The sequence below is a fragment of the Nocardia inohanensis NBRC 100128 genome (genome assembly GCF_001612945.1).
GTDB classification, from domain to species: domain Bacteria; phylum Actinomycetota; class Actinomycetes; order Mycobacteriales; family Mycobacteriaceae; genus Nocardia; species Nocardia inohanensis.
In genome coordinates this window covers 805,594-920,936 of the sequence record NZ_BDBK01000002.1, presented here as the reverse complement: position 1 = coordinate 920,936, position 115,343 = coordinate 805,594, and the positions used below count along the sequence as shown (strand labels likewise).

100 protein-coding genes (2 of these 100 only partly in view) are annotated in these 115,343 nt (G+C 68.7%); 52 read left to right on the top strand and 48 right to left on the bottom strand.

The genetic code is table 11. The features are described from left to right. Nucleotides 1-1,382, bottom strand: partial view of a coenzyme F420-0:L-glutamate ligase gene (locus NI1_RS10520; RefSeq protein ID WP_067818167.1) — the 5' portion only. 1 nt of this gene lie to the left of the window's left edge; the window shows 1,382 of its 1,383 coding nt (coding positions 1-1,382); the start codon lies at nt 1,380-1,382; the stop codon is cut by the window's left edge — 2 of its three bases fall inside, at nt 1-2. A 38-nt stretch (nt 1,383-1,420) separates the two neighbouring features. Continuing rightward, complete coding sequence (cofD, locus tag NI1_RS10515) at nt 1,421-2,419, bottom strand: 2-phospho-L-lactate transferase (protein WP_281179488.1); 999 nt, start codon at nt 2,417-2,419, stop codon at nt 1,421-1,423. 557 nt (nt 2,420-2,976) lie between these two features. Between cofD and NI1_RS10510 the strand changes: the two genes are divergently transcribed. Further along, a complete protein-coding gene (locus tag NI1_RS10510; RefSeq protein ID WP_169815418.1) occupies nt 2,977-3,234 on the top strand; it encodes a WhiB family transcriptional regulator in 258 nt (85 codons plus the stop codon). Nucleotides 3,235-3,395: 161 nt separating this feature from the next. Here NI1_RS10510 and NI1_RS10505 read toward each other — a convergent pair whose 3' ends face one another. Continuing rightward, complete coding sequence (locus NI1_RS10505) at nt 3,396-3,875, bottom strand: metallopeptidase family protein (protein WP_067817419.1); 480 nt, start codon at nt 3,873-3,875, stop codon at nt 3,396-3,398. 140 nt (nt 3,876-4,015) lie between these two features. Here NI1_RS10505 and NI1_RS10500 point away from each other — a divergent pair, with 140 nt between their 5' ends. From NI1_RS10500 to NI1_RS10475, 6 genes are all read left to right on the top strand, one after another. Further along, nucleotides 4,016-4,405 carry a DUF3499 domain-containing protein gene (locus NI1_RS10500; RefSeq protein ID WP_067817416.1) on the top strand — a complete coding sequence of 130 codons (390 nt, stop codon included), beginning with the start codon at nt 4,016-4,018 and terminating at the stop codon, nt 4,403-4,405. 81 nt (nt 4,406-4,486) lie between these two features. Further along, nucleotides 4,487-5,863: a phosphomannomutase/phosphoglucomutase gene (locus NI1_RS10495; RefSeq protein WP_067817413.1), complete on the top strand. Its 1,377-nt coding sequence runs from the start codon at nt 4,487-4,489 to the stop codon at nt 5,861-5,863. Between the two features lie 73 nt (nt 5,864-5,936). Then, complete coding sequence (locus NI1_RS10490; RefSeq protein ID WP_067817410.1) at nt 5,937-7,121, top strand: tobH protein; 1,185 nt, start codon at nt 5,937-5,939, stop codon at nt 7,119-7,121. Further along, nucleotides 7,121-8,353, top strand: a complete 1,233-nt coding sequence (gene manA / locus NI1_RS10485; protein WP_067817408.1) for a mannose-6-phosphate isomerase, class I — start codon at nt 7,121-7,123, stop codon at nt 8,351-8,353. The genes NI1_RS10490 and manA overlap by 1 nt, the downstream gene beginning before the upstream one ends. 151 nt (nt 8,354-8,504) lie before the next feature. Continuing rightward, a complete protein-coding gene (locus NI1_RS10480) occupies nt 8,505-9,437 on the top strand; it encodes a cation diffusion facilitator family transporter (RefSeq protein WP_067817405.1) in 933 nt (310 codons plus the stop codon). Nucleotides 9,438-9,502: 65 nt separating this feature from the next. Beyond that, nucleotides 9,503-10,417, top strand: a complete 915-nt coding sequence (locus NI1_RS10475; protein ID WP_067818161.1) for a cation diffusion facilitator family transporter — start codon at nt 9,503-9,505, stop codon at nt 10,415-10,417. Between the two features lies 1 nt (nt 10,418). On the opposite strand, the gene NI1_RS10470 is transcribed toward NI1_RS10475, so the two are convergent. The 5 genes from NI1_RS10470 to rfbD all read right to left on the bottom strand — a co-directional run bounded on the left by NI1_RS10470 (nt 10,419) and on the right by rfbD (nt 15,593). Beyond that, complete coding sequence (locus tag NI1_RS10470) at nt 10,419-11,864, bottom strand: phytoene desaturase family protein (protein WP_067817402.1); 1,446 nt, start codon at nt 11,862-11,864, stop codon at nt 10,419-10,421. Between the two features lie 117 nt (nt 11,865-11,981). Further along, entirely contained in the window at nt 11,982-12,560 is a 579-nt protein-coding gene (locus NI1_RS10465; protein ID WP_067817399.1) for a TetR/AcrR family transcriptional regulator, read from the bottom strand. 122 nt (nt 12,561-12,682) lie between these two features. Then, entirely contained in the window at nt 12,683-13,774 is a 1,092-nt protein-coding gene (gene manB, locus NI1_RS10460; protein WP_157535069.1) for a mannose-1-phosphate guanylyltransferase, read from the bottom strand. A 41-nt stretch (nt 13,775-13,815) separates the two neighbouring features. Beyond that, complete coding sequence (locus NI1_RS10455; RefSeq protein WP_067817393.1) at nt 13,816-14,715, bottom strand: glycosyltransferase family 2 protein; 900 nt, start codon at nt 14,713-14,715, stop codon at nt 13,816-13,818. 11 nt (nt 14,716-14,726) lie between these two features. Beyond that, nucleotides 14,727-15,593: a dTDP-4-dehydrorhamnose reductase gene (gene rfbD, locus NI1_RS10450; protein ID WP_245663153.1), complete on the bottom strand. Its 867-nt coding sequence runs from the start codon at nt 15,591-15,593 to the stop codon at nt 14,727-14,729. Between the two features lie 316 nt (nt 15,594-15,909). Here rfbD and NI1_RS10445 point away from each other — a divergent pair, with 316 nt between their 5' ends. The 3 genes from NI1_RS10445 to NI1_RS10435 all read left to right on the top strand — a co-directional run bounded on the left by NI1_RS10445 (nt 15,910) and on the right by NI1_RS10435 (nt 19,437). Further along, the gene (locus NI1_RS10445; protein WP_067818155.1) at nt 15,910-17,328 is read left to right on the top strand and encodes an LCP family protein; all 1,419 of its coding nucleotides are present in this window, start codon (nt 15,910-15,912) and stop codon (nt 17,326-17,328) included. Beyond that, on the top strand, nt 17,316-18,032 hold the full coding sequence (locus tag NI1_RS10440; RefSeq protein WP_067817390.1) for a TIGR03089 family protein: 717 nt from the start codon (nt 17,316-17,318) through the stop codon (nt 18,030-18,032). The genes NI1_RS10445 and NI1_RS10440 overlap by 13 nt, the downstream gene beginning before the upstream one ends. 106 nt (nt 18,033-18,138) lie before the next feature. Further along, nucleotides 18,139-19,437 carry a cytochrome P450 gene (locus NI1_RS10435; protein ID WP_067818154.1) on the top strand — a complete coding sequence of 433 codons (1,299 nt, stop codon included), beginning with the start codon at nt 18,139-18,141 and terminating at the stop codon, nt 19,435-19,437. Here NI1_RS10435 and NI1_RS10430 read toward each other — a convergent pair. Beyond that, entirely contained in the window at nt 19,431-20,987 is a 1,557-nt protein-coding gene (locus NI1_RS10430) for a carboxylesterase/lipase family protein (protein ID WP_067817387.1), read from the bottom strand. The genes NI1_RS10435 and NI1_RS10430 overlap by 7 nt on opposite strands. A gap of 97 nt (nt 20,988-21,084) precedes the next feature. Here NI1_RS10430 and NI1_RS10425 point away from each other — a divergent pair, with 97 nt between their 5' ends. Continuing rightward, a complete protein-coding gene (locus NI1_RS10425) occupies nt 21,085-21,303 on the top strand; it encodes an FmdB family zinc ribbon protein (RefSeq protein ID WP_067818152.1) in 219 nt (72 codons plus the stop codon). Here NI1_RS10425 and NI1_RS10420 read toward each other — a convergent pair. Then, on the bottom strand, nt 21,300-21,581 hold the full coding sequence (locus NI1_RS10420) for an Rdx family protein (RefSeq protein ID WP_067817384.1): 282 nt from the start codon (nt 21,579-21,581) through the stop codon (nt 21,300-21,302). The two genes, NI1_RS10425 and NI1_RS10420, sit on opposite strands and share 4 nt — an antisense overlap. Before the next feature lie 184 nt (nt 21,582-21,765). On the opposite strand from NI1_RS10420, the gene NI1_RS39820 reads away from it, so the two are divergent. The 5 genes from NI1_RS39820 to NI1_RS37085 all read left to right on the top strand — a co-directional run bounded on the left by NI1_RS39820 (nt 21,766) and on the right by NI1_RS37085 (nt 30,725). Continuing rightward, entirely contained in the window at nt 21,766-24,654 is a 2,889-nt protein-coding gene (locus NI1_RS39820) for a DUF5691 domain-containing protein (protein WP_157535035.1), read from the top strand. Then, complete coding sequence (locus tag NI1_RS10410) at nt 24,651-25,748, top strand: ATP-binding protein (protein ID WP_157535034.1); 1,098 nt, start codon at nt 24,651-24,653, stop codon at nt 25,746-25,748. Before NI1_RS39820 ends, NI1_RS10410 begins: the two co-directional genes overlap by 4 nt. Beyond that, nucleotides 25,748-27,955, top strand: a complete 2,208-nt coding sequence (locus NI1_RS10405; RefSeq protein WP_067817378.1) for a DUF5682 family protein — start codon at nt 25,748-25,750, stop codon at nt 27,953-27,955. The genes NI1_RS10410 and NI1_RS10405 overlap by 1 nt, the downstream gene beginning before the upstream one ends. 35 nt (nt 27,956-27,990) lie before the next feature. Then, nucleotides 27,991-29,127 carry a VWA domain-containing protein gene (locus tag NI1_RS10400; protein ID WP_084522990.1) on the top strand — a complete coding sequence of 379 codons (1,137 nt, stop codon included), beginning with the start codon at nt 27,991-27,993 and terminating at the stop codon, nt 29,125-29,127. A 107-nt stretch (nt 29,128-29,234) separates the two neighbouring features. Continuing rightward, on the top strand, nt 29,235-30,725 hold the full coding sequence (locus NI1_RS37085; RefSeq protein ID WP_245663152.1) for a serine/threonine-protein kinase: 1,491 nt from the start codon (nt 29,235-29,237) through the stop codon (nt 30,723-30,725). A 55-nt stretch (nt 30,726-30,780) separates the two neighbouring features. Here NI1_RS37085 and NI1_RS10390 read toward each other — a convergent pair whose 3' ends face one another. The 4 genes from NI1_RS10390 to NI1_RS10375 form a co-directional block, all read right to left on the bottom strand. Further along, nucleotides 30,781-33,411: an ABC transporter permease gene (locus tag NI1_RS10390; protein WP_174564470.1), complete on the bottom strand. Its 2,631-nt coding sequence runs from the start codon at nt 33,409-33,411 to the stop codon at nt 30,781-30,783. Beyond that, a complete protein-coding gene (locus tag NI1_RS10385; RefSeq protein ID WP_067818147.1) occupies nt 33,411-34,184 on the bottom strand; it encodes an ABC transporter ATP-binding protein in 774 nt (257 codons plus the stop codon). Before NI1_RS10385 ends, NI1_RS10390 begins: the two co-directional genes overlap by 1 nt. Nucleotides 34,185-34,306: 122 nt before the next feature. Next, complete coding sequence (locus tag NI1_RS10380; RefSeq protein ID WP_067817370.1) at nt 34,307-36,088, bottom strand: serine/threonine-protein kinase; 1,782 nt, start codon at nt 36,086-36,088, stop codon at nt 34,307-34,309. Between the two features lie 67 nt (nt 36,089-36,155). Beyond that, entirely contained in the window at nt 36,156-38,060 is a 1,905-nt protein-coding gene (locus NI1_RS10375; protein ID WP_067817366.1) for a serine/threonine-protein kinase, read from the bottom strand. Nucleotides 38,061-38,374: 314 nt separating this feature from the next. Between NI1_RS10375 and NI1_RS10370 the strand changes: the two genes are divergently transcribed. The 4 genes from NI1_RS10370 (at nt 38,375) to NI1_RS10355 (ending at nt 42,626) form a co-directional block, all read left to right on the top strand. After that, nucleotides 38,375-39,148, top strand: a complete 774-nt coding sequence (locus NI1_RS10370; protein ID WP_067818144.1) for a deoxyribonuclease IV — start codon at nt 38,375-38,377, stop codon at nt 39,146-39,148. 104 nt (nt 39,149-39,252) lie between these two features. After that, nucleotides 39,253-40,209, top strand: coding sequence for a TauD/TfdA dioxygenase family protein (locus tag NI1_RS10365; RefSeq protein WP_067817363.1), 957 nt, complete (start codon nt 39,253-39,255; stop codon nt 40,207-40,209). A gap of 282 nt (nt 40,210-40,491) precedes the next feature. Continuing rightward, on the top strand, nt 40,492-41,703 hold the full coding sequence (locus tag NI1_RS10360; RefSeq protein ID WP_067818141.1) for a CaiB/BaiF CoA transferase family protein: 1,212 nt from the start codon (nt 40,492-40,494) through the stop codon (nt 41,701-41,703). After that, entirely contained in the window at nt 41,700-42,626 is a 927-nt protein-coding gene (locus NI1_RS10355) for a hydroxymethylglutaryl-CoA lyase (protein WP_067817359.1), read from the top strand. Before NI1_RS10360 ends, NI1_RS10355 begins: the two co-directional genes overlap by 4 nt. A 17-nt stretch (nt 42,627-42,643) precedes the next feature. Here NI1_RS10355 and NI1_RS10350 read toward each other — a convergent pair whose 3' ends face one another. Beyond that, nucleotides 42,644-42,889, bottom strand: a complete 246-nt coding sequence (locus NI1_RS10350) for a hypothetical protein (protein WP_157535033.1) — start codon at nt 42,887-42,889, stop codon at nt 42,644-42,646. Nucleotides 42,890-43,194: 305 nt separating this feature from the next. On the opposite strand from NI1_RS10350, the gene NI1_RS10345 reads away from it, so the two are divergent. Then, nucleotides 43,195-43,719 (top strand): hypothetical protein, encoded by a 525-nt coding sequence (locus tag NI1_RS10345; protein ID WP_067817353.1) that lies wholly within the window; start codon nt 43,195-43,197, stop codon nt 43,717-43,719. 95 nt (nt 43,720-43,814) lie between these two features. Then, the gene (locus NI1_RS10340; protein WP_157535032.1) at nt 43,815-44,846 is read left to right on the top strand and encodes a hypothetical protein; all 1,032 of its coding nucleotides are present in this window, start codon (nt 43,815-43,817) and stop codon (nt 44,844-44,846) included. 76 nt (nt 44,847-44,922) lie between these two features. Here NI1_RS10340 and NI1_RS10335 read toward each other — a convergent pair whose 3' ends face one another. After that, complete coding sequence (locus NI1_RS10335) at nt 44,923-46,050, bottom strand: acyl-CoA dehydrogenase family protein (RefSeq protein ID WP_067817347.1); 1,128 nt, start codon at nt 46,048-46,050, stop codon at nt 44,923-44,925. A gap of 9 nt (nt 46,051-46,059) precedes the next feature. Next, nucleotides 46,060-47,229, bottom strand: coding sequence for an acyl-CoA dehydrogenase family protein (locus NI1_RS10330; protein ID WP_067817344.1), 1,170 nt, complete (start codon nt 47,227-47,229; stop codon nt 46,060-46,062). A gap of 353 nt (nt 47,230-47,582) precedes the next feature. Here NI1_RS10330 and NI1_RS10325 point away from each other — a divergent pair, with 353 nt between their 5' ends. Beyond that, nucleotides 47,583-48,350: a hypothetical protein gene (locus NI1_RS10325; RefSeq protein ID WP_067817341.1), complete on the top strand. Its 768-nt coding sequence runs from the start codon at nt 47,583-47,585 to the stop codon at nt 48,348-48,350. Between the two features lie 79 nt (nt 48,351-48,429). On the opposite strand, the gene NI1_RS10320 is transcribed toward NI1_RS10325, so the two are convergent. Further along, on the bottom strand, nt 48,430-50,217 hold the full coding sequence (locus NI1_RS10320; protein WP_067817338.1) for a DEAD/DEAH box helicase: 1,788 nt from the start codon (nt 50,215-50,217) through the stop codon (nt 48,430-48,432). A gap of 212 nt (nt 50,218-50,429) precedes the next feature. Between NI1_RS10320 and NI1_RS10315 the strand changes: the two genes are divergently transcribed. Next, entirely contained in the window at nt 50,430-51,290 is an 861-nt protein-coding gene (locus NI1_RS10315; protein ID WP_067817335.1) for a carbon-nitrogen hydrolase family protein, read from the top strand. 34 nt (nt 51,291-51,324) lie between these two features. Continuing rightward, nucleotides 51,325-51,954, top strand: a complete 630-nt coding sequence (locus NI1_RS10310; protein ID WP_067817332.1) for a phosphoribosyltransferase — start codon at nt 51,325-51,327, stop codon at nt 51,952-51,954. Here the strand turns inward: NI1_RS10310 and NI1_RS10305 are convergent. Together NI1_RS10305 and NI1_RS10300 are read right to left on the bottom strand one after the other, a co-directional pair. Continuing rightward, a complete protein-coding gene (locus NI1_RS10305; RefSeq protein WP_067817329.1) occupies nt 51,938-52,465 on the bottom strand; it encodes a gamma carbonic anhydrase family protein in 528 nt (175 codons plus the stop codon). The genes NI1_RS10310 and NI1_RS10305 overlap by 17 nt on opposite strands. Nucleotides 52,466-52,490: 25 nt before the next feature. Continuing rightward, entirely contained in the window at nt 52,491-53,231 is a 741-nt protein-coding gene (locus NI1_RS10300; protein WP_067817326.1) for an alpha/beta hydrolase, read from the bottom strand. 515 nt (nt 53,232-53,746) lie between these two features. Between NI1_RS10300 and NI1_RS39815 the strand changes: the two genes are divergently transcribed. Then, the gene (locus NI1_RS39815; protein ID WP_281179484.1) at nt 53,747-57,652 is read left to right on the top strand and encodes a bifunctional RecB family nuclease/DEAD/DEAH box helicase; all 3,906 of its coding nucleotides are present in this window, start codon (nt 53,747-53,749) and stop codon (nt 57,650-57,652) included. Here NI1_RS39815 and NI1_RS10290 read toward each other — a convergent pair. Then, complete coding sequence (locus NI1_RS10290; protein ID WP_067817319.1) at nt 57,649-58,827, bottom strand: amino acid deaminase/aldolase; 1,179 nt, start codon at nt 58,825-58,827, stop codon at nt 57,649-57,651. The genes NI1_RS39815 and NI1_RS10290 overlap by 4 nt on opposite strands. Before the next feature lie 91 nt (nt 58,828-58,918). Continuing rightward, nucleotides 58,919-59,404 carry a TetR family transcriptional regulator gene (locus NI1_RS10285; RefSeq protein WP_245663151.1) on the bottom strand — a complete coding sequence of 162 codons (486 nt, stop codon included), beginning with the start codon at nt 59,402-59,404 and terminating at the stop codon, nt 58,919-58,921. A gap of 428 nt (nt 59,405-59,832) precedes the next feature. On the opposite strand from NI1_RS10285, the gene NI1_RS10280 reads away from it, so the two are divergent. Next, nucleotides 59,833-60,567: a tyrosine-protein phosphatase gene (locus NI1_RS10280; RefSeq protein WP_067817316.1), complete on the top strand. Its 735-nt coding sequence runs from the start codon at nt 59,833-59,835 to the stop codon at nt 60,565-60,567. A gap of 52 nt (nt 60,568-60,619) precedes the next feature. Here the strand turns inward: NI1_RS10280 and NI1_RS10275 are convergent, their stop codons facing one another. Continuing rightward, entirely contained in the window at nt 60,620-61,858 is a 1,239-nt protein-coding gene (locus NI1_RS10275; protein WP_067817314.1) for a class I adenylate-forming enzyme family protein, read from the bottom strand. Nucleotides 61,859-62,058: 200 nt separating this feature from the next. Beyond that, nucleotides 62,059-62,853 carry an enoyl-CoA hydratase/isomerase family protein gene (locus NI1_RS10270; protein ID WP_067817312.1) on the bottom strand — a complete coding sequence of 265 codons (795 nt, stop codon included), beginning with the start codon at nt 62,851-62,853 and terminating at the stop codon, nt 62,059-62,061. An 89-nt stretch (nt 62,854-62,942) separates the two neighbouring features. Here NI1_RS10270 and NI1_RS10265 point away from each other — a divergent pair, with 89 nt between their 5' ends. Then, nucleotides 62,943-63,965, top strand: a complete 1,023-nt coding sequence (locus NI1_RS10265) for a glutathione S-transferase family protein (protein ID WP_067817311.1) — start codon at nt 62,943-62,945, stop codon at nt 63,963-63,965. On the opposite strand, the gene NI1_RS10260 is transcribed toward NI1_RS10265, so the two are convergent. Both NI1_RS10260 and NI1_RS10255 read right to left on the bottom strand, forming a co-directional pair. Further along, nucleotides 63,966-64,379, bottom strand: coding sequence for a VOC family protein (locus NI1_RS10260; protein WP_067817308.1), 414 nt, complete (start codon nt 64,377-64,379; stop codon nt 63,966-63,968). It lies immediately after the preceding gene. Nucleotides 64,380-64,383: 4 nt separating this feature from the next. Then, nucleotides 64,384-65,223 carry an AraC family transcriptional regulator gene (locus NI1_RS10255; protein WP_157535031.1) on the bottom strand — a complete coding sequence of 280 codons (840 nt, stop codon included), beginning with the start codon at nt 65,221-65,223 and terminating at the stop codon, nt 64,384-64,386. Between the two features lie 270 nt (nt 65,224-65,493). On the opposite strand from NI1_RS10255, the gene NI1_RS10250 reads away from it, so the two are divergent. From NI1_RS10250 to NI1_RS10240, 3 genes are read left to right on the top strand one after another with little or no spacing between them, the layout of a single operon-like run. Next, on the top strand, nt 65,494-66,213 hold the full coding sequence (locus NI1_RS10250) for a hypothetical protein (protein ID WP_067817300.1): 720 nt from the start codon (nt 65,494-65,496) through the stop codon (nt 66,211-66,213). Further along, the gene (locus NI1_RS10245) at nt 66,210-67,154 is read left to right on the top strand and encodes an ATP-binding cassette domain-containing protein (RefSeq protein WP_067817298.1); all 945 of its coding nucleotides are present in this window, start codon (nt 66,210-66,212) and stop codon (nt 67,152-67,154) included. The genes NI1_RS10250 and NI1_RS10245 overlap by 4 nt, the downstream gene beginning before the upstream one ends. A gap of 52 nt (nt 67,155-67,206) precedes the next feature. After that, nucleotides 67,207-68,001 carry an ABC transporter permease gene (locus NI1_RS10240; RefSeq protein ID WP_067817294.1) on the top strand — a complete coding sequence of 265 codons (795 nt, stop codon included), beginning with the start codon at nt 67,207-67,209 and terminating at the stop codon, nt 67,999-68,001. Nucleotides 68,002-68,023: 22 nt separating this feature from the next. On the opposite strand, the gene NI1_RS10235 is transcribed toward NI1_RS10240, so the two are convergent. Next, nucleotides 68,024-68,563, bottom strand: a complete 540-nt coding sequence (locus tag NI1_RS10235) for a VOC family protein (RefSeq protein ID WP_067817289.1) — start codon at nt 68,561-68,563, stop codon at nt 68,024-68,026. 301 nt (nt 68,564-68,864) lie between these two features. Here NI1_RS10235 and NI1_RS10230 point away from each other — a divergent pair, with 301 nt between their 5' ends. The 3 genes from NI1_RS10230 (at nt 68,865) to NI1_RS10220 (ending at nt 78,027) form a co-directional block, all read left to right on the top strand. Continuing rightward, nucleotides 68,865-72,635 carry an ABC transporter ATP-binding protein gene (locus NI1_RS10230; RefSeq protein WP_157535067.1) on the top strand — a complete coding sequence of 1,257 codons (3,771 nt, stop codon included), beginning with the start codon at nt 68,865-68,867 and terminating at the stop codon, nt 72,633-72,635. 113 nt (nt 72,636-72,748) lie between these two features. Then, nucleotides 72,749-76,510: a multifunctional oxoglutarate decarboxylase/oxoglutarate dehydrogenase thiamine pyrophosphate-binding subunit/dihydrolipoyllysine-residue succinyltransferase subunit gene (locus NI1_RS10225; protein ID WP_084522986.1), complete on the top strand. Its 3,762-nt coding sequence runs from the start codon at nt 72,749-72,751 to the stop codon at nt 76,508-76,510. A gap of 200 nt (nt 76,511-76,710) precedes the next feature. Next, nucleotides 76,711-78,027, top strand: a complete 1,317-nt coding sequence (locus NI1_RS10220) for an FUSC family protein (RefSeq protein ID WP_067817284.1) — start codon at nt 76,711-76,713, stop codon at nt 78,025-78,027. Here NI1_RS10220 and NI1_RS10215 read toward each other — a convergent pair. After that, a complete protein-coding gene (locus NI1_RS10215; protein WP_067817281.1) occupies nt 78,007-79,236 on the bottom strand; it encodes a vWA domain-containing protein in 1,230 nt (409 codons plus the stop codon). The genes NI1_RS10220 and NI1_RS10215 overlap by 21 nt on opposite strands. Before the next feature lie 178 nt (nt 79,237-79,414). Here NI1_RS10215 and NI1_RS10210 point away from each other — a divergent pair, with 178 nt between their 5' ends. Continuing rightward, a complete protein-coding gene (locus NI1_RS10210) occupies nt 79,415-80,107 on the top strand; it encodes a PadR family transcriptional regulator (RefSeq protein ID WP_067818131.1) in 693 nt (230 codons plus the stop codon). Between the two features lie 88 nt (nt 80,108-80,195). Continuing rightward, the gene (locus NI1_RS10205) at nt 80,196-81,686 is read left to right on the top strand and encodes a DHA2 family efflux MFS transporter permease subunit (RefSeq protein ID WP_067817278.1); all 1,491 of its coding nucleotides are present in this window, start codon (nt 80,196-80,198) and stop codon (nt 81,684-81,686) included. Nucleotides 81,687-81,743: 57 nt separating this feature from the next. On the opposite strand, the gene NI1_RS10200 is transcribed toward NI1_RS10205, so the two are convergent. From NI1_RS10200 to NI1_RS10170, 7 genes are all read right to left on the bottom strand, one after another. Next, complete coding sequence (locus tag NI1_RS10200; protein ID WP_067817275.1) at nt 81,744-82,364, bottom strand: Uma2 family endonuclease; 621 nt, start codon at nt 82,362-82,364, stop codon at nt 81,744-81,746. A 169-nt stretch (nt 82,365-82,533) separates the two neighbouring features. Beyond that, the gene (locus NI1_RS10195; protein WP_067817272.1) at nt 82,534-84,060 is read right to left on the bottom strand and encodes a molybdopterin-dependent oxidoreductase; all 1,527 of its coding nucleotides are present in this window, start codon (nt 84,058-84,060) and stop codon (nt 82,534-82,536) included. A gap of 68 nt (nt 84,061-84,128) precedes the next feature. Continuing rightward, on the bottom strand, nt 84,129-84,551 hold the full coding sequence (locus tag NI1_RS10190; protein ID WP_084522879.1) for a VOC family protein: 423 nt from the start codon (nt 84,549-84,551) through the stop codon (nt 84,129-84,131). A gap of 198 nt (nt 84,552-84,749) precedes the next feature. Further along, entirely contained in the window at nt 84,750-86,546 is a 1,797-nt protein-coding gene (locus NI1_RS10185; protein WP_067817269.1) for an AMP-dependent synthetase/ligase, read from the bottom strand. Between the two features lie 214 nt (nt 86,547-86,760). After that, on the bottom strand, nt 86,761-87,672 hold the full coding sequence (locus NI1_RS10180) for an alpha/beta hydrolase (protein WP_067817266.1): 912 nt from the start codon (nt 87,670-87,672) through the stop codon (nt 86,761-86,763). 10 nt (nt 87,673-87,682) lie between these two features. Then, nucleotides 87,683-88,513 carry an SDR family NAD(P)-dependent oxidoreductase gene (locus NI1_RS10175; protein WP_067818124.1) on the bottom strand — a complete coding sequence of 277 codons (831 nt, stop codon included), beginning with the start codon at nt 88,511-88,513 and terminating at the stop codon, nt 87,683-87,685. Nucleotides 88,514-88,542: 29 nt separating this feature from the next. Further along, entirely contained in the window at nt 88,543-90,066 is a 1,524-nt protein-coding gene (locus NI1_RS10170; protein WP_067817263.1) for a flavin-containing monooxygenase, read from the bottom strand. Nucleotides 90,067-90,135: 69 nt separating this feature from the next. On the opposite strand from NI1_RS10170, the gene NI1_RS10165 reads away from it, so the two are divergent. Then, on the top strand, nt 90,136-90,777 hold the full coding sequence (locus tag NI1_RS10165; protein WP_067817260.1) for a TetR/AcrR family transcriptional regulator: 642 nt from the start codon (nt 90,136-90,138) through the stop codon (nt 90,775-90,777). Nucleotides 90,778-90,817: 40 nt separating this feature from the next. Beyond that, entirely contained in the window at nt 90,818-91,501 is a 684-nt protein-coding gene (locus NI1_RS10160) for a phosphoribosylanthranilate isomerase (protein WP_084522877.1), read from the top strand. Here NI1_RS10160 and NI1_RS10155 read toward each other — a convergent pair. From NI1_RS10155 to NI1_RS10145, 3 genes are read right to left on the bottom strand one after another with little or no spacing between them, the layout of a single operon-like run. Further along, a complete protein-coding gene (locus NI1_RS10155) occupies nt 91,413-92,321 on the bottom strand; it encodes a DMT family transporter (protein WP_067817254.1) in 909 nt (302 codons plus the stop codon). The genes NI1_RS10160 and NI1_RS10155 overlap by 89 nt on opposite strands. Continuing rightward, nucleotides 92,318-92,584, bottom strand: a complete 267-nt coding sequence (locus NI1_RS10150) for a hypothetical protein (protein ID WP_157535030.1) — start codon at nt 92,582-92,584, stop codon at nt 92,318-92,320. The genes NI1_RS10155 and NI1_RS10150 overlap by 4 nt, the downstream gene beginning before the upstream one ends. A gap of 33 nt (nt 92,585-92,617) precedes the next feature. Next, the gene (locus tag NI1_RS10145; protein WP_157535029.1) at nt 92,618-93,541 is read right to left on the bottom strand and encodes a prenyltransferase/squalene oxidase repeat-containing protein; all 924 of its coding nucleotides are present in this window, start codon (nt 93,539-93,541) and stop codon (nt 92,618-92,620) included. A gap of 228 nt (nt 93,542-93,769) precedes the next feature. On the opposite strand from NI1_RS10145, the gene NI1_RS10140 reads away from it, so the two are divergent. Continuing rightward, complete coding sequence (locus tag NI1_RS10140; RefSeq protein WP_157535028.1) at nt 93,770-94,027, top strand: hypothetical protein; 258 nt, start codon at nt 93,770-93,772, stop codon at nt 94,025-94,027. Here the strand turns inward: NI1_RS10140 and NI1_RS10135 are convergent, their stop codons facing one another. After that, nucleotides 94,028-94,933, bottom strand: a complete 906-nt coding sequence (locus tag NI1_RS10135; RefSeq protein WP_157535027.1) for a glycine betaine ABC transporter substrate-binding protein — start codon at nt 94,931-94,933, stop codon at nt 94,028-94,030. It abuts the gene before it with no gap. 290 nt (nt 94,934-95,223) lie between these two features. Between NI1_RS10135 and NI1_RS10130 the strand changes: the two genes are divergently transcribed. The 8 genes from NI1_RS10130 to NI1_RS10095 all read left to right on the top strand — a co-directional run bounded on the left by NI1_RS10130 (nt 95,224) and on the right by NI1_RS10095 (nt 101,615). Further along, nucleotides 95,224-96,117 (top strand): ABC transporter substrate-binding protein, encoded by an 894-nt coding sequence (locus NI1_RS10130; RefSeq protein WP_067818117.1) that lies wholly within the window; start codon nt 95,224-95,226, stop codon nt 96,115-96,117. A gap of 10 nt (nt 96,118-96,127) precedes the next feature. Continuing rightward, nucleotides 96,128-97,279 (top strand): ABC transporter ATP-binding protein, encoded by a 1,152-nt coding sequence (locus NI1_RS10125; protein ID WP_067817245.1) that lies wholly within the window; start codon nt 96,128-96,130, stop codon nt 97,277-97,279. After that, nucleotides 97,276-97,920, top strand: coding sequence for an ABC transporter permease (locus NI1_RS10120; protein ID WP_067817242.1), 645 nt, complete (start codon nt 97,276-97,278; stop codon nt 97,918-97,920). Before NI1_RS10125 ends, NI1_RS10120 begins: the two co-directional genes overlap by 4 nt. After that, on the top strand, nt 97,917-98,666 hold the full coding sequence (locus NI1_RS10115; protein ID WP_067817239.1) for an ABC transporter permease: 750 nt from the start codon (nt 97,917-97,919) through the stop codon (nt 98,664-98,666). Before NI1_RS10120 ends, NI1_RS10115 begins: the two co-directional genes overlap by 4 nt. A gap of 4 nt (nt 98,667-98,670) precedes the next feature. Next, nucleotides 98,671-99,339, top strand: a complete 669-nt coding sequence (locus NI1_RS10110; RefSeq protein ID WP_067817236.1) for a response regulator transcription factor — start codon at nt 98,671-98,673, stop codon at nt 99,337-99,339. Beyond that, the gene (locus tag NI1_RS10105; RefSeq protein WP_084522874.1) at nt 99,336-100,667 is read left to right on the top strand and encodes a sensor histidine kinase; all 1,332 of its coding nucleotides are present in this window, start codon (nt 99,336-99,338) and stop codon (nt 100,665-100,667) included. The genes NI1_RS10110 and NI1_RS10105 overlap by 4 nt, the downstream gene beginning before the upstream one ends. A 96-nt stretch (nt 100,668-100,763) precedes the next feature. Next, a complete protein-coding gene (locus NI1_RS10100) occupies nt 100,764-101,090 on the top strand; it encodes a hemophore-related protein (RefSeq protein WP_084522872.1) in 327 nt (108 codons plus the stop codon). A 102-nt stretch (nt 101,091-101,192) separates the two neighbouring features. Beyond that, entirely contained in the window at nt 101,193-101,615 is a 423-nt protein-coding gene (locus NI1_RS10095) for a CBS domain-containing protein (RefSeq protein ID WP_245663150.1), read from the top strand. Between the two features lie 291 nt (nt 101,616-101,906). On the opposite strand, the gene NI1_RS10090 is transcribed toward NI1_RS10095, so the two are convergent. Continuing rightward, nucleotides 101,907-102,557, bottom strand: coding sequence for a response regulator (locus NI1_RS10090; protein WP_067817230.1), 651 nt, complete (start codon nt 102,555-102,557; stop codon nt 101,907-101,909). After that, on the bottom strand, nt 102,554-103,738 hold the full coding sequence (locus NI1_RS10085) for a sensor histidine kinase (RefSeq protein ID WP_067817227.1): 1,185 nt from the start codon (nt 103,736-103,738) through the stop codon (nt 102,554-102,556). Before NI1_RS10085 ends, NI1_RS10090 begins: the two co-directional genes overlap by 4 nt. A 192-nt stretch (nt 103,739-103,930) precedes the next feature. Between NI1_RS10085 and NI1_RS10080 the strand changes: the two genes are divergently transcribed. Next, nucleotides 103,931-104,836, top strand: coding sequence for a sterol desaturase family protein (locus NI1_RS10080; protein ID WP_067817224.1), 906 nt, complete (start codon nt 103,931-103,933; stop codon nt 104,834-104,836). 258 nt (nt 104,837-105,094) lie between these two features. Here NI1_RS10080 and NI1_RS10075 read toward each other — a convergent pair whose 3' ends face one another. From NI1_RS10075 to NI1_RS10060, 4 genes are all read right to left on the bottom strand, one after another. Next, nucleotides 105,095-106,315: an NAD(P)-dependent malic enzyme gene (locus NI1_RS10075; RefSeq protein ID WP_439957238.1), complete on the bottom strand. Its 1,221-nt coding sequence runs from the start codon at nt 106,313-106,315 to the stop codon at nt 105,095-105,097. Between the two features lie 702 nt (nt 106,316-107,017). Beyond that, a complete protein-coding gene (locus NI1_RS37075; protein ID WP_084522868.1) occupies nt 107,018-108,733 on the bottom strand; it encodes an FAD-binding protein in 1,716 nt (571 codons plus the stop codon). Nucleotides 108,734-108,784: 51 nt separating this feature from the next. Further along, nucleotides 108,785-109,051, bottom strand: coding sequence for a hypothetical protein (locus NI1_RS10065; RefSeq protein WP_067817217.1), 267 nt, complete (start codon nt 109,049-109,051; stop codon nt 108,785-108,787). Then, the gene (locus NI1_RS10060; RefSeq protein ID WP_067817214.1) at nt 109,048-109,902 is read right to left on the bottom strand and encodes a PHP domain-containing protein; all 855 of its coding nucleotides are present in this window, start codon (nt 109,900-109,902) and stop codon (nt 109,048-109,050) included. The genes NI1_RS10065 and NI1_RS10060 overlap by 4 nt, the downstream gene beginning before the upstream one ends. A gap of 80 nt (nt 109,903-109,982) precedes the next feature. Between NI1_RS10060 and corA the strand changes: the two genes are divergently transcribed. Then, nucleotides 109,983-111,056 (top strand): magnesium/cobalt transporter CorA, encoded by a 1,074-nt coding sequence (corA, locus tag NI1_RS10055; RefSeq protein ID WP_067818107.1) that lies wholly within the window; start codon nt 109,983-109,985, stop codon nt 111,054-111,056. Here corA and NI1_RS10050 read toward each other — a convergent pair. The 3 genes from NI1_RS10050 to NI1_RS10040 are packed head-to-tail and all read right to left on the bottom strand — an operon-like array spanning nt 111,051 to nt 113,094. Then, nucleotides 111,051-111,626 (bottom strand): suppressor of fused domain protein, encoded by a 576-nt coding sequence (locus NI1_RS10050; RefSeq protein WP_084522866.1) that lies wholly within the window; start codon nt 111,624-111,626, stop codon nt 111,051-111,053. The genes corA and NI1_RS10050 overlap by 6 nt on opposite strands. Nucleotides 111,627-111,630: 4 nt before the next feature. Then, nucleotides 111,631-112,125, bottom strand: a complete 495-nt coding sequence (locus tag NI1_RS10045) for a YflT domain-containing protein (protein ID WP_067817211.1) — start codon at nt 112,123-112,125, stop codon at nt 111,631-111,633. Between the two features lie 12 nt (nt 112,126-112,137). Next, nucleotides 112,138-113,094 (bottom strand): HpcH/HpaI aldolase/citrate lyase family protein, encoded by a 957-nt coding sequence (locus tag NI1_RS10040; RefSeq protein WP_067817208.1) that lies wholly within the window; start codon nt 113,092-113,094, stop codon nt 112,138-112,140. 94 nt (nt 113,095-113,188) lie between these two features. On the opposite strand from NI1_RS10040, the gene NI1_RS10035 reads away from it, so the two are divergent. From NI1_RS10035 to NI1_RS10025, 3 genes are all read left to right on the top strand, one after another. Beyond that, on the top strand, nt 113,189-114,514 hold the full coding sequence (locus NI1_RS10035; protein WP_067817205.1) for a magnesium transporter MgtE N-terminal domain-containing protein: 1,326 nt from the start codon (nt 113,189-113,191) through the stop codon (nt 114,512-114,514). Beyond that, nucleotides 114,511-115,098, top strand: a complete 588-nt coding sequence (locus NI1_RS10030; protein WP_067817201.1) for a DUF1003 domain-containing protein — start codon at nt 114,511-114,513, stop codon at nt 115,096-115,098. Before NI1_RS10035 ends, NI1_RS10030 begins: the two co-directional genes overlap by 4 nt. Nucleotides 115,099-115,255: 157 nt before the next feature. Continuing rightward, nucleotides 115,256-115,343, top strand: partial view of a lytic transglycosylase domain-containing protein gene (locus NI1_RS10025; protein WP_245663149.1) — the 5' end (the start) only. Its footprint extends 1,268 nt past the window's final position; only the first 88 of its 1,356 coding nucleotides appear in the window; its start codon is at nt 115,256-115,258; its stop codon lies beyond the right edge, outside the window.

The window sequence follows — 115,343 nt, the reverse complement described above, 5'->3', positions numbered from 1 at the left end:
CACAGCTCCACCAACCCGAACCCGGTCTCGCGCGCCTCGCGCGGCACGAGGTCCTCCAGCGGATAGCCGATCGCGATCGCGCCCAAGGGATTCCAGTCCGCTTCCAGACCGAGGACGTCCCTGGTGACGTCGGGCGCGAAGATGGTCGAGCCGATCCAGCAGCTGCCGACGCCCTTGACGGCCAAAGAGACCAGCAGGCCCTGCACGGCCGCGCCCACCGCCACGGTGAACATGGTCTTCTCGGCCGCGCGCCGGGTCTCGTCCGGATAGTCGTGCGCGCCGTCGGGCACACAGAACGGGATGATCACCTCGGGCGCGTCGAACAAGATGCGGCCGCGGGCGACTCGCCGCTCCACCGATTCCGGGTCGCGCCCGTCGCCGAGCAGGTCGGCCCGCCACTTCTCGGCCATGGCTTCCAGGAGCCGATCGCGCAGTTCGCGCTTGCGCAGCCAGACGAAGCGCACCGGCCGGGTGTGATGCGGGGCGGGGGCGGTCAGCGCGGCGCTGACGGCGGCGCGGATCACCTCCGGCTCGACCGGGGTCTCCGCGAACCGCCGCACCGAACGGCGCAGCAGCACAGCCTGATTGCGCCCGAGCTCGATGGCTTCCGCCGTGCCCAGCCAGAACAGGTCTTCCTCGCCGCCGCGCAGCAGCGCCGCCGCGCTGGAACCGTCGTCGTCGTATTCGAAGCCGCGCACCACCGCGACCGGGACGCCGCCGAGTTTGCCCTTCACCAGGTCGGCGGCGGCGGCCAGTTCATCGGCGACGGCGACCAGGGTGACTTGCAGTTCGTGTCCCTGCCGGTCGATCGCGCCCTCGTAGTCGTGCAGGACGCGCAGCCCGGACGAGCCGATCGCCGCATCGGTCTGGCCGACGCGCCAGGCCCGGCCCATGGTGTCGGTGACGACCACCGCGACCCGCACGCCGAGCCGCTCGGCGAGCGCTGTCCGCAAGGCCTTGGCACTGGCGTCGGGATCGACCGGCAGCAGCACCAATTCGTCCTGTTCGACATTCGAACCGTCGATACCGGAGGCGGCCTGCACGATGCCGAGCTTGTTCTCGGTGATGAGGGTGCGGTTCTTGCGCGCCAGCACCCGCACCGCTTCCTGCGCCACCAGTTCCCGCCGGAACGCATCGCGGGCTTCGGGGTCGGTGGGCGCTGCGACGATGCGCCCCTCGGCCTTGGAAACGATCTTGCTCGTCACCACCAGCACATCGCCGTCGCGCAGCCAGGGCGCCTGTGCCGCAATGGCTTCCGCGAGGTCGTCGCCCGGCCGGAACTCCGGCAAACCACGCACCGGAAGGATGGTCAGCTCGCCACCCGAAGCGTGATCGCCCAGTGGCGCGGCGCCGGCCGGTGCGGTCGTGGTCGAATCACGCACGGGCGCAACGCCGCTAGCCGGCGCACCGGCGTCGCCGCTCACGGCTTGATCCCGGCGATATCGAGGGCCTCGCGCACCATCTCGGCGGTGGCGGCCGGATCGCTCATGATCAGGGGAACGCTGCGGACCTCGACGCCGGGAATGTCCGCGGTGTCCGTGCTGTGGATCAGCCAGCCGTCCAATATGCCTGTGGTGGAACGGGATCCGTAGTGGTTGCCGACGGCTTCGGCGGTGGTCTCGACGCCGATCACGGAGAGGCATTCGTCGGCCATACCGCGCAGGGGCTTGCCGCCGATCACCGGGGAGAGACCGATGATCTTGGCGGCGGTGGTGCGCAGCGCGCCCCGAATGCCCGGTACCGCGAGGATCGCGCCGACGCTCACGACGGGGTTGGAAGGGGCCAGCAGAACCACGTCAGCGGACTCTATGATTTCGGTCACACCGGGGCCGGGTTTTGCTTGTTCTGCCCCAATAGTCACGAATCCATGGGTCTCGACGTTAGCTCGGTAGCGCACCCACCACTCTTGGAAATGGATCGCGCGACGTTCGCCAGGGTTCTCCGGGTCGCCGATAACTACATGTGTTTCACACCGGTCGTCGGTTGCCGGAAGCAGTTTCACACCGGGTTGCCACCGATTGCAGAGGGCCTCGGTGACCTGCGAGAGCGGGTAACCCTGACGCAGCATTTCGGAGCGAATGAGATGGGTCGCGATATCGCGATCGCCCAGTCCGAACCAATCGGGCTGAGCGTTGTATTTCGCCAGCTCTTCCTTGGCGTGCCAGGTCTCGTCGGCATGCCCCCAGCCGCGTTCGGTGTCGATCCCGCCACCCAGCGTATACATGCAGGTGTCCAGGTCAGGGCAGATACGCAGGCCGTGCATCCAGACGTCGTCGCCGACATTGACGATGGCCGTGAGGTCCGCGCCGGGGAGCAGTTCGCGCACGCCCATCAGGAAACGCGCGCCGCCGACTCCGCCGACCAGTACCGCGATCCGGAGGCCGGTGCCGGGTGCGGTGTCCGCTTGTTCTCGAGTCACATCCGCACAGCCTATGCGTTCTACGCCGGAAGATGCCCCGCTACCCATTTGCTGTGAATTTGCTGTTTGAACTGCGGGAACAGTGGGAAAGGGGGTCGTGGATGGTAACGGAATCGCTTCGGCAGCTTGACCATCGACGCTCTCGGCGTGTCTAATCACAGGCATGTCATTCCGGGTCCGCGTGAGAGTGCAAGGCGCGGACGGGTTTTCGAACAGCTGTTCGCACCGGTGTGACAAGCTCGGGGATGGCCGCGGGACTACGTCGCGGTGTTGGGCCGTCGGTGGGATCGGCTCCGACGGATTAATCATTCTGCGCTAACACACAGTGAGGAGGCGGAGCGATGGCCGATGAGCTGGCCCCGTCAGGCATTCCGGGCGGTGTATCGCAATCCGATTCCACAGCTGGCGCAGCATCTGACTTCTGCGCCGACGAACGAATCGGGTACGAGGGGGGTGAACCGACGACGACCGCACGACCGGGGGGCGGACAGTGGGCGCGAGCCCAGTTCCAGCCCGAACCACCACGATTGAGCTTGATCGTCACCGGTGCTGACGAAATGTTCGACAATTTCTCCAGAGGAAGCCGGCTCACCGAAGCCGAGCAGTGGCAGGAACGGGCGCTCTGCGCTCAGACCGACCCGGAGGCCTTCTTCCCCGAGAAGGGCGGTTCCACCCGGGAGGCCAAGCGGATCTGCCTCGGTTGCGAGGTCCGCGACGAATGCCTCGAGTACGCACTCCAGAACGACGAACGCTTCGGAATCTGGGGCGGACTGTCGGAGCGCGAACGCCGTCGCCTCAAGCGCGGCATCATCTAGTCATGGGGAGCTGCGCGGGCAGGCGCAGCATCCCGAAAGAACCTCCGCACCAACGGCTTTCACCGCACCCCGTCATTCCGGCGCGCTTTTGGCCGGAATCCACACGGTTCGTCGGGGTGTGGATCCCGGCTGAGAACATGCCGGGATGACGAGGCGGGGTGCTATTCCGGTTCCGGGTCGATGACGTCCGGGTCTACACCGAGGTAGGTGGCGATCTGCTGCACCAGGACTTCGCGCAGCAGGTCCACCAAATCGTCCGGGTCGCCGGCTCGCAGCTCTAATGGCTTGCGGAACAACACAACCCGGGCACGGGTAGCCATGCCGTAGCGATCCACTCCCGCCGGGATGAGGCGAGACAGGGGCACCGGACCGTCGGCGACCACCTCGTCCGGCCATTGCACCGAATCCGGATGCAACGGACGGATTTTCGGCACATCGTCCACCGCGATATCGAGCTTGGTGAGCTGTTCGTGCCAGCGGCTCTCCAGCGGCGCGAACGCCTCCAGCACCAGCCGGTCGAACTGCTGGCCGCGGGTCCGCCGGGCCGGCACGGTCGGCGGCAGCATCGGCCCGCGCACACCTCGCCCGCGGCGGATGACGGACCGCGCGGTGGGCGGCCGCCGGCGACGGGAACGGGTCATACCCCGAATCTACTTTGTTGCCGGGACAAGTGTTCGCCCTGGCAACCAAGGCCCCGCGCGGGACAAGTGAGACGCAGTCCATTGCGCGTGTCTATCCCCGGCGGGCCGCGAACGGGGTTACCCTGCTTGGCGTGATCCCCATGCGTCGTTGCTGCCGGCCCGGCTGCAAGAACCCGGCCGTCGCGACGCTGACCTATGTGTACTCGGACTCCATGGCAGTGGTCGGTCCGCTGGTAACCGTCGCCGAACCCCACTCCTGGGACCTGTGCGAAACGCACGCTTCCCGGATTACCGCCCCGAAGGGCTGGGAGCTGGTCAAGCACGAGGGCGGTTTCTCCTCCTCGACTCCGGACGACGACGATCTCACCGCACTGGCCGAGGCCGTCAGAGAAGCCGGATTGCGGCGCCGCACACCGGAACCGGACACCCGCGGCTACAGCGACTACGCCCCCGCCCCGCAGCGCCCGACCCGCACGGGTCGCACCGGCCGGAGGGGCCATCTACGCGTCCTACCGGATCCGCCGAACTAGAGCGACGCCGTACGGGCGAGTACGGACATGCGGCGCGCCTCCGAATACGACTCGTCACCGAGAGCTATTAGGGTGTTCCTCATGACAGTCGCCCGGTCCGCCGAGTCCGTTCAAGCAGTCATCAAGGCATATGACGTTCGAGGAGTAGTCGGCGAACAGATCGACGCGGACTTCGTCCGGGACGTGGCCGGTGCGTTCGCCCGGCTGATGCGCTCCGAAGGCGCCCAGCGCATCGTCATCGGACACGATATGCGCGACTCCTCCCCCGGCTTGGCCGCGGCCTTCGCCGACGGCGTGCAGTCGCAGGGCCTGGATGTGGTGCACATCGGCCTCGCCTCCACCGACGAGCTGTACTTCGCCTCCGGCCATTTGGATTGTCCCGGAGCCATGTTCACCGCCTCGCACAACCCGGCCAAGTACAACGGCATCAAGCTGTGCCGCGCCAAGGCGCTGCCGGTCGGTCAGGACACCGGTCTGGCCACCATCTCCGACGAGGTCATCGCGGGCGTCCCGGCCTATGACGGGGCGCGCGGCGACGCCACCGAACAGGACCTGCTCGCCGCCTACGCGGCCTTCCTGCACAAGCTGGTCGACCTGAGCGATTCCCGCCCGCTGCGCATCGCGGTGGACGCCGGGAACGGCATGGGCGGGTTCACCGTCCCCGCCGTGCTGGGCACGCTGCCGCAGTACACCATCGAACCGCTGTACTTCGAACTCGACGGCAACTTCCCCAATCACGAAGCCAATCCGCTGGATCCGAAGAACCTGGTCGATCTCCAGGACTACGTCCGCAAGACCGGCGCGGACATCGGGCTGGCCTTCGACGGCGACGCCGACCGCTGCTTCGTGGTGGACGAGAAGGGCGATCCGGTCGCCCCGTCCGCGGTCACCGCACTGGTTGCCGAGCGCGAACTGATCAAGGAGCCGGGCGCCACCGTCATCCACAATCTGATCACCTCCAAGGCGGTGCCGGAGCTGGTGACCGAACTGGGCGGCACGCCGGTGCGCACCCGCGTCGGCCATTCGTTCATCAAGCAGCAGATGGCCGCCACCGGAGCCATCTTCGGCGGCGAGCACTCCGCGCACTACTACTTCCGCGACTTCTGGGGCGCCGACTCCGGAATGCTCGCTGCCCTGCATGTTTTGGCGGCACTGGGCGAGAAGGAACGCCCGATGTCCGAACTCGCCTCGGCGTACTCGACCTACGCCGCCTCCGGGGAGATCAACTCCACCGTCGCCGACGCCAAGGAGCGCACCACCGCGGTGCTCGAGGCATTCGGCAAGCGGGCCAAGTCGGTGGACCGGCTGGACGGGGTCACGGTGCAGTTGCCGGAGGGCGCCTGGTTCAACCTGCGCGCCTCCAATACCGAACCGCTGCTTCGGCTCAATGTCGAAGCACGATCGCAGGAGGAAGTAGACGCACTCGTAACCGAGATCCTGAGCATCGTCCGCGCCTGACTGGAATAGTGGAATCACAGAGCTTGGATTCACCAGCGTCTGGTGACCCGATGAGGGGAGGTGGCAACGCCCGATGATCGCTGGTACACCGGTACTCGACCTCGATGACGTCGCCTCGCTGGAGGCGGCCGACACCGGGGGCGGTTTGCGCTCCGCGGCGTCGGGTGGAGCCCTGGTCAGGGCCACCGCCGCAGCCATTTCCGAGGATGCTTTGGCCCGGTTGCGGGACCTGCGCCCGCGCAGTCTGGTCCTGGTTTCCGGGGCCGGGCGCGCCGCCCGCGCGGCCGGTCTGCTGATCGCCGCGCTCGGTGATCGCGCGAGTATGCCGCTGGTGCCCGCCACCTCGATCCCGCCGTGGGTCGGCCCCCTGGACGTGGTCCTGGTGGCCGGTGACGATGCGGGCGATCCGCGCCTCGCCGAGGCCGTGGACAGCGCGCTGCGGCGCGGTGCGGAGGTCATCGTGGCGGCGCCCGACGAGGGACCGCTACGCGCGGCCGCCGCAGGCCGCGCCACCATGCTGCCGCCGCGGCTGGGCGTGCTCGACCACAATCGGCTGCTGCGATATTTCGCCATCGGCATGGCCGTGCTGGCCGCCGTCGACCCCAATCGGGTCGGGCCGCTGGTGCCGGATCTGAACGAGCTCGCCGATCTGCTGGACGCCGAGGCGCTCCGGGACGGACCGCAGAACGAGGCCTTCCACAATCCCGCCAAGACCCTCGCCACCCGCATGCAGCAGCGGCCCCGGCTGGTGCTGACCGGCGACACCGCCGCCACCACCGAACTGGCCGTGCACGGCACCGAGGTGCTGCTGGCCGCGGCCGGGCAGATCGCCACCGCCGCCACCCTCGCGGAAAGCATTGCGGCGCACGGTCGTCTGGTCGAGGCCGCCGGGGTCTCCGCGCCCGGGTTCGATCCGCTCTTCCACGACGAACAGCTAGACGGGCCCGCGCCCGTGCAGCAGGTGCGGGTGTTCGTGCTGACCGCCGACCCCGACGAATTCGCGGTGCGGCGCCGGCTCGGGGTGTTCTCCGCCGATTCCGGACTGCTCGACGCGGACCTGGTGAACGTGGACGCCGAAGCGGCCGCCGCCCCCGCGCCCGCCGAGGTCGAAGGACAGCGCTTGCCGCCCGCGCGCGGCGGTGAACTGGCACAGTTGGCGGTGCTGGCCCTGCGGCTCGAAATGGCCGCCGCGTACCTACGACTACTCGGTTCCCGCCCGGCCACCGGACCGGGACGCTATGACGGGGGACATTACTAGTGCACGAACTCGTTGGTGCGCTGCGTTCATACGCTTGGGGTTCGCGCACCGCGCTCGCTCAGCTGTGCGGACGACCGGTTCCATCCGCCCATCCCGAAGCCGAACTCTGGTTCGGCGCGCACCCCGCCGATCCGGCGCGGGTGCAGATCAACGGCCACAGCGAATCGCTGCTGGAGTTGGTCAGCGCCGACCCGCAGCGCGAATTGGGCGCGGTCGCGGGCGAATTCGACGGCCGGCTGCCGTTCCTGCTGAAGATCCTGGCCGCCGAGGAGCCGCTCTCGCTCCAGGCGCATCCCAGTATCGAACAGGCGCGGGCGGGCTACGCGCGGGAGAACCACGCCGGGGTGGCCATCGACTCGCCGATGCGGAACTACCGGGACGAGAACCACAAACCGGAGCTGGTGGTCGCACTCGAGCGGTTCGAGGCGCTCGCCGGCTTCCGGGAACCGCTACAGACCGTACGACTGCTGACCGCGCTGGATGTGCCGGAGCTGATGCCGTACGCGGAACTGCTCGCGGCACAGCCGGATTCGGCCGGCCTGCGGACGCTGTTCACCACCTGGATCGCGCTGCCGCAGAACGCGCTCGCCAATCTGCTGCCCAAGGTCCTCGACGGCTGCGTGCGGTACCTGTCCGAGCGCGATGCCGGATTCGAGGGCATGCCCAAGGAATTCGCCGCCGAGGTGCGCACGGCGCTGGAACTGGCCGAGGCGTACCCCGGCGACGCGGGCGTACTGGCGGCGCTGCTGCTCAATCGCATCACCCTCGAACCGGGCGACGGACTGTTCCTCGCGGCCGGCAACCTGCACGCCTACCTCAGCGGCGTCGGCGTCGAGATCATGGCCAACTCCGACAACGTGCTGCGCGGCGGGCTCACCCCCAAACACGTGGACGTGCCGGAACTGCTGCGCGTACTGGACTTCGAACCCCTCGAACTCCCGGTCATCGAAGCGGAGAAAGTGGCGGACGGGAACTACCGCTACGACACGCCCGCCCCCGAATTCGCGCTCAGCCGTTTCGAACTCGCCGACGACGCCGAACCGGTCGCGCTGCCCGCCGGACCCGGCATCGCCCTGTGCACGCACGGGAACCTGCGGCTGCTCCAGGGCAAGCACGAACTGATCGTCGAATGCGGTACCGCCGCCTGGATTTCCGCCTCGGACGGGCCGATCCGGGCCCTTGCCGCGGACGGACCGGCACAGCTGTTCTGCGCGACCGTCGGGGCGGACTGAGCCGCGAGGGCGACTGGACAACTGATCTCGTAAGATCCGGGTAACTCCTGGGGCACGCCCAGAATCGGTGTGGGCAATCAACCGCACCACGCATACAGGAGACGACACGGCTCCCAAGCCGTGCGCAAAAGGCACGGAGAGGCGGGACAGCATGTCTGCGGGTGGCGGTAAGAAGGCGATTCTGGCGGCGCTCAGCGCTAATGCCGGGATCGCGGTGGCCAAGTTCATCGGTGCGGCCATCACCGGCTCGGCATCCATGCTGGCCGAGGCCGTGCACTCGGTGGCTGACACGTCCAATCAGGGTCTGTTGCTGCTCGGGCAGAAGCGGGCGGAGCAGCAGGCCGATCAGCTGCATCCGTTCGGGTACGGACGGAACCGGTACTTCTACTCGTTCGTGGTCGCGCTGGTGATCTTCGCGCTCGGCTCGCTGTACGCGATCTACGAGGGCATTCACAAGATCCAGCATCCAGAAGAGCTGAACAACGCCATTGTCGCGATCGTCATCCTCGGCATCGCCATCGCGCTGGAGACCTTCAGCTTCGTCACCGCCATGCGGGAATCCAAGCCGCTCAAGGGCAATGCCAGCTGGTGGCAGTTCATTCGCAACTCGCGCAATCCGGAACTGCCGGTGGTGCTGCTCGAGGACGCCGGCGCGCTCATCGGCCTGATCATCGCCTTCGCCGCGATCAGCCTGACCGAGCTGACCGGGAATCCGGTCTGGGACGGCGTCGGCACCCTGGGCATCGGCATCCTGCTCGGCATCATCGCCGTCATCCTGATCATCGAAATGCAGTCGCTGCTGATCGGTGAGGGCGCCCTGCCGCAGGACGAGGCCGCGATTCGCGACCGGCTGGTCGACGGCGAGCACATCGACCGCGTCATCCACCTGCGCACCCAGTACCTCGGCCCGGAGGAGCTGCTCGTCGCCGCGAAGATCTCCATCGTGCCGGGGCTCGAGATCGACGATATCGCCACCGCCATCGACGCCGCCGAAGCCCGAGTGCGCGAAGCGGTTCCGGCGGCGCGGGTCATCTACCTGGAGCCGGACCTGTACCGCACCAAGACGGTCGAAGCCGGCGCGTAGCACCGCCGCGGATCGCCCGGCGTGTAAGGCCGGGCGATCCGCACACCGCAAGTAGCGTGACCGGTATGGCATCCGGCAGTCGTAAGGCGGTGCTGGCGGCCTTCTCCGCCGACGCGGGCATCACCGTCGCCAAATTCATCGGCGCCATCATCACCGGATCGGCGTCCATGCTCGCCGAAGCGGTGCACTCGCTGGCCGACACCGCCAATCAAGGCCTGCTGCTGGTGGGGCGGCGGCGCGCCGAGCAGGAAGCCGATCAGCTGCATCCGTTCGGGTACGGGCGGAACCGGTACTTCTATTCGTTCGTGGTGGCGCTGGTCATCTTCACCGTCGGCTCGCTGTACGCGATCAACGAGGGCATCCACAAGATCCGGCAACCCGAGCATCTGAGCGACACCTGGGTGGCGATCGTGATCCTGCTGCTCGCGGTCGGGCTGGAGTCCTACAGCCTGATCACCGCGCGGCGGGCCTCGCAGCCCCTGAAGGGGCGCACCAGCTGGTGGGATTTCATCCGCAACACCCGCAGCGCGGAACTGCCGGTGGTGCTGCTGGAGGATTCCGGGGCGCTGGTCGGGCTGGTGCTGGCCTTCCTCGGGGTCGGATTGACCGCGCTCACCGGCGATCCGGTGTGGGACGGGATCGGGACCGTGGCCATCGGGGTGCTGCTGGGATTCATCGCGGTGGTGCTGATCGTGGAAATGAAGAGCCTGCTGATCGGGGAAGGCGCGACCGCGGAGGAGGATCTGCGGATTCGGGAACACCTCATCGGCGGGGACGGCATCGATCGGGTGCTGGATTTGAAGACGCAGTACCTGGCGCCGGACGACATGCTGGTGGCGGCGAAGGTGGCGATGACACCGGGGCTGGACATCACCGCCGCGGCCATCGCCATCGACGCGGCGGAAGCCCGCGTGCGGCAGGCGGTTCCGACCGTCGGGCACCTCTATATCGAACCGGATCTGTACCGGCCGCACGCCTGACTCAGCGGGCCAGCAGCTCCAAAGGGTCGGTGCGGACGCCGAATTCGCGGCGCAGGGCATGGCGGGCGGCGTAGTAGCCGTTCATGCCGTGCACGCCCGGACCCGGCGGGGTGGCCGAGGAGCAGAGGTAGACGCCGGGCAGCGGGGTCGAGTACGGATTCCAGCGCGGGGCGGGGCGTAAAACGGTCTGGCGCAAGGTCATCGCGCCCGCGGAGATGTCGCCGCCGATGTAGTTGGGATTGTGGGCGGGCATCTTGGCCGCGGTGCGGACGTTCGTGGCCAGGATCAGATCGCGGAAGCCGGGGGCGAAACGCTCCACCTGGGCGGTGATGGTTTCGGTGAGATCCCGGCTGGAACCGTTGGGGACGTGGGCGTAGGTGTAGAGCGTGTGCTTGCCCGCCGGGGCCCGGGAGTCGTCGACCACGCCGGGCTGGATGGCCAGCACGAACGGGCGCTCCGCGTGTTGTCCTGCGGCGACGGCCTTTTCGGCGGCGACGGCCTCGGCGCGGGAACCCACCAGGTGCAGGGTGCCCGCACGGTCACAGCCCAGGGCACGCCACGGGACCGGGCCGGAGAGCGCGAAATCGACCTTGCAGGCCGCGCCGCCGTAGCGGAAGTGATCGAGTGCGAAGTCGTAGCGGGCGGGCAACGCGGCGATGCGCTGGAATTCGGCGGGGGCGATATCCAGCAGTACCGTCTTCACCTCGTCGAACTCGTCGATGGAATCCACCCGGTGACCCGTGATGATCCGTCCCCCATGGGCTTTCAGATCCTCGGCGAGCGCGTCCATGATGGCTTGCGAACCGCCCTTCGGGATCGGCCAGCCGCGCACATGGGCGAGGGTGCCGAGCAGGGTGGCGACGCCGGCGGACGGAATCGAACGCGGCGGGCGGATGGCATGCGCGGCAATGCCGGTCAGCAGGGCGGGGGCGACATCCTCGCGAAAGCGCAGATTCCACAGCGGGGTGGACTGCTCCACCAGCCGCCGCAGGAATCGCGTTCCGGTGATCACGTCGAGCGGCGGATGGCGCAGATCCGACATACCCAGCCCGACCAGCTCCTGCCAATTCCGCACCATCGGCTCGAACAACCGCCGCCAGGACGCGCCGTCGCGGCCCAGCCCGTCCACCGTGTGGTCGAGGTCGCGCCAGGCCAGCCCGGCATGGCCGGCATCGAGCGGATGCGCATAGGAGACCTGCGGCACAAGCAGTTCCACGCCGTGCTTCTCCAGATCGAAGGCGCGGAAGAACGGGGACGCCACCGCCATGGGATGCGCGCCCGCGCAGAGATCGTGGCGAAAGCCCGGCAGCGTGACCTGCGCCGTGCGGCAGCCGCCGCCGAAATCCTCGCAGGCTTCGAACACTTCGACCTCGAGTCCGGCGCGGGCCAGGATCACCGCCGCCGCCAGCCCGTTGGGTCCGGATCCGACCACCACCGCGTCAGCCATGATCTCAGCGTAGGCGCGGTACCGGCGCTACGGCCGCGACCGTGACGAACCACGCCCTGGTATCGCGTCCGAATGCGAGGTCACCGCGGCGGTCGTGGCGCGCCGCGGCCCGGCGGTTCAGGCGGGCTGGATCCATTGGGACACAAGGATCTCCATTCGTTCGGCACGAAAGTCGGGCCGCAGCCGACCACCTCGATCCAGGGTGGCGAGGCCGTGCAGGGCACTCCAGGCCACCTCGGTGAAGGTCTCCGCGTCGTGGGGCGCGGCGAAGGGCGCGAAGGTCTGCAACAGTTCGACGAAGGCGTCCTGCAAAGGCTGCGGGGCATCGGGCCCGAATTTCAATTCGGTGCGCAGCAGGAACATGGCGTCGTAGAGGGCGGGCTTGTCGCGGGCGAAGTCGAGGTAGCCCTGTGCGACGGCGGTGACCGCGGCGGCGGCATCGGGTGCGGCCTTGCGTACCTTCCGGGTGGCGAGGGCGAGTTCCGCGAAACCCTCCATGGCGACGGCCGAGACGATCGCGTCCTTGCCCGCGAAGTGCGAGTACAGCACCGGCTGGCTGTACTCGATGCGATCCGCCAGCTTGCGCACCGTGACCGCGTCCCAGCCATCGGTCTCGGCGATTTGGCGGGCGGTATCGATGATCAGCTGATGCCGGCCGGCGCGTTCCCGCTCTTTCCGATTCTGGATTGCACTCATGCACAAACTCTAGCATTGCTAGACAAGCTATCCATGCACAGCGCGATGATTTCCCGAACCGCCCTCCAGCGCAGACGAAATCGGCCGCTCACCAGTTGGTGAGCGGCCGATTCGGGAATGAATCAGACGTCGGTGGAGAAGCGGATACCACCGTCCGGGATCTCCACCCCGGGCCAGACCCGGGCGCCGCGCAGCAGTTCACACCGCGCGCCGACGATCGCGCCGTCACCGATCACGGCGTCGCGGACCAGGGCCCGCGGACCGATCTTGGCACCGAAGCCGATGATCGAACGCTCCACGGTGGCACCGGCTTCCACGCAGGCGCCGTCGAACAGGACCGCGCCGTCGAGGCGAGCCCCGGCGCCGACCTCGGCGCCGCGGCCGACCACGGTGCCGCCGATCAGCAACGCACCCGGGGCCACACCCGCGCCCGGGTGCACGAGGGATTCCCCGCGCTGGCCCGGGAGAGCGGGCGAGGGTGCGATACCGCGGACCAGGTCGGCCGAGCCGCGCACGAAGTCCTCCGGGGTGCCCATATCGCGCCAGTAGGACATGTCCACATGGCCCTGGATGTGCGCGCCCTCGGCGAGCAGGGACGGGAAGGTTTCGCGTTCGACCGAGACCGGGCGACCGGCGGGGATCTTCTCGATGTACTCGCGGCGGAAGACGTAGCAACCCGCATTGATCTGATCGGTCGGCGGATCCTGGGTCTTCTCCAGGAACGCGGTGACCCGGCCGTTCTCGTCGGTCGGAACGCAGCCGAAGGCGCGCGGGTCGCTGACCCGGACCAGGTGCAGGGTGACGTCGGCGTTCGAGGAGTGATGGGTCTCCAGGATCGCGCCCAGGTCGGTGCCGCCCAGCACGTCGCCGTTGAAGACCATCACGGTGTCGTTGCGGAGCTTGCCGAGCACATTGCGGATGCCGCCGCCGGTGCCCAGGGGCTCGGTCTCGGTGACGTACTCGATCTCCAGGCCGAATTCGGAGCCGTCCCCGAAACGGTCCTCGAAGACCTCCGCCTTGTAGGAGGTGCCGAGGACCACATGGGTGATGCCGGCGTCGGCGATGCGGGCCAGCAGGTGCTGCAAGAAGGGCAGACCCGCGGTGGGCAGCATCGGCTTGGGCGCGGAGAGGGTCAGCGGGCGCAGGCGTGTGCCCTGGCCGCCGACCAGGATCACCGCGTCGGTGGACCCGGCACCATTGCCGCTGTTCGCCATCATCTCCCCTGTGTTCCGGTTGTCTGGAGGCACGATCCGAGTCAGGACAGTGCCGCGCGGTCTCGTTCGCGCAGTGCGGATCGAACCGCAAGCTTGCAGCGGATCGCAAGTCCGGCCTTGAGCGCGACCCGCAGTGGAGCCTGCCACCAGTGTGGATGCCGGTCCGCCTGGAAGCGGTAGGCGCTGGCGTGGTGCGCCGGGAGCATGGTCTCCGGGTGCTTGCCCGCCGCATGCCCCTTGGCATGCGTGACCTCGGCGGACGGCACGAAGACATTGTGCCAGCCGACCTTGCCCATGCGATCACCGAAGTCCACGTCCTCCATGTACATGAAGTACCGGGAGTCGAAGCCCTCGATGGAGTCGAAGGCGGCGCGGCGCACCAGCAGGCAGGAACCGGAGAGCCAGCCGACGGTGCGTTCGGAGATCTGCTCGTTGTCCTGGCGGTAGCGCAGGGTCCACGGGTTGGACGGCCAGATGCTGCCCAGGATGGCGTGGCCCGCGCCGTCGGCGATGCCGGGCACGGCGCGCGCGGACGGGTAGACGCTGCCGTCCGGCTCCAGCACCATCGGGCCCAGTGCGCCGGCGCGCGGCCAGCGGCGGGCGGCTTCCAGCAGTTTGTCGATGGCGTCCGTGCCCCAGCGGATATCGGGGTTCGAGATGACGATGAACTCGATCTCCGGATCGATTTCGGCGACCGCGCGGTTGATGGCGCCGCCGTAACCGATATTGCCGCCGGTGCGCAGCAGCCGGACGTGTTCGTTGGCTTCGGCGGCTAGCTCCGGCGAGCCGTCGGTGGATCCGTTGTCCGCCAGGATGACCTGGGGCTTCTCACTGGTGGCGGTGGCCAGCGTGCTGATGAAGTGTTCCAGGTGCTCGCCGGGCGAGTAGGTCACCGTGACTACGGCCAGGGTCGGGCGGCCGGGGGAATCCGAGGGGCTCACGGACGCTCAGCCTAGCCGGAGATGGTGCGCAGTGCGTCGTCCAGCGCCGCCTTCCAGTCCCGAAGCGGGACAAGTCCGGCAGCGGCCCAGGATTTGCCCGAAAGGACCGAATACGCCGGGCGCGGAGCGGGTCTGGGGAAATCGGCGGTGCCGCAGGGGCGTACGCGCTCCGGATCGGCGCCGAGGCCGGTGAACACGGCGCGGGCAAGTTCATACCAACTGGCCTGTCCGGCGTTGGTGGCGTGCAGGATTCGCGGTGCGGTGGGCTGTGCGGCGAGCTCCAGCAAACCCGCAGCGAGGTCGGGCGCGTAAGTGGGCGAACCGATCTGATCCGCCACCACGGTCACCGTCTCGCGCTCGGCTTCCAAGCGGCGCATGGTGGCCACGAAATCCGCGCCGCGCCCGGTGTACACCCAGGCTGTGCGGACAATCCGGGCATCCGGCGCGAACTCCAGAACCGCTTGCTCCCCAGCCAATTTCGACCGTCCGTAGACGGTGGCCGGTCCGGTCGGATCGCCGGTCTCATACGGGTGATCGGACTTGCCCGGAAAGACGTAATCGGTGGAGAGGTGGATGAGCCGCGCCCCCGCTTCGGCACAGGCCCGGGCCAGCACCTCCGGACCCGTCGCATTGATGGCGAAGGCCGCGTCGATATCGGATTCGGCCTGGTCGACGGCGGTATACGCGGCACAGTTGAGCACCACGTCACCGGGGCGCAGCACCGCCCGCACGGCCACCGGATCGGTGATGTCGAGCTCCGCGCGCCCGAATCCCCGCGCGCCGGGCGCCAGTTCGAGCAGCGCCCGCCCCAATTGCCCCCGCGCACCGGTGACGACGAGCGGGGTGGCGGTGGTCTTGGTCACGGCGGCGGCAGTCACGGCGGCCAGTGTGACACGGCGGCCCGGTCTTTCGCACATGCGTCACCACCTGCGCAAACGCCCGCGCTCCCGGCGAATCCGGGGCCGATCGCGCACGACTCACGGAGCGTCGGCTACGCGTTCCGGCACCCCGGCGCGTCTAGCCTGCATACCGGGGGCATTCCAGCGGTATCACCTCGATCGGCGGGGGGATGTCGGCCGACCACCGGAAAGGACACCAGGGTTGCCGGAGAGCACGAGGGCATCCGCGCCGCTACCGTCGCGCCCGATCCGTGGGTCGCGCGCGCGGCGGTCGAATCCATTGCGGGCGCTGGCCATGGTCGCGGCGGCGCTGGTGCTGATGGTGACCGGGCTCGGCTGGTATCAGGTGGACCGGTTGGTCTCCTCGATCGAGCGGATCGGCAATCTCGGGCTGGGCGGGGGCCGCGACGGCGCGGTGGACATTCTCATGGTGGGCATCGACTCGCGCACCGACGCGCACGGCAATCCGCTCTCCGAGGACGAGCGGGCCATGTTGCACGCGGGCGACGAGGTCGGGCTCAATACCGACACCATCGTGTTGATCCGGGTGCCCAACGACGGCAGCTCGGCCACCGCCATCTCGATTCCGCGCGACTCGTACGTGGATATTCCGGGACTCGGCAAGGGCAAGATCAATTCGGCCTACGGCGTGACGAAGCTGAACGAACAGCAGAAACTGCTGGACAAGGGCGTCTCGGCGACCGAGGCGGACAAGCGCTCCACGCAGTCCGGGCGGCAGGCGCTGATCAAGACCGTCGGCAACCTGACCGGCATCACCGTCGACCACTACGCCGAAGTCGGGTTGCTCGGCTTCGTACTGCTCACCGATGCCGTCGGCGGCGTCGACGTCTGCCTGAACAACGCCGTCTACGAACCGCTCTCGGGCGCCGACTTCCCCGCCGGCCGCCAGAAGCTCGACGGCGCACAGGCTTTGAGCTTCGTGCGCCAGCGCCACGAGCTGCCGCGCGGCGATCTGGACCGGATCGTGCGCCAGCAGGTGTTCATGGCCCAGCTGGTGCACCAGGTGCTCAGCGCCAAGACCCTCACCAGCCCCGGCCGGTTGCAGGAGCTCAGCGACGCCGTCGGCCGCACGGTCGTGCTCGACGACAACTGGGATGTGCTGAAGTTCCTGAACCAGCTCCAGGACCTCTCCGGCGGCCAGGTCAAATTCGAGACCATCCCGGTCAAGGACCTCAACGGCTGGACCGACGACGGCGAATCGGTGGTGAAGGTCGATCCGGAGGCGGTGCGCAAATACGTCGGCAAGATGGTCGGCGACGAAGAGACCACGCACGACGAGACCGGCGGCGTCGACCCGTCCACCGTCACCGCCGACGTCTACAACGCCAGCGGCACCGGCGGCCTCGCCGGCCAGGCCGCGCAGGCGCTGACCGCCAAGGGCTTCCGCACCGGCAGCGTCGACAATTGGATCGGCGGTCCCATCCAGAGCAGCCGGGTGCTGGCCGCGAATGCGAGCAACCCGAAGGCGCGGGCGGTGGCCAAGGCGCTCGGCGGGCTGCCGGTCATCGCGGAGGCGGGCCTACCCGAGGGTTCGGTGCGCGTGGTGCTGGCAAGTGACTACTCTGGTCCCGGTTCGGCGGCGAGTACCGGCACCACCACCATGGATCTCTCCGGCAGTGCGACCACGGCGACGCCGGTGCCGCCGGCGCCACCCATCGATGCCGGGCAGAACGGACCGAAATGCGTGAACTGAGCGAGACCCTCACCGACGCCGTACTCGAACCCATCCTGGCCCGTGATCCGGCGGGCCCTCGCATTACCTTCTACGACGACGCCACCGGGGCGCGGATCGAATTGTCCGCTTTGACGCTGGCCAATTGGGCGGCCAAGACCGCCAATATGATTCGCGACGAGTTCGGGCTCTCCGCGGGCGCGCGGGTGGCGGTGCTGCTGCCCGCGCACTGGCAGACCGCGGCGGTGCTGCTGGGCTGCTGGTGGGCCGGCGCGGAGGTGGTGCTGAATGCCGATCCGGACGCCGAGCTGGCGCTGGTGACCGCCGACCGCATCGACGAGGCGGGCGATATTCCGGAGATCGCGGCGCTGTCGCTGGACCCGATGGGCCTGCCGGTCAAGGATCTGCCCGTCGGCATCACCGATTACGCGACCTCGGTGCGGGTGCACGGTGACCAATTCCGGCCGGGCGGGGCGGGCTGCGCACTGGATGGCATGTCGGTTTCGGCGGTGATGGCCGAGGCCCGGAAATCGGCTGCGCGGCAGGGGTTCACGACCGAGGACCGGGTGCTGTCCACGACGCCGTGGGAGACGCCCACCGAACTGATCGACGGCCTGCTGGCGGTGTTCGCGGCGGGCGCGTCGCTGGTGCAGGTGGCGCATCCGGACGAGGCGCTGCGGGAACGGCGGGTGGCGAGCGAACGGGTGACCGCCCAGCGGGGCTGACAGGTCCTACCCCGGTAGGAGCCGGCGGTCCCTCCGCGGCATGTTCCGCCGCCCGGTCGGTTTCCGTACCGTGGAATCATCCGACGACGAGGGAGTTTTCGCGATGATGAACCCGCGGTATGTGGCGCGCTGGCTGGTGGAGCACGGATCGGCCCGGATGCTGATGCGGGTGCAGGCGCGGCGCGGAAACCCCTTCGCGCAATTGATGGGCACCGCCGACGGACTGGCCGACCCGTACCCCTACATCGAGGAGCTGCGCCGGCAGGGGCGGCTGGCGCACAGCCCGATCAGCTGGGCCACCGTCGATTACGAGATCAGCCGGAACCTGCTGCGCGACAATCGCTTCGGGGTCTTCGGCATCGACGGGTTCGAGATTCCGCAGTGGCTGCATCGCACGGTCAAAGCGGCCGAGATCCCGCCGAATCCGGTGGAGCCGCCGTCCATGCTGATCAGCGATCCGCCCGAGCACACCCGGCTGCGCAAGTCGGTGTCGGCGGCGTTCACCCCGCGCGCCATCGCGCGGCTGCGGGATCGGGTGGAGTCGGTGACGGTCGAACTGCTCGACGCCCTGCCCGCGGACGGTTCCGCGGATCTGGTCGCCGATTTCGCCGCGCAGGTGCCGATCGCCATCATCTCGGAAATGCTGGGGTTCCCGGATTCGCGCCGGGAACAGTTCCTGGCCTGGGGCGATGTGATGAGCCCCCTGCTGGACTTCGGCATTCCGTGGAAGACCTGGCGCACCGCGATCACCTCCATGCTCGATATGGACGCCTACCTCGACGAGCACATCGCGCGGCTGCGGGTGGAGCCCGGCGAGGACATTCTGAGCAGCCTGGTCAGCGCGGGCGACCTCGACAACACCGAATTGAAGGCCACCGCGAGCCTGCTCATGGGCGCGGGGTTCGAGACCACGGTGAACCTGATCGGCAACGGCATCGTGCAATTGCTTTCGCACCGTGAGCAATTGGCGCTGCTGCGCGAGGACGAGGAGCTGTGGCCGAACGCGGTCGAGGAGATCCTGCGGTTCGACGCCCCGGTGCAGACGACCGCGCGGGCCGCGCTCTGCGATGTGGAGATCGCGGGCACGCGACTGCGGCAGGGCAGCGTGGTGGTGATGTCCCTGGCCGGCTGCAACCGCGATCCCGGAAAGTTCGAATTCCCGGATCGTTTCGATGTCACCCGCGCGAATGCCCGTGAGCACCTGACGTTCTCGAGCGGCATCCACACCTGCCTGGGGGCGAGCCTGGCGCGCATGGAGGGCGTGTACGCGCTGCGGTCGCTGTTCGAGCGGTTCCCCGATCTCGCCTTGGCCGGTGCGCCGCAACGCCGTCCGCTGCACAACCTGCACGGATACGCGCGCATACCCGCACAGCTGGGTAAGCGCGCCACGTCCAGGGTTCAGTAGAAGCCGACGACCTCGTCGCCCCAGACCGAATTGCGGTCGCCGTCCGGGTCGTCCACGACCCGGTCCACGGCATCGATGACCAGGGTGGTGCGGGCGGTTTCGTTGTAGGGCGGCCAATGCTTGGAGCCGTCCAGTGCGGCGGGCACGCCGAATTCGGCGAAGGCCAGCCAGCGCCGCATCATCCGGCCCGAAACCTCCTGCGCCGCTTTACGTCCGCCCAGCCAGAAGGTGGGGTCGCGGTCGAAGGAGCCGAAATTGCCGAAGATATAAGGCAATTCGGTGGCGTGCCCCGCGCCCACCCGGGCCGCTTTGAGCATGGGGGTGGCGTGGTCGAAGCGGTACATCCAGGTCGGTGAGTGCCGGGAGTGCGCGTCGGCCACCCAGTGCGCGGGCATCCGGAAGGCGGCGTCGCCGGACATGGTGAGCGCCCCGCGCGGGCTCAGATCCTCATAGGCGGAAGCGATCTCGGCGATGCGCTCGGCCGAGAGCCCCGGATGCTCGGCCGCCACCCCGCGCAGCATCTCGTTCACCGCGTCCGGGGTGACCGGCATGATGGGCGAACGGAACAGCCGGAACAGCGACGCCTCGTCCTTGTTGGTGCCGATGAGCAACGGCAGCCGGTGCGAACGGCCTTCCTGGAAGCGCTCACTCGGGTAGGCGGGCAGCAGGTCGCCGTCCACCACCGGGGCGGCGGCGAGCCGGCCGGGCTCGCGCACTGGCACCTCGTCGAGCAGCACGACGGCGGCGGCCATCAAGCGTTCCAGGGGCATATCGAACAGTTCGGCCGCCCGATCCGGCGGCAGCTCCAGCAGATGCAGGAAGCGTTTGGCCACCACCGCGGCCCGATCGGCACCGAAAACCGTGGTGGCGGGCGGGGATTGGGCGATGGCGCGATGGAACAGGCCGGCCGCGCGCGGCGAGGTGAGCAGCGCGGTCACGCAGCCCGCGCCGGAGGATTCGCCGAAGAGGGTGACATTGCCCGGATCGCCGCCGAAGGAGCCGATATTGTCGCGCACCCATTCCAGGGCGGCGAGCTGGTCGTGCAGGCCGAGATTGGGGGTGAAGTCGCTGCCCAGCGAGGAGAGATCCAGAAACCCGAGCGCGCCCAGCCGGTAGTTCACCGTCACCACGATCACGCCGCCGGTCTCGGCCAGCTTGCGCCCGTCGTAGATGGCCTGCCCCGCGGTGCCCAGGCAGAACGCGCCACCGTGCAGCCACACCAGCACCGGGCGGGGTTCGTCGGTCGGTTCGGCCGGCGCCCACACATTGAGCCAGAGACAGTCCTCGCCGACTCGCATCGAGCCGTCGACCGGGACGAATCCGGGGGCCTGCGGTGCGATCTGCCCGACCTGCCCGCAGTCGCGCGCACCGGTCCAGGATTGCGGCGGCTGCGGCAGCTTGAAGCGCCGGGTGCCGGTCGGCGCGGCGTACGGGATGCCGCGCCACACCGCGATCGGACCCTCGCGCCGGCCGCGCACCTCCCCGTACGCGGTCCGGGCGACCGGGTCGGTGTCCGCGTCCGTCAGCGTGTCGAAGAACCGAGTGCTCACACCAACCTCCTCTGTACTCCGTAAATTCGAGGGTACTGGGTGAGCGCGGGCGCGTACGGCGATGTCCGGCGGCGCGGCGTCGTCTACCCTCGGGCGCGTGCCGAGTTATGCCTATCGCTGCCGCAGCTGCGGCGACACCTTCGAAACCGTCCGTCCGATGGCGCAAGCCTCGGATCCGGCGAGCTGCCCGCAGGGCCATGACGACACCGTCAAGCTGCTGACCACGTTCGGGACGGTGACGCGCGGCGGTGCGCCGAGCGCGCCGATGGCCCCGCCCGCCGGTGGCGGCTGCTGTGGCGGCGGGGGCTGCTGCTAGTTCTCGTCCTGCTTGTCGGAGTGGCCGAGCGAGCGGCCGGGGGCGACCCGGTCGCGCACCCGCTGCTTGAGCACGGCGATATCGGGAAAACCGCCGTCCGCCTTGCGTTCCCAGATCTGGTCGCCGTCCACCGTGATGCGGAAGACGCCGCCCTCGCCGGGGACGAGCGCCACTTCGGAGAGGTCGGTGGCGAAGGTGGTCAGCAGTTCCTGGGCCATCCAGCCGGCCCGGAGCAGCCAGCGGCACTGGGTGCAGTATTCGATCGCGACACGCGGCATATCGGGCACCCTACCGCGCGGCGGTCAGCGGGTTTCCGGGGCGCGGCGGGGCGCACCGGCTTCTGTTCGCCACAGGTTTGCCGAATCAGCTTTTCGCATAAGCCTTTTCACCTTGCCGCGGCGGCGCCGATACTTGTCGGTGGCCTCCGATAGAAATTGAGGTGACACGGAAGGGGGACGCCGGATGGCGCTTGCCGACACACCCGAATCGAGCCCGGCGGTGACCGGCCCGGCCGCGCCGCGCACCTCGAACGCCGCCGACAAGCGCCGCGCCCGGGTCACCGCCGGACTGGCCGACCTGGAGATTTGGCTGACCGACCAGGTCCGCACCGGCCTCGCCCAAACCGACCGCTCCTACGTGGCCTGCGACGCGATGGCCCGCCGCATGGTGGATGCCCAAGCCCCCGGCGTGGCCGGGACTCTGCGTCGCCTCCCCCTGCTCGCCGCGGGCCCGAATTGGCCGCAACAACTGCTGCGCGAATATGCCCGCCTGCATTTGCTGGCCACCGCGCACCGCCGCCTCGACGCCCTCTCCCCCGCCCTCCGCGCGACCGTCCGCAGCCATATCGGCTACTCGACCCCCGTCGATTCCGTGCGCACCGAACCTCCGGTCCGCGACCGGTGGATGGTCCTGTCCACGCGAGTCACCTCCGACGAGGCGCTCTACACCCGCCGAGTCCTGCTGCTGGGCCGCACCACCACCCGCTGGGCTCTGCTCATCGACCACCACCACGGTTCGCCGAGCTTCCCCCCGGACACCCCGCCACCGGGCCATATGGTCGAAGCCGACCTGCACTTCTATCCGGCCGCCGCACCGCTGCGCGCGATCTGGGGCACCCGCCACTGGACCCCGGAACCCTTCACCACCCTCCCGCGCACCGCATTGCCGGCCCCGGCCGCCACGACCGGAAACCACCCGGGCACGGTGCGACCCGGCAGCATCGAGGCCGCGTTGCGGACCCACGCGCGCGCGGTCGGCGCAGACCCGTTCCTACGCGCCTGGCCGGTCGTAGTGACCGACGTGGTGCCGGTCTGCAACGAAAACGATTGGCACGTAGTCGAATCCGACGGCACCGCGCTGCCGCTAGCGATAGGCGACGGCGAACCGTGGCGACTGCTCGGCCTCTCCGGCGGCAACCCCGTGACCGTCATCGGCGAGTGGACGGCAGCCGGCTTCCTCCCACTCTCCGCGCTCACCGCGGGCGAGATCGTGGACGCCGGCGTCGGCGAAGGGAATCCGACCGGCACATCGCCGATCCCCGCGACCCCGGACGGAACTCTCGCGGAACTGGTATCGACCGCACTGGTCGGCACGGCCCGCCGCACGCCCCACACCGCCGACCTCCCGGCACCGGTCGCGACATTGACGGCACGCCTGACGAGCAAACCCGCGCCGGGCGGTGCGGCGATGTACCAGCTTTCGCAGCAGAGCGACATCGCAGCACCGACAAACCGCGTGACCGAGGCCCCGATCTCGGGCGGGCGGACCACGGGAACGAACGAAGTCGGCGCCGCACCGACCCCCACCGACCGACTCGTCGCACCACCCGTATCCCTGACGACAACGCGAACCGATTCCACTTCCACGACGGCGGTGGCGCAGAGCGGCGAAACTGCCGTCGGTGCGGTGCGGGGAATCGCGGAGGTGGACGCGCCACGCGATCCGGCGGTGGTGTTGCTCGAAACCGTTGCGCTGCAAGACTGTTTTGCGCGCGGCGGTGTGCTTGCCGGGCGAGCCGAGGTCGGGGCGGCGGCTGGGGAGGATGGGCGGGCGGTGTTGCCGGGGGCGGCTGCCGCACGGTTGGCCGGATTGCTGGCGGGCAATTCGCCGTTTCTGGCGGAGTGGTTCGAGGCGGTGCGGCCGTACGACTATCGGGTGCCGGACGGGCTGGTGAGCATTGTGCTGGAGCGGGCCAAAGGGCTTGCGGCGCATCGGGAGCCGTTGTTGCGGTTGGCGGGGGCGCGGGGGCGGTGGCTCGCGGAGCGGCATCCGGGGTGGCGGACTCTGGTGCGAGCCGATATCGAGGATGCCTCGGTGTGGTCGCACGGGCGGGCGGCCGAGCGGCGGCAGTGGCTGGCGCAGTTGCGGCGGCAGGATCCCGAGGCGGCGCGGGAAGCACTGGCGGCTTCGTGGGACACCGAGTCCGGGGCCGGAAAGGCCGAGCTGCTGGCCGTTCTCGGCGATGGGCTGTCGCCGGCCGACGAAAACCTGCTCGAGGCCGCGCTCGATGATCGGCGTGCGGAAGTGCGGCGGCTGGCGGCGGATCTGCTCGGGCGGCTGCCGGAGTCGGCTTTCGCCGGGCGGATGGCGCAGCGGGCGGGGGCTTGGCTGAACTTCGGCAAGGGGGTGATTCGGCCTCAGCTCACCACCACCGGGCCGGGGGTGCTGGATGATTCGGCGCGGCGGGACGGGGTGGGAGATTCGTACGGGTACACCAGCTATCGCGCCGATGGTGCGCCGGATCTGTCCGGTGAGTGGTTGCAGCGGGTGGTGGCCGGGACGCCGCTGCGGCATTGGGAACGCGCTTTGGGGTCGGCGGAGCAGGCGATGGATATCGCGGTGGCGGAGGAGATCCGGGGCGCGCTGTTCGCCGGATGGTCGGATGCCACGCTGGCGCAACGGGATCCGGAATGGGCACGGGTGTTGTTCGCGAACTATGCCGCCACTCCGGCCGGGGCCGCCGACAGCGACAAGCTGCGCGAGTTGTTCGCCTTGCAGCCATTGCAGGATCAGGTCCGGCATCTGCGCCGGCTGGACAGCAGCTGGCTGGCCGAGATCGAATCGCTGTTGCGCGCGGTGCCGCATCCGTGGCCGGGCGCGATGGCCGAGCACGTGCTGCGGCTGCTGCTGGAGCGCGCACAGCTCTCCGCCGACCGGCCGGGTGGGCCGAGCCTGGTACCCGGTTCCTATCGGACGCTGTTCCGGGCCGCGTCGGCGCACTTCCCCGTGACCGCGGAACCCATGGTGACCGCCATTGCCCGTAAGTGCGGAGATCCGTACTGGGAGCAGGCTTTCGACCAGCTGGCCCACGACCTCATTCAACGCAAGACGATGCTCGAGGAGTTGCAGTGACCATCACCGAGGAGCCCGGCGCGCTGCTGCGCCCACACGCCGAACAAGCCTTCGCCACCGAGCTCGCCGCCCTCGCGCAGCATGACGACCGCCCGCGCCCGCCGTCGTGGCGGCTCTCGCCGTGGGCGGTGGTCACCTACCTGCTGGGCGGCAAACTCGCCGACGGCACCGTGATCAGCCCCAAGTACGTGGGCCCGCACCGGCTGATGGAGGTCGCCGTCGCGACCCTCGCCACCGATCGCGCACTGCTGCTCATCGGCGTGCCGGGCACCGCGAAAACCTGGGTGTCGGAACACCTTTCGGCCGCCATCTCCGGACGGTCGACGCTGCTGGTGCAGGGCACCTCGGGCACCGCGGAGGAGTCCATCCGCTACGGCTGGAACTACGCCCGCCTGCTGGCCGAAGGCCCGAGCGAGGCCGCGCTGGTGCCCTCGCCGATCATGACCGCCATGCGCACCGGCGGCATCGCCCGGCTGGAGGAGCTCACCCGCATCCCCTCCGACGTGCAGGACGCGCTCATCACGGTGCTGTCCGAGAAGACCCTCCCGGTCCCGGAGCTCGGCACCGAAGTGCAGGCGGCGAAGGGCTTCAACCTGATCGCCACCGCCAACGACCGCGATCGCGGCGTCAACGAACTCTCCTCCGCGCTGCGCCGCCGCTTCAATACCGTGGTGCTGCCGCTGCCCTCCGACGAGGAGGAAGAGGTCGCCATCGTCGCGCGCCGGGTCGAACAGCTCGGCGCCGCACTGGAATTGCCCGCCGTGCCCGCCGCCGCCGAAGAGGTGCGGCGAGTGGTGCGGGTCTTCCGCGAACTGCGTTCCGGCATCACCGCCGACGGCCGCACCAAACTCAAATCGCCGTCGGGCACCCTGTCCACCGCCGAAGCCATCTCGGTGATCACCAACGGTCTGGCCCTGGCCGCGCACTTCGGTGACGGCGTCCTGCGCCCCGCCGATATCGCGGGCGCGGTGCTCGGCGCGGTCGTCAAGGATCCGGTGGCGGACGCCGTGGTGTGGACCGAATATCTGGAGGCCGTGGTGCGCCCGCGCGCCGACTGGGCCGACTTCTACCGGGCCTGCCGCGAGGTGAGCTGATGACCGCCGCGACCACCACCGGGGCGGCGGAGACCCGGATCTTCGGCATCCGCCACCACGGTCCCGGTTCGGCGCGCTCGCTGCGCCTGGCCCTCGAAAAGTTCGGTCCCGACGCGATTCTCATCGAAGGCCCCGCCGATGCCGACCCGTTGATCGGCTACGTCACCGCCGAGGGCATGGAGCCGCCGGTGGCGCTGCTCGGCTACCACCCCGACGAACCGGCGCGCGCCGTGCTCTGGCCGTTCGCGGTCTTCTCCCCCGAATGGCAGGCCCTGGAGTACGCGGCCGAAAACGCGGTAGCCGCAGGCTTTTTCGATCTCCCGGCCGCCATGACCCTCGCCATGGAGAACGAGCCCGGCGACCGCACCGACCCGCTGGCCGACCTGGCGGCCGCGGGCGGCTACGACGATGCCGAGCGCTGGTGGGACGCCATCGTCGAATCAGCCTCGGACGCAGACATCTTCGATGCCGTCAACGAGGCGATGACCGCGCTGCGCGAGACCGCCGACATCGACGCGCACACGCTGCGCCGCGAAGCGTACATGCGGCAGATGATGCGAAAGACGTTGAAGGCGGGGGCGTTACGCCTGGCCATCGTGTGCGGGGCCTGGCACGGCCCGGCGCTGTCGGGCAAACTCGGCCCCGCCGCCCCGGACGCCCGGCTGCTGAAGGGCCTGCCCAAGGGCAAGGCCACGCTGACCTGGGTGCCGTGGACGCACGCACGCCTGTCCAGCTCCTCCGGATACGGCGCGGGCATCACCTCCCCCGGCTGGTACCACCACCTGTTCACCCAGACCGAGCAGCCGATCGTGCGCTGGCTCACCAAGGTCGCGGGAACCCTGCGCGCACACGATCTTCCGGTGTCGAGCGCGCACATCATCGAAGCGGTGCGGCTCGCCGATACCCTCGCCACCCTGCGCGGACGCCCGCTGGCGGGCCTGTCCGAGGTCACCGAGGCCACCCGCGCCGTCCTCTGCGACGGCGACGAAACCATGCTGCGCCTGGTCAGCACCGAGCTGGTGGTGGGTGAAGCGCTGGGCGCGGTCCCGGCGGACACCCCGACGGTCCCCCTCGAAGCCGACCTGATCAAGCAGGCCAGAAGCTTGCGGCTGGAGCGGCTGGCGCAGGAGAAGACCGTGGATCTGGACCTGCGCACCGACCGTGGGCTGGCCAAATCCCGGCTGCTGCACCGGCTCCGGGTACTGGGCATCGAATGGGGCAAGCTCACCGACAGCCAGGTCCGCGCCACCGGCACCTTCCGTGAGACCTGGACCCTGCAATGGCGTCCCGAACTGGCCGTCTCGATCGTGGAGGCGGCGCGCTGGGGTACGACGCTGCGCACGGCGGCCGAGGCCGAGATCCTCGACCGGGTCGCCTACCCCGATGCGACCGTGGGCGTGGTCGCCGCCGCGCTGGAGTCGGCGCTGCTGGCCGACCTGTCCGGCGCGACCCTCGGCTTGATCACCCGCCTGGAATCGGTTGCGGCACTAGACCACGACGTCACCCATCTGCTGGCCGCGCTCCCCGGCGTGCTGCGCACCCTGCGCTACGGCGATGTCCGCAGAACCGACACGGTCGCCCTGGCCCGGGTCGCGGACAGCCTGCTGCTGCGTTCCTGCGCCGGTCTGCCCAGCGCCGTCACCGGCCTGGACACCGCCGCCGCGAACGCCCTGCGCGCCCTGATCGACGCTGTCCACCAGGCGCTTTCGGCTCGGTCCGACGATTGGGCCGACACCACCTGGTGCACCGCCCTGCGCGATCTCGCCGACCGCGACGATGTACACGGCGGCCTGTCCGGACGTGCCGTGCGCCTGCTCTGTGACGCCGAGCTGATCGACGCGGACGAATCGGCCCGGCGACTGTCCGCGGCCCTGTCGGTGGGCCGCACCGCCATCGACAAGGCCGCCTGGGTCGACGGCTTCCTCGGCGGCCGCGGCCTGCTGCTGGTGCACGACCGAAATCTGCTGTCGCTCATCGACACCTGGCTCGCCGGTCTGGACGAACCCCAGTTCCTGGCCACCCTTCCCCTGCTCCGCCGCACCTTCGGCGCGTTCGACCCGGGTGAGCGCCAGGCGATCGGCCAGGCCGTCCGGCACGGCACGACGACCGGCCCGAGCCGGCACAGCACCGAATACGACTCCGCCCGTGGCGAACTGGCGCTGCCTGCGGTGGCGGAGATCCTGGGGGTAGCGGGAGGAATGGCGTGAGCGAGATCGACGAGGGACGCGAGCGGCGCTGGCGGATGGTGCTCGGCGCGGCCGGTGAATCCGAGTCCGGGATAGGCGGGCTGGGCAATGCCGACGACGCCGCCATGGACCGGGCGCTGGGTGCGCTCTACGACTCCGAGGAGCGCGGCCGGAACGCGGGGCGCAAAGCGGGCGGGCTGGGCGGATCCGCGCCGCAGGTTTCGCGGTGGCTCGGCGATATCCGCAAATACTTCCCGTCCACCGTGGTCGAGGTGCTGCAACGCGATGCCGTGGAGCGGTTGAACCTCACCGAACTGCTGCTGGAACCGGAGTTGCTGGAGGCGGTCGAGCCGGATGTGCATCTGGTGGGGACGCTGCTGAGCCTGAACCGGGTGATGCCCGAGACCACCAAGGCGACCGCGCGCACGGTGGTCGAGCAGGTGGTGCGGGATATCGAACGGCGGATCGCGGCGCAGACGGTGGCGGCGGTGGGCGGGGCGTTGAACCGCGCGGCGCGGGTGACGCGGCCGAAACTGCGGGATATCGACTGGGATCGGACTATTAGGAAGAACCTCGCGAATTACCTGCCGGAGCATCGGACCGTGGTGCCGGAGCGCCTCGTCGGTTACGGGCGCAAAGCCCAGGCGGTCCGGCGGGATGTGGTGCTGGCAATCGACCAATCCGGCTCGATGGCCTCCAGCGTGGTGTTCGCGTCGGTGTTCGGCGCGGTGCTGGCGTCCATGCGATCGCTGAAGACCTCGCTGGTCGTATTCGACACCGCCGTCGTGGATCTCACCGACAAGCTGTCCGATCCGGTGGACGTGCTGTTCGGTACCCAGCTGGGCGGCGGCACGGATATCAATCGCGCCATCGCCTATTCGCAGTCGCTCATCACCCGGCCCGCCGACACCCTGTTCGTCCTCATCTCCGATCTCTACGAGGGCGGCGTGCGCGCCGAGATGCTGAAGCGGGTCCGTGCCATGCAGGAATCGGGCGTGCAGGTGGTGGTGCTGCTGGCGCTCTCGGACGACGGCGCACCCGCCTACGACCACGACAATGCCGCCGCGCTCGCCGCCCTGGGCGTGCCCGCTTTCGCCTGTACGCCGGATCGTTTCCCGGAGCTGTTGGCAGTCGCCCTGGATCGCGGAGATGTTTTGGCATGGGCACACGCGAACGCAGGTCAGAGCGGCTGATCCGGCTCCCGGCGGACTCGGACCGCTCGGGCGGCCCGGCGCGACGCGGTAGGCTGCCTGCGGATCTGTCTCGTGGAAACGGGGGCTCGGCCTTGCAGCGTGGTGATGTGTTCGCCGGTTATGTCATCGACCGCGAGCTCGGTCGCGGCGGTATGGGGTCGGTGTACCTGGCCAAGCATCCGCGGTTGCCGCGCATGACGGCGCTCAAGCTGCTGAACCAGGAGATGTTCTCCGATAACGAGATTCGCGCCCGCTTCGTCCGCGAGGCCGACCTGGTCGCGCAGCTCGATCATCCGAATATCGTGACCGTGTACGACCGCGGCACCGAGGGTGAGCAGCTGTGGATCTCCATGCAGTACATCGACGGCGTGAATGCCTCGGCCGTCAATCCGGGTTCACTGCCGCCGTTGCGGGCGGCGCAGATCATCACCGAGACCGCCAAGGCGCTCGACTACGCGCATGCCCGCGGCGTCCTGCATCGTGATGTGAAGCCCGCGAATATCCTGCTCGCGCGCTCCTCCAATCGGGCCGGCGCGGGCGGGGAGCGGGTCTACCTCACCGATTTCGGCATCGCCCGCTTGCGTGACGACACCGGCCATCTCACCCAGACCGGCACGGTGACCGCGACCCTGGCCTACGCCTCCCCCGAGCAGCTGACCGGCGCCACCATGGACGGCCGTTCCGACCAGTACGCGCTGGCCTGCACCCTGTTCCAATTGCTCACCGGCGCGGTGCCGTTCGAGGGCACCAGCCCCGCCGCCGTCATTCGCGGCCACCTCCAGCAGCCGCCGCCCCCGGCCACCCCCCTGCGCCCCGAACTGCCGCGCCCCATCGATGCCGTCCTGGGCCGGGCCCTGGCCAAGCGCCCCCAGGACCGCTTCCGCTCCTGCGTCGAATTCGCCGCCGCCGTGGAGCGCGCGCTCGCCGCCCCGCGCCCGCCCACGCCCGCGCATCCGCAGCCGGTGATCCCCCGGCCCCCGACGCCGATCCGCCCGCAGCCGATCGTGCAGCAGCCGCGTCCGCCGGTCGGCCCCGTCGGGCAGTCGGGCCCGGCTCCGCAGCCCCGCCCGCTCGCCCAACCCGGCCCGATGCCCGTCGGCCAAGGACCACAACTCGGCCCGAATCCTCAGGTGAGCCAGGGCCAGCCGATCGGCCCGAACCCGCAGGTGAGCCAGGGCCAGCCGATCGGCCAGATTCCGCCGTTGGGCCTCAATCCGCAAGCCAGCCAAGGGCACCCGCTGAACCCGAATTCGCCCATGGGCGCCGTGCCGGGGGTTTCGTCGGGTCGCGCGCCGCAGGTGGGGCCGGTGCCGCACGCAGGCCAGGGGCCGCAGCTGGGGCCGGGCCCGCGGGTCAATCCCGGTCCGGTCTATCAGCCGCAGCACTTCCAGCAGCGCCCGCCGGTCACGAATTACCTTCCGCAGCAGCGGAGTTCGAGTCCGGTCGGCTGGATCATCTTCGGCATCGTCGCGGTCATCGTGACCGCCATCATCGTCATCGCGATCATCGTGAACAGCAACAAATCGTCTTCGCTGGGCCCCGCGACGCCGCCGGTCTCCACGCTGTCCCTCCCGGCGGCCGGACCCGGCCCGCTCTGAACGACCAGGGGCCCCGCCGGAATGGCGGGGCCCCTGCGTTTTTCAGCGTCTGCGGCTACACGTCGACAATGGCCGCCAGCGGCGGGGTGCGCGCCGCCCGGACCGCCGGCCACAGCGCGGCGAGCACGCCCACCACGCCGGAGGCGACGACCATCAGCACGATCTGTCCCCAGGGCACGGTGATTTCGGTGAGCCCGAGATCCCGCAGCGTTTTCAGGAACCCGGTCCCGAGCGCGAGCCCGAGCACCACGCCGACCACACCGCCGAAGATGGCGATCAGCATGGATTCCAGATAGATGGTGCGCCGCACCTGCGCCCGCTGCATGCCGACCGCGCGCAGCATGCCGATCTCGCGCCGCCGCTCCACCACCGACAGCGCGAGCGTGTTCACGATGCCGAGGATGGCGATCACCACCGCCAGCGCCAGCAGTCCGTACAGGATCGCCAGCATGGTGTTGATCTGGCGGCCCTGCGCGCCCTTGAAATCGTCACGGTCCTGCACCTGCACGACGATGAACGGCTCCATCGCCTGCTCCAGGTCGCCGCGCATGGCCTGCACATCGGCGCCGGGTTGCGCGGTGATCAGCACCAGGAAGCTGCTGCGGAAGCTCTGCGACACCATCTTCTCGTAGACCGCCATGGGCGCGACCATCGCGCCGAGCAGCTGGGTGTCCTTGTAGATGCCGGACACGGTGACCTGGTACGGCTCCTTCTGGGAGGGATCGACCGGCTTCAGTTCGACGCTGTCGCCGACCTTCCAGTTCCGTTCCGCCGCTTCGGTTTCCGAGACCATGATGTCGTGGTCACCGAGCTGCCCCGAGCCCTGCTCGATGTCGTAGCTGAGGACCTTGTCCAGCTGTCCTTCCGGCACGGTGCCGAGCAGCTGATCGTCGCCGACCTTCACCGCGACCAGATGCAGCGGCACCACATCCGCGACGCCGGGGACCTGCTGCGCCGCCGGGGTGGCGACCAGCGGAATATTGACCAGGCTGTTCTGCTGCCCGGCCAGGATGTAGTCGGCCTTGACGCCCTTGTCCACCAGATCGGTGATGCTGGCCTTCGCCGAAGCGCCGAGCATGCCGATGGCCGAAACCAGCATGAGGCCCAGCGTCAATGCGAACGCGGTGGCCGCGGTCCGGCGCGGATTGCGGCGCGCGTTGTTCCGCGCCATCTGCCCGACCGGACCGAACGGCTTCACCAGCACGCTCAGCACCCCGATCACCGGCCGCGACAAGGCCGGCGAGGCCAGCAGCACCGCGAGGATCAGCGTCAGCGCGCCGACGCCGACGACCGCTGCCGCATTGCCGCCGGTGCCCTGTGCCCCGGCCACCACCAGCACCGCGCCGGCCACGGCCAGCAGCACACCGAAAACCGTTCGCGTCCACTTGGATTGGAAGACGCGCTGCACGCCGGCGGCGAGCGCGCCGAGGCGCAGGCTACGCAGCCCGGTCACCAGCGCACCGGAGACCGTACCCAGACGTTTCGTCTCATTGGACGATCCGAAGACCTCCCGCATGGCCTCGACCGGCGGGGTGGTCGCGGCGCGCCGGGCCGGTGCGTACGCGCTGACCACGGTCACCAGCACGCCCACCGCGATGGCGACCAGCACGGTGCGCGGCAGCACCTTCATGGAACCGGTCGGCAGGCCCAGGTTGAAGGCGTTCAGGACCGCCGACAGCCCGAACGCCAGGCCGATGCCCGCAGCCAGACCCAGTGCGCTGCCGATGATTCCGATAATGAGCGCCTCGCCCACCACCGAGCGCCCGACCTGCCCGCTGCTGGCGCCGACCGCGCGCAGCAGCGCGAGTTCCCGCAGTCGCTGCGCGACCAGCATGGAGAAGGTGTTGTAGATGATGAAGGTGCCGACGATCAGCGCGATGGCGCCGAAGGCGAGCAGGAAGTAGTTGATGAACTTGAGCGCGTCGCCGACCTGCTTCTTCATGTCCTCGCGGACCTGATCGCCGTTCTGCACCTTGTAGTCCGGGTACGCCTTCGCGATCTCCTCGCGCAGCGCGTCCGGCGAATAACCGGGCTTGGCCGCGACATCCACGAAGGCGACATGCTTGCCGTCGGTGAAGAGTTCGCGCGCCTGCTGGTCGTCGAAGAGCACATTGATGAAGCCGCCGGAATTGCCCGGCAGCTGGTAGATACCGCTGACGGTGACGTCCTTGGTGCCCTTGGACGGAATCAGCACCTTGGTCTGATCGCCCACGTGCAGTCCGGCCCGATCGGCCCCGCCCTCGTTGATCGCGATCTCGCCGGTCTTGGTCGGCGGCCCGCCCGCGATGAACGGATCCGGTTTGGCGACAGCCTTCTCCGGCGGCAGGTAGGAGGTGCCGAAGGTGGGCGCGCCACCGGTCTGCACCGCCTTGCCGTCCTTGACCATGACGATCGGCCCGTTCACGGCCGGGGCCACCGTCCGCACCCCGTCCATGGCCGAGATCTTCTCCACGACCTCGTTCGGAAGGCCCAGGGACTGTTGCTCTTTGGGCTGCACCCGGACATCGACGCCCTGAGCCTGATTGGCGAAGATATCGTCGAAGCTGCGCTGCAAGGTATCGGTGAACACGAACGATCCCGCGATGAACGCGGTGCCCAGCACCACCGAGAGCAGGGTGAGCGCCAACCGCACCTTGTGCGCGGCGAGATTACGCAAGGCGACCTTGCGCATAGGACTACCGGACATCAGACGGTCTCCAGCGACTTCATCTTGTCGAGCACGGAATCGGCGGTGGGCGAACGCAATTCGTCGACGATCTGACCGTCCGCGAGGAACACCACCCGGTCGGCGTAGGAGGCCGCGCGCGGATCGTGCGTCACGATCACCACCGTCTGATGGAATTCGTCGACCGCCGCGCGCAGGATCGAGAGCACCTCGCCGGAGGATCTGGAGTCCAGGTTGCCGGTCGGCTCGTCCCCGAAGATGATCTCCGGCTTACCGGCCAGCGCGCGGGCGCAGGCCACGCGCTGCTGCTGGCCGCCGGAGAGTTCGCTGGGGCGGTGGGTGAGGCGATCGGTCAGGCCCAGCCGCTTGAGCACGGTGGACAACCACTCCTCGTCGGCCTTGCGGCCCGCGATATCCAGCGGCAGGGTGATGTTCTCCAGCGCGGTCAGGGTGGGCACCAGGTTGAACGCCTGGAAGACGAAGCCGATGCGATCGCGCCGCAGCGCGGTCATCTGCTTGTCGGAGAGCTTGGTCAGATCGGTGTCACCGATGTGCACCGCCCCCGAGGTGGCCGAGTCGAGACCGGCGAGGCAGTGCATGAGGGTCGATTTTCCGGACCCGGACGGGCCCATGATCGCGGTGAATTCCCCCCTCGCGAAGTCGGCCGACACCCCGGCCAACGCGCGGACCTGCGTATCGCCGGACCCGTAGAGCTTCACAAGGTCGGTGGCCCGGGCGGCTACCCCGGCTGCACCCTTGTCCAGAGTGACGGATTCCGAGACGTTCGAAGTCATGCTGTCCAGTGTGTAGATGTTCCCGGACCGACGCCATCCGGGATGACCCGGATACATGCACCCTCATAGACTTCACAAAGAACCGGCTGGTCCCGGGAGGATATGCCCCCGAAAGATGGGGGTCAGCCGAGCGGGGCCGACTTCCACCAGGTCAGCAGATCCTGCTCGCTGGCGATGAACCCGACGCTGTACATCAGCACCTGCCCGCGGCCGGAGCCGTCGCCGAAAGCGGTGACCATGCGCGGGCGATACGGTTCGCTGCCGTTGAGCAAGTAGTTGGTGTAGGTGTGCCCGTCGACCGTGGTCGTGGACTTGGTGTTGGCGGGCAGCCCGTCCAGTACCGCCTGCGCATCGGCGGTTCCGGAATACAGGATGAAGCGGTAGGTCGCTTTGCTGTTGCCGCCGAAGCAGTTCCAGACCGGCAGCGAATTGCCCAGGCTCGGCTCGTCGGAGCCGCGCGCGGGCACCGCGGCATTGGAGGCGTAGGTCATGCACGCCGCGCCCTGGTATCCGGTTCCGGCGTTGAACGACCGCGAGGCGTCGGCCTCGGGCAGCATCTTCGGGAACATATGGCTCAGGAGCTGGGCATTCGCACCGATCTCGGCCGACGGCACGAGATCGGCGGGGGTCTCGGTGGTGGTGGGAGCCTCGGTGGTGGTCTCGGCTTCCGGCGCGGGGGTGGCGGGCGCCGGTTCCTCCAGGGTCGTGGTCGGCACCGTGGTCCCGGTGTTCGAGGCCCGGTCGATGTAGACGAGCAGGCCCGCGAGCGCGAGCAGCGGCACCACGATGATCAGGGCCACGGTCAGCAGGCAACCGCGCAGGCGTTTCTTCTTCGGCTTGCGCTCGGGCGCCCGCGGCGGGACGGGCGTACCGCGCGGCGGCGTGTTCCCGGTCGACGGCGACCCCGGCGGCACAGTCCGCGGCGGGATGGCGCCCGGAGCCTGATATCCGGCGCGGGTGTGCTGCGGACGCGGCGGCGTCAAGGTCGCGTGCGGGCCGCTCGCCTGCGCGAAGGTGGCGTGCGGAGCGCTGGCCTGGGTGAAGCTCGCGGGCGGAACGCTCGGCCTGGACGCCGGCCCGGCATACAGCGCCTGCTGGGCGGCGGTGGCGAACGCGGTGCAGGATTCGAATCGGTCGCGGGGATGCTTGGCCAACGCCCTCGCCATGACCGCGTCCAGCGCCGGTGGGAGCCCGGCCCGCAGCGCGCTCACCGGGGGCGGCGGCTGGTTCAGATGCCCCTGCATGACCGCCACCGGATGTTCGGCGGTGAACGGCACGCTGCCGGTGAGCAGCCGGAACAGCGAGCAGGCGAGGGAATACTGGTCGCAGCGACCGTCGAGCGGATGGCCCGAAAGCTGTTCGGGCGCGGCATAAGCCAGCGTCGCGGTGAACGATCCGGTCTGGGTGAGCTTGGTGGATTCGTCGCGCAGTCGCGCGATCCCGAAGTCCGCCAGGAAGATTCGCTCTTCCCCGTCCGCCTGCTCCAGCAGGATGTTGGCGGGCTTCACATCTCGGTGCAGCACGCCCTTGCGGTGCGCGTAATCCAGGGCCTTGGCGGTCTCGGCGATGATCCGGATCGCCTGCGCCGGAGGCAGATTCCCGGCTTGCAGCGACGCCGCGTCCACCCCGTCGATGAAGCGCATGGCGATCCACGACCGGTCGTCGTCGAAGCCGCGATCGAACACCGGCACGATATTCGGATGATCCAAGCGCGCTACGAGATCACCCTCACGTTCGAAGCGCGCGCGAACCTCGCCGTCCCCGAACAGTTCCCGATTCAGCAGCTTGAGCGCGACCAGCCGGGGCAGGCGCGGATGCCGGGCCAGATACACCGACCCCATCCCGCCGCGGCCGAGTTCGCGTTCGATCTCGTATCCCGCGAACACCTCACCGCTGCGCAGCACAAAGGCACCTTTCGTCCGCCTGTCCGGACCGGACCCTAGCGCGGGGGCGGCGGCCCGGACAACCGGTTCAGTTCAGAGGTGCCGAACGCCACCAGCGCAGGACGTCGTCCATGCTGTCGTAGACGCCGTCGGTGTACATGAGGTACTGGCCGCGATTGCCGTCGCCGGTGAAGGCGGTCACCAGGCGCGGCTGGTTGTTATCGGTGAACTGGTAGTTGGTGTAGGTCTTGCCGCCGTTGGTGTCCTGCGACTTCTTGTCGGCGGTCAGGCCGTCCAGCACCGACTGCACCTTGGCGGAGGACGGGTAGGCCAGGATCTTGTAGAAGGGATCCTTGTAATCGCCGCCGCCGGTGCAATCCCATTGCACGGCCCAGTCGCCCAGGTCCGGCTCGCCCTCGGACTTCGACGGCGGACTCGTCGAGTCGTAGAGCGTGCAGGTGGCGCTGTTGTAGCCGAGCTCACCGGTCTTGGTGGTCGGCACCATGCGCGGGAATTCCTTGCTGAGCGTGGACCAGTCGACGCTGTTGGCGGTGCCCGAGGCGCCGGCCGCGGAGGAGCCGGTGCCGCCGGAGTCGCTGTCGCTGCCGATGGCGGCCAGGCCGATCACGGCGACGATCACCAGTACCAGGACGCCCACCACGACCGCGATGATCACCCCGGCATTGGATTTCTTGGGCGGCATGGGCGGGCGGCCACCGGCCATCGGATTGCCACCGGGCGGACGCGCGCCGGGCGGCACCGGACCGGACGGGCGGGTGTAGGCATTGCCCGGCGGCGTGAACTGCGGGTTGGTGGCGCGCCCGGTGTAGCTGCCGGCCAGCGGCTGCGGGGGCGGCGTGGCCGTATTGACCGGTGCGCCGGTCTGATACGGCAGGTTGGCGGTCGGATTGGGCGGCGCGGTGTGCATGGGTCCGGCGGTCGGCATGGGTTGCCCGCCGGTCTGCATGTGGCCGCCGGTCTGCATGGGCGCCCCGGTGTGCATGTGACCACCGGTCTGCATGTGACCGCCGGTCTGCATCGGGCCGCCGGTGTGCATGGGCATACCGGTCGGCAGTTGCCCGGCGGTCGGGCCCTGCCCCATGATCGGCATGGGCGGTGCGGTGTGGCGGCCCACCAGCGGCATGGCCGGGGCGCTCGGCGCGGCCAGCGCGCGCTTGGCCGCGGCGGCGAATTCGCTACAGCTGGCGAAGCGTTCGTCGGGCCGCTTGGCCATCGCCTTGGCCAGCACCAGATCCAGCGACGGCGGCAGCCCGGGCCGCGCCGAGCTCAGCGGCGGCGGCGGATTCTGCAAATGGCCCTGGATGACGGCGGCCGGATTGGTGGCCGAGAACGGGCCCGCACCGGTGAGCAGCCAGAACAGCGTGCACGCCAGCGAATACTGGTCCGAGCGCCCGTCCAGCGCCGACCCGGTCAGCTGCTCCGGAGAGGCGTAGGCCAGGGTCGCGGTGAAAGTGCCGGTCTGCGTGAGGTTCTGGCCCTGATCGTCGCGCAGCCGGGCGATGCCGAAGTCGGTCAGGTAGACCCGCTCGCCCTTGCCGCCGGTGGACCGCGCCAGCAGGATATTGGCCGGTTTCACATCGCGGTGCAGCACCTCGTTGCGGTGCGCGTAGTCCAGCGCGTCGCCGACCTCGGCGATGATCTGCACGGCCCGCTCCGGCGGCAGCGCCAGCGGATTCACGCTCGCGGCATCGACACCGTCGATGTACTGCATGGAGATCCACATCTGGCCGTCTTCGAGCCCGCGGTCGTAGACGGTGACGATATTGTGGTGGTCCAGGCCCGACACCAGGTCCGCCTCGCGCTCGAAGCGCGCGCGAACCTCCTTGTCGAACACCATTTCCCGGTTCAGCAGCTTGAGCGCCGTGAGCCGGGGCAGCCGCGGATGCTTGGCCAGATACACCGATCCCATGCCACCGCGGCCGAGCTGCCGCTCGATGACATACTCGGCGAAAACGTCACCGTTGGACAGCATGACTAAATCCCACTTCCCACGTCGCACGCCGGGACCCACCAACGCACGCTGTACCGCAACCGATCGGCGTGATCAAGCTCGGACCGACCCGAGAAAACACGAAAACCATAGCAGGCGCGCAGGTCGGCCGTAGTTTCCTCGATGCCGCGACCGTTGGCCTTGGCTGACAAGCGTATTCACCCCCGGGTATCGGGTCGAGACGACAGTTTCCTACCGATCTATCTCCCCACATCGCGCTTACGCAACACTGAAGATTCGCTTGTACCGCCCGGGATGCCCGCTTGCTGTCGGTGCTCGGCGATACCCTGGCATCCATGCGCCTTGGAGCTCACGTTCGTATGGACTCGGACCCCATCGGCTTCGGTGAGAAGCTGGGGGCCGACGTCATCCAGATGTTCGTGGTGGACCCGCAGAGCTGGGAGAAACCGAAGCCGCACCCGCTGACCGCGGAGATCAAGGCCAGCCCCATCGAGGTGGTGGTGCACTCCTCGTACCAGATCAATGTGGCCAGCCTGAACAACCGGCTGCGCATGCCGTCGCGGAACGCGGTGGCGTTGCAGGCGCAGGCCGCCGCCGAACTCGGGGCGTTCGGGCTGGTGGTGCACGGCGGGCACGTGCGCAACGACGACGAGATGGTGGAGGGGATCCTCAACTGGCGCAAGCTGTTCCAGCGGCAGGAGGACAAGGGCGGCTTCGCGGTGCCGATTTTGATCGAGAACACCGCCGGCGGCAATCACGCCATGGCCCGGCACTTCGACGATATCGCCCGGCTGTGGGAGGCCGTGGGCGACTTCGGGGCCGGGTTCTGCCTGGACACCTGTCACGCCTGGGCCGGTGGCGAGGAGCTGCTCGGGATCGTGGAGCGGGTCAAAGCCATCACCGGGCGGATCGACCTGGTGCACCTGAACTCCTCGCGCGACGACTTCGACTCCGGTGCGGACCGGCACGCGAATCTGGCGGACGGGACCATCGATCCGCAGCTGCTGGTCGAGGTGTGCAAGGCGGTCGGAGACGCGCCGATCGTGCTGGAGACGCCGGGCGACGGCGTGGCGGAGGACCTGGCTTACCTTCGCGAACAGGTCGGGTAACTCCTTTCGATCCCGCTGATCCTGAACCTGTTTCAGCGGTGCGCCCGGTGGTGTCCTGGGTACGGCTCAATCAGAGCCGGACTCCTCCGGGCGAAAGGCATTGCATGTCCGTCGATTACGCATCCGACACCTCCACCGTCACCGTCGTGAAGCTGGGCAGCAAGATCGGCGCGCGCATCGACGGCGTCAAGCTGGGCGGCGAGCTGGACTCGGTGACCGTCCAGGCCATCCAGGACGCGCTGCACCAGCACAAGGTGATCTTCTTCCGCGGCCAGGAGCACCTGACCGAGGACGCGCAGTACGAATTCGCGCAGCTGCTGGGCGCGCCCACCACCCCGCACCCGACCGTCACCTCCAAGGGCGTCAAGACGCTGCCCATCGATTCCGAGTACGGCCGCGCCAACAGCTGGCACACCGATGTCACCTTCGTGGACCGGATTCCGAAGGCGTCCATCCTGCGCGCGGTGCACCTGCCGTCCTACGGCGGCTCTACCACCTGGGCCTCCACCGTGGCCGCCTACGAATCGCTGCCCGCGCCGCTCAAGGCGCTGGTGGAGAACCTGCGCGCGCGGCACACCAACTCCTACGACTACGCGGCCGACCGCACCGAGATCGAGCGCGGTGAGAACGATCAGGTGACCGCCAATATCAAGGCGTACCGCGAGGAGTTCCAGTCCACCTACTACGAGACCGAGCATCCGGTGGTGCGCGTGCACCCGGTCACCGGCGAACGCGCGCTGCTGCTCGGGCATTTCGTGAAGAACTTCGTGGGCCTGTCCGCCGCCGAATCGCAGACGCTGTTCCAGCTGCTCCAGAACCGGGTCACCCGGCTGGAGAACACCACCCGCTGGAACTGGCAGCTCGGCGATGTGGCGATCTGGGACAACCGCGCCACCCAGCACTACGCCATCGACGACTACGACGGCCAGCCGCGCCGCCTCACCCGCATCACCCTGGCCGGTGACGTGCCGGTCGGCGTGCACGGCGACGAATCCACCATCATCACCGGCAATGCCGAGCACTACTCGATCATCGAGGAAGTCACCCCGAAGGCGGCCTGACGCCGCAGCCGGACAACGGCATTCACACACTGCCCGGTTCGCGGTTTCTTGCGTGCACCACGAGCCGGGCCGCGGGCCGGTGCGACGAACTCCGAACGCCACCGTCGCACCGGCCCGTGCTGTGTTCAATTGCCCTCCGCTGCGCTCCGGGCGGGTTCGCGGCCCCAAAGTCTCGTTCTTCCCTCCCTCCGCTCCCCCGCTTCGCTCCTCCGCTCCACTCAGTCCAGAACGAGCCGGGCCGCGAACCTTGTGGGGGGCGGCCTATGGTTCAGACTTGTGACCATGGAGATTCGGCCGCTCGACGGGGTGCGGGTTCTGGAGCTTGGTAATTACGTCGCGGCCCCCACCGCAGGGCGCATGTTGGGGGACTTCGGGGCGGAAGTCATCAAGGTGGAGCGGCCGAAAACTGGTGACGAGCTGCGGAATTGGCGGCTGTACGGGGGCGACACCTCGATGCTGTACCGGACGATCAACCGGAACAAGAAGTCGATCACGTTGGATCTGCGCACCGAGGCGGGGCGGGCGATCGTGCTGGATCTGATCAAGCGGTGCGATGTGCTGCTGGAGAACTTCCGGCCCGGGATGCTGGAGAAGTGGGGACTGGGGCCGGAGGTATTGAACGCGGCCAATCCGGATCTGGTGATCACGCGGATTTCGGCGTACGGGCAGACCGGGCCGCTGTCGCAGCGGCCGGGATTCGCGGCCGTGGCCGAGGCGGTGGGCGGGTTGCGGGAGCTGGTCGGCGATCCGGATCGGCCGCCGGTGCGGGTGGGGGTTTCCATCGGCGATTCCATCGCCGGGATCTATGCCGCGTTCGGGACCGTCATGGCCTTGTTCCAACGTGAGCGCACGGACGGCCGAGTTCCGTTGGACCGGCGCGTCATCGACGTGGCGCTCAATGAGTCGATCCTGTCGGTGATGGAGTCGCTCGTCCCCGACTACCTGGCCTACGGCATCGTGCGCGAACGGGTGGGCGGGCGAATGGAGGGCATCGCGCCCAGCAACGCCTACCCGACCAGCGACGGATACTCGATCATCATCGGCGGCAACGGGGATGCCATCTTCCAGCGGTACATGCGGGTCATCGAACGACCGGACCTGGCCGCCGACCCGGCGTTGCAGGACAATGCCGGGCGCTGGCGCAATCGCGATCGGCTCGACGCCGCCATTGCCGACTGGTCCCGGCTGCGCACTCGCGACGAGGCGCTGAAGATCCTGGAGGACGCCGCCATTCCGTGCGGGCCCATCTACACCGCCGCCGATATCGTGGCCGACGAACAGTACAAGTCGCGCAATATGATTCAGCCCTTCCCGGTGGACGTGGGCGAGCCCGAACCCAAGCAGGTCGGGTTCCCGGGCATCGTGCCGGTGATCGGCGGGCAGTCGCTGCCCATCCGCAATGTCGGGCCCGACCTGGGCGAGCACACCCGCGAGGTACTGTCCGGGCTGCTGGGTCTGTCCGAAGCCGAAATCGATGCGCTGGAGGCGAAATGACCGCGATCCTGCGAGATGTGACCCTGCGCGACGGGTTGCAGCTCACCGGCAAGGTGCTGCCGACCGCGCGCAAGGTGGAGATGGTGCGCACGCTGCTGGAGCTGGGTGTGCCGGAGCTGGAGATCGGCTCGATGGCACGGCCGGATCTGGTGCCGCCCATGGCCAATTCACTGGAACTGGTGGCGGCCCTGACGCCGCGCGAGCTGGAACGCTGCTGGGTGTGGGTGGCAACGCCCCGGCACGTGGAGAAGGCCGCGGCGGCCGGGGTGCGGAACTTCCAGTACTGCTTCTCGGTCTCGGACTCGCACAACCGGGCCAATATCGGGCGCGGCACCGAGGACAGCCTGGCCGCCATGCCGGATGCCATCGCGCACGCGCGGGCGGCGGGCGGGCGGCTTCAGCTGTGCCTGGCAACGGCTTTCACCTGCCCGTTCGAGGGGCCGGTGGATCCGCTGCGGGTGCTGGCCATCGCGCGCGATCCGCGCACCGAGGGGGCCTCGGACATCGTGCTCGCCGACACCCTGGGGCAGGCGCATCCCGGGCAGGTGTCGGGGCTGGTGTCCGCGGTCGCGGCACAGGGTCGTTTCGGCGGGCCCGAGCATCGCATCGTGTTCCACGGTCATGACACCTGGGGCATGGGCGTGGCCAATTCGCTCGCCGCGATCGCGGCCGGGGCGAGCGTGGTGGACGGTTCGCTGGGCGGGCTGGGTGGCTGCCCCTTCGCGCCGGGCGCTTCCGGCAATACCTCGAGCGAGGATCTGCTCTTCGCCACCCGGCCGGAATGGTTCACGCCGCCGGTATTGGCCGCAATGGTCGATTTGTCGGAGAATTTGCTGACCGAACTCGGCGAGCCGAATCGTTCCCGCACTTCAGAGGGAAGTCGTTCGAAAGCATCAGCTTTCGAATGGGTTATTTCCGAATAGCCGACATTTGCGGCAAATTAGCCAGTCGCGTCGGCGCGGAGTTTCAAGAGCACCAGTCCGGCGGTGCAGGCGAGAATCAAACCGGCCACGGTGATTTCCACCTGTAGCCCGGCAATGCCGAGGACGGCACCGGTGATTCCCCCGAGGAAGATCAACCACGCGACGGTGCGGGCCAGGATTGCCGACAACCGCATCGACCCGGCGGCCGTGGGTTCCCCGGGCTGTGCGGCGGCACGCAACGGAGATGTCGAGAATGCACCCATCATCTACTCCTCGATGACGCTCCGCCGGCGGTCGCGATTCATCGGCGCGCCTCTCGGCAAATTTCGAGCGTCTCACGTGTAACTTTGGACACACATTACGGCTCCGCAACGAAATGTCCATACGACACGTGCGCACAACACGCGGAGTTTATTGATTCGATATCTGAATCATCGCTGTTTGAGATCTCGCCGTATCCCGCTAATTCGGCGGAACCCGCCGGCTATTCGTACCGACCACCCGCCTGGCAAGGTACTGGCACCTCCGTTAGGGTGAGCCCACTCGACACGAATCAGGAGTGCCAAGCATGGACGGCAGCAACGCCGGCGCGGACGCGCGCGACGAACTACCGTCGCGCCGCCTGCCCAAGCCCGTGGCCTACGCCGCCGTGGGAGTCGGCGCGGTGTCGGCGGGCCTGATCCTCATCGGCGCGTGCGGCCTCGGCAACCAGGACGTGTACGTGGCGCCCCCGCCGATGAACGCCGAACTCCAAGCGGCGGAGACGGTATCGGCCTCCGGCACCACCACCCAGGCCATCGTCATCCCGCCCTCCCCCAGCTGGCGGGTCGCCGCCGACCAGCCGCCGCGCCGTCCGCGCACCACGGTCTCCGAAACCGACTCCCCCGACGCGGATCCGAGCGCCGACACCACCTCGCGCACCACCCCGTCGCGCCCCACCACCTCGCGCACCACCCGCCCGCGGCCGACCACCACCGAACCGGCCCCGCCCACAACGGATCCCATCCGCACGACCACCACCGAAGCCCCGCCGACCGAACCGGCGTCATCCAGTTCCGCGGCCGCCCGCCCGGCTTCCGAGAACGACGAATAGCACCGCCTGCTCGGCGCGGACCCGTAACCCGCACCGCGAGGCCGATCCGGTGGCTCCGATTGTGGTGGCGCGGCTCGCGTGTGAGCATCGGGCTGGTGAAGTACACGGAGGTTCCGCAACTCGAGGTCGTCGCGCTCGGTTCGGCCGCGGTGGACGGCGCGGTCGAGGCGCTGCCGGATGCGCGGATCGCGGTGCGGACGGCCGGGTTGCTGCGGGTGTTCGACCGCGAGGACCTCTTCGAAGACGATGCCGCGGAGCCGATATCGGAATTGCGACTGGGTGAGGGCGAGCATGCCACGCCGTTGGCCGGCAACGGATTCGTCATCGCTGGGACCGATTCGGTGCGGGCGACGGGCGGGGGTGCGCGGTGGCGGCTGGCGCACGACCCCTGGCATGGGTCGGGGGGCGCGATCGGGAATCCGGCGGTGAGTGCGGACGGGGCGCTGGTGAGTGTGTTGTTGCCGAACCTGAGCCGGGGCTATCCGGGTGGCCGGGCCTGGCTGGCGGATGACGTCGCGGTGTTGGATGCCGCTACCGGGAAGGTGATCAAAAGGGCAGCGGTGCAGGGGACTTCGCAGCGGGTGGTGCAGTGCTGGCATCCGGAGCGGGCGCGGCTGGCGGTCGCGACGTGGGCGGCGTGGGGCGGGTGGATGACCTGGTGGGGGCTGCCCGGTGGCGGCGGGTTCCGGTTCACCGGCGGTGCGGAGGACCGGCTGCCGGTCGGCTTCTTGCCGGGCACCGACCGGTTGGTCACCCGGCGCTGGGCGGACTCCCCCATCGATGCCGAGGACGACTACGAAGAACTCACGATCCACGATGTCGTGACGGGCGAGGAGACCGCCGGGTTCGACACCACCGAGCTGAACGAGAACGCCTGCGAGGACGACTTTCCCGACGATGCCGCCGTAACCGCGGATCGGGTCCTCACCGTGGTGCGGCCGCAGGAGCTGCACGGCGGGCAGGGCCGTGGCATCCACGTGCACTGGCTGCTGGACACCGAGGCCCTGGCACCGGTCGGCCGGCTCCACTACCCGATCCCGGCGGGCGAATCGGTGATCGCGCTGGGCGACGGCAGCTGGCTGACGCGCCACGGCGGCGAACTGCATCGCTGGCGGCTCGCGACCTGAAGTAATCGCGCGGGCGTGAAAAACACCGTGCCCGTTCCGCATTCGGAACGGGCACGGATTCACTTCCGGAGCCGGATCAGAATTCGACCAGGCTGTAGTCGCCGATGCGATCGCTGAGCACACGCAGATGCTCGAGATCGCCGCCCAGGGTGCGGGCGATGGCGGTGAGGCGGGCGACATAGTGGCTCACCGGGTATTCGGTGGTGATGCCGATGCCGCCGTGCATCTGGATGGCCTCCTGGCCGATGTGCCGGGCGGAGCGGCCGACCTGAAGGCGGGCGCGCGAGCCCACCACCGGATCGGTGATGCCGTCCGCCAGCGCCGCGGTGGCGTAGTAGCTCATGCTGCGGGCCAGTTCCAGCGAGACGTACATGTTCGCCGCGCGCTGGGTGAGGGTCTGGAACTTCGAGAGCGTGACGCCGAACTGCTTGCGCGTCTTCAGGTATTCGGTGGTCAGCCGGAGTGATTCCTCCATCGCACCCAGGGATTCCGCACACAGGCCGGCCTGCGCCTGCGCGGTGACCGCGTCCAGCGCCGCCGTGGCATCGGCCAGGCCGCCCACGAGTTCGGCTGCGGCGCCGTCGAATTCGATCTGCGCACCGCGGCGCTCGTCGAAGGTGCGGTACGGCGTGCGGGTGACGCCGGCGGCGTCGGCGGCGACCAGGAACAGGCCGAGTCCGCCGTCCGGGAGAGTGGCGCTGACCACCAGTTCGTCGGCGCAGTCACCATGCGGCACCGGGTTCTTCACGCCGGTCAGCAGGTAGCCGTCGCCCTGCGCCGTGGCCTCGGTGCCGAGTTCGGCCGCAGGCCAGCGGGTTCCGGGCTCGGTGTGCGCGAAGGCCAGCAGCTTCGTGCCCGCCACCACCTCCGGCAGGATGCGCTGCTTCTGCGCGTCGGTGCCCGCCTGGGCGATCAGCCCGCCGGGCACCAGTACGGCATCCAGCACCGGCTCGGGCGCGTTGCGCCGCCCGATCTCCTCCAGCACCACCATGACCTCGACCGGTCCCGCGCCGACGCCGCCGTCCTCTTCGCTGAAAGCCAGGCCCAGCACGCCCAATTCGGCGAGCTGATGCCAGACCTCGCGGCTCCAGCCCAGTTCGGTGTCGGTGACCTTCAGGCGGGTTTCCGGGTCGTAGGCGCGCGCCAGCAGATCGCGGACGGTGTCGCGGAGCATGACCTGTTCATCGGTGAGTTCGAAATCCATGGCGGCGGCTCACAATCCGAGGATGGTGGAGGCGATGATGGTGCGCTGCACCTCGCTGGAGCCTCCGTAGATGGTGGTCTTGCGGTAGTTGAGGTACGCCGGGCCGGTGCGCTGCGCCCAAGCCGGCGAGGCGATGTCGGCGCCCGGTACCGGCAGGGCATCCGGTCCCGCGATGTCCAGCAACAATTCGGTGGCGGCCTGCTGGAGCTCGGAGCCGCGCAGTTTCAGCACCGAGGAGGCCGGGTTCGGTTTGCCGTCACTGGAATTGGAGACCACTCGCATCAGGGTGAGTTCGAGCGCCAGCAGCTCGTTCTCCAGCTCCGCGATGCGGGCGGCGAACACCGGGTCGTCCAGCAGCGTGCCGGAGCCCGACTTGGTCTGGGCCGCATACTCTTTCGCCACGCCCAGCTTGACCTTGGTGCGGCCGACGCCGGTAATGCCGGTGCGTTCGTTGCCGAGCAGGAACTTGGCGTAGGTCCAGCCCATGTTCTCCTCGCCGACCAGCTGATCGGCGGGGACGCGCACGTTCTCGAAGAAGACCTCGTTGACCTCGTGGTGGCCGTCGATGAGTTTGATCGGGCGGATGGTCACGCCCGGGGTCTTCACATCGAAGAGCAGCAGCGAGATGCCGGCCTGCTTCTTGGCGGCCGGGTCGGTGCGCACCAGGCAGAAGATCCAGTCCGCGTACTGCGCCAGCGTGGTCCAGATCTTCTGGCCGTTGACGATGTAGGAGTCGCCGTCACGCACCGCGGTGGTGCGCAGCGAGGCCAGGTCGGAGCCGGCGTCGGGCTCGGAAAAGCCCTGGCACCACCAGATGTCGAGGTTCGCGGTCGGCGGGAGGAAGCGCTGCTTCATCTCCTCGGAACCGAACTGCGCGATGACCGGGCCGATCATCTGGGCGTTGAAGGTGAGCGGTTCCGGGACGGACGCGAGCTGCATCTCGTCTTCCCAGATGTGCCGCTGCATCGGGGTCCAGTCCTTGCCGCCCCACTGCACCGGCCACTTGGGGGTAGCCAGACCGTGCTCGTTGAGGATTCGGTGGGTGGTGACGATGTCGTCCTTGGAGAGCTCCAAGCCGTACTTCACACGTTCGCGGATCTCCGCCGGAATCTTGGTCCGGTAGAACTCACGCAGATCATCCCGGAATTTCACCTCATCGGGTGAAAGCGAAAGCCTCATTGCCTCTCCCAGCGTTGCCGTGGTTTCGCCAACAAACTTACCCCCCGGTAATGGAGTAGCTGTGATCGAGGCAACTCTCGCGACTCTCAGGGCTCCGCCCTGAAACCCGGAACCTCAGCGATCTCGGCCGACCCCACGACTCTCACCGCTCCACCCTGAAACCCGGAACGGCGGGGGCGTCGGCCGACTCCGGCGAAGCTCGAGGCTCGGCCCTGAAACCTGGGGTGGGTGGGACGTCGGCCGACGGTCGTACCGGCGAACTGGTACGTTGCCGGGAAGAATCCGGCCCGCTCGCTCGAGTGGCCGCGCCGCCGGATCGAAAACCGGTATCCGAGTTCGCAGGAGCAGCACGAGTGAACCGTAGGACCCTGACCCAGCGCGCCGCGACCACCGTCGCCCTGGCCGCCAGCGCGATCGTCCTCGGCGCGCAGACCGCCGCCGAACCGCAGCCCAGCCCGCTCGATCTCGCGATCACGCAGCTCAATACGACCGCGGGCGACAACGCGGAGGCCAAGGCCGCGGTCGAGGCCACCGCCAAGACGGCCAAGCTGATCTCGGCCGCCAAGCTCGGCAATATCGCCTTCGAATCCTTCGGCTACCAGGCGCCGACCCTCGGCTGCGGCAGCAACCTCCCGATCACCATGACCGCGGCCTCCGCCATCTCCGGGTCCCCGGGCGCGGACAACGGGCTCAACGCGGCGCCCGGCACGCTCCGGTTCCAGGCCGCCCCGATGCACTCGGGTATGCCGCTCGCCTCCGGGCTGAGCGTGGCATGGCTCAATGTGGCCAACGGGCGCAGTGGGATCAACGGCCTCGACGATGTGACCGAATACAACCTGCCGGCGCTGACCAAGACGGTCGATTCCGGTGCGGGCACCATCGTGGCCTCGCTGTGGGGAACCATCGACTATCCGGGCGCGCGCTGCCTGGTGCTGCCGACCGTCGGCCTGTTCACCGTGGCCGAACTGCCCAAGGATCCGGCCCAGGCCCAGGCTTCGACCGGGTCCGGCGGCGGGTCCAGCGATGCCGGGGCCGCCGCCCCGACCAGCACCGTCCCGACGAGCGCCGCACCGACCGCTCCCGTCGCACCCGCCCACGGCACCCTGCTCACCCCCAACTGACTTCCACCCCAACCGAATACGACGAAGGCCGAGCACCGGAGTGCTCGGCCTTCGTGTTGTGCCTACTGCCGTGACCCGATCAGAAGCGCGGCTTGCGACGCTGATCCGGGCGCTTGCCCTCGCGGCGCGGGGCCCGGATCGTCGAGCGCTGTCCGGGCGGGCCCTGATCCAGCTGGAGCTGAATCAGCTGACCGCTGATCCGGGTGCGGGCCAGCGCGTTCAGCGTCTCCGACGACAGGTCGGCGGGCAGCTCGACCAGCGAGTGGTCGGGGCGAATGCTGATGTGGCCGAAATCGCTACGGCGCAAACCACCTTCGTTCGCGATCGCACCGACGATGGCGCCCGGGGCGACCTTGTGGCGCTTGCCCACCGCGATGCGGTAGGTGACCAGCTCGGTGCCGTCCCGGCCGACCCGCGGCGGGCCGGGCTCACGCCGCTCGCGCGGACCGCGCTCGTCGAAGGCGCGCTGCGGACGCTCGCGACGCTCGCGCGGCACCGGCTCCGGATCGGGCTCCATGAAGAAGTTGGCGCCGTCGTAGGACCCGACCGCGAGCGCGGCCGCGATATCGACGAGCGGGATGTTGTGCTCCTGCTCGTAATCCTCGATGAGCTTGCGGAACAGAGCCAGATTGTCACTGGCCAGGTGCTCGGTGATGGTGTCGCCGAACTTCTGCACGCGCTGCGCGTTCACGTCGTCCACGCTGGGCAGCTGCATCTCGGTCAGCGGCTGGCGGGTCGCGCGCTCGATGGCATCGAGCAGGCGGCGTTCCCGCGGGGCCACGAACAGCAGCGCGTCACCGCTGCGGCCCGCGCGACCGGTGCGGCCGATGCGGTGCACGTAGGACTCGGTGTCGTGCGGGATGTCGTAGTTCACGACGTGCGAGATGCGCTCCACGTCCAGACCGCGCGCCGCGACATCGGTGGCGACCAGGATGTCGAGCTGCCCCGACTTGAGCTGCCCGATGGTGCGCTCACGCTGCGCCTGCGCGATATCGCCGTTGATGGCGGCGGCGGAATACCCACGCGCGCGCAGCTTTTCGGCCAGCTCTTCGGTGGCCTGCTTGGTGCGCACGAAGATGATCATCGCCTCGAAGGGCTCGACCTCGAGGATGCGGGTCAGCGCGTCCAGCTTGCGCTGATACGACACCGGCACCCAGCGCTGGGTGATGTTGGTGTTGGTGGTGGTCTTGGTCTTTACCGTGATCTCGACCGGATCCTTCAGGTACTGCTTGGAGATCTTGCGGATCGCGGGCGGCATGGTCGCCGAGAAGAGCGCCACCTGCTTCGAGTCCGGCGTGTCACGCAGAATGCGCTCCACGTCGTCCTGGAAGCCCATCTTCAGCATCTCGTCGGCCTCGTCGAGGACCAGGAATTGCAGCTGCGTCAGATCGAGCGTGCCGCGCTCCAGGTGATCGATCACGCGGCCCGGGGTGCCGACTACCACCTGGGCGCCGCGACGCAGGCCGTTGAGCTGCACCGCGTAGTTCTGGCCGCCGTAGATGGGCAGCACGTGCAGGCCCGGGATGTGCACCGAGTACCGGCCGAACGCCTCGGAGACCTGGATGGCGAGCTCGCGGGTGGGAGCCAGCACCAGGGCCTTGGGCGCCTTACCGGAGAGGTCGAGGTGCTGGAGGATCGGAATCGCGAACGCGGCGGTCTTACCGGTGCCGGTCTGCGCGAGGCCCACCACATCCGCACCATCGAGCAGCGGCGGAATCGTCGCGGCCTGGATAGGCGACGGCGATTCGTAGCCGACATCGGCGATGGCCCGCAGGATGCGGTCATCGATCCCGAGATCGGCGAAGGACGGGCCGGTCGCGTCCCTCTCGTCGTGGCTGGGTTCGCTGTCGGCCGGTGAGGTACTCATTGACCAGGAGTTTACTGCCTGCTAGTAGTCGGCTGAACCATCGGGCCAATACGCTGGATGTCGTGCATCCGGACAACCCGCCCGCGCCCCCGTCAACACCGGCCGTTCGGTCCGCTTCTGGACTGGGTCGGAGCGAACCCGCTTCCATCCGAAACTACGTGACCGGCGCCGTCGCAGCCACCGAAGCGGGCAGTTCGGGAGGCATGGCGACAATGGCGGCCGAACCCGCCGGCGCACCCGCGCACCCCGCGACCGACACTGCCGCGGGCGCGGTGGACATCGCCGTCCTGCAATTCGCGCCCGGGGACGACACCGTGGCCAATCTCACCGCACTGCGCCGTGAGGTGCAGGCCGCGAGCGAACTCGGAGCGAAGGTGGTGGTGGCGCCCGAATACGCCATGTTCGCCACCAAACGCCTGGACCCGCGGGTGGTCGAGGTGGCCGAACCGCTCACCGGGCCGTTCGTCAGCGGATTGCGGGGAATCGCAGCCGAATTCGGGGTGCACGTGGTGGCGGGCGTCGCCGAAGCGCCCGGCGGGGACGCGCCGGCGGGACGCATCTACAACACCCTCGTGGCCGCCTCACCCGAGGCCGAGTTCGCCGCGATCTATCGAAAAGTGCATCTCTACGACGCTTTCGGGGCCCGCGAATCCGAGTATCTGCTGCCCGGACCGCTGGACGCGCCGCAGCTGTTCACGGTGGACGGGGTCGTGTTCGGCATGCAGACCTGCTTCGATCTGCGCTTCCCCGAAGGGATTCGCCGGGTCGCCGGCGCGGGCGCGCATGTGCTGCTGCTGCCCGCGCAGTGGATTCCCGGTCCCGGCAAGGTCGATCAGTGGACCACGCTGCTGCGTGCCCGGGCCATCGAGAACACCATCTTCGTGGCGGCCGCGAACCAGGCCGCGCCGCTGGGCTCCGGGGCCTCCCTGATCGTCGCCCCCACCGGCACCCTGCTGGCCGAACTCGGTGAAGCCCCCGGCATCGCCACCGCCCACCTCGACCTGGCCCACCTGGGCGAAGTCCGCACCACCAATCCCAGCCTGGCGCTGCGGCGCTACACCATCAGCAGCTGAGTCCGGTCCTGGGCGGGGACTAAAATCGCGGGTGATGGTCTATCCGGATCGGGGGGATGCCGGGCGCGCGCTGGGTGCGGCACTCGCGAACCTGCGCGGGCGGGACCCGTTGCTGCTCGGGCTGCCGCGCGGCGGCGTACCGGTGGCGGTGGCGGTGCGGGAGATCATCGGCGGGGAGGTCGATGTGCTGCTGGTGCGGAAGCTGGGGGTGCCGTGGCAGCCGGAGCTCGCGATGGGGGCGATCGGCGAGGACGGGGTGCGGGTGCTCAATGCGGACGTGGTGCGGCATACCGGGGTCACCGCGGAGCAGATCGCGGCGGTCGAGCGGGAGGAGCGGGCCGAGCTGGAGCGGCGGCGGCAGATCTTGCGGGCCGAGCCGCCGGTTCCGCTGAAGGATCGGATCGTGGTGATCGTGGACGATGGGATGGCGACCGGGGCGACCGCCGCGGTCGCGTGCGAGATCGCGCGATCGCACGAGCCGCGGCGGGTGATCGTGGCGGTGCCGGTGTCCTCCATCGAAGCGCTGCAACGGGTTCGGGCGCTCGCCGACGCCGTGGTGTGCCCGCTGGTGCCGCGGTTCCTGGGCGGGGTGGGGGCGGCGTACCGGGATTTCCATCAGCTCGGCGATGCCGAGGTGGTACGGCTGCTCAGCGAATCTCGGTGATGCCCTTGCGGTGTCGCTGCGCCAGGTCGGCATAGATATTCGGGTTGAGCTTCACCCAGAGCTCGGCGGGAGTGCCGGCCAGGGGCTTCTTCACCTGTGCGGGCGATCCCGCCGCCAGCACCCCGTCGGGGATCTCCGCGCCCGGCGGCACCAGGGAATGCGCCGCGATCATGGTGCCGCTGCCGATCTTCGCCAAATCGAGCACCGTGCTGCCGTTGCCCACAATCGATTCCGCGCCCACCGTCGCCCCGTGCAGCACCACCGAATGCGCGATGGTGGCCCCCGCGCCGATCTCCACCGGCCCGTCCTGCGGCACATGAATCACCGCATTGTCCTGCACGTTCGCCCGCTCCCGCAGGATGATCGGCGCGAAGTCGGCCCGCAGCACCGCCCCGTACCAGACCGAAGCCCCCGCCTCGACCCGCACATCCCCGATCAAGGTCGCCGTCGGCGCGATGAAGGCCGTCGGGTCCACCGTCGGCCGCTTGCCTTCGAATTCGTAAAGTGGCACGCCCCACCGTAAACCCTTGCCGCCCCTAACGGTTCGAGTTCACCCGCCCGATCCAGTCCGCGATATCCCCCGTGACCTCACCCTGCACCGGGTCGTGCAGCAAATCGTGCCCCGCATCCGCATACTCCCGGAACTCCGCGTCCACCGACCGCGCCCACTCCCGCACCGGATCGATCGGCGTCCGCCGATCATCCACCCCGTGCACCACCAGCACCGGCAATGCCTCCGGCACCCGCGACGTGAAAGTCCGTCCCGCGGACGTGGATTCAACCCCACCCGGCACCCGCCCCACCGCAATCGCAGCACCCCGCCGCTCCGGTACAGCGCCCGAGCTCCCACGCGCCGACCGCGGCGCCTCGCCTCGCAATATCCGCTGCGGCGTCCCGCACAACACCACCCCCGCGCACCCCGCGCCGAGCCCATCCCCCAGCCCCGCCAGCACCGTCGCCGCCCCGAGCGAATGCCCCATCAAGAACCACGGCGCCGCCTCCGCTCGCAGCCGCGTCACCTCCTCCACGAACGCGTCCGCGTCAGCACACAATTCGGACAGATCCCCCGGCCGCTCCGGATCCCCCTCGCTCAACCCATGCCCCGAGGTATCCAACGCCCACAGCTCGATCCCCGCCCCCGCCAGCCCACTCGCGAACCGGTGATAGTGCCCACTGTGCTGCCCCGTCCCCGGCAACAAGACCAGCACCGCCGCCCCCTCCGCGACCGGCCACCGGCGGTAATGCAGCCGCCCACGGCCACCTTCGAAATACGGCATCCCGCGATTGTGACAAACCCGCCTCGGCCCAACGCCCGACGGCCACGGCGTATCGAACCAGGCGCAGACGATACGCAGATCGGGTGGCTCGGTTTGCCGGCTCGTGGGGCGGGTTTCACGTACGCCTCGGACGCGAATGCCGTTGGCTGCGGTCGGCGGTGAGGGTCGTGCGGTGCGAAGGCCCGGGTCCACGGCGCGGTAGTCGCGGTCGAGCGGGGACGACACGCCGAATTGGGTGGGTGGGTTTGGCGCTTCGAGGGGGCGGTGAGGGGCGGGGCGGGAAGGGGTGAGGGCGTGAGTCGCGTTGTCCCGCAACATCGCCCGGAAAACCGGTTTTGACGTGCGGCTGCGGGGGTGCGGGCGGGAGCGCCCGGAGACAGTACCTGGGGGCGCGGTGCGGGGCCGTAGTCATTACGCTGTTCGCGACTCGGTACGCAGTGACGCGGCGGCCGGGGCGGGGTGTCGGCGCAGTAGACACAGGAGGGGCGCGATTGATTCTGTTCGGTGATCGTGTCGTGTGCAGCACCGGAGACCTGGTGTCGGCGGCGCGTTGTGAGTTCGCGCTGTTGCGCGCGCTCGACGCCGAACTGGGCCTGGTGCCACCGGTCGAGCGAGGCTCGAGCGGGGCTGCCGCGTATCCGGGGCCGATATCGGACGCTGTCACATTGTCGCCGCTCAGCGACCCCGGGGCGGGCATGGGGCTGCCGGCCGGTGGGGGCGCGGCGCCCTTCGAGACGGTGGCCGCCACCCGCATCGGCGGCGGGAACGCCACGCGCGATCGCGCGGCGGGGACGGAACCGTCTGCGGCCGAACAACTCCTGGCGGATCTGCGCGATCGGCACGGCGCCGGGGTGACGCGCATCCGGGTGCGCGCCGCCGCCGATCCCGCGAAAACGCTTGCGGCACTGCGGGATGCGCATGCCGACACCCTGGCCGCGCTCGGCGCGGGCGTGCAGGCGGCGGCGGGCGCCGTGGTGCTCGACGGCTCGTTCGCCGCGCACAGCGACTTCCTGTTGTGCGACAGCGCGCCCGAGGCGTACGACTACGTGGCGGCCGGGGTGACGGGTCGCCGGAACACGATCGCGACGCTACTGGCCGCGGCCGCGTGCGTGGATGCGCTCCAGCGGAACGGATTCCGCGCCGCCTCGCACGCCCGGATCTGGTCCGACGGCGCTGCGGCGGTGCACTCGCTGGCCGATATCGCGGTGGTCTACCAGGCCCGCCGGCAGCGCCTCGAATCGATCGTGGACGCCAAACTCGGCGAACTGCTCCCCGTTCAATGGGGTGACCGCCGCTTCCTGGCCTGCGGCCGCTGCGTCGCCTGTACCGCCGAGCTCGAAGCCCGTCGCGACCTGCTCCTGGTGGCCGGCATGCGCCCCGGCACCCGGGCCCAGCTCCGCGACGCCGGCATCACCACCGTCGAACGCCTGGCCGCCGCCGACGCCACCGGCACCGGCATCCCCGGCCCCGCCTTCACTCCCCTGCGCCGCCAGGCCGAACTGCAAATCCAGCGCGAGCGAACCGGCCACCCCGCCCACACCCTGATCGACGCCGCCGCCCTCGCCGCCCTCCCCCGGCCCACCACCGGCGACCTCTTCATCAGCGCCACCGCCCCCGATGTCATCACGGTCCTCGCCGTCATGGACGAATACGTCCCGGCCCCGGCCCCGCGCCCGGAGGGCAATCACGGCGTAGCGCCGAAACCCGCCGCCGAGCTCGGCGCATCCCCGGAACCTGCCACCCCCGAACTCGGCATGTCTCCGGAACCTGCCGCACCTGAACTCGGCGCATCCCCCGAACCTGCCACCCCCGAACTCGACGTATCCCCGGAATCTGCCACCCCCGAACTCGGCATATCTCCGGAACCCGCCGCACCTGAACTCGGCGCATCCCCGAAACTTGCCGCACCTGAACTCGGCGCATCCCCGCGACCTGCCGCACCCGAACTCGGCGAAGCAGCGGTGGGCGCCGCCGAGAACAGAGCCGCCGTAATCCAGTCGGCACCGGACAACACCGACCACGAATCCGCGTGCACGGCAGCCGATCACACGATCGAGAGCGGACGGGGCGGGACCGGCTACGACGCCGAGCTGAGTGCCGGGGCGACGGCGGGCGCGGGACGCGGGGCGGATGAGGATGCGGCGCATGTGGTTTATACGTTCGCGGTTTCCGGGGTCGGGCGGGAGTGGACGGAATCCGGTGTGGGGGTTGAGGGTTCGGGGAGCGAGGGGGACGGGGTCGAGCTGCTGGAGTTCCTGGTGGCTTGGCAGCGCGAGTTCCCGAATATGCGAATTCACCACTATCGGGGCGAGTTACGGCCGCTGCTGAGGGCACTCGGGGAGTTGGTGGTGGATGGGGAGGATACGGTCGCGGAGTTGTTGCCCGCGTTGGTGGATCTGTATCCGATCGTGCGGGCGGCATTGATCGTCGGGGAGCGGTCCTACGATCTGGGGCAGTTGCCGCCGAATCCGGGTGCGGCCGGTCACGGCGCGGAAGCTGTTGTGCGGCTGCGGGATTGGCTGGTCGAACTGGCCGCGCAGCAGGGGGTACGCCCGGCGCGGCGGTGGGTCTACGACTATGCGCAGACCGGCCCGGACGAGCTGGAGGCGGCGCTGCGGGAGTTCGCGGACTCGGCGCGGGACCGGAATACCGCGCAGGTGGCGGCCGCCTTCACGGCGGCGGCGCTGGGATATCACCGGCGCGAGCGGCAGCCGTTGCGGTGGGCGCACGAGGACCGGCTGGATCATCCGATCGAGGAGTGGGCGGATACGCCGGGGGTGCTGGTCGCCGACTGGGGCACGGTCGACACCAAGTGGCACACCACCGGAACCCGGCTCATGCGGCGCTATCTGACGCTGACCGGACGGCTGGGCACGGGCAACGCACCACCGCCCGGGACGCCGGTCCTGACCCTGTACGACCGCCCCGCGCCCGGAATGACCGTCGAACCCGGCCAGCGCGCCACCGCCTACGCCACCGTGCTCGGCTGTTCCCTCGACACCAATTTCGAGGATGTGGTGCGGGTGGTGGAGCTGCTGCCGGACGGCTGCGAGCCCTACGACGAGCTGCCCACCGCCATCGCCCCGTGCCCGCCGGGCCGCGACGAGCATCTGGAGGCGGCGCTCGAGGACACCGCGCACCAGCTGCTGGTGGCCCTGCCCGAGGTCCCCGAAACGGCGGTCTTCGATCTGCTGTGCCGCCGCCCGCCGCGGCTGCGCACCGGCGGCGCCCTGCCGGAGGTCTTCGGTGATCATGCCGCCGCCGTCACCGCCGCCGTCCTGGATCTCGCGAATTCCTATGTGGCCGTGCAGGGTCCGCCCGGCACCGGCAAGACCGACACCACCGCCCGCGTGGTGGAGCGCCTCGTCACCCGATACAAGTGGCGGGTCGGCGTGGTGGCGCGCTCACACCAGGTGGTCGAGCACGTCCTCGACGCCGTGGTGCAGGTGGGCGTACTACCCGAGCTGGTGGCCAAGGCGGAGGCGCAGGCCGTCGCGCCGGAATGGCTGCCGATCGAACCGAACCGCTACGAACGTTTTCTCGACAATGCCGTCAATGGTTGCGTGGTCGGCGGTCTACCCCGCGATTTCACCGATGCCAGTCATATCCCGCGCGACAATCTGGACCTGCTGGTGATCGCCGACGCCGGAAAGTTTCCCCTGGCCGATGCGATCGCGGTGGGGATCAGCGCCCGGAATCTGTTGCTGGTGGGCGATCCCGCACCGGCGGCGGGCCGGGGCGCGCACTCCGAACCGATCGCCGAATCCGTACTGGGCCGGGTGGTGGGCGCGCATCGCACCCTGCCCGCCGCGTACGGCTACTTCCTGGATCGCACCTGGCGCATGCATCCGCGCATGAGCGGCCCGGTTTCCCGGCTGCGCTACGACAATCGGCTGCGCTCCAATGAAACCGTCACCCTGGCAAGGGAACTCGAAGGCATCACGCCGGGCGTGCGGACCGTTCCGGTCGAACATCACGGCAACAGCACCGAATCCGCCGAGGAGGCCAGGGAGATCGTGCGCCAGGTGCGGACGCTGCTGGGCCTGTCCTGGCATACCGGCGCGGTCACCCGGCGCCTGCACCCGCACGACATTCTGGTGGTCGCGCCCTATCACGCCCAGGTGGCGCGGATCCGAACCCTCTTGTCGCGCGCCAGGATCGAGGATGTGCTGGTCGGGACGGCCGATCATTTCCAGGGGCGCGAGGCGGCGGTGGTGCTGGTCTCGATGACCACCTCCGCGCCCAAGGACGCCCCGCACGGCATCGGCCGGCTGCTCTCCCGGCACTGGCTGACCAGCGCCATCTCCCGCGCCATGTGGGCGGCGATCATCGTCCGCTCACCGCTGCTCACCGAGTATCTGCCGGCCGACGCCATCGAACTCTCCGATCTGGCGGCGGTACTGCAACTCGACCGGGTCTAGCCGAAGCACTGCCCTTCGCCGCGGTAGGTCGGCACCGTGGTGCGGCTGCCGTCGGCCTCCACCAGGTGCACCTGGCCGAAACGTTCGCACAGCTCACCGGCTTTGGCGTGCCGGAACCACACCCGATCGCCGATGCGCAGGCCGTCGGCATGGGTGAGCGGGGTCTGCACCTCGCCCGCGCCTTCGGTGCCGATGAGCCGCAAACCCTTGGGCCACACCGGCTTCGGAACCCGCGAGGCCCCGGCCGGACCGGAGGCGATGTACCCGCCGGAGAAGACCGTGGCGATGCCGGGCGCGGGCCGCCGCAGCACCGGCATGGCGAAATACATTGCCGGACGCGGGGTTACCGTCCGATACCCGTCGAACAGGGTGGGCACGTAGAGCCCGGACCCGGCGGTCACCTCGGTGACGTCCGGATCGGAGATGCTGACCTCGATGGACCCGGTACCACCGGAGTTGACGATCTCCAGTTCCCCGACCTCGCCGCGCACCGCCTCCAGCACCTGCCGGCGGCGCCGCAGGATCTCGGCCGCGGACGCCTTCTTCACCAGTCGCACAGCGGGATTGGTATCCGGCAGCCCGGCGATCTGCGCCTCGTAGGTCATCACGCCGACCACATCGAATCCGCGCCGGCGCGCTTCGGCCGCCAGCCGCGCCGCCTGTTCCGGCGTCCGGATCGGCGAGCGCCGCACCCCCAGGTGCAGCGGCCCGATGCGCAGCGATGCGTCGACGTCGATACATACACGGGGAGAGACTTTTTCGGTGCCGAGCGCGGCCCGGATCAACTCCAGTTGATCGACGTCGTCGATCATCAGGGTGATGGAGTCCCGCAACACCGGATCGGCGGCGAGCCGCGCCAGCGAGGCGCGGTCGGTGGTGGGGTAGCCCAGCAGAATGTCGCGGGCCCCCTCCCCCGCCAGCCAGATCGCTTCGGCGAGTGAGTAACCCATGATGCCCGCGAAACCGCCGTCGGCGGTCAGCTTGGGGCCCAGGACTTCTTCGAGTACCGCGCGGCAGCGCACGGATTTACTGGCCACTCGGACCGGCACTCCGCGCGCGCGGCGCACCAGATCGGCGGCATTGGCGCGCAGGGCGGTCAGGTCGACGGCCGCCAGGGGCGCGTCGAGTTCGGCGGTGGCCGCGTGCAGGCCGGCGATCGGCGACGATTCGGTCACCAGTTCATTCGACCACGAACTTGGTCACTCGTCCAGCATTACTTCGGCAGGCCGGGAAAGGACCCGGTCGAGCAGGTGTTCCGAACGGCGATCAGGCGTCGATCGCCTTGGTGGAAAGGTAGGAGACCAGATCGTCGAGTACGACCAGCGACGTCTCGTCGTCGCAGTCGGCCAGCCAGCGCAGCACCATGCCCTGGATCACCGCCACCAGATAGGCGGCCAGCGCGTCGGCCGGTTCCAGCCACTGGGTCCCGGAGCGCTGGGCGCAGAGCCCGAGCAGCGAGGACACCTCGGCATCGAGTTCCCGGAAGGTCGCGGTGGCGACCGGATCGGGTACGCAGACGGACCGGTCCTGATTCTCCCAGCGCCGCCGGAGCATGGCGAGGGTGTGCTCGTAGGCGCGAATCTGCTTGTCCGGAGTGGACTTCAAGATCGGCCACAAGGTGCTCAGCCCGGCGTGCAGCAGTATTCGCAAAGCACGGGTACCGGTGAAGTCGAGAGACGCGGCGGTCTTCTCGATTGCCTCGATCATGGCCGGACGAAGTCCGACCTGGATCATTTCTCCACTAGCGTTCAACGACGACTCCCTTTGAAAGAACTCGCGCACCTCTGCTGCGCGGCTCGCTCAACGGGTTGCAGATCGGCACTGATCCCCTGGGGCAGGACCCGGCGTACCCGTTCACGAGTATCGATGCTACGTCGTTTTCTGGCATCGCGACCAGCTTTGATAGCCGTTTCCGTACCTAAGGATTGTTTCGTTACCTAATCGGAACAGGCTCGCGATCGAATGGGAATCGAGCAAATTCTCGAATCGCCCGGTAAAGCCAACATTGGGACCAAGCGGTATTTTACGGATGTGGGTAAGCACATAGATACCGACTGTGCCCGAGCCCACAGGATTCGCCCCGGTGCCGGGCCCATTTCGAACCTCGCGAACCGCACAATTCCACCCGGCTACCGGGCTTCGCACCCACCGGACCGCCCGCTCACAGCTAGCCTGGGCCGGTGACTTCAGCGCGCCCCGACCAATTCCTCATCTCCGGCACCTTCAACTTCCGCGATGTCGGCGGAGCCCGCACCACCGGCGGAAGCACGGTCCGGGAGGGAGTGCTCCTGCGTTCGGCTCAGCTCAGCCGGCTCGACGCGGCCGGCCACGCCACCCTGCTCGGCCTCGGCGTCACCGACGTGCACGACCTGCGCGGCTACAAGGAGATCGACTTCATCGGCCACGACGCGCTGCCCGAAGGCGTGAACCTGCACATCACGCCCTTCGACTCGCGGATGGGCGAGACCCCGCCGCACGAGGCCCGCCGTCACGTCACCGCCGCGAACCACATGCTCGAGGTGTACCGGGAGTTCCCGGCCATGCCCGAAGCCCACCTGGCCATCAAGAAGCTAGCGGATTCGGTGCTGACCGGCACCGCGCTCGTGCACTGCGCGGCGGGCAAGGACCGCACCGGCTGGTCGATCGCGACCCTGCTGCGCGCGGTCGACGTCACCGAGGAGGACGTCTACGCCGACTACCTGCTCAGCAATGACGCCGTCCCGACCCTGCGCTCCTTCATGACCTCCGCGCTGGACGAAGAGCTCTCCGACGACCTGCTCGGCGTGAAGCCCGAGTACCTGGAGTCGGCCACCAGCTCCATGCTGACCATGTACGGCGGCGTGGACGGATACCTCGCCGAGGTCGGCATCACCCCGGAACTGCGGGACGCATTGCGCGCCCGGCTGATCGGCTGACGTCGAGCGCTCCTTCGTCACGCGTGACACGCACGCTCGGGATGACGACGGTTCACTCCGCGGCGGCGCGCCGGACCAGACCATCGGGATCGATGCTGACCTGATTGCCGGTATGGAACCAGGAGCCGGTGAAACGAGACTCCGTGGTCTGCGGGTCGTTCCAGTAGCGCGGGGCGATATTCGGACCGCGACAGAGCAATTCGCCCTGACCGGTGGCGGCGCGCGGCCCGCACAAGGCCAATTCGGTACCGCCGAAGGCGAATCCGAGTACGTCACGCGGGGCCGCGCCGTCGTCGCGGGCCAAGCCGATACCGCTGGTCTCGGTCGCGCCCCAGACCGACCACTGGCGGGCTTCGGGGAAGATGTCGCGCAGCGTGCTGGAGACCGATTCCGAGACCGTCGGGTCGGCGCAGGCGAGTTCGGCGCGATGGCCCGCGCTACAGACCTGCCGCACCCCTTCCAGCCGCAGCCCCGCCAGACCGGGCAGCAGGCCCGCGAAGATGCGGGGCGTCGCCGACACCATGTCGATGCGTTCGGCGACAAGGGTTTCCGGCACCGCCGCCGGATCCGGGGCGAGCACCACGGTGCCGCCCACGGCGAAGGTCGGCAGCAGCTGATCCACGCATCCGCTGGCGTGCGCCAGCGGCAGCAGCACCAGATTGCGCAGGCCCTCGGTGGGCAGATCCAGCGCGCCCACCACCGAGCGGATCGCCGAGAGCAGGTTCTCGTTGGTCAGCTCCACGCCGCGCGGACCCGGTTCCAGGCCGGGGCTGGTGTAGCAGAGCAGCGCCAGCTCACCGAGGGAGGCGCCGTCGTCGATGAAGGCCGCGCCGTCGGGCATCGCCTCGCCGTAGCCGGCCGCGCGCCCGCCGCCGTCCAGCACGAAATCCGCGCAGGAATCGCGAATCACCTGCCGTGCCACCGACTCCGGCAGGCCATCGGGCACCAGTACCGGTACCGCTCCGGAGAGCAGCGCGCCCAGGAACGCCTGCACCCAGCGCGCGCCGACCGGCATGCGCACCGCCACCCGGTCGCCGTAGCCGATGCCGTGCTCCTGGAGCCCGCCCGCGATGCGCGAGGCCGAGTACCAGAGTTCGCGGTAGGTCAGCCGGGGGCCGCCGATCTCCACCACGGCCTCGCGCGCGGCGAAGGTGTGCACCTGGATATCCAATAGCTCGGTGAGCGCCGGGGTCAGATTGCCGTAGCGCAGGACGCCATCCGCTCCGCGCGCAAGCGGGTTGTCGCACCAGGTATTTCGCGTGTGCGGATACTCCACCAGTAACTGCGACATCCTCGTCCCTCCGAGTGCCTCGAGCCCTGCCAGGCACCTGTGACTATATGATGCACATCACACTCGTGGGCGGATTGTCGGCAAACCGATGTCACGCTTTCACACCCCGGAAACACACCTCCGCCCGGTGAAACCAGACTTCCCTGCACTTCTCGCCGGGAAACCTGGTGCTCAGCGTGTCGCGACGGTGCGCCGAGTCGCTATTTTCCTGTGTACGTAGCCTTTCCAGGACCGACGTCCAGGAAGCTGCGCACCGCGCCCTTCAAGTCTTCGGTGCCGAACAGTTGCCCGGATACCTCCGGAGTCACCGAATCCGCGTGCGACACACCGCCGGAGCGCCACGCGCCGATGATCTCCTTGGTCGCGGCGTGGGCCTTGGTCGGGCCGTCGGCCAGCTTGGCCAGCAGCGCGCGGGCCGCGGTATCGACGTCCTCGTGCACGGCGTTCACCACACCCCACTCGGCCATGGTGGCGGCATCGTAGAGATCGGCGGTCATCACGAATTCGCGGGCGCGACCGGAACCGGCGCGCTCGGCCAGCCGCTGCGGGCCGCCCATGGACGGGGTCAGGCCGACCACCGTCTCCACCAGACCGAACTTGGCCTTGGGCGCGGCCAGGATGATGTCGCAGGCCAGCGCGATCTCGAAGGCGGCGGTCAGGGTGAGCGCGTGCGCGGCGAAGATGACCGGGCAGGGCAGCGCTTCCAGGGGATGGATGATGCGCGCGAAGAGGTCCTGCCACAGCTGCGCGCCCTCGTCCGGGGTGAGGCCGTCGAAGACGTGCACGTCGACGCCGCCGGAGACCAGCTTGCCCTCGGTGCGATACAGCAGGGCGCGGGGCGGATTCGCCGAGAGCTCCGCGAGATCGGCGGCGATCGATTCCAGCAGCGCCTTGTCGTAGAGGTTCAGCGGCTGATGGTCGACGGTGAGCACCGCGGCCTCCGCGCCACCGGCGGTGACGATGCGCTCCAGGCGAGTGGGCTTGGGATCAGTCATGAGACACAATCTAGGCGGTGTCCCAAACTGGGGGAAGGGTACGGGCGGACCGAGCCTCGCGGCCGCGGGCCTTCTGTAAGACTGGGCGGGTGACCACGTCAAAGCCGGAGCCGGGCTCCTACGTCGAGCCGGGCGAGTTCAAGCGGGACACGAACTACATCACCACGCGGATCACCGCGGACGGGCGGGATGGGTACCCGGTCGAACCGGGGCGGTACCGCCTGGTGGCGGCGCGGGCCTGCCCGTGGGCCAACCGGACGCTCATCGTGCGCCGGCTGCTCGGGCTGGAATCGGTGCTGTCGCTGGGGTTGTGCGGGCCCACGCACGACAAGCGCAGCTGGACCTTCGATCTGGATCCGGGCGAGGTGGATCCGGTACTGGGGATTCACTTCCTGGCCGACGCGTACTTCAAGCGGTACCCGGAGTATCCGCGCGGCATCACGGTGCCCGCCATCGTCGACGTGCCGACCGGTCAGGTCGTCACCAACGACTACGCGCAGATGACCCTGGACTTCTCGACCGAGTGGACCGAGTTCCATCGCGAGGGCGCGCCGCAGCTGTACCCGGAAGACCTGCGCGCCGAGATCGATTCGGTGAACCGGCGGGTGTACACCGAGGTCAACAACGGCGTGTACCGGTGCGGGTTCGCGGGCGGGCAGGAAGCCTACGAGGCCGCCTACGACCGGCTCTTCACCGCGCTGGACTGGCTCTCCGAACGGCTGGCCGGGCAGCGATACCTGGTGGGCGACACCATCACCGAGGCCGATGTGCGGTTGTTCACCACGCTGGTGCGGTTCGATCCGGTGTACCACGGGCATTTCAAGACCAATCGGCAGAAGCTGACCGAGATGCCGGTGCTCTGGGATTACGTGCGCGACCTGTACCAGACGCCCGGGTTCGGCGACACCATCGACTTCAAGCAGATCAAAGAGCACTACTACATCGTGCACACCGATATAAACCCGACGCGGATCGTGCCGAAGGGGCCCGAACTGGGCAATTGGCTCAGCCCGCACGGGCGGGAAGCGCTGGGCGGCAAGCCGTTCGGCAACGGCACGCCGCCCCCGCCGCCGGTGCCCGCCGAACGGGTGCCGGCCGGGCATCAGCCCTGATCAGTACCCTTCGCCGCGATAGGTGCCGAAGCTCCAGTACACGCCCTCCGGGTCACGGCAGGTGAAACCCCGTGACTCGTAATCGGTTTCGTCACGCAGTTCGCGGGTGATGGTCGCGCCCGCGCCCTGCGCGCGCCGGTAGAGGGCATCGATCTGGTCGGTGACGATGTAGGCCGAGCCCGCCCCGGGAACCGCGCAGGCCAGCGCGCCGTCGGGGCGGGCGGTGCCGAGCATGATGCCGCCGCCGCCCGGCCAGGCCAGCTCGGCGTGGTGGACGGTTTCGGCATCACCGTGGCGGGCGGTGGTGACGAAGCCGAACGCCTGCTCGAGGAAGGCGATCGCGGCCTCGGCGTCGCGGTATACGAAGGTCGGCCACACGATGGCCGCGGTCTGCACCGAAGTTGTCTCTGTCATGGGACTACGGTGCCGCGGCGGGGTCGTGCTGGTCTTGGACGAATGGGAACTCCTCGCGTTCGCGCCAGACCGACGGGGGCATGCCCGCCAGTTCGCGCCATTCGCGGGCCATATGGGCCTGGTCGTAGTAGCCGGTCGCGACGGCCGTCTCGGCCAGCGCCGGAGCCTGCGGGAGGCGCAGCATGCGGTGCGAGCGTTCGAAGCGGGCGATGCGGACGGCGTCCTTGGGGGTCACCCCGAATTCGGCGGTGAAGCGGTTGGCGAGATGCCTTCGGCTCCAGCCGATCTCCGCGGCCACGGCGGCCACCCGGACGGCCGGGTCCGGGCCTGACAGCAGGGCCCAGGCGCGAGCCAGTTCGGGATCCCAATGCACCGGGCGGATGCAGCGCAGCAGGATCTGGTCGAAGATGGCGAATCGCTCGGGCCAGCCGGTCGCCGCGGTCAGCCGGTCCCGGAGTTCACCGGCGCGGGTGCCGAGCACCTCGCCCAGATCCACGATCCAGGAACCGAGCGCCGCCGCCGGGATACCGAAAAGCGCGCGGCAGCCGAGCGGGGTCAGCGCCAGTTGAATGCCGTGCTGAAAGCCGTTGTGCGCGATCAGGGCCGGGCGCACGGTCAAACCGCTGGCCAGCATGTCCCATTTCGCCCCGGCCTGTTCCGGATGCGAGGAGACCGGCACATCCACCGGCTCGTCGATGGTCACGATCACCGTCAAAGCCGATCCCGGCATGCCCACGTGGGTGCCCGGCTCGAACCCGCGCAGCAGGTAGCCCTCGTAACCGAGGACGTACACGCGCAGCCGCGGATCCGGCAATCCGCTCGCGCCTTCGGACACACCCGCCACCCGTCCACGGTAAGCCGATTCTCGCCGCGCCGCGATCATGGCTCGGTGCACTCCGCCGAGACGCGCCAGGGCGGGCGGGAACGGCGAGTCGCGAGGAACACGGCCGCATGCGGCATGGATGCCGGAACGCCGGGTATGTCGCGAGAGACCCGGGCGCGGCGCGGCGCGCGGACCGCTCGGGTCGTGCAGGAACCGGCATCCGTCGCGAATCGTTGTGCCGGTGCCATAGAGTTTGCGGTCGGAGGACCGCGCGAAGAATGGGGTGTGTCGATGTTCAAGAACGGGCTCGAGAAGGCCGTCGTCTCGTTGCTCGAGAACGGCGCGCAGGTGCAGGGTCCCGCGGTCACCAAGTACGTGGAGAAGTTCCGGCACTCGCATCCGCAGGAGTCGCCCGCGCAGATCATCGCGCGCATCGAGAAGCTCTATCTGACCGCCATCACCGGTAGCGGCACCGCGGTCGGCGCGACCGCGGCGGTGCCCGGGGTCGGGACCGTGGCCTCGCTCGCCGCCGTGAGCGCGGAGACCGCGTTCTTCCTGGAAGCCTCCGCGGTCTTCACCCTCGCGGTCGCCGCCGTGCACGGGGTCGCGCCCGAGGACAAGGAACGCCGCCGCGCGCTGGTGCTGGCGGTGGTCATGGGCGAGAGCGGCATGGAGATCGTGCAGAAGACCGTCGGGTCGTCCGCCAAGAACTGGGGAACCCTGCTGGCGGGCAAGATTCCGGGCATCAGCTCCATGAACGACAGCCTGTTGAAGACCTTCCTCACGCGCTTCATCGTCAAGCGCAGCGCGCTCATGTTCGGCAAGGTGCTGCCCGCCGGAATCGGCGCGGCCATCGGCGGTTTCGGTAACCGCGCGCTCGGCCACAAGACGGTCGACAACGCGCGCAAGGCGTTCGGGGCCCCGCCCACCACCTGGCCCGCACCGCTGGTCATCGACGCCGACCCGCTGACCGCCGTGGAAGCGGCCGCGCCGCAGGCCACGCAGCAGTGAGCCAGGCCCGGCCGCTCGCCTTCGCCGCCGCGGGATTGAGCAAGAGTTTCGAGACTGTCACCGCGGTCAGCAATGTGAGTTTCGTGGTGCCCGCGGGCAAGGTCGCCGTCCTGGTGGGGCCGACGGGCGCGGGCAAGACCACGGTGCTGCGCATGCTGCTCGGACAGCTGAAGCCGACCTCCGGGTCGGCCAATGTGGGTGGCCCCGGCTCGGGTGTGCGGCCGGGGCGGCAGGCCATCGGGGCGATGCTGAACCCGCGCGGGCTGCACCCCGCCCGTACCGTGCGCGGCCAGCTGCGCGTATTCGCCGCCGCCGCAGGGGTTTCCGACGACCGTGTCGACGAGCTGCTGGCCCTGGTCCGCCTGGACCAGGCGGCGGGGGAACGCATCGCCGCCCAATCCCCGGGCGCGCAAACCCGCTTGGCCTTGGCCGTGGCCCTGCTCGGCAACCCGCCGCTGCTGCTTCTGGACGATCCCGCCGCCGGCCTCGACGCCGCCGAAACCGCTTGGCTCAACGAGTATCTGCACGGCCACACCCGCCGCGGCGGTACCGTACTGCTCACCTCCCGCACGCTCAGCGCGGCCATCCCGGTAGCCGACGAACTCATCGTGCTGGACCACGGAAAAGTCGTCTACCAGGGCAGTCCCGCCCGCCTGCGGCGCAGCCACCCCGATCGCATCCTGGTCAAATCCTCCAGCCAGATCGCTCTGGCCACCGCCCTCGCCGCGCAGGGCCACACCGACGCCGTCATGCGGCCCGACGGCCGCCTCGCCGTCGCCGAGACCACGCTCGCGCAACTCGAATCGGCCGCCGCCACCGCCCGCGTCCAACTCACCGAGATCAGCTCCGAACACATCCACCCGGATCAGGTCCTCGCCGCCCTCACCCGCCCCGCCGCCCCGGCCTACCCCAACCCGGTCGCGCACGGGATGGCGCGTTGAGCACCCGGGCCGCACACCGCGCCGCGATCGATCTCAGCCGAAAGGATGCGGGATGAATCTCGTCACCGTGCCGGAGCCTGTGCTGCGGGCCGCCAATTCCGAAGTGCGGAAGGTTGTTTCGCTGCGGCTGAATCAGCTGCTCGGCGGCGGGGTCGCACTGGTCGGGGTGCTGGCCTTCGCGGTGCTGGGGATTCGGTTCACGCCGGCTGTCGCCACCGATAAGCATCCGGTCTTCGGGGCTGTCGGGACTTCCGCTACCGCCGTGGCGTTCGCCTTGGCGCTGGCGGTGCTGGCTTCCGCGGTCTTCGGGGCATTGTCGGCCGGGGACGAATACAAGTACGGGTCACTGCCGGTGAGTGCGGTGTTCACGCCGGACCGGAATCTGCTGCTGGGGTCGAAACTCGCGGTGGCGGCGTGGTTTTCGCTGGTCGTCGTGCTCGGGATGGAAGTTGTCGGGGCGGCGGCATTGCTGCTGCTGGGCCGGGACAAGGCGGAGTTCACCGTCGAACTGCTCGCCGTACTGGGCGGGGTGACCCTGGCCGCGGTGTGCTGGGCGGTGATCGGGGCGGCGCTCGGGTTCCTGCTGCGCTCGCCGGTGCAGGCGGTCGCGGTGATCGTCGGGCTGCTGGTGTTGGAGCCGCTGGTGTGGATCGTGGCGCGCGGCATCGGGTTTCCCGGATTCGCCACGATTCTGCCGGTGGCGGCGACGGTCGGGACGATGAGCGACGGCAGTTACGCCGACAGCGCCGCCATCGCACCGACCCCCGCCGCGATCGTGGTGCTGCTGTTGTGGACCGCGGCGGCGGGCGCGGCCGCCTGGTGGTACACGCAGCAACGCGATCTCTGACCGAAACCGCGGCGGCAGTGGACTATTCGCTGCCGCGCGCCGCGAGGAGCCGCTGCCAGACGGCATGATCGGTGCGCGGGCCGCCGGGGGTGTCCGCACCGTAGGCGGCGATCTCGGCATCGATATCCAACGGGCGGGTCGGCGCGGTCATCGCCGCCATCTCCGCTTCGACGGCCGCGTCCGGCACCAGCCAGCACACCTCGAATTCGATGCCGTCCGGATCCCGGGCGTAGAGCGCCTTGGTGGAGGCGTGGTTGGAGGCGCCGCCCAGCGCGCCCGCCGCCAGCAGCGCGTTCTCGATCCGCTGTAGCTCGCGCAGCGTATCCACCTCCCAGGCCAGGTGATACAGCCCGATCCGCCCGGTCCGATGCGCGATCGACGGGTCCGGCGACTGGAACAACCCCAGGTCGTGATCGTTCGCCGAACCCTCGGCCTGCAAGAACGCCGCGCCCGGAAATCCGCCCGGCAAGCGCCGGAACCCCAGCACCGCACTGTAGAACTCCACCGATCGCTCCAGATCGGAGACGAAGAGCACGGCATGGTTGAGACGCTGGATCGGCATGTGAGCGGCTCCATTTCGAGTAGACGTGGACGACTCCACCCGACCACGCGAACCCGCGCGGCACAACCCACCGTCCCACCCCGACCGCACGAGACGCCGCCCCACGCCCACAACTCACCGGCACAACCCGCGGCCGCACTACAGCCGCCCGCACAGTAGGCGGCACCGTCACGTTGGTCTTGGATCCGCCGGGTAGGCGGCACGACACTCCCGGTCGGGTCGCGCGAAGGTGGGGTGCGGGAACAAAGCGGGGGTGGGGTTGTCGTTGTCGTACTGGATGATGGCGAGTGAGGTGATGGAGATGCGGGTGGGGGCGAGGCCGGTGGACGCGGGGCGGGCGCAAGGGTGGCTGCGGCGGTTGTGGGAGCGGTGCCGGGAGCATCCGCGCCTGGTCGCTGCGGTGCTGGTGGCGGTGGTGACCGGTGCCGTGGTCGAGGTCAGCGGGCCGCTGCTGGCCAAGCGGGCCTTGGATGGCGCGGTCGCCGGGGACACCGGGATCATCACGGCCATGGCGGGGGTGCTGGCCGCACTGGCCGGAGCGCGGTTCCTGTCAGCGCTCGGGCGGCGGTGGTTCGCCGGGCGGCTGGCTCTCGACGTCCAGCACGAGATCCGGGTCGACCTGCTCGCGGCCCTACAGCGCCTGGACGGGCGCGGACAGGACGAATTGCGCACCGGACAGGTGGTTTCGCGGTCCATCAGCGATCTGACGCTGGTACAGGGGCTGCTGGCCATGGGGCCGTGGTCCCTCACCGCCGCACTGCAATTCGTGCTCGCCGCGGCCATCATGCTGTGGCTCTCGCCGATCCTCGCCCTCGCGGCGCTACTGGTGGTGCCGGCGCTGGCGGTGGTGGTGTACCGGGTGCGGCCCAAGTTGTACGCGGCCACCTGGTCGGCGCAGCAGCGCGGTTCGGATCTGGCGCAGCATGTCGAGGAGACCATCACCGGCGTTCGCGTGGTGAAGGGGTTCGGGCAGGAAGCCCGGATGGTGGAGGTACTGGAGCGGCACGGCAAACGGCTGTACGCGGAGAAGCTGCGGGCCACGCGCATCGACGCCCGGTTCGCGCCGACCCTGGCCGCCATCCCGCAGGCCGGACTGGTCGCGGTGATCGCGGTGGGCGGCGTGCTGGCGCTGCACGGTTCCATCGGCGTGGGCACGTTCCTGGCGTTCACCGCGTACGTGGGCACCATGACCGCGGCCACCCGCACCGTATCCATGGTGCTGGTGATGGCGCAGCTGACCCGCGCCGCCGCCGAACGGGTGCACGAGGTGATCGACAGCGCACCCGAGCGCACCGATCCCGAGCACCCGGTCGAGCTGCCGAAGGGTCCGCTCGGCATCGAAATCGATTCGCTCGGCTTCGGTTTCGTGCCGGGTCAGCCGATCCTGCGGGACTTCGACCTGACGGTGAAACCGGGTGAGACGGTCGCGATCATCGGGCCCGCCGGATCCGGGAAGTCGACGCTCGCACTGCTGCTGCCCCGCTTCTACACGCCGACATCCGGTCGAATCAGCCTGTACAGCAATGACTCCCGCGCCGATATCGCCGATCTCCGTGCGGCCGACCTGCGTTCGGCGGTGGGCGTGGTGTTCGACGAGGCGTTCCTGCTCTCGGACACCATCACCGCCAATATCGCGCTCGGCCGCCCCGATGCCACCGAACCCGAAATCCGCGCCGCCGCAAAGCAAGCCGCGGCCGACGAATTCATCGAAGCGCTGCCCGAGGGCTACGACACCGTGGTCGGCGAACGCGGCCTGACCCTCTCGGGCGGCCAGCGCCAGCGCATCGCCCTGGCGCGGGCCCTGCTCGCCGACCCGCGCATCCTCATCCTCGACGACGCCACCTCGGCCGTGGACGCCGTCACCGAAGCCGCGATCTTCGATGCCCTGCCCGCCACTTCGGGCCGCACCACCCTTATCCTCGCGCACCGCGAATCCACCCTGGCGCGCGCCGACCGCGTCGTCCGCCTCCCCGGACCTATCCCCTTCGGCTCCGAGCGGACCTCGATCGAGGCGGCGCTCGACGCGGATCATCTCGAAATCCCGGGCGGCGTCGCCCCTCTCGCGGTCCCGGGCAGCACCACCGCGACGGAGATCCCGAACGGGGCCGCCGCGCCCACCGCATCGAACGGCACGGCCGGGGCAGCGGATTTCGCGCCGGGCGTCGAGGTCCCGGACGAGGTGCGGCGGTCGCTGGCGAAGCTGCCCGCGGCGAGCGAGGAACCCGGGCTCGACGATCACGAACTGCGCGAACCGGATCCGGGCTTCCGGCTGGCCGGGCTGCTGCGCCCGGTGCGCTGGCTGGTGGCGGCCACCGTGCTCTTGCTGGCGCTGGACGCGCTTGTCGGCGTGGGCTTTCCGTCGATCGTGCAGTATGCCGTGGACAGCGGCGTGAGCAAGGACGACGGCGGTGCGCTGGTGCGCGCGACCATCGCCGGGGTGCTGCTGGTCGGCATCGGCTGGCTGGTGGCCTCGACGGCATTGGTGTGGGGTGTGCGGGCCGGAGAGCGGGTGCTCTATGGGCTGCGCGTGCGCAGTTACGCCCACCTGCAACGGCTCGGGCTGGACTACTACGAGAAGGAACTGTCCGGCCGCATCCTCACCCGGATGACCACCGATATCGACGCCATGTCGACCTTCCTCCAGACGGGCGTTCCCGACACGCTGGTGAGCCTGCTGACGGTGGTGGGAATCGCGGTGGCGCTCTTGGTGATCGATGTGCAGCTGGCCCTGGTGGTCTTCGTGACGCTGCCGCCGCTGTTCCTGGCCACCTGGTGGTTCCGGAGGGTCTCCGATCGCGCCTACAGCGAATCGCGGGAGCACGCCGCCACCGTGAACGCCGACTTCGCCGAGAACGTGGCGGGGCTGCGGGTGGTGCAGGCGCACCGGCACGAACGCCGCGCGGCGCAGCGCTTCGCCGAATACTCCGACCGCTACCGGGTCAGCCGGATGGGCGCACAGCAGGCCATCTCCGTCTACTTCGCGTTCGTGAGCGCCTGGGCGGACCTGGCTTTCGCGGTCGTGGTGTTCATGGGCGCGCGCGAGGTCGCGCACGGCAGCACCACCGCGGGCACCCTGGTCGCCTTCGTGCTCTACCTGCGGCTGCTGTTCGGGCCGATCTTCCAGCTGTCGCAGCTCTTCGACGGTTACCAGCAGGCCCGGGTCGGACTGCGGCGGGTGGGGGAACTGCTGCGCACCCCGTCCTCGATCACCCCCGATCCGGCGCGTCCGGTGGCCATCGACGGAAGGCTGAACGGCGAGGTCGTCTTCGACGAGGTGCGCTTCCACTACCCCGGTGTCGATACCCCTGCACTGGATGGCGTGAATTTGCGGATTCCGGCGGGCAGCAGCCTGGCCCTGGTCGGCGCGACCGGCGCCGGCAAGTCCACGATCGTGAAACTCCTGGCCCGGCTCTACGACATGCCGCGTGCGAAAACAGCAGATCACGGGGCTATCAACACCGGCGTGATCCGCGTGGACGGCGTCGATATCCGCGACTACGCGCTCACCGACTTCCGAGCGCGCTTGGGAGTTGTTCCGCAAGAAGCTCACTTATTCACCGGCGACATCGCCAGCAACATTGCATTTGGCAAACCTTTTGCGAATCCTGCGGAGATCGAGGCGGCCGCGGCGGCGGTGGGCGCGCTCGGCGCCATCAATGCTTTACCGATGGGAATGCGGCAACCGGTCGGCGAGCGGGGTCGCGGCCTCTCGGCGGGGCAGCGGCAGCTGATCGCCCTGGCCCGCGCCGAACTGGTGCGGCCGGACCTATTGCTGCTGGATGAGGCGACGGCGGTGCTGGATCCGGCGGCCGAGGCATCGGTGCTGGTGGCGAATGAATCGGTGACCCGAGGACGCACCGCGGTGATCGTCGCGCACCGGCTGGCGACCGCCGCGCAAGCCGATCGGATCGCGGTCGTGGCGCAGGGCAAGATCGCCGAAATCGGCACTCATGAAGAACTGCTATCGCAACGCGGCGCGTACTCCCGCTTGTGGGCTGCGGCCGCCGCCGAGGAAGGAATATTCTCGTTCGAGGACGAGTCGTCACTAGGGGACGTGTCCACTCGCTGGTAGTCCACGCTCATGGGCAAACAGGGGTGGGCATATCCTCAGTGGGGGCGCATCGGCGCGCATCCGCCGATTACCCGTGCCGGGCACGTCACAAACGTCGCAGCGCGAAGAACGAAATGAGGCGAACACCTGCTGTGAGCAGCTCAACAGACCAGTTCGGACAGAACCAGTGGCTTGTCGACGAGATGTACCAGAAGTACAAGCAAGACCCCTCGTCCGTCGATGAGAGCTGGCACGAGTTTCTGGCCGACTACACGCCGGAGAACACCGGCGACACCGGTAACAGCAAGCCGGTAGCCGCAACAGCTCCCCCCGCCGCCGCGCCGACCGTGGCTCCCGCCGCCGCTCCGACTCCGCAGCCCGCCCCCGCTGCCGCCGCGCCGGCCCCGGCCCCGGCCCCGGCTCAGGTGCGCGCCCCGCAGACCACCCCGGCCAAGACTTCGAACGCCGCCCCCACCACGGGTGGCCCGAAGCCCGCCGCCGAGGACGAGGCCGCCGTACTACGCGGACCGGCCGCGGCCATCGTGAAGAACATGTCGGCGTCGCTGACCATCCCGACCGCGACCTCGGTGCGCGCCATCCCGGCCAAGCTGATGATCGACAACCGGCTCGTCATCAACAACCATCTGGCCCGCACCCGCGGTGGCAAGATCAGCTTCACCCATCTGCTGGGTTACGCCATCGTGCAGGCCATCAAGTCCTACCCGAACATGAACCGGCACTTCGCCGAGATCGACGGCAAGCCGAACGCGGTCACCCCCGCGCACACCAACCTCGGCCTGGCCATCGACCTCAAGGGCAAGGACGGCAAGCGTTCGCTCGCGGTCGCGGCCATCAAGAACACCGAGGACATGAGCTTCGCGCAGTTCCACAATGCGTACGAAGACGTGGTCCGCCGGGCGCGCGACGGCAAGCTCACCAACGACGACTTCGCCGGCGTCACCATCTCGCTGACCAACCCGGGCACCATCGGCACCAACCACTCGGTGCCGCGCTTGATGCAGGGCCAGGGCGCGATCATCGGCGCGGGCGCCATGGAGTACCCGGCCGAGTTCCAGGGCATGGGCGACGAGCAGCTGGCGGAGATCGGCATCGGCAAGCTGATGACGCTCACCTCCACCTACGACCACCGCATCATTCAGGGTGCGGAGTCCGGTGACTTCCTGCGCACCATCCACAACCTGCTGATCTCGGACCAGTTCTACGACGAGATCTTCCACGGCATGGGTGTCCCCTACGAGCCGGTGCGCTGGCGCAAGGACATCAAGGAACGCGGCATCGACAAGTCGACCCGCGTCCAGGAAATGATCAACGCGTACCGCAGCCGCGGCCACCTGATGGCCGATACCGACCCGCTGCGCCTGGTCAAGGACAAGTTCCGCTCGCACCCCGACCTGGATGTCACCCAGCACGGCCTGACCCTGTGGGACCTGGATCGCGAATTCAATGTCGCGGGCTTCCACGGCCAGGAGCGCATGAAGCTGCGCGACGTGCTCTCCATCCTGCGGGACGCCTACGCGCGGCACGTGGGCGTGGAGTACACCCACATCCTGGATCCCGAACAGCTGCAATGGATTCAGGAACGCGTCGAGCAGAAGCACGCCAAGCCGACGGTGGCCGAGCAGAAGTACATTCTGTCCCGCCTGAACGCGGCCGAGGCGTTCGAGACCTTCTTGCAGACCAAGTACGTCGGCCAGAAGCGCTTCTCGCTCGAGGGCGCCGAATCGGTCATCCCGATGATGGACGCTGTCATCGACCAGTGCGCCGAGCACGCCCTCGACGAGGTCGTCATCGGTATGCCGCACCGCGGTCGCCTGAACGTGCTCGCCAATATCGTCGGCAAGCCCTACTCGAAGATCTTCACCGAGTTCGAGGGCAATATGAACCCGGCCGCCACCCACGGCTCCGGCGACGTGAAGTACCACTTGGGCGCACAGGGCACCTACATCCAGATGTTCGGCGACAACGACATTCAGGTGTCGCTGACCGCCAACCCGTCGCACCTCGAGGCCGTCGACCCGGTGCTGGAGGGTCTGGTTCGCGCCAAGCAGGATCTGCTCACCAAGGAAGACATCGTCACCAAGGGCGAGGAGGATCGCTCCTTCTCCGTCGTGCCGCTCATGCTGCACGGTGACGCGGCCTTCGCCGGACAGGGTGTTGTCGCCGAGACGCTGAACCTGTCGGGTCTGCGCGGCTACCGCACCGGCGGCACCGTGCACATCGTGGTGAACAACCAGATCGGCTTCACCACCGCGCCCGAGTACTCGCGCTCCACCGAATACTCCACGGATATCGCGAAGTTCATCGGCGCGCCGATCTTCCACGTGAACGGCGACGACCCGGAAGCCTGTGTGTGGGTGGCCAAGCTGGCCGTCGACTACCGGCAGAAGTTCCGCAAGGACGTCGTCATCGACATGATCTGCTACCGCCGTCGCGGCCACAACGAGGGCGACGACCCGTCGATGACGCAGCCGAACATGTACGACGTGATCGACACCAAGCGTTCGGTGCGTAAGGCGTACACCGAGAGCCTGATCGGCCGTGGCGATATCTCCATGACCGAGGCCGAGGCCGCGCTGCGCGACTACCAGGGTCAGCTGGAGCGGGTCTTCAACGAGGTTCGCGAGCTGGAGAAGTACACCCCGGAGCCGTCCGAATCGGTCGAGGACGAGCAGGTCATGCCGACCGCGCTGGTCACCGCCGTGGACAAGACGGTGCTACAGCGCATCGGCGACGCGTTCGTCAATGTGCCCGAGGGCTTCACGGTCCACCCGCGTGTCAAGCCGGTGCTGGAGAAGCGCCGCGAGATGGCGTACGAGGGCAAGATCGACTGGGCGATGGCCGAACTGCTGGCCTTCGGTTCGCTCATCGACGAGGGCAAGGCGGTCCGCCTCACCGGTCAGGACTCGCGCCGCGGCACCTTCTCGCAGCGGCACTCGGTCATCATCGACCGCAAGACCGGCGGCGAGTACACCCCGCTGCACAACATCGGGTCCAAGGCGCCGGGTTGGTTCGCGGTGCACGATTCGGCGCTGTCGGAGTACGCGGCCGTCGGCTTCGAATACGGCTACTCGCTCGGCAACCCGGACGCACTGGTGTTGTGGGAGGCGCAGTTCGGTGACTTCGTCAACGGCGCGCAGACCGTCATCGACGAGTTCATCTCCTCCGGTGAGGCCAAGTGGGGCCAGCTCTCCGAGGTCGTGCTCATGCTCCCGCACGGTCACGAAGGCCAGGGCCCGGACCACACCTCCGGTCGTATCGAGCGCTTCCTCCAGCTGTGTGCCGAGGGTTCGATGACGGTGGCGGTCCCCTCCACCCCGTCGAACTACTTCCACCTGCTGCGCCGGCACGCCCTGGACGGCATCCGCCGCCCGCTGGTGGTCTTCACCCCGAAGTCCATGCTGCGCAACAAGGCCGTGGTCTCCGAGATCGAGGACTTCACCGACAACAAGTTCCGCACCGTGCTGGAGGAGCCCACCTACGAGTCGGGCAACGGTGACCGCTCGAAGGTCAAGCGCGTGCTGCTGACCTCCGGCAAGATCTACTACGAGCTGGTAGCGGAGAAGCAGAAGCACAACCGCGACGATGTCGCCATCGTGCGGACCGAGCAGCTGTACCCGATCCCGAAGTTCCGTCTCAACGAGGCGCTCGAGGGATACGCGAACGCCACCGATCTGGTGTGGGTCCAGGAAGAACCCGCCAACCAGGGTGCGTGGCCGTTCTTCGGCCTGAACCTGCCGGAGATCCTCCCGGCCCGGTTCGGCAAGCTGCGCCGCATCTCGCGCCGCGCCATGTCGGCCCCGTCCTCGGGTTCGTCGAAGGTGCACGCCGTGGAGCAGCAGGAGATCATCACCGAGGCGTTCGCGCCGACCGTGTAATCACCGAAACCCCGTGCGGGGCCGGATCTCTCATCGAGGGGTCCGGCCCCGCGCCGTTTCCCGGCCGCCCGCCCCGGCGACTTCTGATCCATGGCCAGACATGGAGGGGCACGCCACCGCGCAAACCGCTCGGTGACCCATTCTGTGCTTGCGAAGGCTGCCCGGAATTCGTTAGCGAAGCTCACCTGTTTCAATGGGGTGTGACATCCGAATCGCAAACACACGCCGCGCTGCCGGAGATCGCGCGGGTCAGGGGGCTGCTGTTCCGGGTTCCGCCCGTGCGGAGCCGGGTCGGGGCGGGGGTGCGGTCCGCTGCGGCCTTCGCGGTTCCGGCGGCGCTGGTGGTGGGGGCGGGGCACCCGCAGGAGGCGCTGTTCGTGACGTTCGGGGCGTTCGCGGTGATGTACGGCGACGGGCGGCCGATTCGGGTGCGCGGGTCCATGGTGGCGATCGCGGGGCTGGCATTGCTGGTTTCGACGACGCTGGGTGCGATCGCCGGGCGGGCGATGGGCGGCGGCACCGCGGCGGCGATGGTCACCACGGTGCTGATGACCGGGATCGCGGTGGCCAGCGTGGCGGTGATCGGCGCGCTGCGGGCCGGGCCGCCGGGGCCGCTGTTCTTCGCGTTGACCGCCTCGGCGGGGATGGTGGCCGCCGAGGCTGGAGTGCCGATCGCGACGATTACCGGCTTCGCCGCCCTGGGCTGGATTTCCGCGCTGGCGGTGACCGGAATCAGTGTGGCCCTGGACTTTCGGCGCGGCGCGCGGTGGGTGCGGCCGCCGGTGCCGAGCATCGGGTACCGGCTGCGCCGGGCCGCCTCACCGCATTCGCACGCCTCGACCACGACCGTCCGGGTATTCGTGGCGTGTGCGATCGCGGGCGCGGCCGGGTTGGCGATCGGCTCGCTGCGGCCCTATTGGGCGGTGATCGCGGCGCTGGTCATTCTCGGCACCGGCCCGGATCGAGTTCGCGGGCACGCCAAGGCGATTCACCGGCTCGCGGGCACCTGTGCCGGGCTGTTGCTGTTCGCGGGCCTGTGGATGCTGCATCCATCCGGCTACGGCCTGGTCGCCATGCTGACCGTGCTCATGTTCGGCATCGAACTGTTCATCGCCGGGAACTACGCGATCGCGGTCACCTTCCTCACCCCGACCGCGCTGTTCGCCGGCGGCGCGGGCAGTTTGAGCGGCTCGGCCGGACCGATGATCCGAGATCGCTTCCTGGAGACCGTAATCGGCGTGATCGTGGCCGCCATCGCGTTGAACGTGGTCGACCGCCACGCGCACCGGCGCGGCCTGCACTGGTCCGAGCGCCGGGTCCGAGCGCTGACCACGCGACTGGCCACGACCGACGAGCCCGGCGACACCCTGCGGCACAGCTTGGATTTCGAGCTCACCGGATACGCGATGGCCGGAATCGATTGCGCGCACAATGATTCGGAGTGGATCAAGGAGCGCTGGCCCGAGCATTCGGCGCTGCTCGCCCACGGGCGCAAGCTACTGGAGCACGCCCGCTGACCGGGCCGCCCGCAACCAGTCCGGGAATTCGGCGAGCAGGCGCGAGTACAGCTCCGCGTCGGTGAGCTGGTCGATATCGTCGACGGCGAAGAAGCCGGCATTGTCGACCAGCCGGCCGTCCATTTCGTCCATGGTGCGCAGTAGCCCGTAGTTGGCCCGGCCGAGACCGACGAATTGCCAGAAGGCCGGCAGCGCCGCGGCTTCGCGCATGAGGGCGGCGATTTCGCGTTTCTTGCTGAAGCCGCCGTCGGTGAAGAACAGCACCAGGGTGGGGGTGCCGCCGGGACGCAGGCCGGCGATGATCTCGCCCATGATGGGCAGTTCGTGATTGGTGCCGCCGAGCGGGGTGTAGTCGATGCCGCCGTGCGTGCCGGACAGGTGCAGGTAGGTCTCGACCCACTCGTCCACGGTCGCCACGGTGATATCGGGGAGCTTGGCGAAGCCGACCGCGTAGAGGTACGGCTCGAGCTTGCCGTCGTCGTCGAGTTGGATGGCGACCGGGACCATGCGCTGCACGACGCGGTGCACCACCCGGGTGTTGTAGAGCTTGGACATGCTGCCGGTCTTGTCGACGACCAGCACGACCCGGGCGCGGACGCGCTCGGCGCCCTTGGTGAGCAGCACTTTCGCGACTTCGCGCTTGCGCAGGTCGAGGCGTTCCCGTTTCTCCAGCGACAGCTTCTCCTCACCGGGTGCGGTGCGGACCTCGCCGGGCTCGTCGTCCACGCTCACCCCGTGATCGGTGACGAGCGCGGCGAATCCGCCCGCATACCCCTGCCCGACCGCTCGCAGCTTCCAATCCGCGCCGCGTCGATACAGTTCCAGCCCGATCACCACGGATTCGCTGGAGAGCCCCTCGATCACGTACTCGCCCAGCGGATTCCCCGCGCCGTCGTGCACGAGCAGCTGGGGCGGGGCGAACCCGCCGAAGCTGGTCGCGGGATCCGGCAAGGTCAGCACCACTCGGACCTGTGCGATCTCCGCCGGCACCGCGGCGAACGAAATCCGCAGCGCGCCCGACGTTCCCGCCTCGAGCCGCACCCCCGGCCCCGTCGCCTGATTGAAGAAGACGAAGTCGGCGTCGGACCGGACTTTTCCGTCCGCGCGCACCAGCAGCGCCGAAACATCAACGCCCGCAATCGATCGCGCCGAGACCACCACCTCGCCCGCCTCGACCGCCACGTTCTGCCCTTTGACCAGTACCGTCACGGTCCGCTCCCGTTCATCTCAACCTCGGTCAGCAGCCTACAAAACAGTGGCCCGCCCGGTGCCGCACACCGGACGGGTTCACAGACCCCGGCCGCGGCGGCGCGGAGGGCTTGTGGCGGACATGCTCCAAGCCGTATATTCCACGTGGAATATTTGGCGCGGAAGAGTGGAGGATGCCGTGAGCGGGAAGCAGGCGGGGCCGGTGTTGACACCGTTGGCGGTCTCGGTGCTCGCGCTACTGGAGGAGAACCCGATGCATCCGTACGAGATGTATCAACTGCTGATGAACCGGCACGAGGACGAGCTGGTGAAGATCAAACCCGGCTCGCTCTACCACACCGTGGCCCGCCTGGCCGAGCAGGAACTGGTGGTCGCCGAGGGGACGGATCGGGCCGGTAACCGGCCGGAACGCACCACCTACCGGATCACCGGCGCGGGCACCGCGGCGCTGCGCCGGCGCATCGCCGACATCCTGCGGCAGCCCGTACAGGAGTACCCGATCTTCCCCGTCGCCCTGGCCGAAGCGCACAATTTGCCGGTGGACGAGGTCACCACCCTGCTCCGCGAACGCATCACCTGGATCGAAGGCCGACTCGCCGAGTACGACGCGCTGCGCGAATGGGCCCGATCCCGGGCGGTGCCGCGTCGGTTCTGGGCGGTCATCGACTACGTGGCCGCACTCACCGCCACCGAGGCGGAGTGGGTACGCCGGTTCATCGCCGATATTTCGAGCGGCGCGCTGGAGTGGGAGGACTTCGATCCCGCCACCGGTGAGCGCACCTCCACCTGCGCCGCCCCACTGGGCCACGACTGGGCCGCCACCCTCACCGCCGAGGACCTCGAGTCCGTCCGGAGAGGCGGTGCCCGATAAACCTTCCGCCCCAACTCGTTTCCGACTACCTCATGCCACCGGCGGCCACGCGCCTCGCGGCCGCCCATCCGGGACAGGAACGTAATCCATGACCACACAACGCAATCCGTGGCTGGCGCTATACGCGCTGGTCGTCGGGTTCTTCATGATCCTGCTGGATATGACCATCGTCGCGGTGGCCAATCCGGCGATCATGAAGGCCTTCGACGCCGATATCAACAAGGTCATCTGGGTGACCAGCGCCTACCTGCTCACCTACGCGGTGCCGCTGCTGGTGACCGGCCGCCTCGGAGATCGCTACGGCCCCAAGAACATCTACCTGCTCGGCCTGTTCGTCTTCACCGCCGCTTCGCTGTGGTGCGCGCTGTCGGGCTCCATCGAGATGCTGATCGCGGCCCGCGCCGTGCAGGGCCTCGGCGCGGCGCTGATGACGCCGCAGACCATGGCCGTCATCACCCGCACCTTCCCGCCGGACAAGCGCGGCGCGGCCATGGGCCTGTGGGGCGGCGTGGCCGGTCTGGCCACCCTGGTCGGCCCGATTCTCGGTGGCGCCCTGGTGGATTGGAAGGGCTGGGAGTGGATCTTCTACATCAACGTGCCGATCGGCATCATCGCCTTCGGGCTCGCGGTGTGGCTGGTGCCGTCGCTGGACACCCATGAGCACAAGTTCGATCTGGTCGGCGTGGTGCTGTCGGCTGCCGGAATGTTCCTGCTGGTCTTCGGTATTCAGGAGGGCAATACTCGCGATTGGGACGGCGTCATCTGGGGCATGATCATCGCCGGTATCGCGGTGCTGCTGGTGTTCGTCTGGAACCAGTCGCGCAATACCGGTGAACCGCTGGTGCCGCTCAGCCTGTTCAAGGATCGCAATTTCGCGCTCTCCAGCCTGGCCATCGCGGCCATGGGTGCGGCGGTGACGGCGACCTTCGTGCCGTTCTACTTCTACCTTCAGCAGGTGCGCGACATGTCGCCGACCAAGTCGGCCCTGGTGCTGGCTCCGATGGCGATTCTGACCGGCGTGTTCGCCCCGGTCATCGGCAAGCTGTCGGACAAGATGCCGCCGCGGGTGCTGCCGACCGCGGGCTTCCTGACCTTCGCGGCCACCATCTTCGGGTTCGCGGCACTCATGAAGCCGGACGCCTCGATCCCCGCGTACCTGGTGCTCGCCGGTATCGCCGGTATCGCCAATGCCTGCATCTGGGCGCCGCTGGCCTCCATCGCCACCCACAACCTGCCGATTCACCAGGCGGGCGCGGGTGCGGGCGTGTACAACACCACCCGGCAGGTGGGTTCGGTGCTGGGTTCGGCGACCATCGCCGCGCTGCTGTCGGCCCGGATCGCCGCGCAGCAGCTGCCCAGCGGGCCGATCGGCGAGGGCACCGGCGGCGGTCTCGGCCACCTGCCGCCCGAGGTCAAGGCCGGCGTCATGGAGAAGCTGAGCACCGCGCTCAGCCAGTCCATGTACCTGCCGGCGGGCATCCTGTTGATCGGCGTGGTGGCTTCGGCGCTGTTCGTCGGCTTCGGTCAGCCCGGCGGGCAGGGTGCGCCCACGCTGGAAAAGGCGGATGCGGGGCACTGACGTTGCGCCGCTGAGTGATTCGACGGGCTCCCGCACCGGTGCGGGGGCCCGTCGCCGTCAGTAGACGAGGCCGATCAGCCGCGTCCAGTCGAGACGGATCTCGATCGGCATGTCGACGGTGGTCTCGCCGCTGATCGGGGTGAGGCGTTTGTGCGGGCGGTAGTGCCCGAGCACCAGCACGTGAGTCTGGATGGCGCTCACCCGATCTCGATCCATATAGACCAGCCAGTACCAGGGGATGCCCGCGAGCGCGTACTCCGCCTGTTTGTCGGCGACATCGACGCGTTCGGTCACCGGCGACACCACCTCGATGGCCACCTTCACCCGCGAGGCGGGCAGCGGCCCCACATCGTCGGGCGAGCCGGAGAAGACGGCGATATCGGGCCGCCGCAAGGTGACTCGCGGCCACTCCCACAGCGTGATGTCGGGATCCAGTCCGACCCACAGCCATCCGTCGTTGTACCTGCTCATGTGGGCTTCGGCGGCGGCTTCCAGCATGGCGGCGATGCACCGGGCGGCATTGCGATGCGGCGGTGGCGGCGTTTCGGCGCGCACCACATCGCCGTTCACCACCTCGACCAGCCGGCAGAAATCGCGGGGCAATTTCTTCCAGATGTCGAGCGTGATCGGTTCCGGTTGCAGGTTTTCCGCCCGCGCCCACTCCAGCACTCCGGCCATGCGCAATTCCGCCTCTCCGTGACTTCAGCGCACAACTCGGGTGCCGTCGACCGTCATGCACGCGCCGGTAGTCGGGTGCCGGACCAATTTCGGCCGTACCCGACGAAATACCCTCACCTCACGAAAACAGCTGTCACCTTGCCATCAAACGGCCTGGCCGGTACGCAACTCACCCAACTCGCACCGAAATCGATGGATATCCCGTCGCACCGTCGGGAACCACGTCCTGACGCTTGTCCGTTTGGGTTTCGCCCGCGTGGTCGGTGGCGCGTGCCCAGATGGTGTGCAGGCCGGGCGTGGCGTCCCACTCGTAGACCCACTGCCGCCAGGTGTCCGCCGATGGTTCGGCGGCCAGGCGCGCGGGCTGCCATTCGCCTTGATCGACGCGCACCTCGACGCCCTGGATACCGCGATGCTGCGCCCAGGCGACGCCCGCCACGGCGATCTTGCCTGCCGTCAAGGAGGCGTGCCCGGTGGGAGTGTCGATACGCGTCCCGGTCTTGATCGGGCCGTACGCGGACCAGCCGCGTTTGGTCCAATACGCTTGGGCGCGATCGAATCTGGTGATCTCGAGTTCGGTCACCCACTTGGTCGCCGACACGTATCCGTACAGGCCGGGGACCACCAGGCGGGCCGGGTACCCGTGTGCGGTGGGTAGCGGTTCGCCGTTCATGCCGACGGCCAGCAGGGCATCGCGGCCGTCCATGAGGACCTGCAACGGGCTACCCGCGGTGAAGCCGTCGATGCTGCGGGACAACACCATATCGGCGTCGGCATGCGGACCCGCCTCGGCGATAAGGTCTTTCAGCGGATAGCCGAGCCACAGGGCATTGCCGATCAGATCACCGCCGACCGGATTCGACACACAGGTGAGGGTGACCAGCCGTTCCACCGGGGTGCGGGACGCGAGATCGTCATAGCTCAAACGGATTTCGCGATCCACCATGCCGTGAATGCGCAGCGACCAATCGGCCTTGCTGACCTGCGGGACGGTCAGAGCGGTGTCGATGCGGTAGAAGTCCGAGTTCGGCGTGACATACGACGCGAGCCCCGGAACCTTCAGATCAGCCCCCGGATCCACCGCGACGGCCGGTCCGCTCGGCGGCGGCAATTGCACCTCGGCCCGCTCCCCCGACACATCCCGTGACCGCACCCCGATTACCCGTCCGAGCACACCGGCGCCGATGCCGACCGCCGCGGCGGTGGCGAGACCCTTCAGCACCTGCCGGCGTTCCAACTCCACGTCGCTGGGTTCGGTGACGGCTTCGAACTCGCCGATCCGGCGAATCAGGCTGCGCAACACCATGATTCCGACGGCTACGCCGAAGATCGAAGGCAGTGCCCAGGTCCAGCTCGCATGCGGCCGGCTCACCGCGGCGATCGTCGCGCCCAGCCCGAAGACCCCGAAGAGCACCGACCCGATCGGCCGCGAAACCCGTTCGACGAGCCCGGCCACTCCCGCGACCACCAGGGCGACCAGGCCCATGAGCGTGAACAGCACCAGCTTGTCATTGGTCCCGAAGCTGTCGATCACCCACTCGCGCAACCCATCCGGCGTGTGATCGACGATCGTGGCCCCGGCCGCCTGCAACGGCGTGCTGTCGGAACTGATGAACACAGCCACCACTTCGGCGACGCCGAGAATCAGGACGCCCGCCGCCACTCCACTCGCAATACGTAGTTCGCGCCCGGTCACGAATCCGACCCTACTGCCGGGCCGGGCTCACGAACGGGCGCGAATGATGACGTTACGGTGACGCCTAACTACCCCTTGTTCCCCGTGTAGTTGATCATCCACGGCACGGAGTACTTGTCGTTCACCATGGCGAAGGCTTCGGCCCACTCGGTCGGGCCGTACGGCATGGTCACCTCGCCGCCGGCGGCGAACTCATTGAACAGGCGTTCGGCCTCTTCCGCGGAATCGACCTCGAGCTGGACCGTGAAGCCCGCCCGCGTGTTGTCGACTTCCTGTCCGGGCGGGCAATCCGAGCCGTAAAGGAAATTGGTGTCGCTCAACGGGAGCGCCACGTTCGCGACCCGTGCGCCGAACTCCGCGGGCATCTCCCCCGCGCCATCCATATCGCTGAATCGAGTCATCCGCAGTTCGCCGCCGAGGACGGAGGCGTAGAAGACGAAAGCTTCCTCGCAATTGCCGTTGAAGACGAGGTACGGGTTGGTCCGCAGCATGTGGTGCTCCTTGGTCGATGGCCTCTGGATCGGGTCGTAACCCACTCACCAGCTACGACGGTACCCCCGCCGGAAAGTCATCGGTCTCGGGGCAAAATTCCGCCTGCGCACGAAAAAGGCGCTGCCGGTACGCAACCGGCAGCGCCTGCCTCGAATTCGGGGGTTCGGGGCCTTGCCCCCGAGACCATTCCCCTACAACTAGGAGTTGTAGATCGCGTCTACATCAGCCGCGTACTGCTTCATCACCACATTGCGCTTGAGCGACATCTTCGGGGTGAGCTCCCCGCCCTCCTGGGTCCAATCGACCGGCAGGATGCGCACCTTCTTGATCGCCTCGGCGTGCGACACCAGCTTGTTGGTGTTGGCGACCGCCTCGTTGATCTCGGCGACCAGCGCCGGGTTCTCGATCAGATGCTCGATGGTGGTCTCCGCGGAGATCCCGTTGCGTTCCTTCCAACCCGGCAGCGCCTCCGGATCGAGGGTGACGAGCGCGCCGATGAACGGCTGCCCGTCGCCGACCACCATCACCTGGCTGATCAGCGGGTGCTGGCGCAGCGAATCCTCGAGCATGGCCGGGGAGACGTTCTTGCCGCCCGCGGTGACCAGGATTTCCTTCTTGCGACCGGTGATCGCGATGAATCCCTGCTCGTCGATGGCGCCCAGGTCACCGGTCTTGAACCAGCCGTCGGCGTCGAACGCGTCGGCGGTGGCCTCCGGGTTCTTCCAGTAACCGGCGAACACCACCGGACCCTTGATCAGCAGTTCGCCGTCCTCGGCGACCTTGGCGGCGTGCCCCGGCAGCGGACGGCCGACCGAGCCGACCTTGATGTGCTTGGGGGTGTTCACGCTGACGGCCGCGGTGGACTCGGTCAGACCGTAGCCCTCGTAGATGGTGACGCCCGCGCCGCGGAAGTAGTGGCCCAGCCGCGCACCCAGCGGTCCACCGCCGGAGACGGCCGACGCGCACTGCCCGCCCATGGCCTCGCGCAGCTTGCTGAAGACCAGCTTGTCGAGCACGGCGTGCTTGAGCTTGAGCACCAGCCCTGGGCCGCCGGACTGCAATGCCTGGCTGTATTCGATGGCGACCTCGGTGGCGAAGTCGAAGATCTTGCCCTTGCCGCCGTCGTGCGCCTTCTGCTTCGCGCCGTTGAACACCTTCTCGAATACGCGCGGCACCGAGAGGATGAAGTCCGGCTTGTACTGCCCGAACTGCTCGACCAGCGTGGACCAGTCGGCGGTGTGCGCGACGGTGACGCCGGCGTCGAACGCGGCCAGCGCGACGGCGCGGGCGAAGACGTGCGCCAGCGGCAGGAACAGCAGCGACTTGCGGCCGGGCCGCAGGAATTCGCTCATGGCCGAGCGGTCGGCGGCCGATTCGGCGTACAGGTTGGCATGCGAGAGCATGACGCCCTTGGGCCGGCCGGTGGTGCCGGAGGTGTAGATCAGGGTGGCCGGGGAGGCGGCCTTCACCTGGGCGCGGCGCTCGTGCACCACGGAATCGTCAAGGGCCGCACCGCGTTCGGTGAGGGTGGCGATGGCGCCCTGGTCGATTTGCAGCACCTCGGCCAGATCCGTCAGCCCGCCCTCGATCTCGGCGATGGTGGCGCGATGCTTCGAGTTCTGCACCACGGTGAGCTTGGTGGCGGAGTCCTCGAGGATCCAGCGCGCCTGCTCGGCCGAGGAGGAGTCGTAGATGGCGACGGTGCAACCGCCGGCGGCCCAGATGGCGAAGTCCAGCACGACCCAGTCGTAGGAGGTGGCTGCCATGATGGCGACGCGATCGCCGAGCTCGATGCCCGAGGCGACGAGGCCCTTGGCCACACCGGTCACGGTCTTCGCGAACTCGGTCGCCGTGACGTCGTTCCAGCCGCCCTTACCGTTCGGAGTGTTGAAAACGACCAGGTCGGGCGTTTGCTCCGCATGCCGGAAGGCGCCATCGGACATATTGGCGTTTTCCGGGATGGTGTAGGTAGCCGGGACTTCGAACTCTCGCATCGCTGCCCTTCCACAGTGGGTTTACTCGCGGGTAATTTACGCCACGTCTGTTGGTAACGCCCGGCGGGATCACCCCAACGGATTCCCGCTATCACGCCGGACGGTCGGAGCAAGCTCCGCCGGCCCATTCTATGGACCGTGTTCGCGCAGCTCACACCATTCCCCCGCCGCCCGGCCGCGTTCGCGCTCGAACCGCCGCCGGGCCGCGCTCGGGTCAGGCCGACTTGGCCGGTGCGGGCCGCAGCGCCTGTCGCAGGAACTCACCCAGCTCGCGAGTGACCGCGGCCGCCGGGGCCACCAGGGACGCCTGCAACTGGGAGACGTGCCAGAGGCCGCGGGTCTCGGTGAATTGCACCGACACGCCGGCCGCCTCCAGTTTCGCGGCCAGCCGCACACATTGGGCGTGCAGCAGCTCGTCCACATCGGCCTGCACGTAGGTCGGCGGCAGGCCGGCCAGCTCCGCCAGCAGCGGGGCGTAGCCGGTGTCATAGCTGTCGCCGTCACCCAGATAGGCGGCGGCGCAGGCCCGCGACCACGGCTTGTTGATGACCAGATCGCGGTGACGGTCCGGGATTTCGTTCGGATCGGTCCACGGCGCGATCAAACCGAGGGCGGCGGGGACGAACCCGTGCCGGTCGCGCAGGCGTTCGGCCAGCGCCAGCGACAGTCCGCCGCCCGCCGAATCACCGGCCACCGCAATGCGTTCCGGCTCGAAACCGGAGGCGACCAGCTCCAGGAAGGCCGCCTCGGCATCGTCGAGGGCCGCCGGATACGGATGCTCCGGGGCCAGCCGGTAATCCAGAACCTGTACGGCACAACCGGTTTCGCGGGCCAGGTAGGCGGCCAGCGCCCGATGGGTGGCCGGCGAACCGACGGTGTAGCCGCCCCCGTGCAGGTACAGCACGGTCGCGGTGTCGGCCACCGGGCCGACCGACACCCGCTCGGCGGGACGGCCACCCAGGCGGATCCGCTCCACATGGGTGCCCCGGGGCGCGCGCTGGGCGGGCGCTCCGGCGTTCATCAGCGCCCGCTGCACCTGGAACGGCAGCTTGTGATGCAGCATCACCCGGAAGACCGGATTCAGCAGCGTACGGGCAAGGGGCAGTGGCAGATTCAGTTCTGGCATATCCGAATTCCTACGGCAGGAAGCGCTTCTGAACCACCGCGGAGATGCGCTGGTAGTAAGACGCCGTGGTACGTACGAAGAGGTCGAGAGCCTTTGCCTCCCAGCCGATCAGCACCCGGCCGTGCCCCCTGCGCACGCCCTCGGTGATGACCTGCGCCGCCATTTCCGGCGTGTGCAGGGCCAGCTGCTTGTCGAACAGGGCGGCCAAGTTCTTCTGATCCAGGCCGTCGGCGACGGTGGCATTGCGCGCCACCGCGGTCTTGATGCCGCCGGGGTGCACGCAGGTCACCTTGACCGGCTGGCCGCTCATCAGCATCTCCTGGCGCAGCGCCTCGGTGAAGCCGCGCACCGCGAACTTGGCGGCGTTGTAGGCGCTCTGGCCGGGGACGGCGATCAGGCCGAAGAGGCTGGATACGTTCACCACGTGGCCCGCGCCGGATTCGATCAGGTACGGCAGGAAAGCCTTGGTGCCGTTGACGACTCCGTAGAAGTCGACGTCCATGATGCGGTCGATGTCCTTGAAGGACGTGTTCAGCACGTCGCCGTGGTGGGCGATACCGGCATTGTTGTAGATCTGGTTGACCTTGCCGAAGTGCTTGTTGACCTCGTCGGCGTAGACCAGCACGGCCTCGCGCTCGGCGACGTTCAGGCGATCCGACTTGATCTGGACGCCGTACTTCTCGCAGCGCCGCACGGTTTCGGCGAGACCCACGGTGTCGATATCGGAGAGCGCCAGGTTAGCGCCGCGCCGGGCCAGGTTCTCCGCCAGCGCCCGGCCGATGCCGGAACCCGCGCCGGTGATGACACAGACCTTGCCCTGGAAGTAAGCATCGTTGCTCACGGTTACCACTTTCGGTTGTCGAGGATGGCTTAGACGGCTTGCGCGACGGGCGCGGCGGAGGTGGTCTCGTAGGCGGCCACGTCGAACTTCTCCAGCAGGCTACGGAATCGGAAGGTGAAGTCCGGCCACAGCGTGGTGTTGTTGCCGTGCTTGTCGAGGTACCAGGAGGCGCAGCCGCCGGTGCTCCACACGGCATTGCCGAGCTTGCGCTGGAGTTCGGCGTTGTACTCGTCCTGGACGTCCTTGCGGACCTCGACGGTGCGCAGCTTCAGCTTGTCGAACTGCGCCACCGCGTCGGCGATGTAGTTGATCTGCGATTCGATCATGTACACCATCGAGGTGTGGCCCAGGCCGACGTTCGGGCCCAGCATGAAGAACAGGTTCGGGTAGTTGTGGATGGCCGAACCCTTGTAGCCCTGCTGGCCGATTTCGTCGAACACCTCGGCGAGGGTGCGGCCGTCCTTGCCCGAAACCGTCTCGTAGGCAGGGGAATCGGTGACGTGGAAGCCGGTGGCCACGATGATGGCGTCGATCTCACGCTCGGTGCCGTCCTTGGTGACGATCGATCCGGCCTTGATCTCCTGGATGCCGTCGGTCACCAGCTCCACATTGTCGCGGCCCAGCGCCGGGTAGTACTCGTTGGAGATCAGCATGCGCTTGCAGCCGATCCGGAAGTCGGGGGTGACCTTCTTGCGCAGTTCGGGATCGCGCACCTCGGCGAAGATCTTTGCCCGCGCGATGGTTTCGAAGATGCGCATGGCGGGCGGGAACTTGGCCAGGCCCACCACCTGGGTCTCGCGCGCGGCGTAGATGGCGGCGCGGGAGAGCGCCTGCACGCCCGGAATATGTTTGAAGGCAAAGCGTTCCACGCCCAGGTACGGGCGGTCGGCGCGGGGCAGCAGCCACGGGGCGGTGCGCTGGTACACGTCCAGGTGCGCGACCTTGCCCGCGATGGCCGGGACGATCTGAATGGCCGAGGCGCCGGTGCCGATCACGGCGACGCGCTTGCCGTCGAGCTTCGAGTCGTGGTCCCAGCGGGCGGAGTGGAAGATCTCGCCCTGGAATTCGTTGATGCCCTTGATATCCGGCAGGTTCGGCTCACACAGCGCGCCGATGGCCGAGACCACGATGTCGGCGGTGAACGGCCCCTGCGAGGTCTGGATCTCCCAGCGCGCCTCGGCGTCGTTCCACTGCGCCCCGGTCATCTCGCAATCGAAGATGTGCTTGTCGCGCACGCCGTACTTGTCGGCGACGCCCTGGATGTAGCGCTGGATCTCCGGCTGCTTGGAGAACGAGCGCGACCATTCCGGATTGAGCGCGAAGGAGTACGAGTAGAGCTGCGAAGGCACATCGCAGGCCGCGCCCGGATAGGTGTTGTCCCGCCAGGTGCCGCCGACGTCGCCGCCGCGCTCGAGCACCAGGAAGTCGTTGCGCCCCTGCTGGCTCAGCCGGATGGCGAGCCCCAGCCCGGAGAACCCGCTGCCGACGATGATGACATGCGCATGCCGGGTGTCCCGGTTGCCGACAGCTTTGTCTGTAACCTTGCGACTCATGTACCTAACCCTAGGTGCTTATTGAGTAGGAGTCAACAGTATTGACTCGCGTTCAGTAGGATAGGCCCTGTGAGCAAGGAACGCAGCACCACCAGCGCCGAAAGCGGAACCAAGCGCACCCGCCTGAGCCCCGAGGACCGCCGCCGCCAGCTCATCGACCTCGGCGTGGAGATGCTCCGCGGCCGCTCCCTGGAAGACGTCTCCATCACCGAGATCGCCGACCAGGCCGGCATCTCCCGCGGCCTGCTCTTCCACTACTTCCCCACCAAACAGGACTTCCACCTGGCCATCATCAAGCACGCCAACGCCGAACTCCTGGAACGCACCGCCCCCGACCCCGCCCTCGACCTCTACGCCCGCCTCCGCGACTCCATAGAGCGCTACGTCGACTACGTAACCGAGAACCGCACCTCCTACCTGGCCCTGCTCCGCGGCCCCGCCAGCGCCAGCCCCGAACTCACGGCAATGGTCGACGCCCACCGCAACGCCCAGGTCTCCCGCATCCTCACCGAAGCCCCCATCCCCCTGGACGATTCAGACCTCCCCCGACTGACCCTCGCAGTCCGAGGCTGGATCGCCTTCGTAGAAGAAACCACCCTCACCTGGCTCCGCGAAGAACCCATCACCCGCGAAACCCTCATCGACATGCTCGTAGACTCCCTCACCGCCCTGACCCTGCACCCCCTCCTGGTCACCGCCCTACGCCCCTGATCCCCCGCAACGCGGACTCCGCGCGCACTAGGATGGATTCGTGACGGTGCGCGCCAAGATCTGTGGGATCCGATCCGAGTCCGACCTGCGCATTGCCGTGGCCGCAGGTGCCGACGCCGTCGGATTCATCTGCGGGGTAACGCATTTCAGCGAAGACGCATTGGAACTCGACGTCGCGAAGCGGCTTTCGGCGCTGGTCCCGCCCTTCGTCAACCGGGTGCTGGTCACGCATCTGGAAGACGCCGAAGCGATCACCGAGCTCGCAGCTCGGATCGATGCCGACACCATCCAGGTGCACGGCCTGGTCACCCCGGAGACCGTCCGCCGCGTCCGGGAACTGGCCGGTGGGCGGAAGATCCTCAGGGCGGTACATGTCACCGGAGCGGATGCGCTCGAATCCGCGCTCGCGACCGCCGCCGACTGCGATGCGGTACTGCTGGATTCGCGTACGGCCAGCCGCCTCGGCGGCACCGGCAAGACCCATGATTGGTCCATCAGTGCGGCCATTGTGCGCGCGCTCGCCGAACTCGGCCGGCCGGTCATCCTGGCGGGCGGCCTGAATGCCGGAAATGTCGCCGATGCCATCGGCGCGGTACGGCCGTCCGCCGTCGATGTGAACAGCGGGGTCGAAACCGTCAGTGGCGATAAGGATCCGAAGTCCTGCGAGCTGTTCGTTTCGGCGGCCCACCGGAATTCGGAGTCGATCGAACTTCCAGCCCGATAGCCAGCAGCACCAAAGTTCCCGCCCCGAGTACGGCGGGCGTGAGCTGGGTTCCGGTCACCACCGCGCCGACGATCGACGCGCTGATCGCCTCGTTCAATCCGACAATGCCGGCGGTCGGCGCATCGACGGTGCGGAGCGACCACCAGTAACAGACGAAACCAGGCCCCAAAAAGCATGCGCCGATGGCGATCAGCGCGAGGGCCGCGGCGCCCTCGGGTGGCGCGATCAGCAGCAATGGCAGGCCGAGCATCGAGGCGACCGCCAGTTGCAACCCCGCCGACGCCACCGATCCACGCGCCGGCGAGGCGCGCGCCACCACCGTTATCAGCACTGCGACACACGCGGCGCTGCACAGTGCCAGCACACACCCCAGCAGCACCCCGGCGCCCGACAGCGTGCCGGGATGTCGACCCGACACCAGCAGAATCGCCAGCGCAACCAGCGAAAGCTCCACCACGACAACAAAACTCAACGATCGTCGCCGGGTGACGAGCCGGACGCCGATGAGCAGTACCGGCGCGGTCAGGTGTAACGCCACCATCATCGGCAACGGCCCGATGTGCAGCGCTGCCATATACAGCGCGAGATTGACCACCTCCAGCACGCCCAGCCGCACGTACAACCGCCAGTCGGCACGGAAGATCCGCCCGGGATGGTCGCCCCGCAACACCGCCGCCCCGAGTACGGCCACCGACCCCCCGGCCGCCACCAGCGCCGCCGAGGTGAATCCGGTGCGCGCCACCGCGGCGATCAAGGCACTCGATATCCCCCACAGGCTGGTGCCGACCAGCAGCAGCCCGATGGATCGGTAGCTCGTCACGCCAGTAGGAACGACACGATCGGCAGCGCCAGCGCGGTGTAGCCCGCGAACACGGCGGCGGCGATCCCGCGCTTGGAGGCCGTCGGAAATCTCGTCGTCACCGCCGCCAACGTCCCCAGCGCGACGAAGAGCATGCCCCACACCACCAGCGCGCGACTGCCGATCTTGCCCAGATCGTCGCCGAAACCGATGGCAAGCGTGGCAATCGTCAATCCCGCCGCCCCACCCAGCCCGAACGAGGCCGCGCCCGCCAGGCTGTTCATCACGACCGACCGTCCCCGCAGGGACACCACCCGCTACGCATCGGCGTGGTGCCTGCCCTGGTCCCGGCAGATCATGTCGAAAATTCGCGCCGGATTGACGTTCTCGTTCACCACCTGCCGCGCGCCGAGCATCGCCTCCAGCGCCTGGGTGGTGGCGAACGAGGTGACGAATCCTTCGGGCGAGGTTCGGAATCCGCCCCGATGCGTCTGTAACGGCCCCGTCTCCTGCAAGTCCAGCAACTCCGTCAACGCGTGCCGCACCACCGGATCGAAAATCGACTTGGGTTCCGCGGTCAGCAGCGCCCCGACAGTCAGATGCAAAGCCAGGTGCCGCCAGGTATCGGCGAAATCCCCACGACGGAACGGCTCCTCCTCGATCTGCGGATCACCGTTCCCGAGTCCTTCGAGCAGGCGATGCACCGCCAGATCCCGCGCCCGCTCGACCCGCCGTCCGCCCACCGCAGCGATCTCCGGACGTGCGAGCGCGGTCGCCACGTGTGCACTCGCGTAGAGCGGCTGCACTCGCGGATCGTGATCGAGCATCGACTCGATCAGAAACCCGGTGCCGCGCAGGACCGTTTGCGCCACGTTCTCGTCGGACACCGCGAGCGGAGCCAGGGCCTGGATCGCATTGGCGGTCGAGGTGATCGATACCGGTCCCACCCGGTCCGAGAGCCGCCAGCCTCCGGTCGCGGCATCGGCCTCGGCCAGCAATGCGTCCCGGCACGCGCCGACATCCGAATCCGCTTCCGCCGCGCCGAGGCAGTGCAGTGCCCGCAGCCGCCAGGAGAGATCAATCGGAGTCCGAAATGCCCACTCGCCGCGCTCATCCCGCTGAATCACCGATTGCCGGACCAGTGCCGCCACCTCACTCACCCGTGGGATATCGCGACCCGCACGGGCCAGCGCACACACCACCTCGGCGGTGTTCTGCGGATTCGGCGGCACATCCGACACCCACCCTCACCCCGCACCGCCGTGCCCGTCCGGCAATTGGCTGCGCTGGAACCAATCCACCGCATCACGAATTCGTTCGTCCAGGTTGGACACGATCCCTCCCCGCCTACGAGTGCGCCCCCGCATCGCCCCGCCGCCCCGGGGCGTATTCGACACCCTACTCGCGCCCCCGCCCACTTCGACCGAAAAGCCCTGCACTACAACAACTCGGCGAGGATGCTTGGCGGAATGGGGAGTGAGACATTCGATGCGGGGAGCTTGGCCGCGGATCTGCAACGCGGAGTGGACGCCTATCTCGCCGAGCGAATCGAAGCCGCGTCCGCCTTGGCCCGGCGATTGCAGCCCGGTGTGGTGGTTGTCGAGGATGTGGACCTCATCGTGAAAGATCGCACCTGTACGCCGTCGGGGAATCCTGTGCTGTTCGGTCTGCTCGATGCCACGGCCGCGCTCACCCGGTCCCTGCTGGGCGGGCCGGACGGGCGGTGATCACAAGGCGTGGGCGTCGAGCCAGGTGCGGGCTACCGAGGCGGGGATGGCGTGGTTGTCGCGGACCTGGTGGATCATGTCGGCGAGTTCGGTGGTGCCGAGTTCGCCTGAGACGTAGTTGAGTTTGCGGAGTTGGTCGGCGGTCAGTGCGCCTTTGCGGATCAGAGCCAGGATGTCGGCGGCGCGGAGGGCGTACACGGGGTCGGCGAGGGACACCAGGCCGGACGAGCCGTCGGGGAGGAAGGCCGGGGGGCCGGAGAAGACGGCTAGTTGAATTTCGTGGCTCAGTACGGCTTTTCGCAGGTCGGCGTCGGTGGGGTAGGTGACCGGTTGGGGCAGGTCGCAGGCGTAGACGGTGTGGAGGGGGTCCAGGACGTCGCGGTGGGGGTCGAGGGGGGCTCGCATGGCGTCGAGAGCCGGGCCGATGGCTATGCCGACGGTGAGGTCGGGGCAGCGGGGAGCGAGATCTTTCAGAGTGGAGGGGAATTCGGGGGTGCGGGCGGCGGCTATGGCGACGGTGGGGCGGAGGTCGGTGCCGTCGGCGGGGTCGGAGACGGCGAGGCCCTCGGGGAGGGCGGCGTAGAGGGCGGTGGTGACGGCGTCGGGTTTGCGGGCCGAGGCGGAGGAGTCCAGGGCGGTGAGGAGGTCGCCGTTTACTTCGGGGGTTACCGCGACGGTGTTCGAATCCAGGGCGGCGAGTAGGGCTTTGCGGTCGCCCAGGGCGGGGGCGACGGTGGTGCGGGCGCCGGTGCGGGAGAGGGCCTGGGCGTAGATCTCGGCCAGGACCGTGGATTGGGGGGAATCACCGGCGCCGATGGTGAGTACCGGGCGGGTGTCGGAGCTGCCGCAGGCCGCGGCGGTGAGGGCCACGGTCAGGAGCAGGACGGCGGTACGCAGCGAAGGCACGGGCAATAGTTTGCCCTCCCGGTGCCCGGGAATCGGGGGTGGGGCACGCACGAAATCCGCGAAACGGACACGGGGAAGGCAGCGGTACGCGAGCGCACCAGGCAAGATGGACACCCTGGACGGCCCCGGTCGATCGATTCACCGGCCGGCGACCGCCACCCGAACTGCCCGGGACGTCGGAAGGACCAGCAGTGAAGTCCCTGCTCAGCAAGCGTGGCCGCGGTAGCGGGCTACGCCCAGCCCTCAAAGTCGCACAGGTACTCGCCGCCGCGGTCGCCCTGGCCGCCGCCATGGCGATGTCGGGGTGTGGCAATTCCGATCCGCTCTCCGGCGGGAAAGGCAGCTGCGACACCGACCCCAACCAGATCACGGTCGGTTCGGCTAACTTCCCGGAATCGGAGACCGTGGCCGACGTGTACGCGGAAGCGTTGCGTGCCAACGGCTTCAAAGTCGACACCAAACTGAATATCGGCAGTCGTGAGGCGTATGTGCCCGCGCTGCGCCAGTGCTCCATCGCACTGGTGCCCGATTACACCGGCAACCTGCTGCAATACCTGGACAAGGACGCCACCGCCGCCTCCGCCGCGGATGTCGACGCGGCGCTCACCGCCAAGCTGGGCGATCAGCTCGGCATCGGGACGCCCGCGCCGGGTGAGGATTCCGACGCCGTCGTCGTCACCCGCGCCACCGCGGACCGCTGGAATCTGAAGACCATCGCCGATCTGGCCGCGCATTCGGCCGAGGTGAAGTTCGCCGCCCCCGCCGAATTCCAGGAACGCCCGGGCGGGCTGCCCGGTTTGAAGAAGAACTACAACCTGGATATCTCGGCCGGCAATTTCGTGCCGATCGCCGACGGCGGCGGCCCCGCCACCGTGCGCGCACTGGTCGAAGGCCAGGTGACCGCGGCCGATATCTTCACCACCTCCCAAGCCATTCCCGCCAATAACCTGGTGGTGCTGGAGGATCCGAAGCACAACTTCCCGGCGCAGAACGTGGTGCCGCTGTTCAACTCCGCCAAGAAGAGCGACAAACTGCTCGCCGTGCTCAATGCGGTCTCGGCGAAACTCACCACCGCGCAGCTGATCTCACTGAACACCGCGGTATCGGGCAGCACCAAGACCGAACCGGCCGCCGCCGCCAAGAACTGGGTGGCCGCCCAGGGGCTCGACAAGCCGATCGGATAGGAGAAACCCGGTGTCCGATATCGAGTTCAGCGGCGTCAAGAAGACCTATCCGGACGGCACCACCGCGGTCGATCATCTGGATCTGCGCATCGAGTCCGGCTCCTTCACCGTGTTCGTCGGCCCGTCCGGCTGCGGTAAGACCACCTCCATGCGCATGATCAACCGGATGATCACCCCCACCGAGGGGACCATAACCGTTGCCGGACAGGATATTTCGAAGGTCGATCCGGTGCAGCTGCGCCTCGGTATCGGATACGTGATCCAGAGCGCGGGCCTGCTGCCGCATCGCACCGTCGTCGACAATGTGGCGACGGTGCCGATGCTGAAGGGCGTGCGGCGTAAGGAAGCCCGCAAGGCGGCGCTGGAGGTGCTGGATCGCGTCGGATTGGATCGCGGTCTCGCGGAACGGTATCCGGCGCAATTGTCCGGCGGGCAGCAGCAGCGGGTCGGCGTGGCCCGCGCACTGGCGGCGGACCCGCCCATCCTGTTGATGGACGAGCCGTTCAGCGCGGTCGATCCCGTGGTCCGGGCCGAACTGCAAACCGAAATGCTCAGGCTGCAAGCCGAATTGCAGAAGACGATCGTCTTCGTCACCCACGATATCGACGAGGCGGTGGCGCTCGGCGAACGCATCGCGGTCTTCGGCCCCGGCGGACGGCTTCAGCAATACGATGCCCCGCAATACGTGCTGGCTCAACCCGCCAACGATTTCGTGGCCGGTTTCGTCGGCCGCGATCGCGGCTACCGGGCACTGTCCTTCCGCGCGGCCGATCAAGTACCCCTGCACGACATCGTCACCGCCACGGTCGGCGAAATCGAAGCGCTGCGTTTGGAACTCGGGCAATGGGTGCTGCTCGTCGACGAATCCCGGCACCCGTTCGGCTGGATCGATGTGACCGGCGTGGAAGGCTATCGCGCCGGAAAACCCTTGCACGACAGCATGGCCGCCGGCGGATCTCTCTTCCCGCCCGACGGCGACCTGCGCCTGGCCCTCGACGCCGCCGTCTCCTCCCCCTCCGGAATCGGTGTGGCCGTGGACGATTCCGGTGCGGTGCGCGGCGGTGTCCTGGCCGGTGACGTGCTGGAGGTGCTGGCCCGCCAGCGCGCCGGCGAGGACAATCAACGCAACCTGCACTTCTTCGAGGAAGAAGCCCGCGAGTGAGGTACCTCCTCGACAACTTCGGTGAGATAGCGGGTTTCACCCGCACCCACCTGGTGCTCGCACTGCTGCCGCTGCTCATCGGGCTGGCCATCGCGATCCCGGTGGGTGCGCTCACTCACCGGGTGCCGTGGCTGCGCCGCGTCACGGTCACGGCTTCCGGTATCGCCTATACGATTCCGTCGCTGGCGCTGTTCGTCATCATTCCGCCGCTGATCGGCATCTCCACCATCGATCCGCTGAATGTGGTGATCGCCCTGACCATCTACTCGGTGGCGCTGCTGGTGGTGGCGGTCCCGGCCGCCCTGGATTCGGTGCCCGCCGCCGTACTCGATGCCGCCGACGCCATCGGCTACACCCGGCTGCGGCGCGCGCTCACCGTCGAATTCCCGCTCGCCCTACCGGTTTTCATCGCCAACCTGCGCGTGGTGGCGGTCACCAATATCTCCGCGGTGACCGTCGGCGCGCTGATCGGCGTCGGCGGCCTCGGCAAACTGTTCACGCAGGGGTATCAGCGCGACTATCCCGACGAGATCGTCGCCGGGATCATCGTGGTGCTGGTGCTGGCGCTCATCATGGACCGGCTGCTGTACCTGTTCGGGCGATTGGCCACCCCGTGGCTGACGAAAGGCCCCGCGCGATGAACCTTTTCATGGACGCCTGGAGCTACCTCACCACCGGCGCGAACTGGTCCGGGGAGACCGGCATCGGCATGCGCATCGCCCAGCACGTCTGGTACAGCTTCCTCACCGTAGCGCTGTCGGTGCTGATCGCGGTCCCGCTGGGCATGATCATCGGCCATACCCGCAGGGGCTCCGCGCTGGTGGTCGGATTCGCCAATGCCATGCGCGCCCTGCCCACCCTCGGCCTGCTCACCTTCTTCGTACTGCTCATGGGCCTCGGGCTGATCCCGCCGCTGCTGGCCCTGCTGACCGTCGGCATTCCGCCGCTGCTGGCGGGCGCGTACGCCGGCGTGGCGAATGTGGACCCCAATGTGGTGGATGCCTCCCGCGCCATGGGGATGACCGAATCGCAGATCCTGCTGCGCGTGGAACTGCCCAATGCGCTGCCGATCCTGCTCAGCGGTTTGCGCGCCGCGACATTGCAGGTGGTCGCCACCGCCACCATCGCCGCGTACGTGAACCTGGGCGGCCTGGGCCGCTACATCTTCGACGGCATCGGGCTCTACAAATACGACCGGGTGCTGGTCGGCGCGATCCTGGTGGCGGCGCTCGCGCTGCTGCTGGACGGCCTGCTCGCCTTCCTGGTCTGGGCCAGCGCGCCCGGCGTGCGGCGCTGGCGGCGACCGGGCGAGCTGGCCGCCCGGCCGGTGATCACCGCCGATCGACCGCGACTCGCAGAAAGTTCACAGCCGTCCACAGCAGAATGACCGCATGCAACCGGCACGCATCCTCGTGATCGAAGACGCCGAGGCCATTCGGACGGCCGTCGGCGCGGGCCTGACCGGGGCCGGGCACGAGGTGCTCGAACGCCCGGACGGTGCGGCGCTGGAACAGGAGCTGGCGCGCTTCCGGCCCGACCTGGTGATCTTGGATGTGATGCTGCCCGGGCGTGACGGCTTCACCCTGCTCGAAGTGGTGCGCGCCCGTTCGGCGGCGGGCGTGCTCATGCTGACCGCGCGCGACGGCGTCGAGGATCGCGTGCGCGGATTGCGTTCCGGCTCCGACGATTACGTCGTCAAACCGTTCGACCTGGCCGAGTTGCTGGCCCGGGTGGACGCGCTGCTGCGCCGCATGGGCCGGGCGCACACGCGGGTGATCATCGGCGATCTGGAGGTGGACGTCCAGGCCGCCGGCGCCCGCCGCGCCGACACCCCGCTCGCCCTCACCGCCACCGAATTCAAACTCCTCGCCTACCTGGCCGCGCATCGCGATCGCGTGGTCACCAAGACCCAGATCCTCACCGGCGTCTGGGGATACGAGGACTACGACCCCAACCTCGTCGAAGTCCACGTCAGCGCGCTGCGCCGGAAACTCGAGGAGCACGGCGACCGGCTGCTGCACACCGTGCGCGGCCTCGGCTACACATTGCGTGCGCCGTGAAGACGGTGTCGCTGCGCCGGCGCGTAACCCTCACCGCGGCAGTGGTTTCCGGGACGGTGCTGGTGCTGGTCGCGCTGATCGTGCACGCGCTGTTCGGCGTGGTGGTGAACCGCAGCCAGAACGCGGTCCTGAACGATCGCGTCCAGCTCGCCAGACAGCTGGCCGCCCAAGGTATTTCGCCTACCGAGCTGGTGGACCGGGTCGACAACCATTCGGTGCGCGCCCGGCTGGTGCTGGCCGACGGCCGCGCCTACGGCAGCCTCACCCGCGCCCACCTCGAGGACGGCACCGCCAAGACCCGCACCGCCCGGCTCAGCGGATCGGGGCAGGTGAACGACGCCAAACTGACCCTGGAGGTCGACACTCCCCTGCTGTCGCGCCTGCGCTCCCGGCTCGGATTCGTCCTGATCCTCGCCACCACGACCGCCCTCGCGGTGATCGCCGCCGCCCTCTGGCTGGGCCTGCGCCGCGCCCTGCGACCACTCGACACAATGACCCTGCTGGCCCGCGATATCGCTCGCGGCCGCCGCGGCACCCGCCTGCAACCCGCGCGCACCGACACCGAACTCGGCCGCACCGCAGCCGCTTTCGACGAAATGCTGGATGCCCTGGAAGGCGCCGAGGCCCGTGCCCGCGACTCGGAACAACGCATCCGCACCTTCGTCGGCGACGCCGCCCACGAACTCCGCACCCCGATCGCCGGTATCCGCGCGCTCGCGGAGGCCGCCGTCCAGCAACCGGCGGACGCGAATCCCGAAGACCGCCAGCGCATCCACCTGCTGCTGGCCCGCGAAGCCCAGCGCGCCGGACGCCTGGTGGACGATCTGCTGGACCTGGCCCGCATCGATGCCGGTCTCCGATTACGCCGGGAGCGGGTGGACCTGGCCGAGCTCGTCGGAGCCGAGCTCGAGCAGCAGCGAATCCTGCACCCGGACATCGATTTCCAGCTGACCGGGCGATCCGAGCCGATCGCGGCCGACCCCGCTCGCGTTGCCCAGATCCTGGCCAATCTGCTCGGCAATGCGGCCCAGGCGATCCGCGGCAGCGGGGCGATCACCGTGCGTCTGCGCTCCGATGACGAGGATGCCGTGGTGACCGTCACCGACAACGGTCCCGGCGTGCCCGCCGAGGACCGCGAACGCATCTTCGACCGGCTGGTCCGCCTCGATCCGGCCCGGGAGAACCGGCCCGGCGGATCCGGCCTGGGACTGCCCATCGCCCGCGGCCTGGCCCGCGCCCACGGCGGCGAATTGACCTGTGCCGCACGGAGTGACGGCGGCAAGGGCGCGGTCTTCACGCTGCGGCTGCCGGTCACGGGCGAAGGCTGAAGATCCGCTGAAGATGGCGGCCGGCTTCAGGGCAGCTTCAGCTCACCGGGGCAGATTCGATGGTGACACATCCCGACACACACCAGTGGAGTCAGCATGAAACGCACCATGGCAGTCGTCCTGGCCGGAGCGGCGGGCGTCGCCGTCGTCGCGCTCGCGGTCCCCGGCGTCGCCACCGCCGACGGCCCCGACTGCGGACCGGCCGCCGCGGCCGCCGCGCGCGCCGACGCCGCCCCCAAGGTAGCCGCCTACCTCGCCGCCCACCCCGATGTCGCCGCCGAGATCTCGAAGGCGAAGGCGATGCCCAAGGATCAGCGGCGGGCGGAGCTGAAGGCGTGGCGCGCCGCCCATCCACAGGAAGCCCAGGATCTGCGCACCGCCCGGCAGGCGGTCATCGACTATCGCAAGTCCTGCCACAAGTAAGAAGCCCGGGTGGGCGCCGCATTCGAAACGCCGTCATTGACCTCGCCTGTGATCCGGGTCACGATGTTGCGTGGCAAACCCATCCGAATCAGGAGGTTGCAAGTGAAGGCTCGCGACATCATGCACCGGAGTGCGGAATGTATCCCGGCGGAAGAAACCCTGGACCGGGCGGCCCAGATGATGCGCAATATGGATGTCGGCGCACTCCCGATCTGCAATGGTGATCAGCTCATCGGCATGCTCACCGATCGCGACATCGTCATCCGCTGCATAGCCGAAGGCCACGATCCCAGCCGAGTCCGAGCCGGTGACCTCGCACAGGGGCGGGTCTGGTCGGTCGATATGGACACCGACGTCGCCGAAGTGCTCGACGTCATGGAGAAGAACCAGATCAAGCGCATGCCGGTGCTGGATATGCGCAAAGGCAATCAGCTGATGGGCATGATCTGCGAATCCGATCTGGCCAAGAACATCAGCGACACCCAGCTCGCCGAATTCGTCTCGGCGGTGGCGACGCCGCACTGAGCCTTCGGCTCAGTAGAGAAGAGGGTGGCCCGTCCTGACGGACGGGCCACCCGGCTTCACGCAACGACCCCGGGCTACACCAAGGGACCCTGGACTTCACCAAGGCCCCGGGCTTCAACCAAGCCCCGGGCTTCAACCAAGCCCCGGGCTCCACCAAGGCCCCCGGGCTCCACCGAGGCCCCCGGGCTTCACCAAAGCCCCGGGCTTCGCGCAAGGGCCACCTGCTCCTTGAAGGGCCACCCCGCCCTTACCGGCACGCGGAGTTCTGTCCCGGGGCCCTGGCGCGGTGGGCTACACCGGTCCGGTGAGGCCGTGGCGGTGTGCGTATACGACCGCTTGAATCCGGTCGCGCACACCGAGTTTCGACAGCATGCGGGAGACGTGGGTTTTGACTGTCTCTTCGCCCACGCCGAGCGCGGCGGCGATCTCGGCATTGCTGCGCGCCTGCGCGACCAGCGCCAGCACTTCCCGCTCCCGGGCGGTCAATTGGGTCACCTCGGGCGGCTCCGTCGGCGGCGCGATGCCCGACGCCAGCCGGGCCGCCAAGCGCCGCGTCATCGAGGGGTCGATGACGGCGTCGCCGCGCAATGCCACCCGCACCGCCGCCACCATCTCCTCCGGCGGCAGGCTTTTCAGCAGGAAGCCGCTCGCGCCCGCGTCCAAAGCACGGCGCAGGCTCGAGGCGCTGTCGTAGGTGGTGAGCAGCAGCACGCGGGTGCCGCCCGCCGCCACGATGGCCTCGGTGGCGGCCAGTCCGTCGAGAATGGGCATGCGCACATCCAGAATCGCGATCTCGGGCCGGAACCGGTCGGCGGCGGCGATGGCGGCGCGGCCGTCCCCGACCTCGGCCACGCATTCCAGGTCCGGTTCGGCGTCGATCACCGCCCGCAGCCCGGCCCGGAAGACGGTGTGGTCGTCGGCGATCAGCACCCGGGTTCTCACAGCGCTCCGATCGGCACCGAAACGGCCAGATTCCACTGCGTTCCGGTCGCGCTCGTCCCGTATTCCACGGTGCCGCCGAACAATTCGACGCGACGGCGCATACCGTCCAGGCCGCGCGACACCCCCGGGGTCGCCGGCACCGTACCGACGGGGTTGGATTCCCGGATATCCACGCGGGTGGGGTGATACGCGATTTCCAGCACCGCCGTATCCCGTCCGTGCCGCAACGCATTGGTGAGCAATTCCTGGACCACGCGGTACAGCATCACGCCCAGTGAGTCCGGCAGGACCGGCGGCTCGCCCGAAATCTCCACGCGCAGTGCCAATCCCGCTTCCCGGACGCGATCGACCAGCTCGTCGATGGCCGCCAATCCCGGCTGCCGCTGCCCGTCGTCCTCGCGGCCGTGCAGCAGATCCAATTGCCGCCGCAGATCCACCAGCGCCGCGCGACTACTGCCCTCCACGGCCGCCAGCGAGCGGGTCACGGTCTCGGACTCGCTGCGGAACAGCGCGATTCGCGCCACCCCGGCATGAATTCCGATGGCACTCACGTGATGCGAGATGACATCGTGCAGGTCCCGGGCGATGGCTTCGCGTTCATCGGCGAGCGCCCGCTCCAGCTCGGCCCGCCGCTCCTGCTCCCGCAGGCGTTCGCGCTGCTCCAGCTCGGCGAAGTGCGCCCGGTGCGCCGCCGTGTACCGCCCGACCAGCCACGGCACCAGCCCCGAGGCCAGCGCGACCGGCATCAGGAATCGCCAATCCTTCGAAACCACCCCGCCCGCAAGCAGATTCGCGGACGCGGCGCCGGAGGCCAGCAGCGCGGCCACCGCGATCGCCCCCGCCCCGCCCAGCCACGCGCCCGCCCGATATCCGGCCACCAGGAAACCCACGTCGGGAATGCGGGCCGACAGCGCGTAATGGTGCACGAACAGCCCGGTCCCGAGTTTCACCGCCACCTGCGCCACGGCCACCACCGCCACCGTGGCCGGCGGGCCGGCCAGTGCCAGATCGGCGGCCGCGATCGCCACCGCCAGCGCGGTAGCCAGTGCGGGTGCTGCCCCGAAAGCCCCGCACAGCACCAGTTGCAGCACGTCGACGAGCGCGGCGACCATCGCCACCAGCACCGATTGCCGGGCCACCGAACGCGAGAGCGCGGAACCCGCACTTCCGTCAACGACCATCGGGGGCACCGCCTTCCTCGCTCGCACCGGTCCCGGCACCCGGGCGGCGCCGCTGCGCGACGCTACCTCGCCCGGGCTCCATCCCCCGTGTGGGGGACATGAAATCCCTCATCGGCGCGACGCCGAGCAGAGGTGCGGCTCATTACCGTCGGAAGGTATCCGCGAGCCTTCGTCATCATCACCAGGAGCACCATGCGCGACGATCCCCTCTTCCTCCTCGCCCTGCCCACCTTCGCCGTCCTGATGCTGGTGGAATGGCTGGCCGACCGCCGGGATCCGGACCGCCCGGCGAACGGTATCGCCGGGCGGGACACCGCCTCGAACGTCGCGACGTTCTTTCTCGGCCGGATCGCGAAACCACTTCTCGCGCAAGCACTTCCGTTCTCCGCGGTGGTGCTGGCGGCAGCCCTGACCCCGCTCCGGCTCTCACCAGCGCACTGGTGGGTGTGGGTGCTGGGGCTGGTCGTCACCGATTTCTGCTACTACTGGTCGCATCGCGCGGACCATCGGGTCCGGTTGCTGTGGACCGCGCACAGCGTGCATCACTCCAGCCGGTTCTTCAATTTCTCGACGGCCATCAGGCTGTCGTGGGCGCACCCGGTGGTGTCGCAGCTGCGCGGATTGTTCTGGGTGCCCGCGGCGCTGCTCGGCTTCCCCGCCTGGATGATCTTCCTGCTGCAAACCATCGGCCTGCTGTACCAGTTCCCGATCCACACCCAGCGGATTCGCACCCTGGGGAAGCCGATCGAATTTCTCTTCAACACCCCGGCCCACCATCGCGTCCACCACGGCTCCAATCAGCCGTATCTGGACACGAATTACGGTGGCGTATTCATCATTTGGGATCGCATGTTCGGCACCTTCGCCGCGGAAACCGAACCCATCCGCTACGGCCTGACCAAAGACCTCGACACCGACAACCCGCTGAAGGTCAACTACGCCGAACTGATGTCCCTGGTCCGCGATGTCCGCACGGCCCGCACCTGGCGCGGCCGCCTCGGCTATCTCTTCGGCCCGCCCGGCTGGTCGGAGCACCCCGCCCGACAGGCAACCCCATCATCGCCCGCCGACCCCGAACCGGCCCGGGCCGTGGCATAGGGTCTCCCACCCGGTGCTGCACTCGCCGGGAGCCAACGTCCCACCCCAACGTGAAAGGTCCCGTCGCCAGGACGGGGACCCTCCTCTTCCCCAACGCGAAAGGTCCCCGTCCGTGAGTACGGGGACCCTCACTACCCCTCAACGCGAAAGGTCCCCGTCCGTGAGTACGGGGACCCTCACTACCCTTCAACGCGAAAGGTCCCCCGTCCGTCAGGACGGGGGACCCTGCTATTCGCTTGTCGCGCAGCGACAATCAGCTCACGCCACGCCCTCGGCGCGGGCGGCCGCACCCACGGCCTCGGCGACGGCCGGAGCCACGCGCGGGTCCAGCGGGCTGGGGATGATCTTGTCGGTGGCGAGCTCGTCGGCGACCACGTTGAAGATCGCTTCGGCCGCGGCCACCTTCATGCCCTCGGTGATGCGGCGCGCGCCCACATCGAGCGCACCCTTGAACACGCCGGGGAAGGCGAGCACATTGTTGATCTGGTTCGGGAAGTCCGAACGCCCGGTCGCCACGATGGCCGCGTACTTGGCCGCCACCTCGGGGTGGATCTCCGGGGTCGGGTTGGACATGGCGAACACGATCGACTCGGGCGCCATCGAGGCGATGAGCTCCTCGGGGATGGTGCCCGCCGACAGGCCCAGGAACACGTCCGCGCCGACGAGCGCCTCGGCCGGACCGCCGGTGATGCCGCGCGGGTTGGTGCGCTGCGCCAGCTCGGCCTTCACATCGTTGAGGTCGCCGCGGTCACGCGACACGATGCCCTTGGAGTCGAGCACGATGATGTCCGGAACGCCCGCGGCCAGCAGGATCTCGGTGCACGCCACACCGGCCGCGCCCGCACCCGACACCACGACCTTGAGGGACGACATGTCGCGGTTCTGCACCGCGGCAGCGCCTTTCAGCGCCGCCAGCACCACGATGGCGGTGCCGTGCTGGTCGTCGTGCATGACCGGGCAGTCCAGGGCCTCGATGACGCGCTTCTCGATCTCGAAGCAGCGCGGCGCGGAGATGTCCTCCAGGTTGACCGCGCCGAAGCTGGGGCGCAGGCGGATCAGGGTCTCGACGATCGCGTCCGGATCCTTGGTGTCCAGGACCAGCGGGATGGAGTCGAGGCCGGCGAACTTCTTGAACAGGGCCGCCTTGCCCTCCATCACCGGCAGCGAGGCGCGCGGGCCGATATCGCCCAGGCCCAGCACGGCGGTGCCGTCGGAGACCACCACGACCAGGCGCTCGGCCCAGGTGTAGGTCTTGGCGAGGGATTCGTCCTCGGCGATGCCGAGGCACACCTGCGCGACGCCCGGGGTGTAGGCGATGGAAAGGTCGCGCTGGGTTTCCAGCGGCGCGGTGAGTTCGACCGAGAGCTTGCCGCCCAAATGACCGGCGAAAATTTCTTCCGTGGTGATGTCGGCCAGATTCCCACTGTTGTTGGTGGGGGTGGCCTGGGTGGCATTCACTGCTTCAGTCACGGGTGACACGATTTCACTCCTGCTCGATGCGGACTCAACCGTTTGACGGTTACCGTTCGGTAATAGTTAATTGGGTTCTTGTGCTCAAAAGGGATGTGCGCGGATCACTTCCCGGCAAGCCGTTGATGACGGAACCTTGCCACTGCATCGGGGCAAGCACCGGTAAGTATTACGGCTTAACGGAGGTGTGTCGCGGCACAATCGTCGAGCGAACCGGACGGGTGGGTCCGGGCGATGCCGGGGTGATCGCGGATGAACCCGCGAGTTTGCGGATCGTGATCACCGAGTCTCCCGGGCCGGGCGGTGGCTGCGGCCGGGGGTTTTTGCATTCTGCCAGGAGCGCCGACGACGTGCCAAATCGCCCTCACGGTCCGTCGCGGTCGTTCCTCATCTCCGAAGGGTAAGAGACCCGGATCACCCCGGGGTTAAGGGAAACTCCCACGTCCGGAACCGAACACGGAGAAGAGTCACAACGGCGTCGCATTGCAGGCGGTGAGCTGTTACAAACCGGTCGCGGGCCGGTTGTGAGTCGGCGGGGGCTCAGCCCCCGAACCCCCTGTTGAGGAAGGAATCTTTGGGGGCAAGCCCCCGAACCCCCACGGTGGTAATGGCCGAACTCTCCTCCGCACCGCAAACCCTACCCGTTGGTAGCCGAACTGTCGGAGCGACTCCCGAATACCAAGATCCGCAACGCCCACCATCCGGAGTAGGTCAGGCCGGGGTGGCTTCGGGGGCGGGGTATTCGGGGCGGCCGGAATCGAAGCGTTCGGGGCGGACCCAGACATCGCCGACTCCTCCCGAAATAAGCCGGACGCGCCAATCGGTGTGGGCGCCGGGGTGATCGGTGCGGCGGTGCATGCCGCGGGTTTCGGTGCGGGCGAGGGCGGAGTATTTGGTCCAGCGGGCCACGGCCAGGAGTGCCGCTGCCTGGCGGGCGCGCAGTCGGGCGGGGCCCGAACCGCCGAGATCGAATTCGGCTCCGGGCCACATGCCGTCGAGTTCGGCGATGCTGTCGCGCAGGCTGCCGTCGCTGCGCCAGTAGGAGCGGCGCAACGGCAGGGTGTGCTCCTGGACCAGTCCGACCACGGCCCGCGGGTCGACGCGGGCCTTGTCGCCGAGCCCCGCACCCCGAACCGGGCGGGTCTTGCCGAGGCGGCGGCGGGTGGTGGCGAAACGGGCCGCGGCGGTACCCGACCAGACTCCGGAAGAGATCGCCCAGGCCCCGTTCTGGCCACCGAAACCGCTGACCGCGCCGGTGATCGGCTCGCGGGTGGTGATATCGCCGGCGCCGTAGAGCCCGGGCACCGTGGTGGCGCAGTCGGCCCCGGCCAAGCGCAGACCGCCGGTGCCGCGCACGGTGCCCTCTAGGACGGCACGCAACGGGACCCGTCCGGACCAGTTGGGACCGTTCTGCTGGACCAGCTCGGCGCGCAGCGGCGCGGGTAGGTCGTCGAAGGCCGCGTACACCCGGCGGCCATCGGCGATGGCGGTGAAAACCTGTGCGCGGGAACCACATCCGTGGCCGTACAGGACTTCCCGCGATTCGTCGTAGAGCGTCGCGAAGTGCATCAGCTGGTCGGGGGCGAACAGGGCACCGCCGTCGGCCCAGGCATCGCGCCCCCGTTCGGCCATCACCCCGTCGGCCCGGGCGGTGATCCCGCGCATGTCCAGCGTGCCGTCGGAACCCGCGCGGGCCGAGGCGGAATCGCAGCGGCGGTCGACGCGGGCGGCCACCGCGGACAGCGCGGGGATCAGCGAGTAGGCATTGGAGAATTCCATGCCGGACAGGTCGGCTCCGGCTTCGGCGCCCATGAGCAGGCCCTCACCCGTGCTCACGTCGGTGCCCGCGCCGCCGGAAAGGAAGGCGCAACCACCGGTCGCGAGCACCACGGCCTTGGCGCGCACGGTCCAAAAGTGGGATTCGCGGGATCCCCCGGTGCGAGGCGGAGCGGTGACGCCGGCCGCCCCGGAGACGGTGCCGTCGGAGTCGGTGAGCAGCTGTAATACCGGATGGTGGTCCAGGATTCGTACCCCCGCGATCACCAGGCTGCGGCGCAGGCGGCCGAGATACTTGGCCCCGTCGAGGTAGATCCGGGCGGGGCGGGCGGCGTGCTCGCCCTGGAAGCGGAAGCCCCCTTGCACGAGTTGCGCGACGCGCCGGTGAGTCTCGTCGAGAACCCGGTACATCCACTCCGGATCGCCCAGTCCGCCGCCGTGCGCGAAGTTCTGTGCGACGGCCGCGTCGCGGGCACGGCCGGGCGGAATGTTCCACAGCGTGACCCCGCCGCGCGCGGTGGGCCCGCTGGAACCGCAGCGGGCCTTGTCGACCACGATCACCCGAGCGCCGGCGGCAGCGGCCGCGAGCGCGGCCCAAGCCCCGGCGGGACCACCGCCCAGCACCAGCACATCGGCGTCGAATTCGGTCATATCGACAAATGTTCGTGGACAGTTCAACTGCCCGCAACCGTTACACGTATTTCAATTCCACCACTGCGTCCACAGCAGATATCCGGCTACCAGAAAAACAACCAGTGATCCGGAAAAGGCGGCGAAACCCTGACGCCTATCCGCGAAAATCTGCGCCGCCACCGCCAATAGCGCGGCCGCCACATGCCATGCCACCGAGGAGGCTCCGGGGCCCGGAAAACCACGCCGAGCACCGATGACAGCGGCGCCGACGACCGTTGCCGCGAGCACCACCACCCCACCCGTCACGACTCCACTCAGACCCCGGAGCACCTTCATGCGGTGATCACCGGTACGCCGGTCGCTTTGCCCACGATTTCCTCGAATTGCGTTGGGTCGGTGGTGAATTCACCGAGCCGAATGGTTTTGTTCGAGCCGTGATAGTCGGACGAACCGGTCGTTACCAGACCGAGTTCGGCAGCCAGCCCGCGCAGAATTTCGCGATCGGCGTCGTTGTGATCGATATGGTCGATCTCGATGCCGCCCAGACCCAGCGACGCCAGCTCCCGGATGTGATCCAGCGCCAGCAGCCGCCCGCGCTTGCGGGCACGCGGATGCGCCACCACCGACACCCCGCCCGCGGCCGCGACCATCTCCACCGCGCGCTGCAACGGCGTATCGGCCTTCTCGACGTAGTACTTCCCGTGCGAGGCGAGCAGATCCTGGAACGCCGCGTCCACCGTCGGGACCACGCCGGCGTTCACCAGAGCGCGCGCCAGATGCGGGCGACCCGCCGACGGCCCCGCCGAGGCCATCACTTCGTCCGGATCGACGGGCAGACCGTCGGCCGCCATGTGCTCGGCGATGGCGCGCAACCGCACGATGCGCTCGGCGCGCAAGCGCTCGCGCTCCTGCGCGAAGGACGCGTCGGTGGGATCGAAGAGATACGCCAGCAGGTGCACGGGCACCGGCCAGCCGTCCTCGCCATCGCCCACGCATGACATCTCCATGCCCCGCACCAGCGTCAGCCCCGGCGGTAGCGCCTCGACCGCCTCGGCCCACCCGGAGGTGGTGTCGTGGTCGGTGAGCGCCACGACGTCGAGTCCGGCCGCGGCCGCCTTGCCGATCAGCTGCGCCGGGGTGTCGGTGCCGTCGGAGGCATTGGAATGGGTGTGGAGATCGATACGCACAAGCTCTATCTTGCCTGCGCCGCAGCGAAGCTCCCGGGCGGCCGGTCCGAGCCCGGCTAGCATCGGCAGACGTGTCTTCGATTCCGCCGCTGCCGTCCTTCCACTGGCCCGGGCGCTCCGGCGAACCCTCCGGCAAGCATCCGAAGCCGAAGCCGCGCGCCGACAAGGTGATCGATTGCGCGCTCTACACCGAAGGGCGGCGGCAGCAGGGACAGCGCACGTACCGGCAGGCGCTGACCGAGGTGCGGGCGCAGGGCAGCGGCTTCGTCTGGCTCGGCCTGCTCGAACCCAGCGATGCCCTGATGGCCGATGTGGCAACGACTTTCGGCCTGCACGAGCTGGCGGTGGAGGACGCCGTACTGGCGCATCAGCGGCCGAAACTGGAGCGCTACGACGACGTGCTGTTCCTGGTGCTGCGCACGGTGCAGTACCACGAGCACGAACTCAATACGGTCAGCGAGATCGTGGACACCGGCGAGATCATGGTGTTCCTCGGGCCGGATTTCGTGATCACCGTGCGGCACGGCGATTTCACCGGTCTGACCGGGGTGCGCGGGGCGCTGGAAGCCGAGCCGGCGCGACTGAAACTGGGCCCGCCGGCCATCCTGCACGCGGTCGCCGATCACGTGGTGGATTCCTATGTCGACGTCACCCAGGCGATGGAGGACGATGTCGCGGCGATGGAGGAGGAGGTCTTCACGCCGGGCAGCAAGATCGTCATCGAGGCTGTTTACCAGCTGAAACGCGAAGTGGTGGAGTTGCGCCGGGCGGTGAAGCCGCTGGCGCTGCCGCTGCAATTGCTGGCCCACGACTCGGTCATGCCGATCCCCAAGGAGATTCGGCGATATATGCGCGATGTGGCCGACCATCACACCCAGGTGACCGAGCAGATCACCGATTTCGACGAATCGTTGAGCGCGCTGATCAATGCCGCATTGGCGAAGGTGAGCGTGCAGCAGAACACCGATATGCGCAAGATCTCCGCCTACGCGGCCATGGCGGCGGTGCCGACCATGATCGCGGGCGTCTACGGCATGAACTTCGACCACATGCCGGAATTGCGGTGGACCTTCGGCTACCCGGTCGTCATCGGTCTGATGGTGCTGCTGTGCGCGGCACTGTACGTCAACTTCCACCGCAACGACTGGCTATAGCGAGGCGGCTCCGCGATCCGGGTCGCGCACATCGATTTTCGCCTCGGCCCAGGCATCACGGAGCGCGGCGGCGCCTCGAATGCGCACCCACGCCGCCTCGGTGGCGGTGATGGGCGTGACCGTCAGGAACCGTACGGGCTCAGCCGGTTCCGGCAATTCCACCGCGGGCAGTTCGCTCTCCCCCAGCAGCCCCGCGGTGAAAGACGCGTTGGCCCACAACGGTTCTCCGAGATCGAGCAGCGCATCAGGTTGCAGCACAACGCCTTCCACCGCGGGCGCGGCGATCAGCACACCCAGAGCCCGGGTCAGGCCGGAGCCCGCGCCCACCCCCCCGCGCAGCGTCAGCACCAGTTCCGCGCGCGGTCCCCGCACCGGATCCGCCAGCGCCGCCGCCGAATCGGTCATGGGGTTACGCGACCCGCCCAGGGTCACGTAGTGCACCACCTCGTCACCCGGAATCCGCAGAATCTCGATGGGTTCCAAGCCCAGGAACGTCACCGAGGCCGAATCGGCCGAGTCCACACCGAAATATCCGAGCGCCGCGGCCCGGACCTTGTCCAGCACATCCATCGAACTAGATCGCCAGCCTGGCGATCAGGTCGCGCGCCTGTTCGGCGACCTTCGGGTCGCAGAGCACGTCGTAGCGGCCGGCCACCAACTGCATGGTGGAGGCGAAATCCCGCTGCCCGCGGGTGGCGGCGTACGGGATGGTGGTGGAGATGACGCCGAAGACGATGCCGCCGACCAGACCCACCACCAGCGGGCCGAACACGTGGCCGCCGGTGCCGAACAGGCTCAGCAGCAGGCCGATGAACAGACCCAGCCAGGCGCCCGAAACAACGCCCCCGCCAATGACTTTGCCCCAGGTCAGCCGGTAGAGCACGCGCTCCACCTGCATGAGGTCCACGCCGACGATGGTCACGTTCTCGACGGGGAAGGAATTGTCCGCCAGATAGTCGACGGCCCGTTGCGCCTCGGCATAGGTCGGGTACGAACCGACCGGCCACCCCGAAGGCGGCGTGGGCAGGCCCGGACGGTTCCGGCTCGAGTTCCCCAAGGGATTCGTCATGACTCCATCATGCTATTTCGCATCGGCGGATGCCCGTTCGAAACGCGTGGTTCGCGTCATTCCGGCCGCCCGTCCTTTATCGGCTATGACCTGCGCCATTTTGGCGCTGGCCTCATCGATCATCTCATCTCCGAGCATGACCGCGCCCCGCGCGCCGCCGTCGACGGACGTGTGGAAGGCGTACGCGTCCAGAATTTCCTCGGCGCGGTCGTAGTCGGCCTGGCGCGGGCTGAAGATCTCGTTGCAGGCCGCGACCTGATCCGGATGCAGCACCCATTTGCCGTCGAAGCCGAGCGCGGCGGTGCGAGATGCGTTGCGGCGGAAGCCATCCACGTCACGCACCGCGAGGTACGGACCGTCGATGGCCTGCAACCCGTGCGCGCGGGCGGCGAGCAGGATCGTCATATAGATGTGGTGGTAGGCGTCGCCGGGCTCGTAACCCTCGGGCTGTTCGCCGACGACCAGGGTGCGCATATTGATGCTCGCCATGAAGTCCGCGGGACCGAAAACCAGGGTCTGCACCCGCGGCGAGGCGGTGGCGATGGCGTCGATATTGCGCAGCCCGAGCGCGTTCTCGATCTGCGGTTCGATTCCGATCCGCCCGACCTCCAGGCCGTGCGTCTTCTCCAGCTGGGTGAGCAGCAAATCGAGGGCCTGCACCTGCCCGGCATCGGTCACCTTGGGCAGCAGGATGGCGTCGATATTCGCGCCCGCGCCCTCCACCACCGAGATCACATCGCTATAGGTCCACGCGGTGGTCCAGTCGTTGACCCGGACCACCCGGATCTTGCCCTCCCAGCCCGGCTGGTTCAGCGCCGCCACGATATTGGCCCGCGCCGCCGCCTTGGCCGCCGGTGCGACCGCGTCCTCCAGATCCAGGAACACCTCGTCGGCAGCCAGGCCCTTGGCCTTTTCGATCATGCGCGGGTTGCTGCCGGGGACGGCGAGCACCGATCGGCGGGATGTCATGGGTCACTCCTTCGCTCTGCCAACAGGGCAAAGAACTATTCGCGCTCGTGGCGCGGACAATTCGGACAGTCGTTTACCACTAGCCTTGACAGTCATGGCAGCGACGAAGGTTTTCGCCGCCCGGCTGGCTGGCCTGGTGGTGCTGGGACCGGACGGGGAGTCTATCGGTCGTATTCGCGACCTGGTGATCTCCATCCGCTATGACCGACAGCAACCGAGGATTCTCGGGTTGCTCGTCGAACTGCCCACCCGCAAAAGGATTTTCGTGCCGATGCTGCGGGTGACCGCGATCGAACCGGGTTCGGTGACCCTGACCACCGGCAGCATCAGCGTGCGGCGCTTCGAGCAGCGGCCGGGCGAAATGCTGGCCATCGCACAGCTGCTCGACAGCACCGTGCGGGTCGAGGATCCCGAACTGCCGCAGCTGCGGGATGTGGATGTGGTGGTGGTCGATCTCGGTCTGGAGCAGACCCGCACGCGCGACTGGGCGGTCTCGCGGGTCGCGGTGCGCGAACGCCGGCGCCTCGGCGTGGGTTTCGGGCGGCGCGGCGCGGTGCACGTGGTGGATTGGGCGCAGGTGCGCGGGCTCACCCAGACCGACCTGAACCGCCCGGGCCAGGATGTCACCCAGCTGCTCACGCAATTCGAGGGCATGCGCCCCGCCGACGTCGCGCACCTGCTGCGCGATCTGCCGCGCAAGCGCCGCATCGAGGTGGCCGCGGCCTTCGACGACGAGCGGCTGGCCGACGTGGTGCAGGAGCTGCCGGAGAACGATCAGGTGGAGTTGCTGGAGCAGCTCGGTGTGGAGCGCGCCGCCGACCTGCTGGAGGCGATGGACCCCGACGACGCGGCCGACCTGCTGGGCGAGCTGCCCGCGGGCGAGGCGGAATCGCTGCTGGCGCTGATGGATCCGGAGGATTCCGAACCGGTGCGGCGGCTGCTCGAGCACGCGCCGTACACCGCCGGTGGTCTGATGACGACGCGCGCGGTGGTGCTCACCCCGGCCACCACGGTCGCGGAGGCGCTGGCCCGTATCCGCGATCCGGAGCTGACCCCGGCGCTGGCCTCGATGGCGTTCGTGGTGCGCCCGCCGACGGCCACACCGACCGGTCGCTATCTCGGCTGCGTGCACTTCCAGCAACTACTGCGCGAACCCCCGGCGAACCTGGTGGGCGGCATCGTCGACGCCGACCTGGTGCAGCTGCGGCCCGAGGCCCCGCTGACCGCCGTGACCCGCTACTTCGCCACCTACAACCTGGTCTGCGGACCGGTGGTGGACGACGAGAACCACCTGCTGGGCGCCGTCACCGTCGACGATGTGCTCGATCACCTGCTACCCGAGGACTGGCGCGAGCAAGATGAAGACAATCACGACGTACACGGGCTGCCCGTGATCGACGGGACCGGAGGCCGCGCGTGACCGATCGGATCGACAAACTCACCGCGCGGCAGCGGCTGGAGACACCCGTCGAGAGCCGTTTCCGCGGATTCGACTGGGACGCCGAGGCGCTGGCTCGTTCCAGCGAGAATGTGGCGCGTTTCCTGGGTACCGGGCGCTATCTGGCCATCCAGACCGTGGTGGTGATCGTCTGGATCCTGCTCAATATCTTCGCGGTCAGCCTGCGCTGGGATCCGTACCCGTTCATCCTGCTCAACCTGGCTTTCTCCACCCAGGCCGCCTATGCCGCGCCGCTCATCCTGCTGGCCCAGAACCGGCAGGACAATCGCGACCGGGTGGCCCTCGAGGAGGACCGCACCCGGGCCGCGCAGACCAAGGCCGATACCGAATTCCTGGCGCGCGAGCTCGCCGCGCTGCGACTCGCCGTGGGTGAGGTCGCGACACGCGACTATTTGCGGCGAGAACTCGAAGACGTCAAGGAAACACTGGTCAGGCTGGAAAAATTAGCCTCGGACGGCGAGGTCACGCGGGAGAAAAAGGCGAAGAAGAGTACCGATCGAAAGAGGTCCGAGGTACCGATTTCGCCGCAAAAAGATGGCGAGTAACCGCACAAGTTGTACCCAACAAGCTGACCGATGGGTAACCTGGATCACGTTGTTCCGAGCGACCGACCCAGACAGCTCCTCCGGGGGATCGTCTACACCCAGGGCCCGGCCGCACGACTGAGGGGATTGTGTGGTGGCGAAGAGAATATCTGCTCCGGTGACAGCGTCGGCGCTATTGATTGCGGGCCTGGTCACCGCCGGTTCGGCCACCAACACAGCCGTGCACACCGCGGCCCCGCAGACCG

What these genes read in the sequence shown, in the direction of transcription:
- NI1_RS10510 (WP_169815418.1), top strand. Translation starts at nt 2,977, where the DNA reads ATGTTCGACAATTTCTCCAGAGGAAGCCGGCTCACCGAAGCCGAGCAG.
- NI1_RS10505 (WP_067817419.1), bottom strand. Translation starts at nt 3,875, where the DNA reads ATGACCCGTTCCCGTCGCCGGCGGCCGCCCACCGCGCGGTCCGTCATC.
- NI1_RS10500 (WP_067817416.1), top strand. Translation starts at nt 4,016, where the DNA reads ATGCGTCGTTGCTGCCGGCCCGGCTGCAAGAACCCGGCCGTCGCGACG.
- NI1_RS10495 (WP_067817413.1), top strand. Translation starts at nt 4,487, where the DNA reads ATGACAGTCGCCCGGTCCGCCGAGTCCGTTCAAGCAGTCATCAAGGCA.
- NI1_RS10490 (WP_067817410.1), top strand. Translation starts at nt 5,937, where the DNA reads ATGATCGCTGGTACACCGGTACTCGACCTCGATGACGTCGCCTCGCTG.
- NI1_RS10480 (WP_067817405.1), top strand. Translation starts at nt 8,505, where the DNA reads ATGTCTGCGGGTGGCGGTAAGAAGGCGATTCTGGCGGCGCTCAGCGCT.
- NI1_RS10475 (WP_067818161.1), top strand. Translation starts at nt 9,503, where the DNA reads ATGGCATCCGGCAGTCGTAAGGCGGTGCTGGCGGCCTTCTCCGCCGAC.
- NI1_RS10470 (WP_067817402.1), bottom strand. Translation starts at nt 11,864, where the DNA reads ATGGCTGACGCGGTGGTGGTCGGATCCGGACCCAACGGGCTGGCGGCG.
- NI1_RS10465 (WP_067817399.1), bottom strand. Translation starts at nt 12,560, where the DNA reads ATGAGTGCAATCCAGAATCGGAAAGAGCGGGAACGCGCCGGCCGGCAT.
- manB (WP_157535069.1), bottom strand. Translation starts at nt 13,774, where the DNA reads ATGGCGAACAGCGGCAATGGTGCCGGGTCCACCGACGCGGTGATCCTG.
- NI1_RS10445 (WP_067818155.1), top strand. Translation starts at nt 15,910, where the DNA reads ATGGTCGCGGCGGCGCTGGTGCTGATGGTGACCGGGCTCGGCTGGTAT.
- NI1_RS10440 (WP_067817390.1), top strand. Translation starts at nt 17,316, where the DNA reads ATGCGTGAACTGAGCGAGACCCTCACCGACGCCGTACTCGAACCCATC.
- NI1_RS10435 (WP_067818154.1), top strand. Translation starts at nt 18,139, where the DNA reads ATGAACCCGCGGTATGTGGCGCGCTGGCTGGTGGAGCACGGATCGGCC.
- NI1_RS10420 (WP_067817384.1), bottom strand. Translation starts at nt 21,581, where the DNA reads ATGCCGCGTGTCGCGATCGAATACTGCACCCAGTGCCGCTGGCTGCTC.
- NI1_RS39820 (WP_157535035.1), top strand. Translation starts at nt 21,766, where the DNA reads ATGGCGCTTGCCGACACACCCGAATCGAGCCCGGCGGTGACCGGCCCG.
- NI1_RS10405 (WP_067817378.1), top strand. Translation starts at nt 25,748, where the DNA reads ATGACCGCCGCGACCACCACCGGGGCGGCGGAGACCCGGATCTTCGGC.
- NI1_RS10400 (WP_084522990.1), top strand. Translation starts at nt 27,991, where the DNA reads ATGGTGCTCGGCGCGGCCGGTGAATCCGAGTCCGGGATAGGCGGGCTG.
- NI1_RS10390 (WP_174564470.1), bottom strand. Translation starts at nt 33,411, where the DNA reads ATGTCCGGTAGTCCTATGCGCAAGGTCGCCTTGCGTAATCTCGCCGCG.
- NI1_RS10385 (WP_067818147.1), bottom strand. Translation starts at nt 34,184, where the DNA reads ATGACTTCGAACGTCTCGGAATCCGTCACTCTGGACAAGGGTGCAGCC.
- NI1_RS10375 (WP_067817366.1), bottom strand. Translation starts at nt 38,060, where the DNA reads ATGCTGTCCAACGGTGACGTTTTCGCCGAGTATGTCATCGAGCGGCAG.
- NI1_RS10370 (WP_067818144.1), top strand. Translation starts at nt 38,375, where the DNA reads ATGCGCCTTGGAGCTCACGTTCGTATGGACTCGGACCCCATCGGCTTC.
- NI1_RS10365 (WP_067817363.1), top strand. Translation starts at nt 39,253, where the DNA reads ATGTCCGTCGATTACGCATCCGACACCTCCACCGTCACCGTCGTGAAG.
- NI1_RS10360 (WP_067818141.1), top strand. Translation starts at nt 40,492, where the DNA reads ATGGAGATTCGGCCGCTCGACGGGGTGCGGGTTCTGGAGCTTGGTAAT.
- NI1_RS10355 (WP_067817359.1), top strand. Translation starts at nt 41,700, where the DNA reads ATGACCGCGATCCTGCGAGATGTGACCCTGCGCGACGGGTTGCAGCTC.
- NI1_RS10350 (WP_157535033.1), bottom strand. Translation starts at nt 42,889, where the DNA reads ATGGGTGCATTCTCGACATCTCCGTTGCGTGCCGCCGCACAGCCCGGG.
- NI1_RS10345 (WP_067817353.1), top strand. Translation starts at nt 43,195, where the DNA reads ATGGACGGCAGCAACGCCGGCGCGGACGCGCGCGACGAACTACCGTCG.
- NI1_RS10335 (WP_067817347.1), bottom strand. Translation starts at nt 46,050, where the DNA reads ATGGATTTCGAACTCACCGATGAACAGGTCATGCTCCGCGACACCGTC.
- NI1_RS10330 (WP_067817344.1), bottom strand. Translation starts at nt 47,229, where the DNA reads ATGAGGCTTTCGCTTTCACCCGATGAGGTGAAATTCCGGGATGATCTG.
- NI1_RS10320 (WP_067817338.1), bottom strand. Translation starts at nt 50,217, where the DNA reads ATGAGTACCTCACCGGCCGACAGCGAACCCAGCCACGACGAGAGGGAC.
- NI1_RS10315 (WP_067817335.1), top strand. Translation starts at nt 50,430, where the DNA reads ATGGCGGCCGAACCCGCCGGCGCACCCGCGCACCCCGCGACCGACACT.
- NI1_RS10310 (WP_067817332.1), top strand. Translation starts at nt 51,325, where the DNA reads ATGGTCTATCCGGATCGGGGGGATGCCGGGCGCGCGCTGGGTGCGGCA.
- NI1_RS10300 (WP_067817326.1), bottom strand. Translation starts at nt 53,231, where the DNA reads ATGCCGTATTTCGAAGGTGGCCGTGGGCGGCTGCATTACCGCCGGTGG.
- NI1_RS10275 (WP_067817314.1), bottom strand. Translation starts at nt 61,858, where the DNA reads ATGTCGCAGTTACTGGTGGAGTATCCGCACACGCGAAATACCTGGTGC.
- NI1_RS10270 (WP_067817312.1), bottom strand. Translation starts at nt 62,853, where the DNA reads ATGACTGATCCCAAGCCCACTCGCCTGGAGCGCATCGTCACCGCCGGT.
- NI1_RS10260 (WP_067817308.1), bottom strand. Translation starts at nt 64,379, where the DNA reads ATGACAGAGACAACTTCGGTGCAGACCGCGGCCATCGTGTGGCCGACC.
- NI1_RS10250 (WP_067817300.1), top strand. Translation starts at nt 65,494, where the DNA reads ATGTTCAAGAACGGGCTCGAGAAGGCCGTCGTCTCGTTGCTCGAGAAC.
- NI1_RS10240 (WP_067817294.1), top strand. Translation starts at nt 67,207, where the DNA reads ATGAATCTCGTCACCGTGCCGGAGCCTGTGCTGCGGGCCGCCAATTCC.
- NI1_RS10235 (WP_067817289.1), bottom strand. Translation starts at nt 68,563, where the DNA reads ATGCCGATCCAGCGTCTCAACCATGCCGTGCTCTTCGTCTCCGATCTG.
- NI1_RS10230 (WP_157535067.1), top strand. Translation starts at nt 68,865, where the DNA reads ATGCGGGTGGGGGCGAGGCCGGTGGACGCGGGGCGGGCGCAAGGGTGG.
- NI1_RS10225 (WP_084522986.1), top strand. Translation starts at nt 72,749, where the DNA reads ATGAGGCGAACACCTGCTGTGAGCAGCTCAACAGACCAGTTCGGACAG.
- NI1_RS10205 (WP_067817278.1), top strand. Translation starts at nt 80,196, where the DNA reads ATGACCACACAACGCAATCCGTGGCTGGCGCTATACGCGCTGGTCGTC.
- NI1_RS10200 (WP_067817275.1), bottom strand. Translation starts at nt 82,364, where the DNA reads ATGGCCGGAGTGCTGGAGTGGGCGCGGGCGGAAAACCTGCAACCGGAA.
- NI1_RS10190 (WP_084522879.1), bottom strand. Translation starts at nt 84,551, where the DNA reads ATGCTGCGGACCAACCCGTACCTCGTCTTCAACGGCAATTGCGAGGAA.
- NI1_RS10185 (WP_067817269.1), bottom strand. Translation starts at nt 86,546, where the DNA reads ATGCGAGAGTTCGAAGTCCCGGCTACCTACACCATCCCGGAAAACGCC.
- NI1_RS10180 (WP_067817266.1), bottom strand. Translation starts at nt 87,672, where the DNA reads ATGCCAGAACTGAATCTGCCACTGCCCCTTGCCCGTACGCTGCTGAAT.
- NI1_RS10170 (WP_067817263.1), bottom strand. Translation starts at nt 90,066, where the DNA reads ATGAGTCGCAAGGTTACAGACAAAGCTGTCGGCAACCGGGACACCCGG.
- NI1_RS10150 (WP_157535030.1), bottom strand. Translation starts at nt 92,584, where the DNA reads ATGAACAGCCTGGCGGGCGCGGCCTCGTTCGGGCTGGGTGGGGCGGCG.
- NI1_RS10140 (WP_157535028.1), top strand. Translation starts at nt 93,770, where the DNA reads ATGGGGAGTGAGACATTCGATGCGGGGAGCTTGGCCGCGGATCTGCAA.
- NI1_RS10130 (WP_067818117.1), top strand. Translation starts at nt 95,224, where the DNA reads ATGGCGATGTCGGGGTGTGGCAATTCCGATCCGCTCTCCGGCGGGAAA.
- NI1_RS10115 (WP_067817239.1), top strand. Translation starts at nt 97,917, where the DNA reads ATGAACCTTTTCATGGACGCCTGGAGCTACCTCACCACCGGCGCGAAC.
- NI1_RS10110 (WP_067817236.1), top strand. Translation starts at nt 98,671, where the DNA reads ATGCAACCGGCACGCATCCTCGTGATCGAAGACGCCGAGGCCATTCGG.
- NI1_RS10100 (WP_084522872.1), top strand. Translation starts at nt 100,764, where the DNA reads ATGAAACGCACCATGGCAGTCGTCCTGGCCGGAGCGGCGGGCGTCGCC.
- NI1_RS10085 (WP_067817227.1), bottom strand. Translation starts at nt 103,738, where the DNA reads ATGGTCGTTGACGGAAGTGCGGGTTCCGCGCTCTCGCGTTCGGTGGCC.
- NI1_RS10080 (WP_067817224.1), top strand. Translation starts at nt 103,931, where the DNA reads ATGCGCGACGATCCCCTCTTCCTCCTCGCCCTGCCCACCTTCGCCGTC.
- NI1_RS37075 (WP_084522868.1), bottom strand. Translation starts at nt 108,733, where the DNA reads ATGACCGAATTCGACGCCGATGTGCTGGTGCTGGGCGGTGGTCCCGCC.
- NI1_RS10065 (WP_067817217.1), bottom strand. Translation starts at nt 109,051, where the DNA reads ATGAAGGTGCTCCGGGGTCTGAGTGGAGTCGTGACGGGTGGGGTGGTG.
- NI1_RS10050 (WP_084522866.1), bottom strand. Translation starts at nt 111,626, where the DNA reads ATGGATGTGCTGGACAAGGTCCGGGCCGCGGCGCTCGGATATTTCGGT.
- NI1_RS10045 (WP_067817211.1), bottom strand. Translation starts at nt 112,125, where the DNA reads ATGACGAATCCCTTGGGGAACTCGAGCCGGAACCGTCCGGGCCTGCCC.
- NI1_RS10040 (WP_067817208.1), bottom strand. Translation starts at nt 113,094, where the DNA reads ATGACATCCCGCCGATCGGTGCTCGCCGTCCCCGGCAGCAACCCGCGC.
- NI1_RS10035 (WP_067817205.1), top strand. Translation starts at nt 113,189, where the DNA reads ATGGCAGCGACGAAGGTTTTCGCCGCCCGGCTGGCTGGCCTGGTGGTG.